Annotated in this window: 106 protein-coding genes and 3 pseudogenes (1 of these 109 running past the window's edge); 55 read left to right on the forward strand and 54 right to left on the reverse strand. The window is 61.8% G+C overall.

Annotation, left to right across the window (positions count from 1 at the left end; genetic code table 11):
* Positions 1-377 precede the first annotated feature (377 nt).
* The 7 genes from kdpF (at position 378) to CO671_RS14725 (ending at position 9,069) form a co-directional block, all read left to right on the forward strand.
* A complete protein-coding gene (kdpF, locus tag CO671_RS14695) occupies positions 378-467 on the forward strand; it encodes a K(+)-transporting ATPase subunit F (protein WP_020923123.1) in 90 nt (29 codons plus the stop codon).
* A 69-nt stretch (positions 468-536) separates the two neighbouring features.
* Positions 537-2,240, forward strand: a complete 1,704-nt coding sequence (gene kdpA / locus CO671_RS14700) for a potassium-transporting ATPase subunit KdpA (protein ID WP_097606530.1) — start codon at positions 537-539, stop codon at positions 2,238-2,240.
* A gap of 65 nt (positions 2,241-2,305) precedes the next feature.
* Positions 2,306-4,366, forward strand: coding sequence for a potassium-transporting ATPase subunit KdpB (kdpB, locus tag CO671_RS14705; RefSeq protein WP_097606531.1), 2,061 nt, complete (start codon positions 2,306-2,308; stop codon positions 4,364-4,366).
* Positions 4,367-4,388: 22 nt separating this feature from the next.
* The gene (kdpC, locus tag CO671_RS14710; protein WP_097606532.1) at positions 4,389-4,958 is read left to right on the forward strand and encodes a potassium-transporting ATPase subunit KdpC; all 570 of its coding nucleotides are present in this window, start codon (positions 4,389-4,391) and stop codon (positions 4,956-4,958) included.
* Between the two features lie 204 nt (positions 4,959-5,162).
* Entirely contained in the window at positions 5,163-7,871 is a 2,709-nt protein-coding gene (locus tag CO671_RS14715) for a sensor histidine kinase KdpD (RefSeq protein WP_097606533.1), read from the forward strand.
* Positions 7,868-8,560, forward strand: a complete 693-nt coding sequence (locus CO671_RS14720) for a response regulator transcription factor (RefSeq protein ID WP_097606534.1) — start codon at positions 7,868-7,870, stop codon at positions 8,558-8,560. Before CO671_RS14715 ends, CO671_RS14720 begins: the two co-directional genes overlap by 4 nt.
* A 53-nt stretch (positions 8,561-8,613) precedes the next feature.
* Complete coding sequence (locus tag CO671_RS14725; protein WP_010029034.1) at positions 8,614-9,069, forward strand: PTS sugar transporter subunit IIA; 456 nt, start codon at positions 8,614-8,616, stop codon at positions 9,067-9,069.
* A gap of 49 nt (positions 9,070-9,118) precedes the next feature.
* On the opposite strand, the gene CO671_RS14730 is transcribed toward CO671_RS14725, so the two are convergent.
* Positions 9,119-10,135 (reverse strand): porin, encoded by a 1,017-nt coding sequence (locus CO671_RS14730; RefSeq protein ID WP_097582154.1) that lies wholly within the window; start codon positions 10,133-10,135, stop codon positions 9,119-9,121.
* A 359-nt stretch (positions 10,136-10,494) separates the two neighbouring features.
* Between CO671_RS14730 and CO671_RS14735 the strand changes: the two genes are divergently transcribed.
* The 5 genes from CO671_RS14735 (at position 10,495) to CO671_RS14755 (ending at position 15,346) form a co-directional block, all read left to right on the forward strand.
* Positions 10,495-11,520 (forward strand): sulfate ABC transporter substrate-binding protein, encoded by a 1,026-nt coding sequence (locus tag CO671_RS14735; RefSeq protein ID WP_097606535.1) that lies wholly within the window; start codon positions 10,495-10,497, stop codon positions 11,518-11,520.
* Between the two features lie 8 nt (positions 11,521-11,528).
* Entirely contained in the window at positions 11,529-12,386 is an 858-nt protein-coding gene (gene cysT, locus CO671_RS14740; RefSeq protein WP_097606536.1) for a sulfate ABC transporter permease subunit CysT, read from the forward strand.
* Positions 12,376-13,248 carry a sulfate ABC transporter permease subunit CysW gene (cysW, locus tag CO671_RS14745; RefSeq protein ID WP_097606537.1) on the forward strand — a complete coding sequence of 291 codons (873 nt, stop codon included), beginning with the start codon at positions 12,376-12,378 and terminating at the stop codon, positions 13,246-13,248. Before cysT ends, cysW begins: the two co-directional genes overlap by 11 nt.
* A 10-nt stretch (positions 13,249-13,258) precedes the next feature.
* A complete protein-coding gene (locus CO671_RS14750) occupies positions 13,259-14,299 on the forward strand; it encodes a sulfate/molybdate ABC transporter ATP-binding protein (protein ID WP_097606538.1) in 1,041 nt (346 codons plus the stop codon).
* Positions 14,300-14,530: 231 nt separating this feature from the next.
* Positions 14,531-15,346 (forward strand): cell wall hydrolase, encoded by an 816-nt coding sequence (locus CO671_RS14755; protein ID WP_097606539.1) that lies wholly within the window; start codon positions 14,531-14,533, stop codon positions 15,344-15,346.
* Between the two features lie 33 nt (positions 15,347-15,379).
* Here CO671_RS14755 and pepT read toward each other — a convergent pair whose 3' ends face one another.
* From pepT to CO671_RS14810, 11 genes are all read right to left on the reverse strand, one after another.
* On the reverse strand, positions 15,380-16,612 hold the full coding sequence (pepT, locus tag CO671_RS14760) for a peptidase T (protein WP_097606540.1): 1,233 nt from the start codon (positions 16,610-16,612) through the stop codon (positions 15,380-15,382).
* Positions 16,613-16,718: 106 nt separating this feature from the next.
* Positions 16,719-17,462 (reverse strand): metallophosphoesterase, encoded by a 744-nt coding sequence (locus tag CO671_RS14765; protein WP_097606541.1) that lies wholly within the window; start codon positions 17,460-17,462, stop codon positions 16,719-16,721.
* A 69-nt stretch (positions 17,463-17,531) separates the two neighbouring features.
* Positions 17,532-18,590, reverse strand: coding sequence for a sn-glycerol-3-phosphate ABC transporter ATP-binding protein UgpC (gene ugpC / locus CO671_RS14770; protein WP_097606542.1), 1,059 nt, complete (start codon positions 18,588-18,590; stop codon positions 17,532-17,534).
* Between the two features lie 4 nt (positions 18,591-18,594).
* Positions 18,595-19,425: a carbohydrate ABC transporter permease gene (locus CO671_RS14775; RefSeq protein WP_097606543.1), complete on the reverse strand. Its 831-nt coding sequence runs from the start codon at positions 19,423-19,425 to the stop codon at positions 18,595-18,597.
* Positions 19,426-19,429: 4 nt separating this feature from the next.
* A complete protein-coding gene (locus tag CO671_RS14780; RefSeq protein ID WP_097606544.1) occupies positions 19,430-20,365 on the reverse strand; it encodes a sugar ABC transporter permease in 936 nt (311 codons plus the stop codon).
* Between the two features lie 215 nt (positions 20,366-20,580).
* Entirely contained in the window at positions 20,581-21,840 is a 1,260-nt protein-coding gene (locus CO671_RS14785; RefSeq protein ID WP_097606545.1) for a sugar ABC transporter substrate-binding protein, read from the reverse strand.
* Between the two features lie 33 nt (positions 21,841-21,873).
* Positions 21,874-23,046 (reverse strand): PLP-dependent transferase, encoded by a 1,173-nt coding sequence (locus CO671_RS14790; RefSeq protein ID WP_097606546.1) that lies wholly within the window; start codon positions 23,044-23,046, stop codon positions 21,874-21,876.
* A complete protein-coding gene (locus CO671_RS14795) occupies positions 23,043-23,765 on the reverse strand; it encodes a FadR/GntR family transcriptional regulator (protein ID WP_010032135.1) in 723 nt (240 codons plus the stop codon). Before CO671_RS14795 ends, CO671_RS14790 begins: the two co-directional genes overlap by 4 nt.
* 258 nt (positions 23,766-24,023) lie before the next feature.
* Entirely contained in the window at positions 24,024-25,682 is a 1,659-nt protein-coding gene (locus tag CO671_RS14800; protein ID WP_097606547.1) for an iron ABC transporter permease, read from the reverse strand.
* 55 nt (positions 25,683-25,737) lie between these two features.
* Positions 25,738-26,760, reverse strand: a complete 1,023-nt coding sequence (locus tag CO671_RS14805; protein WP_170964985.1) for a Fe(3+) ABC transporter substrate-binding protein — start codon at positions 26,758-26,760, stop codon at positions 25,738-25,740.
* A 134-nt stretch (positions 26,761-26,894) separates the two neighbouring features.
* Positions 26,895-27,926: an ABC transporter ATP-binding protein gene (locus CO671_RS14810; RefSeq protein WP_097606549.1), complete on the reverse strand. Its 1,032-nt coding sequence runs from the start codon at positions 27,924-27,926 to the stop codon at positions 26,895-26,897.
* 252 nt (positions 27,927-28,178) lie between these two features.
* Between CO671_RS14810 and CO671_RS14815 the strand changes: the two genes are divergently transcribed.
* The 8 genes from CO671_RS14815 (at position 28,179) to CO671_RS14850 (ending at position 33,805) form a co-directional block, all read left to right on the forward strand.
* Positions 28,179-28,754, forward strand: a complete 576-nt coding sequence (locus CO671_RS14815; protein ID WP_097606550.1) for a hypothetical protein — start codon at positions 28,179-28,181, stop codon at positions 28,752-28,754.
* Positions 28,755-28,921: 167 nt separating this feature from the next.
* Complete coding sequence (locus CO671_RS14820; RefSeq protein WP_010030666.1) at positions 28,922-29,323, forward strand: hypothetical protein; 402 nt, start codon at positions 28,922-28,924, stop codon at positions 29,321-29,323.
* 93 nt (positions 29,324-29,416) lie between these two features.
* Positions 29,417-29,644 (forward strand): hypothetical protein, encoded by a 228-nt coding sequence (locus tag CO671_RS34190; RefSeq protein ID WP_097606551.1) that lies wholly within the window; start codon positions 29,417-29,419, stop codon positions 29,642-29,644.
* Positions 29,641-31,107 carry a TolC family protein gene (locus tag CO671_RS14830; protein ID WP_097606552.1) on the forward strand — a complete coding sequence of 489 codons (1,467 nt, stop codon included), beginning with the start codon at positions 29,641-29,643 and terminating at the stop codon, positions 31,105-31,107. The genes CO671_RS34190 and CO671_RS14830 overlap by 4 nt, the downstream gene beginning before the upstream one ends.
* Positions 31,108-31,121: 14 nt before the next feature.
* On the forward strand, positions 31,122-32,468 hold the full coding sequence (locus CO671_RS14835; protein WP_097606553.1) for a copper oxidase: 1,347 nt from the start codon (positions 31,122-31,124) through the stop codon (positions 32,466-32,468).
* A 33-nt stretch (positions 32,469-32,501) separates the two neighbouring features.
* Positions 32,502-32,981, forward strand: coding sequence for a plastocyanin/azurin family copper-binding protein (locus tag CO671_RS14840; RefSeq protein ID WP_010027055.1), 480 nt, complete (start codon positions 32,502-32,504; stop codon positions 32,979-32,981).
* 22 nt (positions 32,982-33,003) lie between these two features.
* A complete protein-coding gene (locus CO671_RS14845; RefSeq protein WP_097606554.1) occupies positions 33,004-33,291 on the forward strand; it encodes a copper-binding protein in 288 nt (95 codons plus the stop codon).
* Positions 33,292-33,346: 55 nt separating this feature from the next.
* Positions 33,347-33,805, forward strand: coding sequence for a DUF411 domain-containing protein (locus CO671_RS14850; protein ID WP_097606555.1), 459 nt, complete (start codon positions 33,347-33,349; stop codon positions 33,803-33,805).
* A gap of 13 nt (positions 33,806-33,818) precedes the next feature.
* Here the strand turns inward: CO671_RS14850 and CO671_RS34195 are convergent.
* The 5 genes and pseudogenes from CO671_RS34195 to CO671_RS14880 form a co-directional block, all read right to left on the reverse strand.
* A pseudogene (locus tag CO671_RS34195) lies at positions 33,819-34,006 on the reverse strand (hypothetical protein); the annotation flags it as partial.
* 47 nt (positions 34,007-34,053) lie between these two features.
* Entirely contained in the window at positions 34,054-34,479 is a 426-nt protein-coding gene (locus tag CO671_RS14860) for a hypothetical protein (protein ID WP_097606556.1), read from the reverse strand.
* A gap of 285 nt (positions 34,480-34,764) precedes the next feature.
* Positions 34,765-34,932, reverse strand: coding sequence for a hypothetical protein (locus CO671_RS34200; protein WP_245424983.1), 168 nt, complete (start codon positions 34,930-34,932; stop codon positions 34,765-34,767).
* Positions 34,933-35,164: 232 nt separating this feature from the next.
* Complete coding sequence (locus CO671_RS14875; protein ID WP_097606558.1) at positions 35,165-35,980, reverse strand: endonuclease/exonuclease/phosphatase family protein; 816 nt, start codon at positions 35,978-35,980, stop codon at positions 35,165-35,167.
* 93 nt (positions 35,981-36,073) lie between these two features.
* Positions 36,074-37,537: a phosphatidylserine/phosphatidylglycerophosphate/cardiolipin synthase family protein gene (locus tag CO671_RS14880; RefSeq protein ID WP_097606738.1), complete on the reverse strand. Its 1,464-nt coding sequence runs from the start codon at positions 37,535-37,537 to the stop codon at positions 36,074-36,076.
* Positions 37,538-37,701: 164 nt separating this feature from the next.
* On the opposite strand from CO671_RS14880, the gene CO671_RS14885 reads away from it, so the two are divergent.
* The 4 genes from CO671_RS14885 (at position 37,702) to CO671_RS14905 (ending at position 42,207) form a co-directional block, all read left to right on the forward strand.
* Complete coding sequence (locus tag CO671_RS14885; protein ID WP_097606559.1) at positions 37,702-38,343, forward strand: UdgX family uracil-DNA binding protein; 642 nt, start codon at positions 37,702-37,704, stop codon at positions 38,341-38,343.
* Between the two features lie 142 nt (positions 38,344-38,485).
* Positions 38,486-38,761, forward strand: coding sequence for a DUF2934 domain-containing protein (locus CO671_RS14890; RefSeq protein ID WP_010030922.1), 276 nt, complete (start codon positions 38,486-38,488; stop codon positions 38,759-38,761).
* A gap of 321 nt (positions 38,762-39,082) precedes the next feature.
* Complete coding sequence (locus CO671_RS14900; RefSeq protein WP_097606561.1) at positions 39,083-39,262, forward strand: hypothetical protein; 180 nt, start codon at positions 39,083-39,085, stop codon at positions 39,260-39,262.
* A 221-nt stretch (positions 39,263-39,483) separates the two neighbouring features.
* Complete coding sequence (locus CO671_RS14905) at positions 39,484-42,207, forward strand: response regulator (protein ID WP_097606562.1); 2,724 nt, start codon at positions 39,484-39,486, stop codon at positions 42,205-42,207.
* Here the strand turns inward: CO671_RS14905 and CO671_RS14910 are convergent.
* Positions 42,179-42,588 (reverse strand): annotated as a pseudogene (locus CO671_RS14910) (hypothetical protein). The gene CO671_RS14905 and the pseudogene CO671_RS14910 overlap by 29 nt on opposite strands.
* A 174-nt stretch (positions 42,589-42,762) precedes the next feature.
* Here CO671_RS14910 and CO671_RS14915 point away from each other — a divergent pair.
* Genes CO671_RS14915 through CO671_RS14925 form a run of 3 tightly spaced genes read left to right on the forward strand, consistent with a single transcriptional unit; the run spans position 42,763 to position 44,155 of the window.
* Positions 42,763-43,077, forward strand: coding sequence for a plasmid stabilization protein (locus CO671_RS14915; RefSeq protein WP_097606739.1), 315 nt, complete (start codon positions 42,763-42,765; stop codon positions 43,075-43,077).
* Between the two features lie 55 nt (positions 43,078-43,132).
* The gene (locus CO671_RS14920; protein WP_064685727.1) at positions 43,133-43,423 is read left to right on the forward strand and encodes a DUF3175 domain-containing protein; all 291 of its coding nucleotides are present in this window, start codon (positions 43,133-43,135) and stop codon (positions 43,421-43,423) included.
* Positions 43,424-43,429: 6 nt separating this feature from the next.
* The gene (locus CO671_RS14925; RefSeq protein ID WP_097606563.1) at positions 43,430-44,155 is read left to right on the forward strand and encodes a glutathione S-transferase; all 726 of its coding nucleotides are present in this window, start codon (positions 43,430-43,432) and stop codon (positions 44,153-44,155) included.
* 9 nt (positions 44,156-44,164) lie between these two features.
* Here CO671_RS14925 and ligD read toward each other — a convergent pair whose 3' ends face one another.
* The 6 genes from ligD to CO671_RS14955 all read right to left on the reverse strand — a co-directional run bounded on the left by ligD (position 44,165) and on the right by CO671_RS14955 (position 51,304).
* A complete protein-coding gene (gene ligD / locus CO671_RS14930; RefSeq protein ID WP_097606564.1) occupies positions 44,165-45,043 on the reverse strand; it encodes a non-homologous end-joining DNA ligase in 879 nt (292 codons plus the stop codon).
* Complete coding sequence (locus tag CO671_RS14935; protein WP_097606565.1) at positions 45,040-46,047, reverse strand: DNA topoisomerase IB; 1,008 nt, start codon at positions 46,045-46,047, stop codon at positions 45,040-45,042. Before CO671_RS14935 ends, ligD begins: the two co-directional genes overlap by 4 nt.
* A 15-nt stretch (positions 46,048-46,062) precedes the next feature.
* Complete coding sequence (gene glgX, locus CO671_RS14940; protein ID WP_097606566.1) at positions 46,063-48,219, reverse strand: glycogen debranching protein GlgX; 2,157 nt, start codon at positions 48,217-48,219, stop codon at positions 46,063-46,065.
* A 99-nt stretch (positions 48,220-48,318) separates the two neighbouring features.
* On the reverse strand, positions 48,319-49,113 hold the full coding sequence (locus tag CO671_RS14945) for an SDR family NAD(P)-dependent oxidoreductase (RefSeq protein ID WP_097606567.1): 795 nt from the start codon (positions 49,111-49,113) through the stop codon (positions 48,319-48,321).
* Positions 49,114-49,476: 363 nt separating this feature from the next.
* Positions 49,477-50,694, reverse strand: coding sequence for an MFS transporter (locus CO671_RS14950; protein WP_097606568.1), 1,218 nt, complete (start codon positions 50,692-50,694; stop codon positions 49,477-49,479).
* Positions 50,695-50,821: 127 nt separating this feature from the next.
* Complete coding sequence (locus CO671_RS14955; RefSeq protein ID WP_097606569.1) at positions 50,822-51,304, reverse strand: GNAT family N-acetyltransferase; 483 nt, start codon at positions 51,302-51,304, stop codon at positions 50,822-50,824.
* Positions 51,305-51,621: 317 nt separating this feature from the next.
* Here CO671_RS14955 and CO671_RS14960 point away from each other — a divergent pair, with 317 nt between their 5' ends.
* Complete coding sequence (locus CO671_RS14960) at positions 51,622-52,560, forward strand: transglutaminase domain-containing protein (RefSeq protein WP_097606570.1); 939 nt, start codon at positions 51,622-51,624, stop codon at positions 52,558-52,560.
* Between the two features lie 188 nt (positions 52,561-52,748).
* On the opposite strand, the gene pcaF is transcribed toward CO671_RS14960, so the two are convergent.
* From pcaF to CO671_RS14975, 3 genes are read right to left on the reverse strand one after another with little or no spacing between them, the layout of a single operon-like run.
* Positions 52,749-53,954, reverse strand: coding sequence for a 3-oxoadipyl-CoA thiolase (gene pcaF / locus CO671_RS14965; RefSeq protein WP_097606571.1), 1,206 nt, complete (start codon positions 53,952-53,954; stop codon positions 52,749-52,751).
* 10 nt (positions 53,955-53,964) lie between these two features.
* Positions 53,965-54,654: a CoA transferase subunit B gene (locus CO671_RS14970; RefSeq protein ID WP_097606572.1), complete on the reverse strand. Its 690-nt coding sequence runs from the start codon at positions 54,652-54,654 to the stop codon at positions 53,965-53,967.
* Positions 54,651-55,358 (reverse strand): 3-oxoacid CoA-transferase subunit A, encoded by a 708-nt coding sequence (locus CO671_RS14975; RefSeq protein ID WP_097606573.1) that lies wholly within the window; start codon positions 55,356-55,358, stop codon positions 54,651-54,653. Before CO671_RS14975 ends, CO671_RS14970 begins: the two co-directional genes overlap by 4 nt.
* Positions 55,359-55,610: 252 nt before the next feature.
* On the opposite strand from CO671_RS14975, the gene CO671_RS14980 reads away from it, so the two are divergent.
* The 10 genes and pseudogenes from CO671_RS14980 (at position 55,611) to CO671_RS15025 (ending at position 65,808) form a co-directional block, all read left to right on the forward strand.
* Complete coding sequence (locus tag CO671_RS14980) at positions 55,611-56,369, forward strand: IclR family transcriptional regulator (RefSeq protein WP_097606574.1); 759 nt, start codon at positions 55,611-55,613, stop codon at positions 56,367-56,369.
* Between the two features lie 142 nt (positions 56,370-56,511).
* The gene (locus tag CO671_RS14985; protein WP_097606740.1) at positions 56,512-56,760 is read left to right on the forward strand and encodes a plasmid stabilization protein; all 249 of its coding nucleotides are present in this window, start codon (positions 56,512-56,514) and stop codon (positions 56,758-56,760) included.
* A pseudogene (locus CO671_RS14990) lies at positions 56,757-57,180 on the forward strand (type II toxin-antitoxin system VapC family toxin). Before CO671_RS14985 ends, CO671_RS14990 begins: the two are co-directional and overlap by 4 nt.
* A gap of 113 nt (positions 57,181-57,293) precedes the next feature.
* The gene (locus CO671_RS14995; RefSeq protein WP_170964986.1) at positions 57,294-58,220 is read left to right on the forward strand and encodes an ArsR family transcriptional regulator; all 927 of its coding nucleotides are present in this window, start codon (positions 57,294-57,296) and stop codon (positions 58,218-58,220) included.
* Between the two features lie 210 nt (positions 58,221-58,430).
* Positions 58,431-59,939: an alpha-N-arabinofuranosidase gene (locus tag CO671_RS15000; RefSeq protein ID WP_010033088.1), complete on the forward strand. Its 1,509-nt coding sequence runs from the start codon at positions 58,431-58,433 to the stop codon at positions 59,937-59,939.
* A 181-nt stretch (positions 59,940-60,120) separates the two neighbouring features.
* Positions 60,121-62,025, forward strand: a complete 1,905-nt coding sequence (locus CO671_RS15005; RefSeq protein ID WP_097606575.1) for an ABC transporter substrate-binding protein — start codon at positions 60,121-60,123, stop codon at positions 62,023-62,025.
* Between the two features lie 117 nt (positions 62,026-62,142).
* On the forward strand, positions 62,143-63,147 hold the full coding sequence (locus CO671_RS15010) for an ABC transporter permease (RefSeq protein ID WP_097606576.1): 1,005 nt from the start codon (positions 62,143-62,145) through the stop codon (positions 63,145-63,147).
* Between the two features lie 3 nt (positions 63,148-63,150).
* A complete protein-coding gene (locus CO671_RS15015; RefSeq protein WP_097606577.1) occupies positions 63,151-64,008 on the forward strand; it encodes an ABC transporter permease in 858 nt (285 codons plus the stop codon).
* 1 nt (position 64,009) lies between these two features.
* Positions 64,010-64,999 (forward strand): ABC transporter ATP-binding protein, encoded by a 990-nt coding sequence (locus CO671_RS15020; RefSeq protein WP_097606578.1) that lies wholly within the window; start codon positions 64,010-64,012, stop codon positions 64,997-64,999.
* Positions 64,996-65,808, forward strand: coding sequence for an ABC transporter ATP-binding protein (locus CO671_RS15025; protein ID WP_097606579.1), 813 nt, complete (start codon positions 64,996-64,998; stop codon positions 65,806-65,808). Before CO671_RS15020 ends, CO671_RS15025 begins: the two co-directional genes overlap by 4 nt.
* Positions 65,809-65,882: 74 nt before the next feature.
* Here the strand turns inward: CO671_RS15025 and ssuD are convergent, their stop codons facing one another.
* The 8 genes from ssuD to CO671_RS15065 form a co-directional block, all read right to left on the reverse strand.
* Entirely contained in the window at positions 65,883-67,052 is a 1,170-nt protein-coding gene (gene ssuD, locus CO671_RS15030) for an FMNH2-dependent alkanesulfonate monooxygenase (RefSeq protein ID WP_097606580.1), read from the reverse strand.
* Positions 67,053-67,183: 131 nt separating this feature from the next.
* Positions 67,184-68,632, reverse strand: coding sequence for an FAD/NAD(P)-binding protein (locus tag CO671_RS15035; protein ID WP_097606581.1), 1,449 nt, complete (start codon positions 68,630-68,632; stop codon positions 67,184-67,186).
* 97 nt (positions 68,633-68,729) lie between these two features.
* The gene (locus tag CO671_RS15040) at positions 68,730-69,494 is read right to left on the reverse strand and encodes an ABC transporter ATP-binding protein (RefSeq protein WP_097606582.1); all 765 of its coding nucleotides are present in this window, start codon (positions 69,492-69,494) and stop codon (positions 68,730-68,732) included.
* Between the two features lies 1 nt (position 69,495).
* Entirely contained in the window at positions 69,496-70,332 is an 837-nt protein-coding gene (locus CO671_RS15045) for an ABC transporter permease (protein ID WP_097606583.1), read from the reverse strand.
* 24 nt (positions 70,333-70,356) lie between these two features.
* Positions 70,357-71,334, reverse strand: coding sequence for an aliphatic sulfonate ABC transporter substrate-binding protein (locus tag CO671_RS15050; RefSeq protein ID WP_097606584.1), 978 nt, complete (start codon positions 71,332-71,334; stop codon positions 70,357-70,359).
* Between the two features lie 24 nt (positions 71,335-71,358).
* Positions 71,359-72,621 (reverse strand): SfnB family sulfur acquisition oxidoreductase, encoded by a 1,263-nt coding sequence (locus CO671_RS15055; RefSeq protein ID WP_097606585.1) that lies wholly within the window; start codon positions 72,619-72,621, stop codon positions 71,359-71,361.
* A gap of 7 nt (positions 72,622-72,628) precedes the next feature.
* Complete coding sequence (locus CO671_RS15060) at positions 72,629-73,897, reverse strand: SfnB family sulfur acquisition oxidoreductase (protein WP_097606586.1); 1,269 nt, start codon at positions 73,895-73,897, stop codon at positions 72,629-72,631.
* Positions 73,898-73,927: 30 nt separating this feature from the next.
* Entirely contained in the window at positions 73,928-75,337 is a 1,410-nt protein-coding gene (locus CO671_RS15065; protein ID WP_097606587.1) for an LLM class flavin-dependent oxidoreductase, read from the reverse strand.
* Positions 75,338-75,713: 376 nt separating this feature from the next.
* On the opposite strand from CO671_RS15065, the gene CO671_RS15070 reads away from it, so the two are divergent.
* The 12 genes from CO671_RS15070 to CO671_RS15125 all read left to right on the forward strand — a co-directional run bounded on the left by CO671_RS15070 (position 75,714) and on the right by CO671_RS15125 (position 89,992).
* On the forward strand, positions 75,714-77,054 hold the full coding sequence (locus CO671_RS15070; protein WP_097606742.1) for a sugar ABC transporter substrate-binding protein: 1,341 nt from the start codon (positions 75,714-75,716) through the stop codon (positions 77,052-77,054).
* A gap of 104 nt (positions 77,055-77,158) precedes the next feature.
* Complete coding sequence (locus tag CO671_RS15075) at positions 77,159-78,100, forward strand: sugar ABC transporter permease (RefSeq protein ID WP_097606588.1); 942 nt, start codon at positions 77,159-77,161, stop codon at positions 78,098-78,100.
* Entirely contained in the window at positions 78,097-78,912 is an 816-nt protein-coding gene (locus CO671_RS15080; RefSeq protein ID WP_097606589.1) for a carbohydrate ABC transporter permease, read from the forward strand. The genes CO671_RS15075 and CO671_RS15080 overlap by 4 nt, the downstream gene beginning before the upstream one ends.
* Before the next feature lie 61 nt (positions 78,913-78,973).
* On the forward strand, positions 78,974-79,321 hold the full coding sequence (locus tag CO671_RS15085) for a helix-turn-helix domain-containing protein (RefSeq protein ID WP_097606590.1): 348 nt from the start codon (positions 78,974-78,976) through the stop codon (positions 79,319-79,321).
* On the forward strand, positions 79,314-79,817 hold the full coding sequence (locus CO671_RS15090; protein ID WP_097606591.1) for an SRPBCC family protein: 504 nt from the start codon (positions 79,314-79,316) through the stop codon (positions 79,815-79,817). Before CO671_RS15085 ends, CO671_RS15090 begins: the two co-directional genes overlap by 8 nt.
* A 259-nt stretch (positions 79,818-80,076) precedes the next feature.
* Entirely contained in the window at positions 80,077-82,686 is a 2,610-nt protein-coding gene (locus CO671_RS15095; protein WP_097606743.1) for an AMP-binding protein, read from the forward strand.
* 108 nt (positions 82,687-82,794) lie between these two features.
* A complete protein-coding gene (locus tag CO671_RS15100; RefSeq protein WP_097606592.1) occupies positions 82,795-85,797 on the forward strand; it encodes an AAA family ATPase in 3,003 nt (1,000 codons plus the stop codon).
* 129 nt (positions 85,798-85,926) lie between these two features.
* Positions 85,927-87,087: a YcaO-like family protein gene (locus CO671_RS15105; protein WP_010034885.1), complete on the forward strand. Its 1,161-nt coding sequence runs from the start codon at positions 85,927-85,929 to the stop codon at positions 87,085-87,087.
* On the forward strand, positions 87,077-87,841 hold the full coding sequence (locus CO671_RS15110) for a TfuA-like protein (protein WP_010034886.1): 765 nt from the start codon (positions 87,077-87,079) through the stop codon (positions 87,839-87,841). The genes CO671_RS15105 and CO671_RS15110 overlap by 11 nt, the downstream gene beginning before the upstream one ends.
* 54 nt (positions 87,842-87,895) lie before the next feature.
* Positions 87,896-89,104 carry a hypothetical protein gene (locus tag CO671_RS15115; RefSeq protein WP_245424984.1) on the forward strand — a complete coding sequence of 403 codons (1,209 nt, stop codon included), beginning with the start codon at positions 87,896-87,898 and terminating at the stop codon, positions 89,102-89,104.
* A gap of 19 nt (positions 89,105-89,123) precedes the next feature.
* Positions 89,124-89,597: a hypothetical protein gene (locus tag CO671_RS15120; RefSeq protein WP_010034889.1), complete on the forward strand. Its 474-nt coding sequence runs from the start codon at positions 89,124-89,126 to the stop codon at positions 89,595-89,597.
* Positions 89,598-89,626: 29 nt separating this feature from the next.
* Complete coding sequence (locus tag CO671_RS15125; RefSeq protein ID WP_010034897.1) at positions 89,627-89,992, forward strand: hypothetical protein; 366 nt, start codon at positions 89,627-89,629, stop codon at positions 89,990-89,992.
* Positions 89,993-90,013: 21 nt separating this feature from the next.
* Here the strand turns inward: CO671_RS15125 and CO671_RS15130 are convergent, their stop codons facing one another.
* From CO671_RS15130 to CO671_RS15145, 4 genes are all read right to left on the reverse strand, one after another.
* Complete coding sequence (locus tag CO671_RS15130; RefSeq protein WP_097606594.1) at positions 90,014-90,910, reverse strand: GGDEF domain-containing protein; 897 nt, start codon at positions 90,908-90,910, stop codon at positions 90,014-90,016.
* A gap of 131 nt (positions 90,911-91,041) precedes the next feature.
* Positions 91,042-91,536 carry a GNAT family N-acetyltransferase gene (locus CO671_RS15135; RefSeq protein ID WP_010034905.1) on the reverse strand — a complete coding sequence of 165 codons (495 nt, stop codon included), beginning with the start codon at positions 91,534-91,536 and terminating at the stop codon, positions 91,042-91,044.
* Positions 91,533-91,829 carry a DUF1778 domain-containing protein gene (locus tag CO671_RS15140; RefSeq protein WP_097606595.1) on the reverse strand — a complete coding sequence of 99 codons (297 nt, stop codon included), beginning with the start codon at positions 91,827-91,829 and terminating at the stop codon, positions 91,533-91,535. The genes CO671_RS15135 and CO671_RS15140 overlap by 4 nt, the downstream gene beginning before the upstream one ends.
* Positions 91,830-91,935: 106 nt before the next feature.
* Positions 91,936-94,053, reverse strand: a complete 2,118-nt coding sequence (locus CO671_RS15145; RefSeq protein ID WP_097606596.1) for a carboxy terminal-processing peptidase — start codon at positions 94,051-94,053, stop codon at positions 91,936-91,938.
* A 337-nt stretch (positions 94,054-94,390) separates the two neighbouring features.
* On the opposite strand from CO671_RS15145, the gene CO671_RS15150 reads away from it, so the two are divergent.
* Both CO671_RS15150 and CO671_RS15155 read left to right on the forward strand, forming a co-directional pair.
* A complete protein-coding gene (locus CO671_RS15150; RefSeq protein ID WP_097606597.1) occupies positions 94,391-94,591 on the forward strand; it encodes a type II toxin-antitoxin system VapB family antitoxin in 201 nt (66 codons plus the stop codon).
* Complete coding sequence (locus CO671_RS15155; RefSeq protein ID WP_097606598.1) at positions 94,588-94,965, forward strand: type II toxin-antitoxin system VapC family toxin; 378 nt, start codon at positions 94,588-94,590, stop codon at positions 94,963-94,965. Before CO671_RS15150 ends, CO671_RS15155 begins: the two co-directional genes overlap by 4 nt.
* 108 nt (positions 94,966-95,073) lie before the next feature.
* Here CO671_RS15155 and CO671_RS15160 read toward each other — a convergent pair whose 3' ends face one another.
* The 4 genes from CO671_RS15160 to CO671_RS15175 all read right to left on the reverse strand — a co-directional run bounded on the left by CO671_RS15160 (position 95,074) and on the right by CO671_RS15175 (position 100,948).
* Positions 95,074-97,035, reverse strand: coding sequence for an elongation factor G (locus CO671_RS15160; protein ID WP_097606599.1), 1,962 nt, complete (start codon positions 97,033-97,035; stop codon positions 95,074-95,076).
* Between the two features lie 309 nt (positions 97,036-97,344).
* Positions 97,345-98,673, reverse strand: coding sequence for a hypothetical protein (locus CO671_RS15165; RefSeq protein ID WP_097606600.1), 1,329 nt, complete (start codon positions 98,671-98,673; stop codon positions 97,345-97,347).
* Positions 98,670-99,815: a caspase family protein gene (locus CO671_RS15170; protein ID WP_097606601.1), complete on the reverse strand. Its 1,146-nt coding sequence runs from the start codon at positions 99,813-99,815 to the stop codon at positions 98,670-98,672. Before CO671_RS15170 ends, CO671_RS15165 begins: the two co-directional genes overlap by 4 nt.
* Positions 99,812-100,948, reverse strand: coding sequence for a hypothetical protein (locus CO671_RS15175; protein ID WP_097606602.1), 1,137 nt, complete (start codon positions 100,946-100,948; stop codon positions 99,812-99,814). The genes CO671_RS15170 and CO671_RS15175 overlap by 4 nt, the downstream gene beginning before the upstream one ends.
* A 135-nt stretch (positions 100,949-101,083) precedes the next feature.
* Here CO671_RS15175 and CO671_RS15180 point away from each other — a divergent pair, with 135 nt between their 5' ends.
* On the forward strand, positions 101,084-102,232 hold the full coding sequence (locus CO671_RS15180) for a nucleoside triphosphate pyrophosphohydrolase family protein (protein WP_097606603.1): 1,149 nt from the start codon (positions 101,084-101,086) through the stop codon (positions 102,230-102,232).
* A complete protein-coding gene (locus tag CO671_RS15185; protein WP_097606604.1) occupies positions 102,229-102,897 on the forward strand; it encodes a uracil-DNA glycosylase in 669 nt (222 codons plus the stop codon). Before CO671_RS15180 ends, CO671_RS15185 begins: the two co-directional genes overlap by 4 nt.
* Here the strand turns inward: CO671_RS15185 and CO671_RS15190 are convergent, their stop codons facing one another.
* From CO671_RS15190 to CO671_RS15215, 6 genes are all read right to left on the reverse strand, one after another.
* A complete protein-coding gene (locus CO671_RS15190; RefSeq protein ID WP_210201912.1) occupies positions 102,898-103,674 on the reverse strand; it encodes a hypothetical protein in 777 nt (258 codons plus the stop codon). It lies immediately after the preceding gene.
* Positions 103,646-104,323, reverse strand: coding sequence for a C1 family peptidase (locus tag CO671_RS15195; protein ID WP_097606605.1), 678 nt, complete (start codon positions 104,321-104,323; stop codon positions 103,646-103,648). The genes CO671_RS15190 and CO671_RS15195 overlap by 29 nt, the downstream gene beginning before the upstream one ends.
* On the reverse strand, positions 104,323-105,342 hold the full coding sequence (locus tag CO671_RS15200) for a protease inhibitor I42 family protein (RefSeq protein WP_097606606.1): 1,020 nt from the start codon (positions 105,340-105,342) through the stop codon (positions 104,323-104,325). The genes CO671_RS15195 and CO671_RS15200 overlap by 1 nt, the downstream gene beginning before the upstream one ends.
* Position 105,343: 1 nt before the next feature.
* On the reverse strand, positions 105,344-105,715 hold the full coding sequence (locus tag CO671_RS15205) for a helix-turn-helix transcriptional regulator (RefSeq protein WP_097606607.1): 372 nt from the start codon (positions 105,713-105,715) through the stop codon (positions 105,344-105,346).
* Positions 105,712-106,053 carry a hypothetical protein gene (locus CO671_RS15210; RefSeq protein WP_097606608.1) on the reverse strand — a complete coding sequence of 114 codons (342 nt, stop codon included), beginning with the start codon at positions 106,051-106,053 and terminating at the stop codon, positions 105,712-105,714. Before CO671_RS15210 ends, CO671_RS15205 begins: the two co-directional genes overlap by 4 nt.
* Positions 106,054-106,133: 80 nt before the next feature.
* Entirely contained in the window at positions 106,134-106,745 is a 612-nt protein-coding gene (locus tag CO671_RS15215; RefSeq protein WP_097606609.1) for a hypothetical protein, read from the reverse strand.
* Between the two features lie 388 nt (positions 106,746-107,133).
* On the opposite strand from CO671_RS15215, the gene CO671_RS15220 reads away from it, so the two are divergent.
* Positions 107,134-107,433, forward strand: a complete 300-nt coding sequence (locus CO671_RS15220; protein WP_097606610.1) for a hypothetical protein — start codon at positions 107,134-107,136, stop codon at positions 107,431-107,433.
* A gap of 99 nt (positions 107,434-107,532) precedes the next feature.
* Here the strand turns inward: CO671_RS15220 and CO671_RS15225 are convergent, their stop codons facing one another.
* The 5 genes from CO671_RS15225 to CO671_RS15245 form a co-directional block, all read right to left on the reverse strand.
* The gene (locus CO671_RS15225) at positions 107,533-108,903 is read right to left on the reverse strand and encodes an alpha-glucosidase/alpha-galactosidase (protein ID WP_097606611.1); all 1,371 of its coding nucleotides are present in this window, start codon (positions 108,901-108,903) and stop codon (positions 107,533-107,535) included.
* A 24-nt stretch (positions 108,904-108,927) separates the two neighbouring features.
* A complete protein-coding gene (locus CO671_RS15230; RefSeq protein WP_097606745.1) occupies positions 108,928-110,595 on the reverse strand; it encodes an ABC transporter ATP-binding protein in 1,668 nt (555 codons plus the stop codon).
* 10 nt (positions 110,596-110,605) lie between these two features.
* Complete coding sequence (locus CO671_RS15235; protein ID WP_097606612.1) at positions 110,606-111,739, reverse strand: ABC transporter permease; 1,134 nt, start codon at positions 111,737-111,739, stop codon at positions 110,606-110,608.
* A gap of 1 nt (position 111,740) precedes the next feature.
* Entirely contained in the window at positions 111,741-112,748 is a 1,008-nt protein-coding gene (locus tag CO671_RS15240) for an ABC transporter permease (RefSeq protein ID WP_097606746.1), read from the reverse strand.
* A gap of 176 nt (positions 112,749-112,924) precedes the next feature.
* Positions 112,925-114,524: the 3' portion of an ABC transporter substrate-binding protein gene (locus CO671_RS15245; RefSeq protein WP_097606613.1), read on the reverse strand. Its footprint extends 488 nt past the window's final position; only the last 1,600 of its 2,088 coding nucleotides appear in the window; its start codon lies off the right edge, out of view; the stop codon is at positions 112,925-112,927.

Here is a 114,524-nt window from a genome sequence, read left to right on the forward strand (position 1 = left end):
GGTTCCGGGACAACGACATGCATAAAAACAAAGGGCTAAAGCGCGTCGCATGAATCAAATTTGATGCGAGGCGCTTTAGCTCGCTTACTGAAAAGCATTTATAAGATTTTTATATAGACGGCCGCTGGCCCGTCTCGAACCTTTATGCCCTTCGGCTCCATATTCATCGCCGAGAGATCGAACGATCATCTCCACGCCAGAAAGCATGAAAGGCGGCCCTCCCCCCGGATGGCGCCTTTTGTCTTGTCTGACTCCAGGACGAACGACAGGAGTCACGATCATGATGGATATCATTCTACTCGGCACCGCGATCATCTTGTTCGCGCTGTGCTTTGCCTACACCAGAGCCTGCGACAGGCTTTAGCGGGAGAAACGCCATGACCCTCGATTATGTCTTGAGCGGCGCGGTGACCGTGTTTCTCACCCTTTACCTCACCTACGCTCTGCTTCGCCCGGAGCGCTTTTGAAGAAAGCCGGCGCTTCCGAGGTCGCTCATGCGCGACCGGGAGCCAGCCGGTTATAGAAAGTCTACCTCCATGACCCTCAACGGATGGCTTCAGATCCTGCTTTATTGCGGGATCGTTCTTGCGCTCGTCAAACCGCTCGGCGGCTATATGACGCGTGTCTTCAGCGGCGAACGCACTTTCCTCTCCCCGGTCCTCGCTCCCATCGAACGCGGGCTTTACCGCGCCGCCGGCACCAGCGAGAGAGAGGAGCAGCATTGGACCTCCTATGCCTTCGCCATGCTGACGTTCAATCTTCTCGGCGTCATCGTGCTTTATGCGCTGCAGCGCCTCCAGGCCGGCCTCCCCTATAATCCGGCCGGCATGGCGGCCGTCCCGCCGGAGCTTTCCTTCAATACCGCCGTCAGCTTCGTCAGCAATACCAACTGGCAGAACTACGGCGGCGAAAGCACGATGTCCTATCTCACCCAGATGGCCGGCTTCACCGTCCAGAACTTCGTTTCAGCGGCAACGGGCATCGCCATCGCGCTCGCCTTCATCCGCGCCTTCTCGCGCGCCTCGGGCAAGGCCATCGGCAATTTCTGGGTCGATATTTCAAGGGCAACCTTCTACGTGCTGCTGCCGATCTCGATCGTGCTGACGCTCGCCTATGTCTATCTCGGCGTGCCGCAGACGCTCGGACCCTATGTCAATGCGACGACGCTCGAAGGCGCACGGCAGACGATCGCCCTCGGCCCCGTCGCCTCGCAACTGGCGATCAAGATGCTCGGCACCAATGGAGGCGGCTTCTTCAACGCCAATTCCGCCCATCCGTTCGAAAACCCGGACGCGATCTCCAACCTCATCCAGATGGTCTCGATCTTCGCCATCGGCGCGGCGCTGACCAACGTCTTCGGCCGCATGGTCGGCAACCAGCGCCAGGGCTGGGCGATCCTTGCCACGATGGGCGTGCTGTTCCTCGCCGGCGTCACCGTCACTTATTGGGCGGAAGCCGCCGGCAATCCGCTGATGCACGCCTTCGGCCTTCACGGCGGCAACATGGAGGGCAAGGAAGTCCGCTTCGGCGTGGCGCTTTCGTCGCTCTTTGCGGTCATCACCACCGCCGCCTCCTGCGGCGCGGTCAACGCCATGCATGGCAGCTTCACCGCGCTCGGCGGCCTCATTCCGCTGATCAACATGCAGCTCGGCGAGATCATCGTCGGCGGTGTCGGCGCCGGCTTCTACGGCATCCTGCTGTTCATCATCGTCGCCGTCTTCGTCGCCGGCCTGATGGTCGGGCGCACACCGGAATATCTCGGCAAGAAGATCGAAGCGAAGGAAATGAAGATGGCCATCCTCGCCATCCTCTGCCTGCCGCTCGCCATGCTGGTCTTCACCGCGATCGCCACGGTGCTGCCCTCCGCCGTCGCCTCGGTCGGTACCGCCGGTCCGCACGGCTTCTCCGAAATCCTCTATGCCTATACCTCGGCTGCGGCCAATAACGGCTCGGCCTTCGGCGGCCTGACCGGCAATACGCCCTGGTACAACGTGACGCTCGGCATCGGCATGCTCGCCGGCCGCTTCCTGGTCATCATCCCGGCGCTCGCAATTGCCGGTTCGCTGATCGCCAAGAAGAGGGTTCCGGCCTCTGCAGGCACCTTCCCGACCGACGGGCCGCTCTTCGTCGGCCTGCTCGTCGGCACGATCCTGATCGTCGGCGGCCTGACCTTCTTCCCGGCGCTGGCGCTCGGGCCTGTCGTCGAGCACCTCGTCGGCCTCGCCGGACAGACTTTCTGAGGCGATCCCGTGAGCCTGCGTCACAGGCTTCGTTCGCCATCCTCGTTTCAAAGCTGGAGTCTCTTATGAGCCAGGCAAAATCCGCGAGCATCATCGATTCTCGCATTCTCGTTCCGGCCGTCGGCGCCGCCTTGAAAAAGCTCGACCCCCGCGCGCTGGCCAGAAATCCTGTCATGTTCGTCGTGGCCACGGTCTCGCTGCTGACCACCGTGCTTTTCCTGCGCGACCTCGTCACCGGCAACGGCAATCTCGGCTTCTCCTTCCAGATCAATCTCTGGCTCTGGTTCACCGTGCTCTTCGCCAATTTCGCCGAAGCCGTCGCTGAAGGCCGCGGAAAGGCGCAGGCGGATTCGCTGCGCAAGGCGCGCACCGAAACCCAGGCGAAACTGCTGACCGGTAGTAATGGCAACGACTATCGCATGGTGCCGGGCACCAGCCTCAAGGTCGGCGATATCGTGCTCGTCGAGGCCGGCGACATCATCCCGTCGGACGGCGAGGTGATCGAAGGTGTTGCCTCCGTCAACGAAGCGGCAATCACGGGCGAATCCGCCCCGGTCATCCGCGAATCCGGCGGCGACCGCTCGGCCGTCACCGGCGGCACCCAGGTGCTGTCCGACTGGATCCGCGTGCGCATCACCGCGGCGGCCGGCGCGACCTTCCTCGACCGGATGATTTCGCTGGTCGAGGGCGCTGAGCGCCAGAAGACGCCGAACGAGATCGCGCTCAACATCCTGCTTGCCGGCATGACGCTGATCTTCGTGCTCGCCACCGCGACGATCCCGAGCTTTGCCATCTATGCCGGCGGCTCGATCCCGATCATCGTTCTCGTCGCCCTCTTCGTCACCCTGATCCCGACGACGATCGGCGCGCTTTTGTCAGCGATCGGCATTGCCGGCATGGACCGCCTCGTCCGCTTCAACGTGCTCGCCATGTCCGGCCGTGCGGTCGAAGCCGCCGGCGACGTCGATACGCTGCTGCTCGACAAGACCGGGACGATCACCCTCGGCAACCGCCAGGCGACGAACTTCCGCCCGGTGCGCGGCGTCTCCGAACAGGACCTCGCCGACGCCGCCCAGCTCGCCTCGCTGGCCGACGAAACGCCGGAAGGCCGGTCCATCGTCGTGCTCGCCAAGGAGAAATATGCGATCCGCGGCCGCGACATGGCGAACCTCAAGGCGACCTTCGTCCCCTTCACCGCCCAGACCCGCATGAGCGGCGTCGATCTCGAAGGCGCCTCGATCCGCAAAGGCGCGGTCGACACCGTGCTTGCCTATGTCGCCGGCGACGCCCCCTCGAAAAATGGCAGCGAGGTCGTGCGCGAGCTGCAGTCGATCGCCGACGAGGTCGCCAAATCGGGCGGCACGCCGCTCGCCGTTGCCCGCGATGGCCGGCTGCTCGGCATCATCCAGTTGAAGGACATCGTCAAAGGCGGCATCCGCGAACGCTTCACGGAGCTGCGCCGCATGGGCATCCGCACGGTGATGATAACAGGCGACAACCCGCTGACGGCAGCGGCCATCGCCGCCGAAGCCGGCGTCGATGATTTCCTCGCCCAGGCAACGCCGGAGATGAAACTGGCGCTGATGCGCGAGGAACAGGCCAAGGGCAAGCTGGTCGCCATGTGCGGCGACGGCACCAACGATGCGCCGGCACTTGCCCAGGCCGATGTCGGGGTCGCCATGAACACCGGCACGGTCGCCGCCCGCGAGGCCGGCAACATGGTCGATCTCGACAGCGATCCGACCAAGCTCATCGAGATCGTCGAGATCGGCAAGCAGCTCCTGATGACGCGCGGCGCGCTGACGACCTTTTCGATCGCCAACGACATCGCCAAGTATTTTGCCATCATCCCGGCGATGTTCCTGACCTTCTACCCGCAGCTCGGCGTGCTCAACGTCATGGGACTGTCGACGCCGCAAAGCGCCATCCTCTCGGCGATCATCTTCAATGCGCTGATCATCATTGCGCTGATCCCGCTGTCGCTGAAGGGCGTGCGCTACCGCCCGATCGGCGCCGGCGCGCTGCTGTCGCGCAACCTGCTGATCTACGGCCTCGGCGGCATCCTCGTCCCCTTCATCGGCATCAAGGCGATCGACATGGCCGTCGCAGCCCTCGGCCTCGCCTGAAACGCTCCAAGGAGTAAGAACAATGTTGAAAGAATTGCGTCCGGCGATCGTCATGATCGTCGCCACCACCGCCATCACCGGCCTCCTCTATCCGCTCGCCATGACCGGGGCCGCCCAAGCCCTTTTTCCCACCCAGGCGAACGGCAGCCTCATCGAGAAGAACGGCCAAGTGATCGGCTCGACGCTGATCGGCCAGGCCTTCACGTCAGACAAGTATTTCCACGGCCGTCCCTCCGCTGCCGGCGACGGCTACAATGCCGCCGCCTCCAGCGGCTCGAACCTCGGCCCGACCAGCCAGAAACTGATCGACCGCGTCAAGGGCGACTACGAGGCGGCCAAGGCGACGAACCCGACTGCTGATGTGCCGGCCGACCTCGTCACCGCCTCGGGCAGCGGCCTCGATCCCGATATCTCGCCCGAAGCCGCCTACTTCCAGGTGGCCCGTGTCGCCAAGGCGCGGAACATGGACCAAGCCAAGGTCAAGGCGCTGGTCGACGGCGCCGTCCAGGCCCGTGAGCTCGGCCTTCTCGGGGAGCCTGTCGTCAATGTTCTGGCGTTGAACCAGAGCCTTGATGCTTCTATGACTGAGTGAGTTTCGTTGGCTGGGTGCCGCCTTCTCCTCCCTCATCCCTGTGCTTGTCACAGGGATCCAGCAGCGTCGCGTCTGCGACGCGGGAGACTTCCTTTCACGCGAAGGACTTCGCGTGGCTGGATTCCTGTGACGAGCACAGGAATGAGGGAGCAGGAGACGTAGCGCCCATCCTCAAGCACAGGCATCTGCAGAAAGACCACACGCATGCCAGACGACAATCGCGACCAGGCCGGCAGGCCATCGCCCGATGCGCTTCTCGAAAAAGCCCGGGCGGAGATGCGCGGCCGTCTGAAAATCTTTCTGGGGGCCGCCCCAGGTGTCGGCAAGACCTATGAGATGCTGATCTCCGGCCGCGCCAAGCTCGCCGATGGTCTCGACGTCGTCATCGGTGTCGTCGAAACCCATGGCCGCAAGGAGACGGAGGCGCTCGTCGCCGGCTTCGAGATCATTCCCCGCGTCGAAATCGACTATAAGGGCCGGCTGCTCGACGAAATGGACCTCGACGGCATCCTCGCCCGCCGGCCGGATCTCGTGCTCGTCGACGAACTCGCCCACACCAATGCCGAAGGCAGCCGCCATCCGAAACGTTACCTCGACGTCAAGGAATTGCTCGATCGCGGCATCGACGTTTATACGACGCTCAACATCCAGCATGTCGAGAGCTTGAACGACGTCGTCTCGCAGATCACCCGCATCCGGGTGCGCGAGACGGTGCCGGATTCGATCATCGATCTTGCCGACGATGTCGAGATCATCGATCTGACCCCGGACGATCTGATCAAACGCCTGCATGACGGCAAGGTCTACATGCCGCGCACGGCCGAGCGGGCGCTGACCAATTATTTCACGCCGGGCAACCTGACGGCGCTCCGGGAGCTGGCGCTGCGCAAGACCGCCCAGCGCGTCGACGACCAGTTGCTGACCCACATGCAGGCTCACGCCATATCGGGCCCCTGGGCGGCGGGCGACCGGGTCCTCGTCTCCGTCGATCATCACCCGCGCTCGGCCTCGCTGGTGCGCTACGCCTCGCGCATGGCCTCGCGGCTGCGGGCGCCCTGGGCGGCCGTCTATATCGAGACCAACCGCTCGGTCAACCTCAGCGAAGCCGAGCGCGATACGATCGCCGCCACACTGCGGCTTGCCGAACAGCTCGGCGGCGAGGCGATCACCATTCCCGGCCGAGAGGTGGCCGAAGAACTCGTTCGCCACGCCACCGCCAACAACGTCACCCATATCGTCATCGGCGCGCCGAAAAAGCCGACCTGGCGCGACTGGTGGGGCCGCTCGATCACCGACGAACTGATCCGCAAGACCGGCGAGATCAGCGTCCATGTCATCTCGGGCACCGAGAAGGACGGCACCACCGCGCGCGGCATCAAGGCCGCCGCCGCCGCGCCGCAACTGGATTTCCGGGCCTATCTGCTGGCGACCGGCTATGTCGCCATCGCGCTCGGCGTCAGCATCGTGCTCGACCAGGTGCTCGATGTGCGCAACCTCGCCCTGGTGTTTCTGATGGCGGTGCTGACCTCCGCCGTCCTCCACGGCCTGCGGCCGGCGCTCTACAGCTGCATTCTCGGCGCGCTGTCCTTCAACTTCTTCTTCCTGCCGCCGCGCTACACGCTGACGATCAGCGATCCGGAAAGCGTGCTCGCCTTCTTCTTCTTCCTCGGCGTCGCCATCATCGCCAGCAACCTGACCGCGACCGTGCAGCGCCAGGCCGCCGCCGCCCGGCAGCGGGCGCGCACGACCGAAGATCTCTATCTCTTCTCGAAAAAGCTCGCCGGCACCGGCACGCTCGACGACGTGCTCTGGGCGACCGCCTTCCAGCTCGCCTCGATGCTGAAGGTTCGCGTCGTGCTGCTGCTGCCCGAGGCAGGCACGATCGCCGTCAAGGCCGGTTATCCGCCCGACGACACGCTCGACGATGCCGATATCGCCGCCGCCCGCTGGGCCTGGGAGCACAATCACGCCGCCGGCCGCGGCGCCGACACCCTGCCCGGCGCCAAGCGCCTGTATGTGCCGCTCCGAACCGGGCGCACCGCCGTCGGCGTCATCGGCCTCGACAGCGACCGCCGCGACGGGCCGCTGCTGACGCCCGAGCAGCAGCGGCTGCTCGATGCGCTGGCCGACCAGGCAGCCCTTGCCATCGAACGCATCCAGCTCGTCGCCGACGTCGACCGGGCAAGGCTTGCGGCCGAAGCCGACCGGCTGCGCTCGGCTTTGCTCACCTCGATCTCGCACGATCTGAAGACGCCGCTTGCCGCCATCCTCGGCGCCGCCGGCACGCTGCGCGATTATTTCGCCTCGATGCCGGAGGAGGATCGCGCCGACCTGCTGTCCACCGTCGTCGACGAATCCGAGCGGCTCAACCGTTTCATCGCCAACCTGCTCGACATGACCAAGATCGAGTCCGGCGCGATGGAGCCGAACTCTGCGCTGCACTATGCCGGCGATATCGTCGGCACGGCGCTCGCCCGCGCCGCAAAGATCCTCGAGCACCACAAGACCGAGATGAGCATTCCGGCCGAGCTGCCGATGGTGCGGGTCGATCCTGTCCTGTTCGAGCAGGTGATCTTCAACCTGCTCGACAATGCCGCCAAATACGCGCCTGCGGGATCGGTGATCCACATCGAAGGCTGGGCCGACGCCGACAATGTCGTCGTGCAGGTTTTGGACGAAGGCCCGGGCATTCCGCCGGCCGACCTTGCCCGCGTCTTCGACACTTTCTACCGGGTGCGCAAGGGCGACCAGGTGCGCGCCGGTACCGGGCTTGGCCTGTCCATCTGCCGCGGCTTCATCGAGGCGATGGGCGGCACGATCACGGCCGGAAACCGGAGGGGCCGCCCGGGCGCCACCTTCACCATCCGGCTGCCGAAACCCAACGACATTCCGAAACTGGATGAACTCAAATGACCGGTTCAGCCGTCAAAATCCTCGTCGTCGACGACGAGCCTCCGATCCGCAAGCTGCTCCGCGTCGGGCTGACCGCGCAGGGCTACGATGTGCAGGAGGCGCCGAACGCCGAAAGCGCCCGCCAGTCGGTTGTCGCAGATATGCCCGACCTCGTCGTGCTCGACCTTGGCCTGCCCGACACGCCGGGCCATGACCTCTTGCAGGCGTGGCGCGACGAAGGGCTTTCCATGCCGGTTGTCATCCTGTCCAGCCGCACCGACGAGGCCGGCATCGTCAAGGCGCTGGAAAGCGGCGCCGACGATTACGTCACCAAGCCCTTCGGCATCAACGAGCTCGGCGCCCGTATCCGCGTGGCGCTGCGCCACCGGCTGCAGCAGCAGGGGGAAAGGGCGATCTTCCAGACCGGCGGGCTGTCGATCGACCTCGTCAAGCGTATCGTCAAGGTCGACGGCGAGGACCTGAAACTGTCGCCGAAGGAATACGACATTCTGCGCGTGCTCGCCCAGCATGCCGGCAAGGTGCTGACACACCAGTTTCTGTTGAAGCAGGTCTGGGGGCCGGCGGCTGACGTGCAATATCTGCGCGTCTACATCAGACAAATCAGGCAAAAGGTCGAGAAGATTCCGGATCAGCCGCACTATATTACCACCGAAACGGGCGTCGGCTACCGGCTCCGAGAACCGGACTGACATCCTTCCCCTTCCCCCTTGCCGACCTTCGAGCCGACTATATCGAGAATGCCATGAACCTTCCCAACATCATCCGGCCGGAACACACTTTCCTCGGCGTGTCGGCTCCAACGAAAGGGCGGGCGCTGCAGACCATTGCGGACAAGGCGGCCATGGCCTTTTCCGTCGATGCACAAATCATCCTGAAGGCGCTCGAAGCCCGCGAAAAGCTTGGCTCCACCGGGATCGGCAACGGCATCGCCATTCCGCATGCGGCGATCGACGGCATGAGCAGCCCGCGCGGTCTGCTCTTCCGCTTTTCCCGGCCGCTGGATTTCGAGGCGATCGACGATATCCCGGCCGACATCGCCGTCGTGCTGCTCTTCGGGGAAAACAACCGCGGCGAATATCTGAACGTGCTGTCCGGCATCGCCCGGCGGCTGCAATCGGACGGCGTGCTCGCCGCCATGCGCAAGGCAAGGACGGCCGACGAATTCTATTCCGATTTCATCGCCGACTCCAGGGTATGAAAAAGGCGCGGCCCGAAGGCCGCGCCCGCTCGTCTGCAATCAGACGATCTTAGAAATCGCGCTGGAAGCGCAGGAAGCCGAACACTTCGTCGTCGCCTTCGTCCTCATCGTGATACTGCACGCTGAGCTTCGAACGCAGGTCTTCGACGATCTGGTAGTCGATCGTGACACCGGTTGTGTACGCGCTGCCGCCGGTGAAGCCGTTGCCGTCAGCTTCGAGAGCGATGTTTTCGAAGTACTGGAAGCCGGGGGTGATCTTCCACTTGTCGTTGATCTTCAAGGCGTATTCTGCTGCGATCGTCCACTCGGACTCTTCGTAGTAGTAGTTGGCGCCGCTCGCCCAGATGCCGGCGATGCCGAGGGTGCCCGGGCCGATATCGGCATAGACGATGCCACGGACAGCGACTTCGCTGGTGTCGGTGTCATAACCGGCAAGCAGGTAAGCGCTGATGGCGCCGGCCTTGTAGGAGACCTGGCCTGCGACACCGAAGTTGTTCGGGCCTTCGCCCGGCTTGGTGGCGTAGTCTTCTTCCAGCTCGTCGACCGAGAGGCCGGCTGCGAAAGCGCCGTTCTCGTACTGATAACGGATCGAGTTGTGGGTCGTCTCGTTGCTGGCGAGCGTATCGGTCTCGCCGCTCATGTCGTCGTCCCACCAGCTGTAGAGCTTACCGACGCGGAAACCGGCAATGTCGATATAGCCTTCATCCAGCAGCGCTTCCTGGTCGGAGGCGTTGTCGACATTGTAACGCAGGGTCATGACGCCGGTCAGCGTGCCGAACTCGGTGTCGTTCTTCGCCTGGAAGGTGACCTGGCCGCGAGTCCAGAAGTTTACGTCGGAATCGCCGGCGATGTTGTCACCGAAGCGCACTTCGGTACGGATGTAACCGCCGATCGAAAGGCATGTTTCCGTTCCCGGAATATAAAAATAGCCGGTGCCGTAGGCGTCGCAAACGCGAACATATTCGACGGGCTCGGGCTCCGCCGCCACGATGGCGTCGGCTGCGCGTGCTCCGGAGGCCGCGGCAAGGGCGGCAACGGAGGCAAAAAGGATAGTTCTGATATTCATTTTGAATGGCCCTAACAGGTTGGAATGCGAGGCGCATTTCAAGGGATGCCCCCACGTAGCGGCCGGCAAATACGACCGCACCGCCGCCATATAGGAATCCGCAAGTGTCATCGCGGCAAAATCCGGGCAAAAATCAGCATTGCCCGCGTCGCTTGCGGGGGAACTGTGGCCAAAAAAACACGGTTCTGCGGCAGGGCGGCGGCGACCGAGCGATTGGCCGCGGCCAACTCCGGCACGTCTATTTCCAAATAACCCCTCAAATGGAATGGCATTCTAACAGAGCCGCCAGAACCGGAAGATGTTTCGTTTCATTATACGACTGACTTGATAGAGTTAAGACAGTAAACAGGAGGGTCCCAATGCAGACACAACGGTTCACCCGGCTCCTCGCGGCCGCGGTCATGGCAGGCAGCTTCGTCGTCGGCAGCATGGCGCCGGCTTTCGCGGATCAGGCGCTGCTTAACGTCTCCTATGATCCGACCCGCGAATTGTACAAGGATTTCAATGCCGCCTTTGCCGCCAAATGGCAGAAGGACGATGGGGAAACCGTGACGATCAAGGCCTCGCACGGCGGCTCCGGCGCCCAGGCCCGTTCGGTCATCGACGGCCTCGACGCCGACGTCGTCACGCTGGCGCTCGAGGGCGATATCGATGCGATCGCCAAGGCGACCGGCAAGATCCCCGCCGACTGGAAGACGAAGTTCCCGAACAATTCGACACCCTACACCTCGACGATCGTCTTCCTGGTCCGCAAGGGCAACCCGAAGGGCATCAAGGATTGGGCCGACCTGGTCAAGGACGACGTGCAGGTGATCACGCCGAACCCGAAGACCTCGGGCGGCGCCCGCTGGAACTTCCTCGCCGCCTGGGCATGGGCCAAGCAGGCCAATGGCGGCGATGACGCCAAGGCGCAGGATTACGTGACGAAGCTGCTGCAGCATGTTCCGGTGCTCGACACCGGTGCGCGCGGCGCCACGACCACCTTCGTTCAGCGCGGCCTCGGCGACGTGCTGCTCGCCTGGGAAAACGAAGCCTATCTTTCGCTCGAGGAACTCGGCCCCGACCAGTTCGAGATCGTCACGCCAAGCTTCTCCATCCGCGCCGACCCGCCGGTCGCCATCGTCGACGGCAACGTCGACAAGAAGGGCACGCGCAAGGTCGCCGAAGCCTATCTCAACTACCTCTATTCGGACGAAGGCCAGAAGATCGCCGCCAAGCACTATTACCGGCCGATCAAGCCTGAGGCCGCCGATCCCGCCGACATTGCCCGCTTTCCGAAGCTCACCCTTGCCACCATCGACGACTTCGGCGGCTGGAAGGACGCCCAGCCGAAATTCTTCGGCGACGGCGGCGTATTTGACCAAATCTACAAGCCAGCCCAATAATAGACTTCATGAGAGCACATAGCCCCACGCGGTGGCGGTTCAGGCGGCCGAGCGTCATTCCGGGTTTCGGAATGGCGCTCGGCCTTACCTTGACCTGGCTCACCCTTCTGATCCTCATCCCGCTCTCCGGCCTTGCCGTCCGGTCGAGCGCGCTCGGCTGGGAGAAATTCTGGTCGATCGCGCTCGATCCGCGCACGCTGAATGCGCTGCGCATCAGCTTCGGCACCGCCTTCATCGCCGCGATCGTCAATGCCGTCTTCGGCATCATCCTCGCCTGGGTGCTGGTGCGCTACCGCTTCCCCGGCAAGCGCATCATCGATGCGATGGTCGACCTGCCCTTCGCACTGCCGACCGCGGTTGCCGGCATCGCGCTGACGACGCTCTATGCGCCGAATGGCTGGGTCGGTCAGTTCCTGACGCCGCTCGGCATCAAGATCGCCTTCACGCCGGCCGGCATCGTCGTGGCGCTGATCTTCGTCGGCCTGCCCTTCGTCGTGCGCACCGTGCAGCCGGTCATGGAGGAAATCGACAAGGAGGTCGAGGAGGCCGCCGCGACACTCGGCGCCAATCGCTTCCAGACGATTTTCCGCGTGCTGCTGCCGGGGCTGGCGCCGGCCGTGCTCACCGGCTTCGCGCTCGCCTTTGCCCGCGGCGTCGGCGAATATGGTTCGGTCATCTTCATCGCCGGCAACCTGCCGTTCAAATCGGAGATCGCGCCGCTGCTGATCATCATCAAGCTCGAAGAATATAATTACGCGGCGGCGACCGGCATTGCGGCGATCATGCTGATCCTGTCCTTCGCCATGCTGCTCGTCATCAACCTCATCCAGAGCTGGAGCAGGCGGAGGTACGGCCATGGCGCTTGATACGACCGCGCAACCCGTCAAGCTGCGTTCGGTGACCACCGAAAACCGGATCGCGCGCTACAGCCTGATCATCCTGTCGCTGGTCTTCCTGCTGCTGATCCTGCTGCTGCCGCTTGCCGCCGTCTTCGTCGAAGCCTTCCGCAAGGGGGCCGGCCCCTTCATCGAGGCGCTGCAGGATGACGAGACCTTCTCGGCGATCCGCCTGACGCTGATCGTCGCCGGCATCAGCGTGCCGCTCAATCTCGTCTTCGGAGTCGCCGCCGCCTGGGCGATCGCCAAGTTCGAGTTCAAAGGCAAGGCCTTCCTGACGACGCTGATCGACCTGCCCTTCTCGGTCTCCCCCGTCATCTCCGGCCTGGTCTTCGTGCTTCTCTTCGGCGCCAATACCTGGCTCGGCCAGTGGCTCAGCGCCCACGACATCAAGATCCTGTTCGCCGTGCCGGGGCTGATCCTGGCGACCATGTTCGTCACCTTCCCTTTCGTCGCCCGCGAACTGATCCCGCTGATGCAGGAACAGGGAACGGCGGACGAGGAGGCTGCGCTTTCGCTCGGCGCCAGCGGCTGGCAGACCTTCTGGCATGTGACGCTGCCGAACATCAAATGGGGCCTGCTCTATGGCGTGCTGCTTTGCAACGCCCGCGCCATGGGCGAGTTCGGCGCCGTCTCGGTGGTTTCGGGCCATATTCGCGGCCAGACCAACACCATGCCGCTGCAGGTCGAGATTCTCTATAACGAGTATAATTTTACCGGCGCCTTCGCCGTGGCCACGCTGCTGGCCCTGCTGGCGCTCGTCACCCTGGTTTTGAAGACGCTGCTGGAAATGCGTTACAGCGCGGAGATCTCCGCCAGCCGGCGGCACTGAAGGATTTGCAATGGAAGTACGCGTTCAAAACATTCGCAAGGAATTCGAGCGTTTTCCGGCGCTGCACGATGTCTCGCTCAGCATCCGCTCCGGCGAGCTGATCGCCCTGCTCGGCCCGTCGGGCTCCGGCAAGACGACATTGCTGCGCCTGATTGCCGGGCTGGAAAGCCCGACGGAGGGGCAGATCTTCTTCGGCGACGAGGACGCCTCGAAGAAATCCGTGCAGCAGCGCAATATCGGCTTCGTCTTCCAGCATTATGCCCTCTTCCGCTACATGACGGTGCTCGACAACGTCTCTTTCGGGCTGAGGGTCAGGAGCGGCGCACGACGTCCTGCGAAGGCCGACATCCGCCGGCGGGCGCTGGAACTGCTCGACCTCGTGCAGCTTTCCGGCCTTGAAACACGTTATCCGGCGCAGCTTTCCGGCGGCCAGCGCCAGCGGGTGGCGCTCGCCCGCGCCATGGCCGTCGAACCGAACGTGCTGCTGCTTGACGAACCCTTCGGCGCGCTCGACGCTCAGGTGCGCAAGGACCTGCGCAAATGGCTGCGCGAGATCCACGACCGCACCGGCCACACCACCGTCTTCGTCACGCACGACCAGGACGAGGCGCTGGAGCTTGCCGACCGCGTCGTCGTCATGAGCCAGGGCGCGATCGAACAGGTCGGCACGCCTGATGAGGTCTACGACAACCCCAACTCGCCCTTCGTCTTCGGCTTCATCGGCCAGTCGAATTGCCTGCAGGTCGAAATCTCGGACGGCGACATCCGCTTCGAAGGCCGCTCGCTCGGCCTCAATGCCGAGGGTGAGCCCGATGGCCCCGCGCAGCTCTACTTCCGCCCGCATGACGTCAGGCTCTGCGAATCAGCGGAAAACTGTATTGCCGGACAGCCGGTCTCCAGCCGCCGCGTCGCCGGCACCCGCCATATCGAACTCGATATCGGCAACGACCGCCCGCATATCGAGATCGAACTGCCGCCGAGCGAGGCAGACCGACTCGATCGCTACCGGGTGGCTTTCAAGCCGACCCGCTGGAAGCTGTTTCGCAGCTGACGGATCAAGGGCGCAAAGTGGGCTGCCGCAGTTGGGGCCGCTGCATAATTCGTTAAATTTTCGGAATTATGCAAGCAGGCCGTCTGACACTTGCCGCCGAAGTCGCCTTTGGCGGGAGTCGATTTTGGTTTTTGTGATCTCCGGTTGTTTGTGTTTCAGTCATATGACGAGTAAAAGTTTTTTCGCATTAATCATAAAGGGCTGGACTAATCCCATAGGAGGCACTTGGCGTTGAGGGCGGAGATTTCCTTTGGAAAATCCCTGATCGGGATTTTATTCGCAGGACTGGCGGCCACAGGCTGCACCACAACACCGAAGCCGGCGACGACGGCGGCCAAGACCAAGGTTCAAACGACGAAAGTCACCTTCAATTATACGGCAAAAGATCGCGATTGCCTGAAGCGTGCGATGTATTTCGAATCGCAGCATTCCGATGAAGACGGCTATCTCGCCGTCGGCACCGTCGTCATGAACAGACTGACGTCGGGCGCCTATCCTCCATCGATCTGTGGTGTCGTCGCCCAGAAGCGGCAGTTTGCGCCCGGCGTCATGACGCGCGAGGTCAAGGTGCAGGCCGAACCGGAGCTTGCCACCGCGGCCGATGCGATCCTGCTGAAGGGTGCGCGCCATCCGGCGGTGAAGGATGCGATGTTCTTCCACACCGACGGGCTGAAATTTCCCTACGACAACATGCACTATGTGACAGTCGCCGGCGGCAACGCCTTCTACGAGAAGCGCGACTCCAACGGCATGCTCGAAACGCCGCCGCCACTGCCCTCCTACGAAGTGGCGATGAATTACGTGCCCGGCGAAAGCATGCTGCCGCCGCAGTTCGAGGCGCTGATCCCCTCGGCCGTTCCCGTTCCTCTGCCGGCGCCCGATCCCATGGCCACGGCGAGCACGGCGCCGATGCGGATAACCGCGCCGGTGACCCTGCCGGAACCCTCGATCGAGCCCGAGCCGGGAATGCCGGTCGCCATCCCGACGCCCCGTCCCGCCTATGACAGCGTCATGCTGCGCGGAAGCATTGCGACAAACGGCGGCTGACGGCGTTCCGCTGTCCCGGCGAGGAAGAGCGTCTTAAGCGCGCTCTTCCCAGACCCGCGCAAGCTCCACGATGGTTTTGACGGCCTTTTCCATGTCCTGGCGGCTGACCCATTCGAGCGGCGAGTGGAAGGCATGGCCGCCGGCGAAGATATTCGGGCATGGTAGTCCCATGAAAGAAAGGCGCGAACCGTCCGTGCCGCCGCGAATGCTGCCGCGCACCGGCGTCATGCCGGCCCGGCGCACGGCTTCAAGTGCGTTTTCGACGATCTCCGGGTGACGGTCGAGCACCACCTTCATGTTGCGATACTGCTCCGCCACCTGGAAATGCGCGGTCGAGCCGGGATAGGCAGCCATCACCTCCTTGACGATGGCGTCGAGCATGGCCTCCTTTTCCGCCAATCCCGCTTCGGTGAAATCGCGGATGATAAAGCTCAGCGACGCCTTTTCCATCGAGCCGGTCACGCCGACCGGATGGATGAAGCCCTGCTTGCCTTCGGTGGTCTCCGGCGCCAGGTCCTTCGGCAGCCGATCGATGATGGCGCCGGCGATCTTGATGGCGTTCTCCATCCGGTCCTTGGCAAAGCCCGGATGGATCGCCACGCCGGAAATGCCGATCTCGACGCCATCGGCCGAAAAGGTCTCGTCCTCGATATGGCCTGATGTCTCGCCGTCCATCGTGTAGGCGAAGTCGGCGCCGAGTTTCTTCAAGTCGACCTTGTTGACGCCGCGGCCGACCTCCTCGTCGGGTGTGAACAGGATCTTGATCGTCCCGTGGCGGATATCGGGATTGTCGACAAGGATTTGGGCCGCGGTCATGATTTCCGCCAGCCCGGCCTTGTCGTCGGCGCCGAGCAATGTCGTTCCGTCGGTCGTGACGATGTCGTTGCCGATCTGGTTGTTGAGCTCGGGATGCTCGGCGACACGGATCACCCGGCTCGGATCACCGGCAAGCCTGATATCGCCGCCGGCATAATTCCGGACGATCTGCGGTTTGACATTGGTGCCGGTAAAATCGGGCGCTGTATCCATATGCGAGCAGAAGCAGATGACCGGCACCGGCTTGTCGCTATTTCCGGAAATGGTCGCATAGACATAACCGTGTTCATCGAGATGCGCATCGGCAAGGCCGATCTTCAGCAGCTCGTCGACCAGAAGCCGGCCGAGATCCTTCTGCTTTTCGGTGGTCGGCTGCGTCGAGGAGGAAGGATCGGATTGCGTGTCGATAACGACATAACGGAGAAAGCGGTCGAGAACAGTGTCGGTCATAGCGTCCAGTCCAACGAGATCACGCGGAGAGGATATAGCCCTCATGGGCGATGCTGCAAAAGATTTTTCCACTCGCAGCGCGGGCGGGTTCACCGTTCATTCCATGTCATGCGGGTGCCGGAATGGACACTACATGGGAAACCAGCCTGCCGTCGCCGACATCATGCACGAAGAAGGACGGAGCGTCGATCAGCGGAAGATCGGCCCGGCCTTCCAGCAGAAGCGGATTGGGCGGGCACAGAGAGCCGCAGGTCTGGACAGGGATTATTCCGAGCCGGCCAAAGGCAGGTCGGTGAACATGGCCACAGAGAACCGCCAGCGGCGGCCTGTCCATCGTCTCCAGGATACTGAGAAGCGCGCCGCCGTTCCTGCATGCGACCTGGTCCAGCGCCTCGATGCCGATCGTCAATGGCGGCTGATGCATGAACAGAAGGACCGGCGTCGTCACGTCTGCAAGCACTTGCGTCAGCCATGGCAAATGGGGCAGGACGTCGCCATAGCTCTGACCGGCGACTGTCACATCGATACCGAAGAGGGCCAAGTCGTCGACAGCTGCCTGGAAATGCATCGGTCCCGTCGCATTGATCCAGGTGCCGACGGCAGCAAGTTCGGAGCGCATCATTTGCAGATCATCGCCGTTGCCCGGCAACAGATGGACCGAGCAGTCCAATGACAAAAGGCTTTCGGCAACCAGGCGGTAGCCTTGCCGCCATCCCCCGTCCACCAGATCTCCGGTGACGACCAGCACATCCGGGCGGAAGGTTCTCAACCAGCCTACCGCTCGCTCCAGCGTCCGGAGCGAAGAAAGGTCGGGCCCTGCATGGATATCGGATATCTGCGCAACGAGCATATTCTGCCTCCCCGCCACTGCCGGAGACAGTATGCCGAAACCGACAGCAACGGGCCAGCGGCCGGTTGCTCAGTCGACGCGTTTTCCCTCTCCGTCGAAGACATGCAGATACTCGGGCGGGAAAGCCACATTGACCTTCGGCCCCGCCTTCAGCGCTTCGCGGTTGAGCGTGAAGACCTTGAAGGGCAGGCCGTGCAGGGCAAGGTGCAGAATGATGCCGAAGCCTGTGGGTTCGACGAGCTCCACATCGGTGGCAAGCCCTGCCCCGTCAGTCGTCATCAGCACGTGCTCCGGCCGGATGCCGAGCGTCACTTTGGCACCGGCTGCAAGCGGCAGCGGCTTTACCAGCGGCACGATCGTGCCGTCCTTCAGCTTCACACCACCTGCTTCATAGGTCGCCTCGAGGAAATTCATCCCCGGCGAGCCGATGAAGCCGGCGACGAAGAGATTGGCGGGCCGGTCGTAGAGTTCCAGGGGGCTGCCGACCTGCTGCACCACCCCGCCATGCATCGCGACGATCCGGTCCGCCAGCGTCATCGCCTCGATCTGGTCATGGGTGACATAGATCGAGGTCGCCTTCAGCTCCCCATGCAGTTTCTTGATTTCGGCGCGCATCTGTTCGCGCAGGCGCGCATCGAGATTGGACAGCGGCTCGTCGAACAGGAAAGCCTTCGGCTGGCGGACGATGGCGCGGCCCATGGCGACGCGCTGGCGCTGGCCGCCGGACAGCGCCTTCGGCCGTCGTTCGAGCAGCGGATCGAGGCCGAGCTTGGCCGCAGCGGCGGAGACGGCGCTGGCGATCTTCTCCTTCGCCGTTTTCCGGAGCCTCAGGCTGTAGCTCATATTGCCGGCGACGTTCATATGCGGATAGAGCGCGTAGGACTGGAACACCATGGCGATGTCGCGATCCCTGGGATGCCGTTCGTTCACTCTGGCGCCGGCAATGCGGATTTCGCCTGATGTGACGTCCTCCAGTCCGGCGATCATGCGCAACAGCGTGGACTTGCCGCAGCCGGAGGGACCGACCAGCACGACGAATTCGCCGTCCCGGATCTCAAGGTCGACGCCGTGCAGCACCTGCACATGGCCATAGGCTTTGCGGATATTCTGGATATCGATCGATGCCATTTGTTTAACCCTTGACCGCGCCGGCCGTCAGGCCCTGGACGAGATAACGCTGGATGAGCAGGAAGAAGAGGCCGGCCGGAATGAGCGCCATGACGCCCGCCGCCATCATCTGCCCGAAATCCACCGAGAATTTCGAAACGAAGGTGAGAAGCCCGACCGGGAAGGTCGCCGCCTCGTTGCCGTTGATCAGCATCAGCGCAAAGAGCAGTTCGCTCCAGGCGGCGGTGAAGACGAAGCCGAGCGTCGCGGCGATGCCGGGCAGCGTCAGCGGCAGGATGATCTGGCGAAAAGCGGTGAACTGCGTCGCACCGTCGATCATCGCCGCCTCTTCCAAATCCTTGGGAATGCCGTCGAAAAAGGACTGCATCAGGAAGGTGGCGAAAGGCACGTTGAAGGCGGTGTAGACGATGACCAGCCCGGTCAGGCTGTTGGTCAGATGTAAGGGCGACAGGATCTTGAAGATCGGCGCGACCAGCATGACGAGCGGAAACATCTGGGTCAGCAGCATCAGCGCGACGATCCAGTATTTCGCCCGGAAATTGAAGCGCGACAGCGCATAGCCGGAGAGCGAGGCGCAGACCGTCACGGTCACCGCCGTCGAGGCCGAGACGATCAGGCTGTTCTTGAAGAAGGTAGGAAAGGCGCTGTGCTGCAGCACGAAGGCATAATGATCCCAGCTCGTGCGCGACGGCCACATGCGCACGCCCTCGCTATAGAGCAGGTCGTTCGGCGTCACCGAGACCTTGAGCAGCCAGAACAGCGGGAAGAGCGCGAAGGCGATATAGCAGAGGATTGCCAGGCGGTGCGCGATGGTGGGAAGGATGGATCGTCTCATGGTCTCAATCCTTGTTCAGCAGCGTCTGCCTGAGCAGGATGATCAGCATCGAATAGGCGAGCAGCAGCGCCAGCAGCACCAGCGCGATCGCCGAGGCATAACCGAAATCGAGCCGCTTGAACGCCGTCGTGAAGATGTAACTCGCGACGATCTGCGTGCGGTCGGCCGGCCCGCCATTGGTCATGACGACGATGAGATCGGCGAAATTGGAGATCCAGACGGTGCGCAGAAGCACGGTGATGGCAATCGTCGGCGCCAGAAACGGCAGGGTGATCGAGCGGAAGCGCTGGAACCAGCCGGCGCCGTCGATCGACGCCGCCTCGTAGAGATCGCGCGGGATCGCCTGCAGGGCGGCCAGCAGTGTGATGGCGAAGAAGGGAATGCCCCACCAGACATTGGCGATGATCGGCCCCCACATCGCATAGTTGGGGTCGGAGAGGATATTGCCCGGCTCGTGCATCAGCCCCAGCGCAAAGAGCCAGTGTGGGATCGGCCCGATGACGGGATTGAACAGCCAGGCCCAATTGAGGCCGGCGAGAAAGGACGGCACGGCCCAGGGCAGGAAGACCAGCGCCTGGGCGATCGCCCGGCCCTTAAACGGCTTGTCGAGCAGCAGCGCCAGGATGAGCCCGAAGGCGAACTGCAGGACGACGGAGGCGCCGGTCCACCAGAGCGTGTTCCTCAGCGCCCCGTAGAAGGCGGCATCCGTAGAAAGCTCGCGGAAATGATCGAGCCCGACGAAGCCACCGGAAAATGGATTGAGCAGCTGGATATCGCGAAAGGCGTAGGAGAGACCCAATGTCAGCGGCACCAGCATGACCGCGATGATCAGGATCAATGACGGGGCGCTGTAGAGATAGGGCTCCGAAGCATCGGCAAGACGACGCAGCCACGGCCTGCGGTCGCGACGCATGTCGAGCATATCGGCGGAAATGGTCATCGGATTGCAGTTTCCATTGTCTTACCCGGTGAGGCCTTGCGCGGGTGATGCCTTTGAACTGGGCGGCTGAGGCCCCCTCATCCGCCCCTTCGGGCCACCTTCTCCCCCAGGGGAGAAGGGAAATGCCGCAACGTTTCGACTCCCTCTTCTCCCCTCGGGGAGAAGGTGCCCGTAGGGCGGATGAGGGGGCTTCTGTCTCGAAGCCCCCTTCACCCTTACTTCTTGCTCAAAAACTTCTGCTGCGCCTTGGTCAGATAGTCCGCCCACTGGTCGGCCAGATCCTTGGCCGAGATATCGCCGAGCAGGGCCTGCTGCGAGGTCTTGATCGCCAGCGAATCCTTGAAGAAGGCGAATTCCTCGAGGTAGGTCGGCATGACCGTCGGCACCGTGTTCGGATCCGCCAGCTCTTCGAACCAGCCCTTGAACTGGTCACCGGCGTAGAACGGATCCTTCTCGGCCGCCGTATAGGCCGGCAGGGCGCCGATGCGCTTGTTCCACTCGATATTGCCTTCCGGTCCTTCGAGGGTGGCGATCAGCTTCCAGGAGAGATCCTTGTTGGCGCTGGTCGAAAACATCGACCAGCCGCCGTAGCCGATCGTCGGGAAGGATTTGCCGTCAGGCCCCTTCGGCAGCGGCGCAACACCGAAATCTTCCTTCTTCATGCGCTCGGCAATGGCGATCAGCGCATCCGGATCCTGGTCGAGGAAGGCGCAGGTGCCGGAATAGAAGCCGGCGACGACTTCGTTGAAGCCCCAGTTGACGCTGTCCTTCGGCGCATAGCCCTTCTTGTAGAGATCGACCATCCATTCGATGCCCTTGGCCCAGCCGGGGCTGTTCATCGTCGAGGTGCCGTCTTCGTTGAAGTACTTGTTCGAGCCGGCCATCGTCGCGGCAAAGATCATCCAGCCGTTGAGGCCGCCCGGCCCGCCGCGCATGCAGTAGCCGTATTTGCCCGGCAGCTTCGAGACCTTTTCCGACGCGGCGGTGAATTCGTCCAGCGTCTTCGGCGGCCCGGCGACGCCGGCTTCCGAAAGCAGCTTCTTGTTGTAGAACATCGCCCTCAAATAGAAGCCGTAGGGCAGCATATAGGCGGTGTTCTTGACGTCGCGGCCGAGTTCGAGGGCGCGCGGCGTCAACTCCTTGGTGTGCTCCCACTTTTCGAGATAGGGCTCGAGGCTTTCGAGCATGCCGTTATTGGCATAGAGCGACAGCCAGGTATCGGGCATCTCAATCACATCGGGCACGTCGCCGGCCGACACCATGGTGGCGAACTTCTGGAAGGCTTCGTTCCAGGGCAGCGAGATGATGTCGACCTTGGTGCCGGGATTGGCGGCCTCGAACTTGCCGACGATCGATTTCAGCGTTTCGGTGCGCTCCGGGCTGGTGATGACTTCGACCAGCTTCAGCGTCGTGTCGGCAAAGGCCGTGCCCGCCATCATCGAAGCAAAGAGCGTCGAGAGTATTAGTTTTTTCATGCTCAGTTCCCCCTTTTCGGTTTCTCTCGGGTTTCAGGATAATGAGGCGGCGGCGAGCGCCTCCTCGATGTCTCTCCACAGGGCCTCGGTTCCTTCGAGGCCGACATGGAGGCGTACAGATCGCGCATGGATGCCAAAGGTTTGCGCGGAATTCGGCTGTGCCTTCTGCTGCAGCACCACCTCGCCCGGTACGATCAGGCTTTCGTGCCCACCCCAGCTTACACCCAATTTGAAGAGCTTGAGGTGATCGGCGAAGGCGCGGATATCGACGCCTTCGCGGAAGATGAAGGAAAACAGGCCCGAGGTGCCTTTGAGCCCGGCCGGCAGGCGGTTGGCGAGGCCGGGATGGCAAACCGTCTCCACCACCTCAAGCCGCTGCAGGCGCCGGGCGATTTCCACCGCCGACGCCTCATGCGCCTTCATGCGCAGCGGCAGCGTGCGCAGGCCGCGGATCAGCAGCCAGGCGTCAAAGGGCGAAAGCTTGCCGCCGAGATAGGGATAGGCCTCGGCCTTGATGCGGGCGATCATCTCCTTCGAGCCGGCGACGATGCCCGCCACCACATCGCTGTGGCCGCCGAGATATTTCGAGGCCGAATGGATGACGAGATCGACGCCGAGCGTCAGTGGCCGCTGAAAGAACGGGCTCGCCCAGCTGTTGTCGATCATCGAGACGATGCCGTGGCGCTTGGCGAGTGCCGCGAGCGCGCCGACGTCATGCGCCTCCATCACCCAGCTCGTCGGGCTTTCCAGGTACAGGAGCTTGGCGCCGGGCAGCGCTCTGGCGACCGCCTCCTCGTCGCGCCCGTCGACATAGGTCACCTCGATCTTCATCCGCTTCAGGATGGTGCCAAACAGGCGGAAGGCATCGGGATAGACGTGTTTGACGGCGACGATGCGGTCGCCCGGCTCGACGAAGCTCAGCACGGATGACGAGATCGCCGCCATGCCACTGGCAAAACCCAGCGCATCCTCCGCACCTTCGAGCTTGGCCAGCATTTCCTCGAAGGCACGCACCGTCGGATTCAGCCCGCGCGTATAGGTCGGCCGCACCTTCTCGCCGCGATAGACGGTGATCATCTCGTCATAATCGGAAAAAGTGAAAAGCGAGGTCTGGAAGATCGGCGGCACAACGGCGTCGGCGAAGTTGCCGTCGTCATGGGCGGTGATGATGGAGGCAAGATCGAACGGGTCGGCGCCGCTGCTCATTGGGACATTTCCTTGATGTCTTCCTCGACGATATCGAGAATTTTCAACGTTTCGGCGCGCGCCGCCTCGGCATCTCCGGCAGCGATCGCGTTGAAAAGCGTACGGTGAAAGGGAAAGGACCGGCGGGCAAAATCCTGCCGGTCGAAGGGATGCTCCCAGAAGCGCTCGAAAGTCTCGCGCATCTGCTCGAGCAGCTGGCGAAACAGCGGATTGTGGGTGGCGTCGTAGACGGCAAGATGAAAGGCCAGATCCTCCGGCCCGGAGGTACCCTTCTCCAGGTGCACCCGCTCCATCGCGTTGAGTTTCTCCTCGATGACGACGAGATCCTTTTTCGTCCGCCGCCTGGCTGCGACCATGCCCGCCTCGCATTCGATGCCGCGGCGCACTTCGAGCGTCTGCAGCAGCGCGTCGCGCAGATGCGCCGCATCGAAGGACAGCGGCATATGGATCGTCGCCCGGGACACCGGCTTCAGCAGATAGGTGCCGCTGCCCTTGCGCGTCTCGATGACGCCGAGCGCCTGAAAATGGCGGATCGCCTCGCGAATGGTTGAACGCCCGACGGCAAGTGCGGCCATCAGTTCCCGCTCGGCCGGCAGCCGGTCACCAGCCTGCAGGCGCGCGTCTTCGACATAGTCCGCCAGCGCATCGGTCACCTGACGCGCGCGGTCCATGACGGGAAGCGGCCGGATCACCGGCCTGTCGTTACGATTTGCCTTCATGGTTCCCCATTTTCTTATCAGGCAGTCGTGAAATTGGTCTGACATCTTAGCATTTCGCAAACGACGACAGCCGTCAAGTCGGCGACGTCGTTTTCCAACCCCGCCCTTCACATTGTCCCTTTGTCTGCCAGAAACCGCGCACGTACCTTCGTTCTCGGAGACGATCTTCGCTGACCTCGCAGGCGGACTGACCGTAATTCCGAAATAGGGTGCGCAATTTTTCCGTCTGAGTTTTGCCTGAAGGTCGTGGCCGGCCGTCTAGCGGATACGTCCGATCCGCGACAGCAGAATGGCCGGCAGAATGCCGATCAGCACGATGGCGAGCGCGGCAATCGAGGCTTCCTCGTAAGTGCCTCTCGCAGCCTCTCCATAAAGATGCGTTGCGAAAGTCTCGACATTGAGTGGCCGCAGGAGGAGCGTCGCCGGCAGCTCCTTCACGCAATCGACGAAGACCAGCAGGGCGGCAGCCGAGATTGCCGCCTTCGAGAGCGGCAAATGCACGTATCGCAGCGTGCCTGCGGTCGATTGCCCCAGCGAACGCGAAGCATGATCAAGCGACAGGGAAATGCGCGAGAGACCGGCTTCTATGCCGCCGGCGGAGATGGCCAGAAACCGCACGATGAGAGCATATAAGACAGCGGCACCCGATCCCATGAGGAGCAAGCCGGTCGACACACCAAACAGGGAAAGCGCGGCGCGATCGATAAACTGATCGAGCCCGGCAAGGACGACTAGCACGCCGATGGCGACCACGGTCCCGGGAGCAGCATAGCCCATTGTCGAACAGCGCAGGAGCCAGGAGGACGGCTGGCCCGGGCGCAGGCGGGTCGCGTAGGCAGCGAGAAGCCCAAGAATGACGGTCGCGGTTGTCGCCAGGGTGGCGATAACAAGCGTATTCACGGCCTCATCGAGGATGCGAGGGGATATGCCGGCGAACCGATAGCGTTTTGCCGCTTCGATCAAGAGATAGAGCGCGGGCGCGGCGAAGCCGAGGATGACCGGCAGAAGACCGCCGAGAAACAGCAGCATGCCCTTTCCCAAGGATACCCGCCGCGGTTGGAAACGGCGCATCCGGCGTACATCGATCGAGTAGCGCTGCTTGCGTCGCGCCCATCGCTCGACCGCAACAAGCGCGACGACGATGAGAAGAAGGGCAAGGGCGATCTGCGACGCTCCCGATAAATCCGAGCGGGTGATCCAGGTCGTGTAGATGGAAACGGTGATCGTGCGGACACCGAGGAATTCGGCGGCGCCGATATCGTTCAACGTTTCCATCAGAGCAAGGCTGATGCCCACGGCGACAGCCGGGCGCGCGAGCGGCAGGGCGACCCGCCAGAAGACTGCGCGGCGAGATGTGCCGAGCGTGCGTGCCGCGTCGACGAGATTACCGGATTGGGTCAGGAACATCGCGCGGGTCGGAATGTAGACATAGGGGTAGAGCACGATTCCGAGAAGCAGGATGCAGCCGACCATGGAACGGACGTCCGGAAGGCGAAACTGGCGCGGGCTCTCGTAGCCGAGCAGCCAGCGCACGGCATCCTGCACCGGACCGATCGGATGGAGTATATCCAGATAGGCATAGGCGACGATGTAGGTCGGAACGGCAAGCGGCAGAAGCAGCATCCATTCCAGAGCACGCCTGCCGGGAAAATCATAGGCCGTCACCAGCCATGCCGTCGTCGTGCCGACCACAGCCGTGATGACCCCGACCCCCGCAAGGAGGATGACGGTGTCGAGAAGCGCGACCGGAAGGATGGTGGAGAAAAGATGTCCCCAAAGACCGGCCGAGCCCTTCGAGGCTTCGAGAAGCAGTCCCCCGATCGGCAGAATGGCGATGAGGGCGATGGTAGCGGCAATTGCCAGCCATGCGCTGCCAGGGCGCTTTGCAGAGCGGGCGGGCGCCTGGCTGGGAAACATCACTCGATCCATTCTCGGGAAGGAAGGCGCCTCTGAGCGGCGCCTTCCTTGTTCTTTAGTTGTCGAAGCCGACCTTGTCCACGAGTTCGCTCGCCTGCTTGCGATGGCTGACGATCTCGGACAAGGGCTTGCTGTCGATCTTCAGTTCGCCAAAGGATGCGATGATCGGATCGGCCGCGACGCCCGCCTTCACAGGATATTCGTAGTTGGCCTCGGCATAGATCTTCTGCGCTTCGTCAGAGACGAGATATTCGAGAAGCTTGACGGCTTCAGCCTTGTTCGGTGAATGCTTGGCGATTGCCGCGCCGCTGATATTCACTTGCGTCCCGCCGTTCTTGAAGGTCGGCAGGACGACCTTGATGGCATCGCCCCATTTGACCTGCTCTTCGCCACCCTTGCCGGATCGCATCAGGCCAACATAATAGGAATTGGCGATACCGATATCGCAAATGCCGCCGAGGATATCCTTGGCCGCATCGCGATCGCCGCCGGCTGCCTTGCGGCCGAGGTTGTCCTTGACACCCGTCAGCCATTTCTCGGCGTCTGCAGCGCCGTAATGGGCGATGTAGTCAGCAAACAGCGCCGTATTATAGGGGTGTTGACCCGAGCGAATGCAGATCTTGCCCTTCCACTTGGGATCGGCGAGCTCCTCGTAGTTGAATGTGCTGATATCAAGGTCCTTGGCGGCGTAAAGCACGCGGGCGCGCATCGATAGCGCAAACCAGTTGCCCTTGGCATCACGCAGCTGTTCCGGGATAGCCGAGTTCAGAACCGATGATTCCACCGGTTGCGTTACGCCTTTATCGACCAGATCGACAAGGTTGCCGGCATCGACGGCCATCAGGATGTCAGCCGGCGAGCTGGCACCTTCGGAGGCGACACGCTCTGCGAGGCCGTCCTTCAGGAAAATGGTATTGACCTTCGTACCGGTCGATTTGGTGAATGCCTCCAGAAGAGGTGCAATCAGAGCCGGTTCTCTCGTCGTGTAAAGGTTGATTTCTGCGGCGGCGGCGATGCCGGGTGACATCAGCGCCGAAGCAGCAAGCAGCATGGATGTGAGGATAGAGCGTGAATTCATTATGTCCCTCCGCGAATGAATGCGCATTGCTTGCAGCAGTTCATGACACTGAAAGTCAAGTTTCCCCCGGAACTTGAACCCAACTATCACGGAAACTTGATGAGGAGGTCAGCAGAATGCGCTCACCGTGAGCTTCAAAAAGCCAGCAGCCGCTCGGGGAGGATTGAGATCTCAATATCCTCCGCATCAACGGGCAACCGCTCCAGGGCTCTCGCCTTAAGCGGCACCTCGAGGCGATCGACCTTCAACGTGATCTGCTCGAATTCACCATGCAGAACGCGGTTTTCGATACGAGCGCGGATTCCCGAGCCGGGGGACAGCGCGACAGCATGCGGCCGGATATAAACGGTCACGGAGCTTGCCGGCGGACGATCGAGCGTATAGGCGAAGTTACCGATCGCGGTCTCGATCCATCCGCCACGGTAAACGCCGGGAACTTTGCTGGACGCGCAAAAAAACTCTGCCGCATAGGCATTCGTCGGACGGTCGTGAAGATCATAGGCGGAGCCGGACTGGACGATTTCACCTGCCCGCATCAGGACTACCTGGTCACCGACGGAAAGTGCCTCCTGGGGATCATGCGTCACGATGATCACAGTCGTGCCAAGTGCCCTCAACAGGCTCAAGGTGTCGCTGCGTACCTTCCCGCGCAGACCCTGATCCAGATTGGAAAAGGGCTCGTCCATCAGGACGATGCTCGGCCGGGGCGCCAGGGCGCGGGCGAGCGCGACACGCTGCTGTTCACCGCCGGAGAGGGTGTGCGGATAGCGATGCGTCAGATGTTCGATTCCGACCTTGCTGATCATCTCCTCTGCCCGCGCGGCTGCCTCGCCCTTCGGAAGTCGCTTGAGACCGAAGAGGACATTGTCCCGTACGGTCAGATGCGGAAAGAGAGCATAGTCCTGGAAGACGAAGCCGACGCCACGCGCCTCCGGCTCGACGAAAGTGGCCGAACTTGCGACCTCGCGACCTTCGAGGAAGATGCGCCCGGATTCCGGTATCTCGACACCGGCAATCATGCGCAGGAGCGTAGACTTGCCGCAACCGGAATGGCCCACGAGCGAAACCGCGTCGCCGCGCCGAATATGAAGAGAAAGATCGCGCACGGCTGGAGTGATGCCGAAGCGGCGGGTAACATTGTCCAGTCGTACTGCGATTTCGCTCATTTCAGCTTTCATGCTCGCCGGCGGGTTCCAGTGCAAGTCCTGCCCCCTAGAACACACCGAGGCGAATGGGGACAAGCGCAATCTGTCGCTCCATGAGGCAATCTGCAGTCACTGTCACCCCTGGGGGCGTGAACGCGATCAACTGTACCGATTTCGATACCGCACCGGGCATTTGCACAAGGCCAGCCATTGTCCCCTCGACCAGGTCATGACATCCTCCGGAGGTTGCAGCCAAAACATGGGCTCAGAAGCATGCGCGACTATGTGAAAAGCAAGGACTTTCACCGCCATATGCGGTCGCTGCTGGCCTCGCGATTTCAGGAACTCGGCTGGGAATCGCAAGCAACCGGCAAATGCAGCTTTGTCCGTGGCGGACGGGTTTTCTGGTTACAGATATCCCAATATTCGAACAGCGTGACCGGCGCCAAATTTACCATCAACATGACCGAGGGCTCCGGCGGCGCCAGCGACACACGCATATTGCGTCAGCTGGACGACGGGGATCGAGCCGCTGGCAAAGCTTTGGAAGAGCGCATCATCGCGCGTCTTCCCCGGCCGGATCCCGATCCAGACGTTGAAGTCGTCGGCGACCACGGTGAAACCGTAATGGTAAAACTCGGTGATCTGGCGAAGGCAAATCCGAGACAATGGGATGGCCCCTCCGACGTCTGGCTGCCTTACTTCGGCAGATCCGACCTCGACGATTGGGCTGCCTTTCTCCTGCCGCGCCTCGACCGGCTGGTTGCGTCCTCCTCGCCTGAAATGACCGATCCGTTTCTATGGACTCAGCGGTTTCGCCACCTCATCGGATTTCTTCGTCCGAAATAGGCGATGCTGTAGATTTGATTGACTTGGCAGTAAGCCCACCGGATGGCGACCTCCGCAGCGCCCCGGCTCCTGGCACATGATGCGTCGCAGCCACAGAAATGGCGCGAATCTCCAATAGTCACTTGTCGCGATTGATAATGAACCACGTTCGATGTAATCGACGGAAGATGGGCAATATGTACCGTACCATGTTGAGCAGACTGCTCTTCTTCGTACGGCTGGCGATCGTCGTATCGCTGGCTGGGTACAGCAGTTCCAACGTCGATGCCGCCATGCACGGCCCTGGCCTGCAAGTGGAAAAGACGGTATCGAGCGCCACGGCGCACGGCAACCACGACGACATGGCCGGCGTTTCAAACCACACGCACTCACATGGCGATGCGGCCGACGACGATGGTTCCTCCAAGGTCGTCAAACAGGAATGCTGCAAAGATTTCTGCGGCGGCTTCGTGCTTCTGTGCACGGGCCAGATCATAGGCGGGCCTGTTGTCTCCTCGATCCGGCAGTTTATCGACGACCGGCACATCCTTGGGGAATTGCCGCCTCTGCATCGTCCTCCGAATATCTGATGAGGGATACACCCGCTTGACCGGGTCAAGTCGGCCGCCTGCCTGCTTTTGGGCAAGGCTACCGTAGGCTATCTCTTTTTCGGAAGATTCATAATGAAACCCTCGCTTTTCGTGGTGGGGCTGCCGCTTGTTATCGGCGGCTGCACATCCACGCTTCCTCCCGACGTGATGGCGTCTTCCGCCGCGGTCGAAGAGCCACCCGCGGGCCCGGTCGCTTACCGGTCGCCAATTTCGGGCTATGTCACCAGGCAGCCGGTCGATCCCAAGCCGTGGCGAAGACAGAACGATTTGCAGTCTCCCGCCAAGGGAGACGCCTCATGATCAGGCTCAGAAAATTAGTCACGGCGCTCGCGCTCCCCCTGATATTGAGCGGCTGTGTCACGGGTACCGAATATGCAGGCAGGCAAGCAGGCTTCGCTTCTGTTGCCGAAAAAACGGCGATCGTGACGGCGAAGGAGACGGTCTGGATACAGAACCAGAATCAAGCCCGCGCGACCGCTGCGCAGGTCAGAAGCCTGCTCGCGGGAAAGAAGATCCTCGATGTCGAGACAGCCGTCCAGATCGCCCTGCTCAACAATAAAGGCCTGCAGGCCGCCTACGCCGATCTCGGTGACAGCGCTGCCGATGCCTGGCAGTCGACAATGTTCATCAACCCGACCGTCTCCGTCGGCACGACGGGAATAGGGACACCAGAACTTAAGGCGTTCAAGACCATCGAGGGGATGATCACGACGAACATCCTGGCGCTCGCAACCAGGAATAGCGATATTGCAATTGCCGACGCCCGCTTCCGGCAGGCGCAATTGACGGCAGCCGTGAGGACGCTTCAGGTCGCCGCCGAGACGAGACGTGCCTGGATCGGAGCAGTGGCGGCCTGGGAGTCCGTCGGTCAGTTCCAGCGCGCCCAGACAGCGGCGGACGCCGCATCCGAACTGGCGGAGAAGCTCGGCGAGACAGGCGCGATGACCAAAGGCGCCCAGGCCCGCGAGCACGTGTTCGTCGCCGAACTTGCCGGAGAGGCGGCAAAAGCCCGTCTGGCGGCACGTCTCGCCAAGGAGGAGTTGACCCGGCTTATGGGTCTTTGGGGCACCGACTTGGACTATAGGGTTCCAAATAGCCTGCCGCCCTTGCCCAGGGCCGTCGTCAGACGCGACGCCATCGAGGCCGAAGCACTCCGAAACCGCATCGACCTCCAGGTGGCAAGGCTCGAGCTGGAAGCCACCGCCAAGTCCTACGGCCTAACCCAGGCGACACGCTACGTCACCGATCTCGAAATCCTGACCGGTTTCGAAACGGAACGGGAAATCGAGGACGACGAAAAGAAAACCAGAACGACCGGCCAGGTCGAGCTGGAATTCGCCATCCCGATCTTCGATACCGGCAAGGCCCGGATGCGCAAGGCCGAGGTTGCATACATGAGGGCGGCGAATCAACTGGCGGAAAAGGCCGTCAACGTTCGCTCGGAAGCCCGCGCCGCCTACGAAGCATATCGCTCGAACTATGATATCGCGCGGCACTACCGCAACAATGTCGTGCCGCTGCGTACGAAGGTCGAGGAGGAATCGCTGTTGTCCTACAACGGCATGATCACCAACACCTTCGAGCTGCTGGCCGACACGCGCGACAAGATCAATGCCATCCTGCTCTCCGTCAATGCGAAACGCGACTTCTGGCTGGCCGAAGCCAATCTCGCGCCCGCGATCTATGGCGGCGGCGAGGGGACCCTGTCGGCCGGGACCGAGGTTGCCGCTGCTTCCGAAAGCAACGGCGACACCGGCCATTGAGAAAGGAGCCCACCATGTTCAAAAGAAGACAATTGTTCGGAGCAAGCGCGGCCCTGCTGGCCGCTGGCGCCTGGACGAAGACCTCGGCGATGGGCCTCCCCGACGCCCCGACAATGGAATCGGCGGACATGCAGCCGCCGCTCCACCCGACCTCAGGGCCGGACTACCAGCCGGTCGTCACCCTCAACGGCTGGACCCTGCCTCACCGGATGAACAATGGCGTCAAGGAGTTCCACCTCGTCGCCGAACCGGTGGAACGTGAGATGGCCGACGGCATGACCGCGTACCTGTGGGGTTACAACGGCCAGTCGCCAGGACCGACGATCGAGGCTGTCGAAGGCGACCGGGTTCGCATCTTCGTTACCAACAAGCTGCCGGAACACACGACGATCCATTGGCATGGAATGATCCTGCCATCGGGAATGGACGGCGTTGGCGGCCTGACGCAGCCGCACATCCCCGTCGGCAAGACCTACGTCTACGAGTTCGACCTGGTGAAATCAGGCACCTTCATGTACCACCCGCATTCCGACGAGATGGTGCAGATGGCGATGGGCATGATGGGCTTCTTCGTCGTCCATCCGAAGGATCCGACGTTCATGCGCGTCGACCGCGACTTCGTCTTCCTGCTCAACGCCTACGACATTGATCCCGGCTCCTATGTGCCGCGCGTCATGGAGATGACCGACTTCAACATGTGGTGCTGGAACAGCCGCGTGTTTCCGGGCATCAGCCCGCTGGTCGTCTCGAAGAACGACAGGGTGCGCGTGCGCGTCGGCAACCTGACGATGACCAACCACCCCGTTCACATGCACGGCTACGACTTCCAGGTGACATGCACGGATGGCGGATGGGTGCGGCCGGAAGCACGCTGGCCCGAGGTCAGCATCGACATCCCGGTCGGTGCAATGCGGGCCTACGAGTTCGACGCCAAATATCTCGGCGATTGGGCGATCCACTGCCACAAATCGCATCATACGATGAACGCGATGGGGCACGACATCCCGACCTTCATTGGAGCTGACAAGTCGAAGGTCGCCGAGAAGATCAGGAAGCTGCAGCCTGAATACATGCCCATGGGCACCAAAGGCATGGCCGACATGGGCGAGATGGAAATGCCCATCCCCGAAAACACAATCCCCATGATGACAGGCTGGGGGCCGCACGGTCCTATCGAGATGGGCGGCATGTTCTCGGTCGTGAAAGTCCGCGAAGGTATCTCCGCGGACGATTACTCCGATCCGGGCTGGTATGAAAACCCTCCCGGAACACAGGCCTGGGAGTGGACCGGCGAACTGCCGGACGCGACCAAGGCGAAAGACGCAAAGACGCAAATCACCCCGAAGCCGACAAGGGGCTAAGGCTCAATTCCCACGTCCAGAAAGGATATATGCATGAAGAACCATCTACTCGCATTGGCGTTCGTCGCCTTCGCAAGCCCGGCTTTCGCATCCGGCAATCACGCCGGCGGCCACGGTGAGAAAATGGCGGTTGGCGAGCCTGGTGACAAGGCAAAGGCAACGCAGACGATCCGCGTCACGATGACGGAAACCGACGATGGCAAGATGCTGTTCACGCCGGCCGTCTTCTCCGTCCGCAAGGGGCAGACGGTCAAGATCGCGATCAGGAACGCAGGCACGGTCGACCACGAATTCGTACTCGATCAGCAAGACAAGATCCTGGAGCACAAGAAGGTCATGGAGAAGTTCCCGGAAATGGAACATGCCGATGCCAACTCCATCCGCCTCCCGGCCGGTCAATCCGGCGAGATCGTCTGGAAGTTCACGAGCGACGGCGCCTTCAAGTTCGCCTGCCTGATCCCCGGTCATTACGAAGCCGGCATGCATGGCGATGTCACCGTCTCCAGGAAGTGAACCTCAATAAAGGAGCATGAAAATGAAATCGGCAATGATCAAATTCGGGCTGGCCGCTTTGCTCTCAACCTCGGCATCGGTGGATGCGTTCGCCCAGGAATTCACCAAGGGCTTCGTCAATAAGGTCGACGCCAAGGCGAAGAAGGTCACCATCAAGCATGAAGACCTGAAGAATCTCGACATGCCCGCGATGACCATGGTCTTCCGGGTAGAAGATCCCGCTCTGCTCGAAAAGCTAAAGGAAGGTTCGAACATAGAGTTCGTCGCCGAACGCCTGAATGGCAAGCTGACCGTCACTGAGGTAAAATAGCGAACGGCTGCCGCCCGGGGACTAGCTGGGCGGCAGCACATCGAGGAGTGTATATATGCGCAGGAGAAGCTTCATCGCAATTGCGGCGTCCGCACTGGCGTTCCCTGGCCGAGGGGCCCTTGCCGCCATGGTGAAGATGACGGTCTACAAGGATCCCGCTTGCGGCTGCTGTCATGAATGGTCGAAGGCGATGGCCGCGGCAGGATTCTCCGTCGAAGCCCGCGACACCGACGACCTCGCCGCGGTCAAGGCGCGGCTGGGCGTTCCTGCCGACCTTGAGGGCTGCCACACCGCCGTCGTCGGGGATTACTATCTTGAGGGACACGTGCCGCTCACGGCCGTCCAGCGACTGCTGCTGGAGCGGCCGGCGCTCCGCGGGTTGGCCGTGCCGGGCATGCCGCCTGGTTCATTGGGAATGGGCGACGACCTGCAGGCGTCCTATGACGTTTACGCGATCCCCTCCGGGACCGGGGCACCATACGTGTTCACGGAGGTCAGGCCCAGAAAGGGTTGATGACCAAGGTTCATCAGCCATGTCGGACTGCCGCCCCAGAAACCGGAGCGTCGTAGAGCGCCGCCCAAAGATCGTGCTTCAGCCGACACCCGGCTGCGCCGACACGTCGACCGCGTAGTCTACTGAATTGATCCGCACCATGACAGCCGAAACGCAGCGCACGCCTGCCTGGTGTTTTCCCGTGTCCCGATAGAGCACTGTCCGCCACCGCCGAGTTCCGGAGAGCCCCGGCCGGATGGCGAGTTCCGTTAGGGCCGCATAAATGTCTGAATCTCCTCAGGTGCCACCTTCCCGTCCTTGTTGGCATCCACACTATCGAAAATACGCCTGTGAACCGCTGTCACCTCGTCGAAGGACAATGCGCCGTCCCCGCTGGTATCCGCGACGGCGAACATGATCTTCACCATCGATCCACGCATGCCCATCATCGGCATGCCGCCCATCATGCCGGACTGCATCATATTCCGGCCCATCATCCCGCCGGGCATCATGTCAGAGCTTTGCATTGGTCCCTGGCTTCCGGCCATTCCCTCCATCTCCGAAGGCGAAGTGACCTGCGGCGAGCCTGCCGGATGATGTGGATCCGGTCCATTAGCCTGGGCAAAGGTCAGACCTGCCGGGCCGACGGTGCTAACCCCGGCCAGCAGGACAGCGTTGATAATCGTCATTCTCATATGCCTTCTCCTTTGGTTGTTTGAAGTTCATCCCGCCAGCTGCTGCAGGAGCACGACGAATTCGGATCCATAAGCTGCGGTTACGCCGGGCCGCCCGGATCGACACAGGCACCGCGCCAGCGACAGCAGCCGAAGCGGCATAGCCATTCAGCCAAAGCGGCGGCTGATGACGTTGAAGACGGTTCCGAGCAGTGCACCCGCATAGCCCCCGAAGATGACGCTTTGAACCGTACCCAGCACCACGCTCCAAAAGTCGAAGCCAGTGAGCCCGAGGTACACCTGCAGCTACGGCCTATGAAGGCCCCATTCGGGAGCGACGAAGCCGAAAAGCATGCAAAGCAGGAGCGATATGGCGGCAAAAACGGCCACCGTCGCGCCGAGAATCGAAACGGAGACTTGCACGGGCGTCGCCGTCGACACATCGGAACAGGTCTGGAAGATTGCGTTCGCCATTGTGGTTCTCCTTCGGAGTCGTTGATACCGCAAGACCACAAGTCGACCTTAAGCTTGTCCTTTGCGATGTCCTTGATCCAAGTCAAGAGGGGCAGCGCAGCATGGCAAGTTTGCCGAAATCGGCACGAAATTGCTTGCCGCCGGCTCGACAGGGCGTTCTTCGCGCTGGACCTCTGCGCTTCGTTCGCCCAATTCAGGCCAGCGAACGTTGCGCAATTTTATCGGAGCTGATTTATCGGCCCGCCTGTTGCAAGTTCACCAGCGCCTTGATCGGCAGATGGTCCGAGGCGATACGCGCGAGCGGCGTGTCATGCGCTTCCACTTCGGTGATGATCCCCTTGCGGTTGGCGATGATGCGGTCGAGCGCCAGAAGCGGCAGGCCGGCGGGGAAGCTGGGGACTGCGGGCGGCAGCTCTCCGAAAGCGGATTGGAACGTGTTGAGCGAGGAGCGGTCGCCGAGGCGCCACTCGTTGAGGTCGCCGAGCAGGATGGTCGGCATCTCGTGCCGGTCCTTTATCAATTCCACCAAAGTGCGGGCCTGCTGGGCTCTGTTGTGGCGCAGCAGGCCGAAATGCGCGGCGATGATGCGCAGCACGCCGCCCTCTTCGAGCTCGATCTCGGCGACCAGGGCGCCGCGCGGCTCCAGCCCCGGCAGCTTGATCTGATGCACGTCATGCACCAGCCCCCTCTTGAACAGCACGACATTGCCGTGCCAGCCATGCGCCTTGGCCATGCCGGCGACCGGCACCGGGATCAGTCCCGTCTCCCGTTCCAGCCGGCCGAGGTCGAGAATGCCGGTGCGCTCGCCAAAGCGCGTATCGGCCTCCTGCAGCGCGATCACGTCGGCGCCGATTTCATGAATCACCCGGCTGGTGCGCTCCGGGTCGAAGCGGCGGTCGGTGCCGACGCATTTGTGCACGTTGTAGGACGCGATCAGCGTTCCGGCGCTGCGCGGCCTTGCCTCCATATGGGCCGCGTCGAGCCGCTTCTTCCGACTCCTGATCGAGGCGAGAATGCTGGCGGGAAGGCTGTCTTTTCTGGCGTGCATCGCAAGAGCGCACTTGTTCGGTTAATCAAAAAGGCTTCACCCGGCAGTATAGGCGGGCAAGCGGAACTTGCCATGTCCGACGATAAAATTCGTTCAAAGATAGGGCGATCCCAACCATAGCACCTTCTCGAGCAGCCGCACCGGAAAGGGCCGCGCGCGCAAGCCCTCCAGCGTCACCAGCGTCGCCGATTTCAGGGTTTCGTCGATATGCTCGTCGATCTCGGCGGCAAAGCCCTCGTTCAGCACCTCGAGATCAACCTCGAAATTCAGCCTGAGCGAGCGCGGATCGAGATTGGAAGAGCCGACATAGGCCCAGGTACCGTCGACCGTCAGCAACTTCGAGTGGCTGAAGCTGCCGGTCGAGCGCCAGATGCGGCAATAGTTCTTGAGAATCTGATCGAATTGCGCCGTCATCGCCCGGTCGACCAGCATCAGGTTGTTGACGTCAGGCACGATGATATCGACTTCGACGCCCCGGCGCGCCGCCGTCACCAGGGCGCTGATCAGTTCCCGATCCGGCAGAAAATAGGGCGACATGATGCGGATCGATTGCCGCGCCACGGAAAAAGCGCCCATCAGCATCTTGTGGTTGGTTTCGACGCTGCGATCCGGCCCGGACGCGACGACGCGCATCAGGATGGGATCGCCGGGGTTGCGCTGCGGCGGTTCGATGCGCCAGGCTTCGCCGTTCAACAGCTCCTCGGTGGTGAAGCGCCAGTCTTCGGCGGCAAGGTCGAAGAGGTCGGCGACGACAGGGCCGGTGACGCTGAAATGCGTATCATGGGCGAAGCTTTCGCCCGTCTCCTGCTCGCTGAAGCCCGCCCTGATATTCATCCCGCCGGTCAGCGCAATACGGCCGTCGGCGATCAGGATCTTGCGGTGGGTGCGCAGATTGGCATAGGGCAGCCGCAAGCCCATGATGACGTTGCCGTTGAAGACGGCGACGGTGACGCCACCCTCCTTGAGATAGCCGAGAATGCTTGGCACCGAATAACGCGCGCCGACCGCATCGATCAGCACCCGCACCGCAACGCCGCGCTTGACCGCCGCAATCAGCGCGTCGGCGATGCGCAATCCGATCGCGTCGCGGTCGAAAATATAGGTTTCCAGCAGGATGCTGCGGCTCGCCTCGTCGATGGCTGATTTCATCGCCGCATAGGCCTCGTCGCCGGTCTCCAGCATGTCGATCGCATTGCCCGAGGTCAGCGGGTTGCGGGTCACCCGGTCGCCCAGCGTCTGCAGCGCCGCAAAGCGGCGGCCGAACTGGCTGATGACCGTCTCGGCCTCGGCGTCGAACGTCTCCAGCTCGTTCATCCCGGGCGCAAGCAGCAGGGCGTCGCGGCGAATGCTCAGCGATTTGCGGCGGATGCGGTTGATGCCGGCAATCGCATAAAGCAGCGCGCCGACGATCGGAGACAGGATGATGACGCCGACCCAGCCGATCGCGGCGCGCACTTCCTCCTTGGTCATGGCAGCATGGATCGCCGCCGCGGCCCCCATGGCGACCGAAACGACAAAGAGGATATGCGGCCAATAGGTCGACAGAAGATAGAACATCGCTGGCCAATATAGCCGCGAAACGGCGGCGTTCAATTGCGCCAGCTCTCTCCCATGGCGCGAAATTTCTCGCGCGTTGCCATTCTTCGCCGGCGGCGCCGGCTCGGCAGCCGGAACAATCCCCGCTGCGAGCGATTGATCCCGAGGAAACGAGGATCGCGACCATGAATATCGCCGCAAACCTCGGCCCGGCCTTGACGCTCGAAGTCGCGGATGCGGACAGCATTGCCAAACTGCGCCATCAGGCCGAAGGCTGCACCCGCTGTGACCTCTACAGGAACGCCACGCAGATCGTCTTCGGCGAAGGCTCGGACAAGGCCGAGATCGTACTTGTCGGGGAGCAACCGGGCGACCGGGAAGATATCGCCGGCAGGCCTTTTGTCGGCCCCGCCGGCCGTCTGCTCGACCACTGTCTCGAAGAAGCCGGTCTCGATCGCGGGCGCTGCTACGTCACCAATGCGGTCAAGCACTTCAAGTTCACACCGCGCGGCAAACGGCGCCTGCATGCCAAACCCAATGCCGGCGAGATCCGCCGTTGCGCCTGGTGGCTCGGCGCCGAACTCAACATCCTGCAGCCGAAGCTCGTCGTGGCGCTGGGCGCCAGCGCGCTCTACGCACTGCTTGGACCGAAGGCGAAACTGACGCCGGAGCGCGGCCATATCCTGCAGCCGAGGAACCATCCGCCCGTTCTCGTCACCATCCATCCTTCCTTTCTCCTGCGCATCCGTGACGAGAAGGAGAACCACCAACAGCGCCAGGCGTTCGTGTCAGATCTGCACAAGGCGGCGGAATTTCAGTCTCGGTGAATGCCGATTCTCAACCCTGATATGCTGCGACGCGAAATATTTAGGGTTGTAGGCCGATTTCGCTTGAAACAGCGGCCCTCCTCTGGAACCATCCGGGCAGTATCGCGTTCGAACGACGGCATTATGTGACTGGAGATCAGCGATGGCAGAAACTCGGGAAGAGTGGATCAAGAAACGTGCATACGCCCTCTGGGAAGAAGAGGGCTATCCGACAGGGCGAGATTCCATTCATTGGGAACAGGCACGCCACGAGCGCGAAGCGCTCGAAGGCTCTGCTGCCTCGTCCAACGGCAAGGAAGCCAAGCCCAAGGCCAAGCGCGCCGTAACGGCCCCGAAGAGTACTGCAACCGGCGCCAAGACGAACGGCGTCGTCACGCCGGCGCCCAAGCGGACTGCGAGCCGCAAGACGGCGTCCTGAAACACGGCATACCGAACACTTCAATCAAAGGGCGTCGTCGCGACGCCCTTCGGCCTTTCTTTGTCATATGCCTGAATTAGTTGTGTTTTATGAAGGTTCGGAGGTGGGCTATTCCATGCGGGGGTGAACAGAGGCCGGATGACGCTGCAAGCTTTGAGGCTTCCAGAAGCTGACCTCTCGCCCGATCGTCGGGAACACGCCCCTACCAGGGCTGTTTGCGGCGAAACGGGGGAAATTATCATGACCGACGGCCCTGCCGTGATCCTTGCCTTGCCCGTTTCCGCAGCCTGCGGCCGCGCCTTCACCGTGGTCGCATGAGATATGGAGATCTCGCTCCTGCTCGTCGCCGCGCTGCTCTATCTCGGTCTCGCCCTCGGATTGATCCTTGTCGTCGACAAGCTCGTCGGACTGGTTTTCCGCGATCCCCGCAGGCCGCTGCAACTGCCCTCCTTCGACATTGGCCGCGCCCTCGCAGCGTCGCAAAAATTCTACCGAAAATAACCGCTCGAAGATGGCCCGCGTCACCGCTGCAAAAGGTTGAACTGCCAGCGGTTAATGATATTTCGACACGACCCTTTCCCTGCCCTTTCAAGCCGCTATCTTGACGGTTGGACGAGCTGACCCCCTGCAGCCGCGCCTCTTTCAGACGTGCGAAGGGGGCTGCAGGACTTTCAATTGCTGGCGTCTACACCGGCGCGGCGGGCGACAAGAAAGCGTTTTGGATGCGAAGCTTCGGCAACGGCTGGCCGAGAGGCGGCGGCGAAATCGGCGAATTGCTGCGGCATCCGGCCTTTGACGCCGTCGGTCTCGGACCGGTTGAAAGCTGGCCTGCTTCTCTCAAGCATATCGCCGAAATGGTTTTGAATTCGCGCCAGCCGAAATTCGTCGCCTGGGGTCCCGATCTCGCCTTTCTCTACAATGACGCCTATGTTCCCGTTTTCCCCGAGCGGCATCCCGCCGCACTCGGACGACCTTTCCGTGAAGTCTGGGCGGATATCTGGGAGCAATTCTCGCCGATCGTGGCGAGCACGCTCAGCGGCAGCCCGCAGCTCTTCGAAGAGCTGCTCATTCCGATGCGCCGCGACGGCCGTACCGAGGACACCTGGTTCACCTTTTCCTATACGCCGTTGCGCGACGATGACGGCACCATCGCCGGCATCCTCTGCGCGACCCTCGACGTCACCGACCAGGTGGCGGCCAAACGCGGCGAGAAGCTGGCGCTGGAAGAGCTGCGCACCAAGTCGGAGGCGCTTGCCGTCGTCAATCGGGCGGGTGCGGCGATCACCGTCGAGCCGGACGTCGAACGCCTGACACAGATTGTCGTCGATGCCGGCGTGACGCTCACCGGCGCCGAATTCGGCGCCTTCTTCTACAATGTCGACGATGGCGAGGGTGGCAGCTATATGCTTTACGCGCTCTCGGGCGTCGACCGGAAGAACTTCGAAAAGTTCCCGATGCCGCGCAATACCAAGGTCTTCGCGCCGACCTTCGGCGGCGAAGGCATCGTACGCTCCGACAACATCCTGCTCGACCCGCGCTACGGGCAGAACGCGCCGCATTCCGGCATGCCGAAGGGGCATCTGCCGGTCAGGAGCTATCTTGCCGTGCCGGTGAAATCGCGCGACGGCAGCGTCATCGGCGGCCTGTTCTTCGGCCACGGCGAACCCGGCCGTTTTTCCCAGGCGGCAGAGGCAAGCCTCGTCAGCCTCGCCAGCCAGTCGGCCGTGGCGATCGACAATATTCGGCTCTTCCGGGCCGCCACGGTCGAAATCGACCATCGCCGCGACATGGAAGATCAGCTGCGCAAACTCAACGAAATGCTCGAAGTCCGCGTCGCAGCCGAGATCGCCGATCGCCAGCAGGCCGAAGCGGCGCTCCAGCAGGCGCAGAAGATGGAATCGATCGGCAAGCTCACCGGCGGCGTCGCCCATGACTTCAACAATCTGCTGCAGGTCATCTCGGGCAATCTGCAGCTTCTCGGCAAGGACGTGGCGGAAAGCGGCCGGGCCAAGGAACGCATTGCCAATGCGCTCGTCGCCGTCGAACGTGGTTCGCGGCTGGCTAGCCAGCTGCTCGCCTTCGGCCGCCGCCAGCCGCTGGAACCGAAGGTCATCAATATCGGCCGTCTCGTCACCGGTATGGACGATATGCTGCGCCGCGCGCTCGGGGAGGAGATCGAAGTCGAGACCGTCGTCGCCGGCGGCCTCTGGAACACCTTCGCCGATCCACTCCAGATCGAGAACGCCCTGCTCAACCTTGCGATCAATTCGCGCGACGCGATGAATGGCGCCGGTAGGTTGACGATCGAGGTAGGCAACGCCTTCCTCGACGATTCCTACAGCCGCACCCATCCTGAAGTGAAGGCCGGCCAATATGTCGTGCTCGCGGTCACCGATACCGGCTCCGGCATGACCGAGGAGGTGAAGGAGCAGGCCTTCGAGCCCTTCTTCTCCACGAAACCGGAAGGCAAGGGCACCGGTCTCGGCCTGTCGATGGTCTACGGCTTCGTCAAGCAGTCCGGCGGCCACGTAAAGATCTACAGCCAGGCCGGCGAAGGCACGACCATCAAGCTCTATCTCGCCCGTTCGTTCCGCAGCGAGGATCACGTCAGCGCCGCCGACACCGTGCCGGCAACCGGCGGGACCGAAACCATCCTTGTCGCCGAGGATGACGAGGGTGTTCGCACCACGGTTATCGAGATGCTGTCGGATCTCGGCTATTACGTCTTGAAGGCCAAGGATGCGCAAAGCGCGCTGACGGTGATCGAGAGCGGCGCCCATATCGACCTGCTCTTTACCGATGTCGTCATGCCCGGCCTGTTGAAGAGCCCGGAACTTGTGCGCATGGCGCGCGCGCGTCTTCCCGACATCGCCGTGCTCTACACCTCCGGCTATACGGAAGACTCGATCGTCCATGGCGGCAGGCTCGATCCCGGGCTGGAGCTGCTCTCCAAGCCCTATACGCGCGAGGAGCTGGCCCGCAAGATCCGCCACGTGCTCACCAACCGGCCGCAGGGCGGCCGAGCGGCAGCCGATGCCGCCGCGCCCCATTCAACACCTCCCGATCCAAGACATGCCGAGACTGCCGGAAAGCTGAAGCTGCTGCTCGTAGAAGACGACGCCTTCATCCGCATGGATACTGCAGAGATCCTGCAGGATCTCGGCTATGACGTCATCGAGGCCGAGAGCGGCGAACAGGGCGCGGATATTCTTGGCCATACCATCGTCGACATCGTCGTCGTCGATGTCGGCCTGCCCGGCATGTCGGGTTCGGCCTTTGCCGCCAGAGCGCGGGAAGTGCTCCCCTCGGTCGGTCTGGTCTTTGCCACGGGCGACAGCGATCTGCCCGACGCCAATCGTTTCTCCGGCTCGGTGCTGCTGACGAAACCTTTCGACAGCGCCGCGCTCGACCGGGCCGTCAAGACCGCCCTGCAGCAGCGGCTCTAAAACTGTCGAACTCCGGATATTTGCCCATCAGATCAGCCTCGTTGGTGCAGCTGTCGTCGCGCGCCGTCAGTTCGATCGAAATCACCTCGGCAGGATCCAGGCGGCCACCGTCGTGATGACCGTCACCGTGATGGTTGGCACCATCGTGATGGTTGGCACCATCGTGATAAACGGGAATGCGCGCGCCGCTCTGGCTGACAGCACGGCGTCACGGTTGAATCCCCACTGCAGCAGCCAGTCGCGCGGCGCCATCAGGCGGATATCGACCTCATAGGAATGGCCCATTTTCTCCTTGAAGCTGACGGTATAGGTGACCGGCGATACCTGGCCGTTCACGTCGATCATGCCGTTTCCATCGGCTTTGACGAGGTGTTTTTCCATGTTCTCGGCTCCTTGCTCTATCAGGATTATGCAGGCTTTCCCCTCGAAAACCTGACGAAACCGGCTTTTGTTCCGAAATCCGGGGCAATGACCTCCGAAGGAACTTTTGCGCTCCGCACCGGTTGGACTGGCTTCAAACGCATTGCATCGCTTTGCAAACAACAGGAGGCGAAGATGCCGCGAGGAGACAAATCCGACTATACCGACAAGCAGAAGCGCAAGGCCGAGCATATCGAGGAAAGCTACGAGGATCGCGGCGTTTCCGAGAAGGAAGCTGAACGGCGTGCCTGGGCGACGGTCAACAAGGAAAGCGGCGGCGGCAACAAATCCGGATCCGGCCACGGCAAGAAGGATACGCATGAATCCTCAGAAAAGGGCGGACGCGCCGGCGGCGCTGCATCGGCGGCGCGCTCGAAAGAGGAGCGGTCCGCCTCGGCCAAGAAGGCTGCAGCGACGCGCAAACGCAACGAGCTCCACAGCCACCACTAAGGATGGCGGAAACGGCGGCGGCCTGCGCCGCCCGTATCCGGCAAATGGATTCGCCATGGCCAAATCGAAGAAGAAATGGTCGCAGGATGTCACCGAACACAGCGACGCAATGGATCTGAAGGAAGGCGTGTTCAAATCGGACGATCCGAAGAAGATTGCCCGCTCTGTCAAGCATTCTGCCGAAGAGAGCCATCGCCGCAAGTCGAGCCCGTTTCGCGCGGCCATGTCGATGCTGACCTTCTACATCAACCGCGCCGGCGACCAATTGACGAAAAAACGACGGGCCACTCTTGAAGAAGCCAAGGACGAACTGCGAAAAGACTTCGGTCGTAAACCGAAGGATTAAGCTGAGATGACCTATGAGCTTTATTACTGGGACGGCATCCAGGGGCGTGGCGAGTTCGTCAGGCTGGCGCTGGAAGAGGCCGGCGCCGATTACGTCGACATTACCCGTGACCCCGGCCGAGGCACCGGCGCCATGTTCGACATTATCAAAAGCGAAAGCGAACCGTACATCCCCTTCGCGCCGCCCTTCCTGAAGGATGGCGATCTGATTGTCCCGCATGTCGCCAACATCCTGTTTTATCTCGGCCCGCGGCTGGGGCTCGCGCCCAGGGATGAGGGCCTTCGACATGTCGCCAACGGCCTGCAGCTCACCATCACCGATTTCGTCGCCGAGGTGCACGACACGCATCACCCGATCGACATGGGGCGATATTACGAGGAGCAGAAGCAGGAGGCGAAGGCCCGCTCGGCGGCCTTTATCGGCCAGCGCATTCCGAAGTACCTCGGCTATTTCGAACGTGTGCTGCGGCAGAACCCTGATGGTTCCGGCCATATCGTCGGCGACGCGCTGACCTATGTCGACCTTTCGCTCTTCCAGGTGATCGAAGGCCTGACCTATGCCTTTCCGAAGGCCATGGCCAAACGCAAGGCCGATTACCCCGCCCTTCTGGCCCTGCATGCTGCGGTGGCAAAGCGGCCGAACATCGCTCGCTATCTGGCCTCCCCTCGCCGCCTCGCCTTCAACGAGGAAGGGATTTTCAGACATTATCCCGAGCTCGACAGCACGGAATGAGCGGGCCATTCACGGCAGCGGCACGGCCGCCTCGAAGAAATCACCCCAGGGATCGCGCGGCCTGGTCTCCAGCCGCTGCGGCACATTGGCGAGAGCGAAGGCGGCCGGACCGCTGAGTTCCTTCAGCTCGGACCAATCGAGCGGCATCGACACCGGCGCACCGGGCCGCGCCCGCGTCGAATAGGGCGCGACCGCCGTGCTGCCGCGGCCGTTGCGGAGATAATCGATATAGATATGCCCACCGCGTTTTGCCTTCGTCGCCGTTGCCAGATATTTCTCCGGCGCGTCGGCCGACATGCTTTCGGCAAGCGTATGGGCGAAATCCTTCACCTCGGCCCAGCCGGCCTTCGGCGCAAGCGGCGCCACCACATGCAGCCCCTTGCCACCGGAGGTCTTGACGAAGGCGGCAAGCCCGCGGGCTTCCAGCCGCGCCTTTACGTCAAGCGCTGCCGATGTCACCGCGCTCCAGGCCACGTCCTCGCCGGGATCGAGATCCATGATGATCATATCGGGTGTTTCCCAATGATCGGTCGTCGTGCCCCAGGGGTGAATTTCAAGTGCGGCCGATTGCACCAGCGCGACAAGCCCGTCGAAATCGGAAATGCGCAGCAGTTTCTCGCCGTCCGCGTCCTCAGGGTCGGCGATCTCCTCGATATGGGAATTCATGCCTTTCCAGCCGTGTTTCTGGAAAAACCGCTGGTGGCTTTTAATGCCGTCCGGCAGGCGCAACAGCGCCAACGGCCGGTTGACGAGATAAGGTGCCATGAAACGCCAGACAGCGGCGTAATAATCCGCCAGCTTCTGCTTGGTCACGCCCTCGTCCGGCCAGTAAAGCCGGTCGGGATGGGTGAGGGATACGTCCGATGTCGGCGGGTTTGCAGGGCTCATTCCTCGATCTCGCGTGTCAGGAAATCAAGTAGCCTGTTTTCTTCCGCCCGCAAGCCCCGCAGCGGCTCGTTGCGACCCTCGATCACAGGATGGTCATTGCCGGCGAGCGCGATGATCGCCGGATGGATGTAGCTCGAGCGTGAAATTGCCGGCGTATTGTGCAGCGCCTCGGCCGCCGCCTCCGACATTTCCTTGACCGTCGGCCGCCCGCCGCCGCCAATTCTTTCGCGCGCCATGCCGAAGGCCGCCAGCGATCCGGCCCAGGTGCGAAACGTCTTGGCGGAGATCGGAATGCCCGATATCTCGGCCAGATAGGCATTCAGCCGGCCGGAATCGACCGGTTTCAGCGCCCCGCCTTCATCCTTCCAGACGAAGAGCTGGCGGCCGGGCAGATCGGCAATCTCCTCCAGGATCTTCTGCAGCCTGGGATGCTTGAGGCTGCGCTGGACGCGCTTGCCGCCCTTGGCGCGAAACCTCAACTCGATCCGCCCGTCGACGATCTTCAGGTGCCGCTTCAACAGCGTCGTTGCGCCATAGGTGCCGTTCTCCCTGACATAGGCCTGGTTGCCGACCCGCAGATGCGCCTCGTCGAGCAGCGTCGTCAAAGCCGCCAGCACGCCGTTGACATCCTCCGCACCGGTATCGAGATGGCGCAGCACGGTGCGGCGGATCTTCGGCAATGCCCGACCGAATTCGATCAGCTGATGGAATTTTCCGGCGCTGCGGAAGGATTGCCACTCCTTGTGATAACGGTATTGCTTGCGCCCGCGCGCATCGATGCCGGTCGCCTGGAGATGACCGTTCTCGTAGAGACAGATCCAGACATTCTCATAGGCCGGCGGCAGGCCGAGCGCGCCGATGCGCGCCCGCTGCAACTCATCGGCAAGCGTCGTGCCATCAGGCATCACATAGCTGAAGCCCTTGCCTTTCCTTCGTCTGCGGATGCCCGGTTCGGTATCGCTGACATAGATGAGGCCAAGATCGGTGATGGCTTCGGCATTCATGCTGTTGACGACCTGCTATTTGCCGCGGCGACCAAACTGGAACCACCGGCGGCGCTGGGCCTTCGTCGCCCCCTCCGGCGGCTGGGTCTGTCCTTTCGGCGCAAACACGGCCAGGCTCTGGGTGTAAACCATGAAGGGATTGTCCTGATCGTGCACATCGAAGGCGCCGGTCTCCGCCCCGGTGTCGAGAACCCGGGACCACTTTTTCAGGCCGTTCACGACAGGCAGATGAACCTCGCAGTCACCGCCGGCGTTGAAGACCAGGAAGAGGTCGTCCATCGCCTCGGTATCCGGCGCATGCGCGCTTTTCGAGAGGTAGACGCCGAGCACTTGCAGTCCGTCGTCGTTCCAGGCCCCGTCGTCCATGAAACTGCCGTCCGGCTTGTACCAGGCGATCTCGATGCGCCCGTCCTCGCTCACCTCGCCGGTCAGGAACCGCTCCTGCCTGAGGACCGGATGGGCCTTGCGGAAGGCGACGGCCTGCCGGCAGAAATCGAGGAAGGGATCATCGAGGCCGTCCCAACCGGTCCAGCCGACCTCGTTGTCCTGGCAATAGGCGTTGTTGTTACCACCCTGGCTGTTGCCGAGCTCGTCGCCGGCCAGGATCATCGGCACGCCCTGGGAAAGCATCAGCGTCGCCATCATGTTGCGCCGCCGCCGCGCCCGCGCCGCGTTGATATCGGCGTTGTCGGTGGCGCCCTCGGCGCCCATATTGTCGGAATGATTGTCCGAATGGCCGTCCCGGTTGTCCTCGCCGTTCGCCTCGTTGTGCTTGCCGTCGAAGGAGACGGTGTCCATCAGGGTGAAGCCGTCATGGGCCGACAGGAGATTGATCGAGGAGGTCGCCCCCCGGTCCGAATGGTTGAACTGCAGCGCCGAGCCGGTGATCCGCGCCGCCAGTTCCGACACCATGCCGCCGTCGCCCTTCCAGAAACGGCGCACGTCGTCGCGGAACTTGTCGTTCCACTCGCGGAAAGGATGCGGGAAACCGCCGACCTGATATCCGCCTTCGCCGATATCCCAGGGTTCGGCGATCAGCTTCACCCCGGCCAGGATCGGATCCTGTCTTATGGCGCCGAAGAACAGACCCTGACGGTCGAATTCCAGATCCTGCCGGCCGAGCGTACTGGCGAGATCGAAGCGGAACCCGTCGATATGCATGACCCCGACCCAATAGCGCAGGCTGTCGAGCACCATGCGCATCACCATCGGATGGGCGACGTTCAACGTATTGCCGGTGCCTGTCGTATCGAAGGTGTGGCGGGGATCATCGGGGGAAAGGATATAATAGCTCGCATTGTCGAGGCCGCGGAAGGACAAGGTCGGCCCCTTCTCGCTGCCTTCGGCGGTGTGGTTGTAGACCACGTCCATGATCACCTCGATGCCGGCGGCATGGAACTTCTTCACCATGGTCTTGATTTCGGTGATCTTGTCGCCGGACATGTAGCGCGATTGCGGCGCGAAGAAGCCGAGCGTCTGGTAGCCCCAGTAGTTGCGAAGGTTCTTTTCCAGCAGATAACGATCGTCGAGGAAATACTGGATCGGCAGGAGCTCGATCGCCGAGATGCCGAGCTTGACGAGATGGTCGATGATCGGATCGCTGCACATGCCGAGAAAGGTGCCGCGCAGCCGCTCCGGCACCTTCGGATGCGTCATCGTCAGGCCGCGCACATGCGCCTCGTAGATGATGGTGTCGGGCCAGGGGCGGCGGATCGCCTCTTCACCGGCCCAGTCGAAATCCGGATCCTGCACCACGCTCTTGACCGTGAAGGGCGCACTGTCGCGGTCATCGAAGGAAAGATCGTCCTCGCCGATCCGGTAGCCGAACAGCGCGTCGTCCCATTTGAGGTCGCCCGTTACCTGCTTGGCATAGGGATCGAGCAAGAGCTTGTTCGGATTGAAGCGATGACCGGCCTGCGGGTCATAGGGCCCATGGGCGCGATAGCCGTAGACCGTACCGGGGCCAACGCCGGCGATATAGCCCGACCAGATGTCGCCCTCGCGTTTCGGCAGCGGCAGCCGCGCGATCTCTTCCACTCCGTCGGGAGAGAAGAGGCAAAGTTCGATCTGTTCCGCATGGGCCGAGAAGACGGCGAAGTGGGTGCCTGAACCAATATATTCCGCCCCGAGCTCCGGTTTGAGGAAGTCGAGTTCCGAAAATGAAAAGCTCATGGTGCCCCGCTTGAAAATATGGCCAAGCGGGAAACGTGACGGCGGTTCGAAAGTTCCCTTGCGAGGGAAAAGGAAGAGAGAACCTCCGGCGAGAATGACTTATGGCATCAGCTGACCGCCATTGACCTCGATGATCTGCCCGGTGATGTAGCCTGAAAGTGTCGGCGAGGCGAGAAACAGATAGGCGCCGACGCAATCCTCCGAGGTGCCGACGAAACCCATCGGGATCGACTTGCGCTGCAGCTCCATCTGCTCGTCATCGGTATAACGCTCGTGGAAAGGAGTGGCGATGACGCCCGGCGCTACGGCATTGACGCGGATCCTGTCGGAGACGAATTCCTTGGCATGACCGCGGGTGATCGTCGAGACGAAGCCCTTGGACGCCGCATAGAGGATGGCGCCATTGCCGCCGCCGTTGCGGGCGGCGATCGAGGTGGTGTTGATGATGAAGCCGCCCTGCTTTTTCAGCCAGGGATGGGCCGCACGCGTCGCCGCCAGCACCGAGCGGGCATTGAGATCCATCACCGCGGCATAATGCGCGTCGGTATATTCCGAAGTCGGCTTGCGCCCCAGCATGCCGCCGGCATTGTTGATGAGGCCGTCGAGATGACCGAAGGTCTTCGCCGTCTCTTCGACGACCCGCTCCGTCTCGCCTTCCCGCGACACGTCGCCCTGGATCAGATGCACGGTGCCGCCGGCAGCCCGGATCTCCTCGCCAAGCTTCTCCGCCGGCTCGCGGCTGGCATTATAATGCACGCCGACCTTGGCGCCCTGCGCCGCAAAGGCGCGGGCGAGCGCCGCCCCGATGCCGGTCGAGGCGCCGGTGATCAGCACGGCCTTGCCGGCGAGATCCGGCAGTCTGATGGATGCGAGCAATTGAGCAAGTTCTGCCATGGCTAGGACAGCCTCCCGAAAACAAAGGACATAGGTGATGAAACAGACAGGGGAAGTCTATCAGCCGAAATCGGCGAAGGGCAATGCACGAAAGCGGGAGATTTGTATGGAGGGGGATGTCGTGGCTGGCCGGTGCGGGCCGACCAAGACCCCTCCCCAACCCCTCCCCACAAGGGGGAGGGGCTAGCGTGCCGCACCACTTCAGGTAACCCTCCATCGTACCAATTCGTCGAACGGTAACAGCCCGCAGGACCACTCCTTTTGATCACTGCCGGGGACCGCAGTGTAGCCCCTCCCCCTTGTGGGGAGGGGTTGGGGAGGGGCGTTGGTCTCGCAGACCTCCTCGATCGGAATGGAACCTCATCAAGGAGCCACACCCAAGGCCGGCTGCGGCTTCTGGCGAGCCAGCGGCGGGAAGGCCAGCGCGATCGCCGCCGCTCCGAGGCCAACCATGGCGGAGCCGATGAACAGCCAGGAATAATCGGCAAAGGTGTCGAAGATCCAGCCGCCGATCAGCGGACCGAAGGCCATGCCGAGGCTGGAGAGCATCGTCGCCGCGCCCAAGACGGTGCCGATGATGCGCTGGCCGAAATATTCCCGCGCCAGCACCGCATAGAGCGGCATCACGCCGCCATAGGCGCTGCCGAAGATAATGGCGAGCGCGTGGAATTGGGTCAACTCGCTGACCAAGAGATAGGTCGCCAGCGCCCCGGCCTGCACAGCGAGGCCGGCGACCAGCACCGGCTTCACGCCGATCCGGTCGGCAAGGCTGCCATAGAGCAGCCGGCCGCCGAGACCGGCCAGGCCCTCGACGCTGTAGATGCTGACGGCGGCCATCGGAGCGACGCCGCAGATCGTCGCATAATTCACCATGTGGAAGATCGGCCCGGAATGGGCCGCACAACAGGCAAAGAAGGTGAGGCCGAGCACGCTGAATTGCGGCGAGCGGAAGACCTTCGACAGCTGAGGCCGGGCACCCTCCGCGGCGAACTCGGTGCCGGCATCGGCGGTTTCGGCAAGCGGGCGCTGCCTGACCAGCAGGGCGGCCGGCACCAGCAGCACCCAGGTTGCAATGCCGATGATCAGCATCGCGGGCCGCCATTCATAGGCCGAAATCAGCCAGCGCGCGAAAGGCGAGATCGTCATCGGCGCCACGCCCATGCCGGCGGAGACGAGCGACACGGCAAGCCCGCGATTGACGTCGAACCAGGCGGTCGTCGCCGCGATCATCGGCGCGAAGAAGGCGCTGGCGGCCAATCCGACCAGGAGTCCGTAGGTCAGCTGGAATTGCATGAGCGTCTCGGCGCGGCTCGCGAGCACCAGCGCCAGACCGAGCAGCACGGATCCGATCATCACCACGATGCGCGGCCCGAAGCGGTCGCTGGCCGCACCCCAGAGGAAGCCGCCGAAACCCATGACGATGAAATTCAGCGTCATCGCGCTGGCAATGCCGACATGCGACCAGCCGGTCGCGCTCGCGATCGGCTCCTGGAAAATCGCCAGCGAGAACATCGCGCCGATTGCCACGCAGGACATCAAAGCGCCGACGGCGACAATGACCCAACGATAGGGAACACTCATGGCTTCCAACCTCCATGCCGACAGTGATCGCGACGATGCGGCCGGCTTGCCGCATTTCGCCTACGATCAATGACGTTTGGAGCGCCGCGAATTCGACACCGCCCTCCCATCTTTTTTCCGGACAATCCTACAGGGTGCGGAACATCACAAGTGCGTCGACATAACCGTCGGTCGGATGGAGGAAGACGCCGGGAAGCCGGCCGACGATGTCGAAGCCGAGAGATTGCCACAGCTCGACGGCGCGGCGATTGCTGCTGACGACGAAATTGAACTGCATCGCCCGAAAGCCCCTTTCGCGGGCATGCTCCAGCGAATGCTCATGCATGCGGCGGGCGACGCCACGGCCAGCCGCCGCAGCATCGGTCATATAGCCGCAATTGCAGACATGGCGCCCGCCGCCGGCCTGATTGGCCTTGATGTAATAGGTGCCGAGGATGACGCCGCCCTCTTCGGCGACGAAGGTCTCGCGGTCCGGCCCCATCCAGTAGGCGAGCGCATCGGTTTCGGAGAGATCGCGGTCGAGCGCATAGGTCTCGCCGGCACGGATCGTCGGGCCGATGATCCTCCAGATGGCACTTCGGTCGTCGTTGTTTGCAGGTCGGATCAGCATGCCCGGTTTCTAGCGAAGCCTGATCTGGCGCGCAACCGACCCGCATCTGCCGGCACGTGCCGGAAGCCCCACGCGTAACCAGCCTCAGACCTTTTTCGAGTACGCGAGTGCAATTGCTATCGCCGGCTGGCGCAGATCCACAACGCCGCCAGCGACTTTCGCGCGGCTCCCGAAAGCTCCGGTGCCGTGATGCTCGCCTGAGATGCACCGCGGGCGGACGAACCAGCGCTCAAATCTCCGCAACGCGGATCAAACACCCGATTGAACGCTGTGGCAGAACAGGCGAACCGGCATCTGGCCCCGCAGGAGGTTGTAATATGAACGTCAAAATCTTTTCCAACCATTGCGAGCACAACGACCGCGCTCAGCATCGCAAGCTTCAACATTATACGAAGCATTCACTCTTCAGCGCGCCCGGGCGCCATTCCGCACTCCTCGATATGCTGCCGTCCGATCCGTCGGGCGTCGCCCGCACGGTGCAGGCTCTGCTGATCTACGAACACGCCGCAGAACCACTCTATGGTTACAAGGTTCCCGACGCGCGCCGCGCCGAAAGCCATATCCGCCCGATCGAGAAGATGGTTGATGCGTTGCTGGCGCTTGACGATCGTCCGCTTTCCTGTGCCCGGGCGCCCGGGAAGCGCCTGGTCGGCATTTGCCGCCACTACATGTTACTGTCCATCGCAATCCTTCGCCACCACGGCGTTCCCGCTCGAGGCCGGGGAGGGTTCGGCGCCTACTTTAATCCCGGCAAATTCGAAGATCACTGGGTTTGCGAATACTGGAGCGCGAGTGATGGACGCTGGGCGCTGCTGGACAGCCAGCTCGACGAGGTTTTCATCCGCAAGCTCGGAATTGGCTTCGACATCCATGACGTTCCACGCGACCAGTTCTTGACCGCGTCCGACGCCTGGCGCAGATGCCGCACCGGAGAACTCGATCCGACCTTGTTCGGCATCGAGTTCGCACAGCTTCGTGGTCTGTGGTTCATCGCTGGGAACCTGATCCGCGACCTCGCCACCCTCAACGGTCGCGAAGTCCTGCCCTGGGACGTTTGGGGTGCACAACCCGCACCAAATTCAACGCTTTCGGACTCCGAACTGGATTTCTTTGACGAGATCGCCTTGGTTACGGCCGATCCGGATGCAGACTTCGACGCGTTGAACCGGCGTTTTTTCGAAGATACGAAACTAAGGCTGCCCGGAAGCGTCTTCAACTCATTGCGCGAGCGTCATGAAAGAGTGTTAGAGGGCTGAGACGCCGCGCGGAGTGTCATACGCTGCCGCGGCGAGTACCCTGGCTCTCCTGCTACCATTCTGCCCTCGTGCATCGGCCAAATGGGACATCCGGTCCCAGGATCTGCGCCTGTGATAAGGTGGCTATGGCGCCGGAACGCCGGGAGTTGGGGATGTGGCGGTCTCTCGGGATCTGACGTGCCGCGCCCTCAGGCCCTTTCCAGTGCGATTGCGATCCCCTGCCCGACGCCAATGCACATCGTCGACAGCGAGTATTTTCCGCGGGCTTCGGCAAGCTCCAGCGCCGCTGTGCCGGTAATGCGGGCGCCCGACATGCCCAAGGGATGGCCGAGCGCGATGGCGCCGCCATTGCGGTTGACCCGCTGGTCGTCATCGGCAATGCCGAGCGCGCGCAGCACCGCCAGGCCCTGGCTGGCAAAGGCTTCATTGAGTTCGATGACGTCGAACTGTTCCTGGCTCATTCCGAGCCGGGCCATCAGCTTGCGCGAAGCCGGGATCGGCCCGACGCCCATGACACGTGGCGGGACGGCGGCGGAGGCGCCACCGAGGATGCGGGCGATCGGCGTCAGGCCATATTTCCGCGCCGCCGCTTCCGAAGCGACGATCAGTGCCGCCGCGCCGTCATTGACGCCGGAGGCATTGCCTGCGGTGACCGTGCCCCCCTCTTTCTTGAAGGGTGTGGCGAGTTTCGCCAGCGTCTCCATCGTCGTCGCACGCGGATGTTCGTCCCTGTCGACGACGACGGGATCGCCCTTGCGCTGCGGAATGGTGACCGGGGTGATTTCCTTCGCCAATCGTCCGCTCGCCTGGGCGGCGGCGGCCTTAGCCTGGCTGCGCACCGCAAAGGCATCCTGATCCTCGCGGCTGACATGATAGTCCGCGGCGACATTCTCGCCGGTCTCCGGCATGGAATCGACGCCGTACTGCTTCTTCATCACAGGGTTGACGAAACGCCAGCCGATCGTGGTGTCGTGAATTTCCGCCGCCCGCGAAAAGGCGGTCTCGGCCTTCGGCATGACGAAGGGCGCCCGCGACATGCTTTCGACGCCACCGGCGATCATCAATTCGGCCTCGCCGGCGCGGATGGCGCGTGCGGCGGTGATCACCGCATCCATGCCGGAGCCGCACAGCCGGTTGATCGTCGTGCCCGGCACGGCGATCGGCAGGCCGGCCAGGAGCGCCGACATGCGCGCGACATTGCGGTTGTCCTCACCCGCCTGGTTGGCGCAGCCGAAGATCACGTCGTCGACGGCTTCCCAGTCGACGGCGCCGTTGCGCTGCATCAGCGCCTTCAGCGGGATGGCGCCGAGATCGTCGGCGCGCACCTGGGAGAGCGAGCCGGCGAAGCGGCCGATCGGCGTCCTGATATAGTCGCAGATAAAGGCTTCGGTCATGGCTTTTCCCTTAAAGTTTCGGAACGACGAGATCGGCAACCGGCCCGTCGACATGCAGCGGCGCACCGGTCATCGCCTGCAATTCCTCCTCAGACATCGCGGCCAGCTTCTCGCGCAGGACGAAGCGGCCGTTGACGATGTCGATGACGGCGTGGCTGGTATAGACCCGGGTGATGCAGGCCACACCGGTCAGCGGGAAGGTGCATTTCTCCACCAGCTTCGGCTCGCCCGTTTTGGTGACGTGCTCGGTGATGACGCAGACCTGCTTGGCGCCGTGCACGAGATCCATGGCGCCGCCGACAGCCGGCACGCCCTTGCTGCCCACGCGCCAGTTGGCGAGATCGCCGTTCTGCGCGACCTGATAGGCACCGAGGATGGCGACATCGAGATGGCCGCCGCGCACCATGGCGAAACTGTCGGCGTGGTGGAAGAAGGCCGCGCCCGGCTTCAGCGTCACAGCCTTCTTGCCTGCATTGATCAGATCCCAGTCCTCCTCACCTTCCGCCGGCGGCTCACCGAAATTCAGGATGCCGTTTTCGGTGTGGAAGATCGCTTCACGGCCGGGCGGCTGATAGCGGGCGACCATTTCGGGAAAGCCGATGCCGAGGTTCACATAGGCGCCGTCGGCGATATCCTGGGCGGCGCGCCAGGCGATCTGCGCATTGGTGAGTTTGATGTCTTCTCTGATATCGACGGTCATACGTAGGCCACTCCGGCTCGAATGAGCTCTTCTTCCTGCTGCGGATTGGGAACGGCAACGACACGATCGACGAAGATGCCGGGGGTCACCACATGCTCGGGATCGATGCCGCCGGCGGGCACGATCGATGAGACCTGGACAATGGTCTTCGCCGCCGCCATGCACATCAGCGGATTGAAATTGCGGCCGGCCTTGTTGTAGGTGAGGTTGCCGTGGATATCCCCCACCGCAGCCTTCACAATGGCGAAGTCGGCCTTCAGCCAGCGCTCCTGCACATAATGGCGGCCATCGAATTCGGCGATGACCTTGCCTTTCGCGAGTTCGGTGCCGTAGCCGGTCGGCGTGTAGAAGGCCGGAATGCCGGCGCCGCCGGCGCGGATGCGCTCGGCCAGCGTGCCCTGCGGCACCAGTTCGAGCTCGATTTCGCCGGCCAGGTATTTGTCGGTGAAAGCGCGCGGATCCGACGAGCGCGGGAACGAGCAGATCATCTTTCTGACCATGCCGGCATCGATCATCGCCGCGATGCCGATGCGGCCGTTGCCGGCATTATTGTTGATGACGGTGAGATCCTTGCAGCCCTTGTCGATCAGGGCGTGGATCAATTCGATCGGTGCCCCCGAACCGCCGAAACCACCGATCATGACGGTCGCACCGTCACCGATCTCGGAGACGGCCTGCGCCGTGCTCCCGACTGTCTTGTCCATGCCGGATTCTCCTTGGCTCGATCGTGTGGGCAGCTCGCCATCGCGTCTTCCTGTTCAGAGATAAAGCGCGGCAGGGGCATTCTGCAAGATATTTTGTGCGATATTTGACATTTGTTCATATATCGCACAATGAGGAGCGGTCGGGCGCAGCCCGAGCAATCGATCCAGTGAATCGATTGCAGCGACGAATGCCCGAAGCGCAAGCGAAGGGCGGAGCGGTATAAAATGTGGTTTTGACGACAGGAGCCAACAATGCGCGAAACCGATTTCGTCAGCGGCTTTGCCCGCGGTCTGAAAGTCATCGAAGCCTTCGGCGAGACACGGCCGCGGCTCTCGATCGCCGAGGCCTCGAAGCTGACGGCGCTCGACCGCGCCACCGTGCGCCGCTCGCTGCTGACGCTCGCCGAACTCGGCTATGCCGATTATGACGGCAAGTTCTTCACACTGACGCCGAAGATCCTGCGGCTCGGCCATGCCTATCTCTCAGCGACGCCGCTGCCGGCGCTGTTGCAGCCGCATCTCGATCATCTCTCGGAACGCGCCGGCCAGAGCGCTTCGGCCTCCGTGCTCGACGGCATCGAAATCGTCTATGTCGCCCGGGCCTCGCAGCGCCGGGTCATGTCGATCAATCTCACCCCGGGCAGCCGCCTACCGGCCTATTGCGCCTCAATGGGCCGTGTGCTGCTCGCAGCCCTTCCCGAAAGCGAGGCCCGCGCCATCCTTGCCCGCAGCGAGCTGAAGCAAAACACTGCCAATACCAAGACCGATCCCGAGGAACTCATTGCCGAATTCCGGCGCGTGCGCGCGGACGGCTATGCCGTCATCGATCAGGAGCTGGAGATCGGCCTCTGCTCGATCGCCGTGCCTGTTGAAAACGACCGCGGCGAAACGGTCGCGGCGATCAATATCGGCGCGCCGGCCGCCCTCGTCCCGGCGGCGGAGATGAAAGACCGCTATCTGCCATTGCTGAAGGAAACGCAGGCCGCATTGCGGCCGCTCCTGCACCGTTGACGGCAGCTTAAAGCGAGCGGCCCCGGTCGGAGGGCATTGACCCGCGCCCTACCCTTTCTGTGGGACCTGAGAACGGGAACGCATCCGCTGGCCGTTGAACCTGCAATCAATGATTTATATGCTGTCATTGATGAATGGAGGCATGGCCAGCATGACGATCCGCAATCTCGATGAGGGATTGAAGCAGCGGCTGCGCGTCCGCGCCGCGACGCATGGCCGTTCAATGGAAGACGAAGCACGCGATATTCTGCGTACGGCACTTGCGACCACCGAGCCGGAGGCGCGCAATCTCGCCGATACTATCCGCGCCCGCCTGCAATCGGTCGGCGGAATTGAGCTCGAAATTCCGCCCCGGCAGCCGATCCGTGACACGCCGGACTTTGACGTGTGATCATTCTCGATACCAACGTCATTTCGGAACTGCTCACACCCCGTACCGAATGCGGCTGTGAGCAAATGGCTGGGCGTACAACATGCATCATCGGTATTCACGACCGCGATTACCGAAGCGGAAATTCTACATGGCTTGCGTCTCCTTCCTCACGGGCGGCGCCGGAGTGATCTCGAAACGGCAATCCTGCCAATATTCAACGAGGATATGAGCGGCCGCGTCCTGCCATTCGATCGTGACGCGGCAGACGTCTACGCCATCATTGCCACCGATCGCCGCAAGGCTGGCAGGCCGATCAGCCAGTTCGATGCACAGATCGCAGCCATTACCATCTCGCGCGGCGCTTCGCTCGCAACGCGCAACGTGTCCGATTTTGAGGGAATTGGCTTGCAAATCCTCAATCCGTGGGAAATCCGCTAACCCTCCGCGCGTAGAATTCCAGGCCTACACGGGTTATCACGGCCGGCGCAGCCGTTCCCTCTTGATGTATCATAATTTCCGATATACATCATTTCATCGGAATCATTGGGGGAATGATGGAACGTTCGTTTTTGACGATTGCCGCCGGCGAGAATAGTGAGGCGATCCGCGCACTTTCTGCCCCGGCGCGGATCGAGATTCTCAAGCTGCTCTGCGCCAAGGGGCCGATGAATATCAACGATATCGCGCGCGCTTTGTCTCTCCCCCAATCCACGGTCGCCACCGGCATTCAGATTTTGGAAGACGCACGGCTTGTCGACTCGCAGCTGGCAAAAGCGCGGAAGGGGAACCAGAAGATCTGCTCGGCGATCTACAGCGAGATCCTGATCAGCTTCGAGGAAAGTGCGGCGCAACGAGCCAACAACATCATCGAAGTCGAGATGCCGGTGGGACTCTACACCAGCTGCGACGTCCATGCACCATGCGGCCTTTGTTCCACCGAGAGCGTCATCGGCCCCCTCGATGTGCCGGACTATTTCCTCGATCCGCAACGCATGCAGGCCGGGCTCGTCTGGTTCGGAAGAGGCTATGTCGAGTATAAATTCCCCAACAATGCCAAGGTGTTGAACAAGGATATCCGCGCCATCGAGTTTTCGCTAGAGCTGTCGTCTGAGGTGCCCGGCACCAATCCGGACTGGCCCTCCGACATCACGCTCTGGGTCAATGGCATGGCGATCGGAACCTGGACGTCGCCTGGCGATTACGGCGACAAGCGCGGCGTCTTCACCCCGGCCTGGTGGAAGCTCGAGGGCTCGCAATATGGGATGATGAAGACCTGGCGCATCTCGACGCGCGGAACCTTCATCGACGGTGTCGCCGCATCGAATGTCACGCTCGGCGATCTCGCGCTCGGCCAGCATTCCTCCATCCGGCTACGCGTCGGCATCGCCGAGAATGCCGGCCATACCGGCGGCGTCAATATTTTCGGCCGTGGCTTCGGAAATCACGGGCGCGACATCATCATGCGGCTCCATGTGTGATCAATCAATATCGGAAATTTTGATTTAAAAACGCCGGTTGTTTTTCGATTTCGCGATGGATGAGATACGATAACATACTGTAAATACGTTATTTTTACCGAAAAATGAATTAGTATGATAAAAGATGTAGCTCGGTTGACAGAACGACATTCCTGATATCAAGTTAGGGGCAAGAAAACAAAATTTCTGATACATAAATGGGAGGATCCGTTGAAGACGAATGTCGTTGCCCACCGCGATTTCCGCATCGCGACCATTGACGCCAGGCTCTACAGTTCATTCCTCGAGCATCTCGGCAGAGCGATCTACGGCGGCATCTACGAGCCCGGACATCCGACAGCCGATGAGGACGGTTTCCGCCGCGATGTTCTCGACCTCGTCCGTGATCTCGACACGCCCTACTGCCGTTATCCCGGCGGCAATTTCGTTTCAGCCTATAATTGGGAAGACGGCGTCGGCCCGCGCTCGGAGCGCCCGGTTCGTCTCGACCTTGCCTGGCGCACCCGCGAAGCCAATCAGATCGGCGTCAACGAATTCGTCGACTGGTGCAAGAAGGCGAACACCAAGCCGATGCTCGCCGTCAACCTCGGCTCCCGCGGCCTCGATGCCGCCCGCAATTTCCTCGAATATTGCAATCATCCCGGCGGCACCTATTGGTCGGATCTGCGCCGCAAACACGGCTGGGCCAATCCGCACGATGTGAAATTGTGGTGCCTCGGCAATGAGATGGACGGCCCTTGGCAGGTCGGCCACAAATCGGCCTATGAATATGGCCGGCTGGCGGATGAGACGGCCAAGGCGATGCGCGGCTTCGACAAGTCGCTCGAACTCGTGGTCTGCGGCTCGTCCAATTCCGACATGAAGACCTATCCCGATTGGGAGGCACAGGTCCTCGAGCAGTGCTACGACAGCGCCGACTATATCTCGCTGCATATGTATTTCGCCAACCGCGAGAAGAACACGCTGAATTATCTCGCTCGGGCGACCAAGCTCGACCGCTACATCACCACGATCGGCGGCGTGATCGACTATATCAAGGCGAAGAAGCGCTCGAAGAAGACGATCGGCATTTCCTTCGATGAATGGAACGTCTGGTATCATTCCAACCAGCAGGACAAGGAGATCCTGGCGCGCGACGAGTGGCCGGATGCGCCGCACCTGCTCGAAGACGTCTATAATTTCGAGGACGTGCTGCAGGTCGGCGGCATTCTCAACACCTTCATCCGCCGCTCCGACCGGGTGCGCATCGCCTGCATCGCCCAGCTCGTCAACGTCATTGCCCCAATCATGACCGAGGACGGCGGGGCTGCCTGGCGCCAGACGATCTATTACCCCTTCTACTACGCCTCCCGCTATGGCCGCGGATCGGCGCTGCAGCTGGTGGTCGATGGCCCGACCTATGACAGCGACGAGGAGAACGAGGTTCCCTATCTCGACGTCTCGGCCGTCCATTCGGAGGATGGCCGGACGCTCACCTTCTTTGCCGTCAACCGCCATCCGGACACGGCGCTCGATCTCGACGTGCGGCTGGAAGGCTTTGGCGGCGCCCGGCTGATCGAGCAGGTGGAGATGGCCCATGGCGATCTCGAAGCCGTCAATACGGCGCGGCGGCCGGAAACGGTCGTGCCCGCCAAGGTCGAGAGCGCGAGGGTTGAGGATGGACGGGTGCGGGCGGCGCTGAAACCGCTGTCTTATAACGTCATCCGGCTGTCGGTGTGACAGCCGCCGGGCCAGCCAATCGGCTTGGCTGAGAATTCGGCTCGGCTGCGAGGAGGCAGACGGGCCGGAGGGATGGTTCGCCGAAGACATGGAAGTTCCGAGGCTTCTGCGAACCGGCAACCGCGACATGCCCATGCGTGCCCCTGCGGCCGCGGCATGATCGCTTTCAAGGGAGGAGTTCATGCAAAAGTGGAAGAGGTTTGCATTCGGCTTCGTGCTGGCCACCATCGGCCTGACCGCAGTGGCCGGAGCCCAAGAATACACCTCCTTGCCGCGCAAGGAGACGCTCATCGTCGAAAATCCGGAAGGGACGATCAAGAATCCCGGCTGGTTCAACATCTGGGTCAATGGCGGCGGCGGGGTTTCGACCGGCCTGCAGCAGCTGACCATGGATACGCTCTGGTATATCGACCCGGAACAAGGGCTTGGCGGCGCGAGCTGGGACAATTCGCTCGCCGCCGACAAGCCGCAATATAATGCCGACTTCACCGAGATGACCGTGAAGCTGCGCAAGGGGCTCTACTGGAGCGACGGCGTGGAATTCACGGCCGATGACGTGGTCTATACCGTCAAGACGCAGATGGATCATCCCGGCATGGTCTGGAGTGCGGCCTTCACGGTGCAGGTGGCAAGCGTCGAGGCGACCGATCCACAGACCGTGGTGTTCAAGCTGAAGAAGCCGAATTCGCGTTTCCATTCGATTTTCACGGTGCGCTGGAACGGCGCCTGGATCATGCCCAAGCATGTCTTCGAGAAGGTGGAGGATCCGCTTCGCTACGATTTCGCCAATCCGGTCTCGCTCGGCGCCTACAAGCTGAAGGCCTATGATCCTCAGGGCCAGTGGTATACCTGGGAGAAGCGCGACGACTGGCAGCGGACCTCGCTTGCCCGCTTCGGCGAGCCGGCCCCGAAATACGTCACCTATACCGATCCAGGCCCGCCGGATAAGCGGACGATCGCCCAGCTCGAGCACAATCTCGATATCATTCACGACAATACGCCGGAGGGCATGTTCACCCTCAAGGAGAAGTCGAAGACCGTCGACACCTGGTTCCCGGGATTCCCCTTCGCCCATCCGGATCCGACGCTGCCGGCCGTCATCTTCAACACGCAGAACCCGCCCTTCGACAAGGCCGATGTGCGTTGGGCGCTTGCCCTGTTGATCGACATCAAGGCGGTCGACATGGCGAGCTACCGCGGCGCTGCGACGCTCTCGGCGCTTGGTGTGCCGCCGACGGCGGCCACGATGAAGGACTATCAGGCGCCGATGCAGGATTGGCTGAAGGACTTCGAAATCGATACCGGCAAGCGCAAGATCAAGCCGTATGACCCGACCATCGGGCAACAGATTGCCGATATCCTGCGCAAGCAGCCGAAGTTCAAGGATCAGATCCCGACCGACCCGCAGGCGATCAGCGACGCCTTCGGCTATGGCTGGTGGAAGCCGGATCCGCAGGCAGCGACCGAGCTTCTGGAAAAGGCCGGCTTCAAGAAAACCGGCGGCAAGTGGATGACGCCGGATGGTCAGCCGTTCAGAATCCGCATGACGGTGGAGGGCGACACGCGCTCCGTCTTCACCCGGGCAGGAACCCTGATCGCACAGCAATGGGCGGCATTCGGTATCGACGCCAAGGCCGTGCCCGCCGCGAAACTTTGGCAGACGGCGCTGCAGCCCGGCGATTTCGATGTGGCGATCGCCTGGAGCGTCGAGACCTGGGGCGGCGATCCCGACCTCTCCTTCTTCCTCGAAAGCTGGCACTCGCAGTTCGTAGCGAAGAAGGGTGAAAACCAGCCACCGCGCAACTGGCAGCGCTGGTCCAATCCGGAGCTCGACAAAATCATCGAGAGCATCCGCGGCATCGGTGCCGACGATCCGAAAGGCATCGAGCTCGGCAAGGACTATCTGAAGCTGGTCGCCCGCGAAATGCCGACGATCCCGCTGATGTCCTATAACGTCTTCACCTCGATGGATACGACCTATTGGACCGGCTATCCGACGATCAAGGACCCCTATACGGATCCGGTGCCGAACTGGGCGAATTCGAGGCTGATGATGGTCAAGCTGAAGCCGGCTCAACCGAAATAAACCTCCCAACGCCGGCGCGTGAGCCATCGCGCCGGCCCCCTCATCGGCGGGCATGTGCCCCAGCTGCCATGCTCGTCGATCCTTTCCAGAAAGGAACCAGAGAGGAAGCTCCGCCTTATGACGTCCTATCTGATCTTTGTGCTGAAGCGGTTCGGTCAGTTTCTGCTCGTCGTATTTCTCGGCGTGACGATCACCTTCTTCGTCACCCACCTGACCCCGATCGATCCGGTCGAAGAAAGCATAGGCGCCATCACGCAGATGGGGCAGTCCGATCCCAATGCGATCGAACTGATGCGCCAGTCGCTGCGCGAGCTTTACGGCATGGAAGGCACGATCTGGCAACAATATCTGCACTTCTGGCTGCGGCTTGCGACAGGCGATCTCGGCCCCTCGCTCTCGGCCTTTCCGACCCCCGTTTCGACAATCATCCTGCGCTCCCTGCCTTGGACGATCGGGCTGATGACGGTCGCCACGCTGATCACCTTCGTGCTCGGCAATGCGATCGGCGCGCTCGCCGGCTACTACAGGAAGAACATGGTGCTCAAGGGCGTCAGCCTCGTCTTCATCGCGCTGCTGCCCATTCCCTATTATATCCTTGCCTTTGTGCTTCTCATCGTCTTCGGCTATCTCTGGCCGGTGCTGCCGATCACTGGCGGCTACGAGATGAACACCAATCTGGACCTCTCTTTCGCGCTCGTCCTCGACATCCTCGAACATTCCATCCTGCCCGCCCTGTCGCTGATCCTCGTCGGAACTGGCAGCTGGCTGATCGGCATGCGGGCGCTCGTCTCCAACATCATCACCGATGATTACGTCACCTTCGCCGAACTCGGCGGGGTGCCGAAGAACAAGATTCTCCGCTCCTATATCGCCCGCAACGCCATGGTGCCGCAATTCACCGGCCTTGCCATGTCGCTCGGTGCCATCTTCAACGGCACCGTCATCACCGAAATCGTCTTCGGCTATCCCGGTATCGGCAATCTGCTGATCGAAGCGGTGCATGCCGGCGACTACAGCCTGGTGCTCGGCCTCAGCGCCCTCTCGATCGTCGGCGTCGCCGCCGCCGTCTTCATCATCGACGTGCTGAGCCCGCTGATCGATCCGCGCATCAAGGTGGAATAGGCCATGTTTACCATCATCCGCGACCTCTCACGCCACAATATGGAATTCCTCTGCGGCCTGCTGCTTTTTGCCGTGATCGTCGGGCTGGTCATCCTGTCCTATTTCTCGCCCTATGGCTCGACCGACATCTATCTCCTGCCGCCCGACATGCCGCCAGACGGCGAATATTGGCTGGGCACGACATCGCGCGGCCAGGACGTTTTCTGGCAGCTGACGACCGGTCTTCGCAACACGCTCTATTTCGGCATCGGCGTCGCCTTTCTCTCGCGCATCATCTCGCTGGTCGTCGGGCTGGTGGCCGGTTATGCCGGCGGCGCAGTCGACCGGGTGCTGATGGCGATCAACGACAGCGTCATGGTCATTCCGCAATTTCCGCTGCTGATCCTGTTCTACTTCGTGCTGAAGGACAGCATGACCTGGGCCGCACTGATCGTCATCATGGCCTCGCTCGGCTGGTCCTATGACGCCCGCCTGATCCGCTCGGTGGCGATCGGTCTGAAGACCCGGCCGTTCACCACCCAGAGCGTTTACTCCGGCATGAGCATGCGCAAGATCCTCGTCGAAGAGCACCTGCCCTATGTGCTGCCGATCGTCTTCGCCACGACGATGAACAACATGATCTGGTCGATCGGCATGGAAATCACGCTCTCGGTGCTCGGCTTCACCGATATCGAGACGCCGACCATGGGCATGATGATTTACTGGGCCAATGCGCATTCGGCGCTGATCTCAGGCATATGGTGGTGGGTCGCCGCCCCCGTCGCCGTCATCGTCATCCTCTTCCTGGCGCTCTTCCTGCTGTCGATGTCGATGAACGAATACAATGATCCGCGCAGCCGGCTGAACCGGATGGGAAGTTAGTATGGATGCCTTGGTCGAAATCCAGAATCTGAAAGCCTATTACCGCGCCTTCCTTTACGGCGTCGATCGCGAAGTGCGCGCCGTCGACGATATCAGCCTGACGATCGGCCGCGGCGAGGTCTATGGCGTTGCCGGGGAATCGAGCAGCGGCAAGACGACCCTGATCAAAACCATCGCCGGCGCCATCCGGCCGCCGCTTCGGGTCGTGTCCGGGAACGTGAAATTCCATTTCGCCGGCGGCACCCAGGATATCTACGCGATGAAGCCGGAGGAGCGCATGGCGCTGCGCTGGAAGCATCTGTCCTATATTATGCAGGGTTCGATGAACGTGCTCAATCCGGTGCGCCGGATCCGCCATTCCTTCACCGATTTCGCCTTTCGCCACATGCCGGTCGGCAAGCAAGTGTTCTTCGAAAAGGTCGCCGCGCATCTGCAGCGGCTGAAGCTCGATCCGCACCTGCTCGATGCCTATCCCCACGAACTCTCCGGCGGCATGCGCCAGCGCACCACCATCGCGCTCGCCACCATCCTGACGCCGGAATTCATCATCGCCGACGAGCCGACGACCGCGCTCGACGTCATCGTTCAGCGCGACGTGCTGTCGATGATCCGCGAGATCCAGCGCGAGATGGGCTCGTCCTTCCTGTTCGTCACCCATGACATGGGCGTCCACGCCACAGTTTCCGACCGCATCGGTATCGTCTATGCCGGGCGTCTCGTCGAGGAGGCGCCGACCGCCAAGCTCTTCAGCATGCCGCTCCATCCCTATACGCAGCATCTGGTCGGCAGCCTGCCGCGCATCGGCGATGCCTCGGCGCGGCCCTCGCTGGAGGGCCGTCCGCCGAACCTTGCCATGCCGCCGGAAGGCTGCCGGTTTCATCCGCGCTGTCCGAAGCGGATGGATATCTGCTCGCAGAAGGTGCCGCCGCTCGTCACCGTCGAGCCGGGGCGGCGCGTGGCCTGTTTTGCAGTTACGGGAGATCAGGTTTGACGGCTCTGCTTCACCTCTCGCATGTCACGAAAGTCTACCGCCAGGGCGGCATGCTCGGCCGGCGCCTGATCACCGCGGTCAAGGACGTCAGCTTCGAAGTCGGGGCGGAACCGGAGATCCTGTCGATCGTCGGCGAATCCGGCTCGGGCAAATCGACGATCGCGGCCATGATCCTCGGGCAGACCGAGCCGACGGAAGGGCGGCTGGAATTTTCCGGAAAAACCGTCTCCATCCATAGCCGATCCGAACGCAAGGCCTTCATGAAGGAGGTCCAGCCGGTGCTGCAGAACCCGTTCGAAGCCTTCAATCCGCTGAAGCGGGTCGATCGCTACCTCTTCGAGACCGCCCGCAATTTCGCCGCCTCGGCAAAGCGGCCGGACCGGAAAGAGGCGGAGCGCATGGCCGATGCCGCGCTGCATCACGTCGGCCTGACGCTCGAAGAGGTGAAAGGCCGCTTTCCCCACGAACTCTCCGGCGGCCAGCTTCAGCGCGTCGCCATCGCCCGCGCGCTGATCCCGCAGCCCCGCCTGCTGGTCGCCGACGAGCCGGTCTCCATGGTCGACGCCTCGCTGCGCATGGCGATCGTCAACCTGTTCGGCCGCCTGAAGAACGAGCTCGGGCTTTCGATCATCTACATCACCCACGACCTCGCCACCGCCTACTACATCAGCGACAACATCATCATCATGCGCAAGGGCGAAATCGTCGAACGCGGCCAGGCCCGCCCCGTGCTCGACAATCCGCAGCATCCCTATTCGCGCGCGCTGAAGGATGCGGTGCTGGCAGCGGATTTCAGCGCGGCGGTGTGAGTGGTGCGGAAGATGTAGCGAATAGCGGCGTCGGCAGCGGCCCTTTGAGGCAGGAGGCGTTCGCCGGTAATTCCTCAGGAGGCGGATACGATTTTCACATTCCCACCATGTCCGCCGCCCCCGAAAACCCGGCGTTCGCCGAAGGAGGAGCGGATCTGCCCATGGGGGCCGGGCAGGCCGATTTCGGGGAAGAGCAACTCGGAAACCCGGTAGGCTTCTTCCAGATGCGGATAGCCGGAGGCTATGACGGTATCGATTCCGAGCGCCTGATATTCCCTCAAACGTTCCGCGATCGTTTTCGGAGATCCGACCAGCGCGGTTCCCGCGCCCGTGCGGACGAGACCGATGCCCGCCCAGAGATTGGGAGAGACTTCGAGCTTGTCGCGGCGTCCCTGATGCAGGGCGACCATGCGCGCCTGGCCGACCGAATCCGAGCTCTTCGCGAACACCTCCTGCGCTGCGGCAATCGTTTCGTCGGAAAGCTTGGAAATCAGCCGGTCGGCGGCAGCCCAGGCCTCTTCATCGGTCTCGCGAACGATGAAGTGAAGACGGATGCCGAAGGTGACGTGCTTGCCCTGCGCCGCGGCGGCCTTGCGGACCTTGGCAATCTTCTCCGCCACCTGCGCCGGCGGTTCGCCCCAGGTCAGGTACTTGTCGGTGATGCCGCCGGAAAAGGCGATCGCAGCGTCTGACGATCCGCCGAAATAGAGCGGAGGGCGCGGTTCCTGTACGGGCGGCAGGCCAAGTCTCGCATCGATGGCCTTGATATACTTGCCGTCGAGGTTGGCCTTACCGGTCTCGACCAGCGAGTTGAACACCTGGAAGAACTCGCCGGCATGATCGTAGCGTTCGTCATGCGGCAGGAAAATGCCGTCACCGGCGAGTTCCTGGGCACTGCCTCCGACCACGATGTTAATCAGCAGGCGGCCGTTGGAAACGCGGTCGAGCGTCGCGGCGAGGCGCGCATAATAGGCCGGCGATGCGGTGCCCGGCCGAATGGCCACCAGAAATTTCAGTCGCTCGGTGTGGGCGGCGAGATCCGCGGCCAGAATGAAGGATTCCTCGCACGCCGCACCCGTCGGAATAAGCACGCCGGAATATCCCAGCCGGTCGGCAGCCTTCGCGATCTCGCGGAAATAGCCGGGATCGGCCGGGCGACTGAGATCGTCCGACCCCAGATACGCACCGTCGCCGGACGAGGGGATGAACCATAGAAAGTCGAGGGGCTTGTCGATTGCCATTATTCCAGTCCTGTCAAAAGGCGGCGGAGCCGTTACAGATTTCCGCCGAGATTATGAAATTCTATAGTTTTTATAAGGAATTTTCTTCCAACTATCGGGCAGCTTCGAAAAGATCAGTTCTCTCGCGGCAGTCTTCAGGATGCCCGCAACACCGCGGCGCGGTGATCGAAGCGATGGGCGAGGATCTGTCTGATACGGTTCGCCACGAACACGGCGTGTTCGGTGACCTGGGGCAGACCCATCAGCTCACCCCAGGTTCCTCGGGCCAAAGGGCCGGCAATGAGCACATCGGAAACGGCTTTGCCGCTGCGAGAGATCGGATGTGCGTCACCATTGCAGGCGATACCAAGCCCCGTCGGGCAGGGCTGAAGCAGGCCGGCGGCGCTAAGGTCGCGCAAAAAATCCTGGCTCTCGAGAATACCGCCATGCCCCGGCCCTGTCGTCACGACGATGGCGTCGACCGTGATTTCACGACGATCTCGCTTATGCCGTTGTCGTAGGCTCACCGTAAAGCCGGAGCCGGTTCTCTCAACCGCCGCGACCGAAGCGGCGAGGATTTCAAGTTTGCGGCTGGAGAGCGCATCGTTGATCACATCCTCCACCTGCGGCGCGATGCGAAAGCGGTGAACGTCCCAGAACGGCCGGACATGGCGGGCGATCCGCCGGCGTTCGGCCATCGGCAAAGCGGCCCACACCGCTTGTCCCTGCAAGCGAACAGCATCGAGCACACAGTGCCAGGTCAGCCCCTTGGCCTCAGCCTCCCGAACCCCTGCGCGCACGCGTCGCAAGAGGCCGCTCGCCGTCATTGCGGGTTCCGTCACGAAATCACCCAGCGCCTCCCGCCCGGCTGGCCCGTGTCCGCGCGAACGCAGACCGCGCCGCGAGATAGAGGTGATGTGGCCGTAATGTCCGCGACGCTTCAGCGATGCCACGACATCAGCCGCGGTCAGGCCGTTCCCGATAATCAACACACGGTCCGCCGCCGCGATGGCGGCCAGCGCACCAGCGACCGTGACATCCGTGACGAGTTTGCCGTTACCGTGCAACGGCGCGAGCACGCGGGGCAAGGCCGGTGGCGGATGGCTGACGGCAAGGACCAGGAAATCGGCTCGAATTTCGGACCCGTCGACAGCCCGCAACCGATATGCCTGGCCGTCTCGGCGAACCGTCTGGATTGTCGCTCGCCAGTGCTCGATCCGACCCTCTGCGATCAAGGGGCGCAGTCGGGCAGCCACATAGTCACCGAAAACGGACCGCCTGGGATAAGGCAGGCCATCTCGACCGATCAACCCTTCGTCGCCGACCTCGGTCGAACATTCTGCGAGGTAGTTCAGGAAATCGTCGGGTCGCGCCGGGAAAAGTGTCATCTTACCGGCGGGAACGTTTATCCGGTGCGCAGGGTCGTTTGTACTATAGGCCAGACCTTGGCCCAGATCCTCTCTGGGCTCGACCACCACGACCTTGGCACCCGCCGCCAGCTTGCCATCGGCAACGAGGTGGGCCGCGACGGCAGCGCCGGTAAAGCCGCCACCGATGATGACAATGGTGATGCCTCCAGCGCCGGCAGCATCCTGTCCACTCATGCAGCCCTCGTTCTCCAATGATGTTGGGTAGAGATTACGCAAGACGATCTAAATTTGAGGACGCCGCTGAGGTGGTATGCCATGGAACGATAGTCTCTCATCGCCTTGCAGCAAGACGTTTGTCATCTGTGCGATCGAGGGATCGTTCCAGGAGTATCGACAGTTCGCGCTTCACGATCGCGAAGCCTGGCGAGTTGCGGTCCCGCCTGCGGGGCAGGTCAACCGGCACAACCTCAAGGATGCGACCCGGCCACGGCCGCATCACAATGATCCGATCAGCGAGTGCGACCGCCTCCTCGATATCATGCGTGACGAGCAGCATAGTGCTGCCATTCTCCTGCCAGAGATCCGAGAGATGATCCTGCAGGTCAGTCCGGGTCATCGCGTCGAGCGCTGAGAAGGGCTCGTCGAGCAGGAGCACGGAAGGTCTGGTCACCAGGCCGCGGGCGAGCGCAACGCGCTGCGCCTGACCGCCGGAGAGCTCGCGAATCCAGCGCCCACCATATCCGGAGAGCCCGATTCGTGACAACGCGGCCTCCACCCGTGCCGATCGCTCCCCCTTGTCGAGGTGCCGGAGACCAAAGGCGATATTGTCCGCGACTGTCAGCCATGGGAAGAGGCGCGGCTCCTGGAAAACGATGTTGACTCGCGCGTCCGGCTCGACGAGACGGCGGCCACCAAGCCGGATTTCGCCGCGCGTCGGGGGTTCAAGGCCGGCGACCAGCCGCAGCAGGGTGCTCTTGCCGCAGCCGGAGCCGCCGATAATGGCCACGACCTCGCCCTCCCCGACCTCCAGTGTGAAGTCTTCGAGCGCATGCGCCCCGTTCGGGTAGATCTTTCCGAGGTGGCTGATCTCCAGCATGTCAGTGCTTCCGGGCATGGTTGTCCTGCCAGCGCACGAAAGGTGCGGAAAGAACGAGCAGGCAGGTGTCGGTGAACTTGCCGACCACGGCAAAGACCAGGATCGTCGCCAGAATCTGGTCGGGCTTTCCGAGCTGCTGGCCATCGACCAGGAGATAGCCGAGCCCTTGCGAAGCGCCCATGAATTCGGCGGCAACGACGAACATCCAGCCGAGGCCGAGGCCCGCCCGCAGCGCCAGCACATATCCCGGCAGTACCGAGGGCAGCAGGATGCGTCGCACAAGATCCAGGCCGGAAAGGCGGAAGACCCGGCCGACCTCGACACTCTTCCGGTCGACCCCCTGCACCGCGCCATAGACACCGAGATAGACGGGGAAGAACACGCCGACCGCGATCAAGGCGATCTTCGAGGCTTCGAAAATGCCGAACCAGAGGATGAACAGCGGAACCCAGGCGATGGAGGGAATGGCGCGCAAGGCTTGCAGCGTCGGATCGAGCAATCGCCGGAGGATGGCCGAATAGCCTGTCAGCGCCCCCAGGACCGTGCCGACCACCGCGCCGGCGAAGAAGCCTGCGAGCACGCGCCACAGGGTGATGGCGACGTGTCCGGCGAGATCGCCGCCGACTGCCAGCGCAAAGACCGTTTCGAAGATGCGTGAAGGCGCCGGCATAAGACGCCCCTCGACGAGTCCGAGACGAAAGAGCGCTTCCCAGAGGACAAGCAGCGACAGCGGAAAGAGGAAGCCGGCGACCGGGCGATCGAAGACGGAAAGGCGGACGGGCCGCCTCTCGATCTCCTGCTTCTCCGGCTGTCGCGCTGCGGTATCGAGCACTGCCATCGGCTTTCTCCCGGAGGTACTGTCCTATTGGCCCAAGGAAGCGCCGAAGGACGGATCGATCAGTTCGGCGACGGCGGCCTTGACGTCGACCTCGGGCTTCAGCACGCCGGCCTGCTGGAGGGCGAGGCCCGCAGCCTCGATGGTCGCACGCTGTGCATCGCCGATCTTCGAATTGGTGAGGTCCGTACGCTCGAGCTGGCGGGCGATGACGGTGTCCGGCAACTTGGTGGCGGCGACGAGGGCGGCCTTCAGGGCCTCAGGCTCGGCGATCGCCTTCTTGCGCGCGACCTCATAGGCGGCGATGACGCGCGACACGATCTCCGGATGCTCCTTGGCGAACTCTTCGCGCACGTTCAGGATGCCCCAGCTATTGTTTTCCGGCTTGCGATAAAACAGCAGGTCGCCGTTTTCGATCTCGGCCGAGGCCATGATCGGATCGAGACCCGCCCAGGCGTCGACGTCACCGCGCTGCAGCGCAAGCCTGCCGTCGGCATGCTGGAGGAGGACAAGCGACACGTCCTTCTCGGAAAGGCCGGCCTCGGCCAGCGCCCGGACGAGAAAGATGTGCGGATCGGTGCCGCGGGTGACGGCGATCGACTTGCCTTTCAGATCCTCGACCTTGGTGATACCAGTATCCTTGCGGGTGACGAGGGCGGTCCACTCGGGGCGGGAATAAACGTAGATCGACTTGATCGGGTTGCCGTTGACCCTGCCGATCAGTGCGGCGGCGCCGGCCGTTGAGCCGAAATCAAGCGACGATGCATTGAGAAATTCGAGTGCCTTGTTCGAGCCGGCGGACTGAACCCAGGTCACCTTGATGCCGTCCTTTTCAAACTCCTTTTCAAGCAGGCCGTCATTCTTCAGGATGAGGCTGACCGGGTTATAGGTCGCCCAGTCGATGCGGATTTCGGACAGGTCGGCCGCGAGCGCCTGACCAAGAGCGGTCACCGACATCAAGGCACCAAGGGCAATGCCGAGCAGCGATTTCATTCGTATCTCCATAGAATTCGATAAATGATTGAAAAATCAGAGGGCGCCATGCCGCGGGGGCAGGATGCCATTCAGATAGAAGTTTCCGATATGGTGGTATTTCCAGCGCACCGGATCATGCAGCGAATGCGTCCGGGCATTGCGCCAGAAGCGGTCGAGCCCATAGTTTTCGAGCGTCGAACGCGCGCCGCCGAACTCGATCAGCTTGGTGGCGGCAAGCTGCGCCACCTCCGTCCCGAGCGCCTTGACCTCCGCGACGGCGATGGATGCCGCCGCTACGCTCGCCGCCGTCGGCTCTGCGGTGGCGCGGTCGACAATCCGGCCAGCCCTTGCGAGCAGCGCATCGACCGCATGCACTCTGATCGCCACGTCGCCGACGCCGTGTATGGTGTGCGGATCCTCATAACCGTGCTCGATCGCCAGTTCAAAAAATGGCCGCGCATGGGCACGAACATAGGAAATCGTTTCCGCGAGCGCCCCGCGCGCGATGCCGACCTGCACGGCGGCATGGATGATCTGCGCGAAAGGCCCCATCGGCGTCGGCTGTTCGAAGCTTCCATCATGGTCGACGATCTGGGACGGCGTCACCTCGACGTCGTCGAAGGTCACGGTGCCGCTGCCCGTCGAACGCTGCCCGAAGGACGACCAGTCGTCGACAAAGCCGAGCCCCGGAGTCGCCCGGTCGATGAAGACCAGATGGACACGGCCGTTCGGTCCCTTCGCCACAGCGACGACGATATGGGCGAAGAGGGAGCCGGTCGCGTAAAACTTCTGCCCGTTCAGGTAGAGCTTTCCGTTGCGATCGGCGAAATGCGTCTTGAAGTCGACCGGCGTCTTCGTGCCGATCTCGGTGAAGGCATTGCCAAGACGATCACCTTCCAGCACGCGCCGGAAATAGTGCTGCTTCTGCTCCTCGCTGCCGTTCAGTCGCAGCGCCTCCACCATGTAGAAATGGTTCTGCGGGATCTGCCCGATCGAGGAATCCGCCGCCGAGATGATGGTGGTGACCTCGGCCAGCGTTGCCGCGGAGACGCCGGCGCCGCCATAGGCTTTCGGGATGCCGATCGCCCAGAGACCGCTCTGCGAGAAGCGGTCGATCTCGGCGAGCGGAAGGCGTCGTTCGCGGTCCCGCTGGGCGGCGCCGACCGCGAATTCAAGCGCCAGGTCCTTGGCGATCCGGATGGCCTCCGCATCATCGCGGATGAGATGGGCGACGCTCCGACGGGCGGCGATGTGCGGCGCAGGACGGCCGGCGGTGAGCGCGGCCTCGCGGTGCAGCTGGCGATCATTGGTGCTCATCTTGGGCTCAGTTCCAGGCGTGGCGCGGCGGATGGACGCCGTTCAGATAATAATTGCCGACGTGGTAGTATTTCCAGCGCACTGGATCATGCAGCGTATGGACGCGGGCATTGCGCCAGTGGCGGTCGAGTCCATGCTCGGCGAGGGTCGAGCGCGTTCCCGCAAGTTCGAACAGCTTGTTCGTCGACAGGATCGCAATCTCCGTCGTCAGAACCTTGGATTCACCTGTCTTGATCGTCGCCTCCGAGACCGTCTCCAGCGTCGGATCGGCGCGCGCCGCGTCAATGGCGTGGCCGGCGATCTCGAGCAGCGCTTCGGCCGCATGCAGCTTGATCTTCAGGTCGCCGATCTGGGCGATGGTGAAGAGGTCTTCGCCGGCCGTCGCCTTGCCGCTGTCGATCCAAGGGCGGCTATATTTGCCGACGAACTCGATCGTATCGTCGATCGTGCCCCGGGCGATGCCGACATCGATCGCCGACTGGATGATCTGCGAGACGGGGCCGCCGACCGTCGGATGGTCGAAAGAGGTGACCTTCAGCGCCCGCGCCTTCGGCACCCGCACGTTTTCGATCTTGACCGAACCCGACGCGGTGGTGCGCTGGCCGAAGCTCGACCAGTTGTTGGTGACGGTGAGACCGGGGGCGTCGCGGTCGGCAAAGACGAGATAGCCCTGGCCGGTCTCGTCGACACCGACGATCGGCACGATATGGGCAAGAAGCGCGCCGGTCGTATAGAATTTCTCGCCGTTGACGACCACCTCGTCGCCGTCATGAACGACCTTGGTTTCGAAATCGGCGACGGTCTTGCTCTTCAGCTCGGAGAAGGCGTTGCCGTATCGGATCCCTTCGAGCGCCCAGCCGAAGAACAGTTTCTTCTGCTCTTGCGTGCCGTCGAGATCGACGGTCGCGACGATCGCCAGATGGTTCTGAGTGATCTGCGCGATGGCCGGATCGGCTGCAGCGATGATGGCGATCACCTTGGCGAGCGTGGCATAGGAGACTTCCGGACCACCATAGGCTTTCGGCACGTTGATGCTCCAGAGACCGCTCTGCGAATAGGCGTCGAGCTCGGCGACCGGCAGCAGTCCCTCACGGTCACGCAGAGCCGCCCCGACCTTGAAGCTCGCGGCCAGTCTCTCGGCGATCCGGATCGCCTCCTCGTCGCTCCCGATCACATGCGCCGGCGTAACCGGGCGCGGACGGGGCGTGAAAGGATCGGTGGAATTGACGCGCGGATGGACGCTGTAATCGATCTTGGTGTCGGTGATGCTTCCCATGGGAAAACCTCGTCGGGTTGGATTGGAATGTCAGCTGGCATTGGCAAGCGTGATCGCCTGGTTGCGTTTGAAGGCTTCGATGTCGCGGTAACGGTCGGCCGGATGCGCCTTGGGCAGATAGGGCCCCTCGCCGAACAGCTTCTCCCGCAGCGTGCCGGGGCGATAGCCGGTCGGATAGACGCCGCGCTTCTGCAGTTCCGGCACCAGATAGCCGACGATATCCTCGAAGCTCTCGGGTGTTACGGCATAAGCAAGGTTGAAGCCGTCAACGTCGGTCTCGTCGACCCAGGCCTGGAGCTCGTCGGCAACGGTGGAGGGCGATCCCACGACCACCGGTCCCATGCCGCCGATACCGCCCCATTCGGCCAGCTCGCTGATCGTCCAGCGCTTATTCGGATCGCCTTCCGACAGGCTCTCGATCGCCGAATGGATGGCGTTGGTCTCGACCTTGCGCACGAGGTCATCCGGCGCGTAGCGGGAAAAGTCGACGCCGGTCCAACCGGACATGAAGACCAGCGAGCCGTCATAGGAAACGTAGTCGAGATAGTCGCGGAATTTGGCGCGCGCCTTCTCGTCGGTCTCGTCGACGATGACCGTCATCAGATTGTAGATGCGGAACTTCGACGCATCGCGCCCGACGGTCGCCGCCCGCACCCGGACATCGCGCACATAATTCTTCAGGATCGTCCTGGTCTGTGCCGCGACGAAGACGCATTCCGCATGCTCCGCCGCGAATTGCTTGCCCGGCCCTGAAGCGCCGGCCTGGTAGAGCACCGGCGTACGCTGCGGCGACGGCTCGGTCAGGGCGTAGCCCGGTACTTCGAAGAAACGGCCCTTGTGGCCGATCTCGTGCACCTTCGAGGGATCGGTGAAGATGCGCTTCTCGCGGTCGCGCAGCACAGCGCCGTCTTCCCAGGCCCCCTCAAGGAGCTTGTAGATGACCTCCAGATATTCGCTCGCCACTTCGTAGCGGTTGTCATGCGCACGCAATCCGCCTTGCCCGATATTCTTGGCGCCGCTCTCCAGATAGGAGGTCACGATATTCCAGCCGACGCGCCCCTTTGTCAGGTGGTCGGCGGTGGCAAGACGCCGTGCGAAGGGATAGGGGTGCTCGAACGAGATCGAGGCGGTGATGCCGATGCCGAGATGTTCGGTGGCGAGTGCAATCGGCGCCGCGAGCTGGATCGGATCATTGACCGGAATCTGCGCCGCCTGATGGATGGCGTGGTAGTTGTTGGCCTTGTAGACGTCGTAATAGCCGATCACGTCGGCGATGAAGATGCCGTCGAACACCCCCTTTTCGAGCGTCCTGGCAAGATCCTGCCAGTAGTCCAGATCCTTGTATTTCCAGGATTTGTCACGGGGATGGGCCCAAAGGCCGGGCGACTGGTGGCCCACGCAGTTCATGTCGAAGGCGTTGAAGTGTATCTGCTTGGTCATTCCTCGATCCCATCCGGATTTCAGGCGTGGTCCCCGAAGCATCCCGATGCGACGCCCATTTAACAGTTATTATATGTTTTTTATGTACTATTTCGTGGAATTTTTTTCTGGTTTTTGTTGACCCTCGGTTATCCCTGGCTGACCGGCCTATCTGACCGCATCCGATCGTGCTTTTCCCCTCGGCCCCCTCTCGAAGCGAGAGGTGTGGCTGAATTTGAAAATAAATTCTATAATTTTTGTGTACTTTAAATTCCTGTTGGTTAACGGCAAGAGTTATCTGTCGAATGATCCCCCCAAAGGCCGACGCAGCTGCCACACGGAATACCGCTCCGTGGTCATCCCTGCGGCCGGCGCCGTCGCAACCGAGGATCAATTCATGTCCAACCCCATCATCGACCAAGCCTATGGCCGCCGCACGGTCCTGAAAACCATGCTGGCATCAGGAGCGCTCTCTCTTCTCTCATCGGGCGTCTTCTCCTCCGCCCTCGCCGCGGACAATCGGCTCGCCGGCCGCACCCTCAACCTCCTGATCATTCAGCCGCATGTCGTCACGGGCAAGAAGATCGCCGAGGATTTCGAAAAGCTGACGGGTGCGAAGGTCAACGTGACCGCCGTTCCCTACGACCAGGTCAGCGTCAAGGCGACCCTCGACTTTCAGTCCGGGGCCGGCGAATTCGACGTCATCGACTATTTTTATACCTACAAGGGCCAGCTCGCCGAGGACGGCGTGATCGAGGACGTGACCGACTTGATCGAGCGAGACAAGGCGGAAATCCAACCCGACGATTTCATCCAGACGATCTATGACCAGTACACGCTGCATGACGGCCGTCGCTATGGCCTGCCTTATGACGGCGACAGCCACCTTCTGTTCTACAACAGGGAACTGTTCGATCGGTACGGCCTCAAGCCACCGACGACCTGGGACGAATACAACGAAAACGCCAAGGTCATCACCGAGGCGGAATCCAGGAACGGCATCTATGGTGCTGCAGTCCTGGGCGCGAAGATCCCTGTCATCATCCTGTCGACCTATGCCAATCGCCTGACCGGTTTCGGCGGCAACTTCCTGAAGGCGGACGGCACCTCGGCCCTCGACAGCACCGAAGCCGTGGAAGCGCTGAAGTCGCTGCTCGCATCCGCACCGCACGCATTGCCGACGCCGCTCGAGACGCGCTTCGAGGAAGGTCTGCCCGCCTTCCTCAGCGGCAAGGCCGCCCAGATCGACTTCTGGACCGACCTCGGCGGCTACGCCCAGGATCCCAAGGGCTCGAAGATCGTCGACAAGTGGGGCGTCACCCGCATTCCCGTCGGTGGCGCCAACAAGACGCCGCGGCTTGCCTTCAATGCCGGTTTCGGCTTCGCGATCACCAGCGGCTCGAAGAACAAGGATGTCGCCTGGGAACTGATCAAGCTCGCGACCAGCAGGGACTACCACGAACAGCTGCTCACGCTGACCGGCTCCGGCATCGATCCCGACCGTCACTCCGGCCTCAACTCCGAGAAGTTCAAGGCCTTCCAGCCGCTCGTGCAGCCGCTGCTGGCAGACGGTGCGCTGGAAAACAGCCTCGCCTGGCCGACGGCCGTCTATGCCCCGAAGCTGGAAAACGCGCTGACCGATGAACTCGCGCTGGCCCTTGCCGGGACGAAGAATGCCGAACAGGCGATCGCCGATGCCCACAAGGCCTGGACGAACATCATCGAAGCCAATGGCTGATCATTGAGCCCCCCTCCTGGCGGACGTGGAACACAAGACCCGAAGGCGTGCCTTGCGGCAGAGCGGGGCACGCCTTTCGAGAGAAGAACAACAGGCGCGATGACATGACTGCGATCGATTTTCCCCTCGCTCGAAGACGAGCCGCCTTAACGACGGCCGATCACGGCATTTCGGCACACCGGCTCGTCCGCTGGCTGTGGATCTCTCCGATCCTGCTCGGGCTCGCCGCCACCCTGGCCTACCCCACGCTCTTCCTGGTGGCGCTTGCGCTCAGCAAGAGCACGCTCGGCAAACCCTTCCGCAGCTTTGTCGGATTGCAGCATGTGCGGGAGGTCCTCCAGGATCCGCTGTTTGTGACCTCTGTGACCAAGAGCATCGCCTATGCTTTCGTCACCGCGAGCATCCAGCTGGTGATCGGCTTCCTGATCGCCTTGCTCTTCACCCGGCTCCTGAAGGCCGGACGGTTCCTGGTAAGCCTGATCCTGCTGCCGCTCATGACGCCGCCGGTGATGGTGGGAGTCGCATGGAAGTTGATCCTGGCACCGGCCGGAGGGCTCCTGAACGGGCTCCTCCTGAACCTTGGCATCGTCGACGCGCCCGTGAGCTTCCTGGGCGATCCCGTTTTTGCCTGGTTCGCGATCGCGGTTGCCGATATCTGGCAATGGACGCCCTTCGTCGTCATCCTCAGCTTCGCCGCCCTTTCGACCATTCCCGAAGGCGTCCACGAGGCTTCGATCATCGATGGGGCATCACCGCTGCAACGCTTCCGGCACATCACGCTTCCGCTCGTGGCGGCGCCGCTCTCCTCGATCTATCTGCTGAAGCTCATCCTCTCCTTCAAGGTCTTCGACCTCGTCTATGTCCTGACGTTCGGCGGTCCGGGCTTTGCCACCACGACGACCGGCTTCTCCATCTATCGCCGCGCATTGGAACAGTTCGATGTCGCCCGCGCCGCCGCCGAGACCCTGATCTACAGCCTGGTGATTGGCGCAGTGCTCTGGCCGGTCATCCGCCTTCACCAGCATCTCGAGAGGAAAGACGCATGAAGATCAGCCGCTCCGACATCCCGCTCGTTGCCGCGATCGCACCGGTCCTCGTCTTCTTCACCCTGCCGATCGCCTATCTCGTCTCGGTGTCCTTCAAGACAAAGGACGACGTGCTGAGCGGCCGTTTCCTGCCGACGAGCCCGACGCTCGACAATTGGCCGGCCGCTTTCGAGGCCGCCCATCTCTCAGGGTTCATCGCCAACTCGGTTGCCGTCTCGCTGCTCGCCGGCGCCCTGACGCTGTTGCTCACCCTGCCCGCCGCCTACGCCGTGCTGCGGCTCGGCATCGGTGGCAAGTGGCTGGGTGATCTCACTCTGTCGAGCTACATGGCGCCGCCGATCGTGGCTCTCATTCCGCTGTTCTATCTTCTCAAGGCAACCGGGCTCCTCAACACCCATGCCGGCCTGGTGATGCTCTACGGCTTTGCCAATATCCCCGTCGCCTTCTGGCTTCTCACCCCCTTTCTCCGGCGCATGCCGCTGGAGATCGAACAGGCGGCGGCGCTCGACGGAGCTGGCCCTCTTCGGATCCTCGTCCATATCGTCGCCCCGATCATCGTACCGGGCATCGTGGCGACGCTGATCATCGTCTCGGTCCTCGCCTATAACGAGTTCCTCTTTGCCTCCGCCTTCACCTTTTCCGACGAGACGCGCACGCTTCCTGTCGGCATCTCGCTGTTCCAGGGGGATCGGCTGGTCAATTTCGGCCAGATGGCAGCCGCCTCGCTCGCCGGCATCACACCGGTCTATCTGGTAGCGCTCTTCCTGCAGCGTTATCTCGTGACAGGTCTCGCCCACGGCGGCCTCAAATGATCACCGCAGACGGCTCGAAACGCTTGCACTTCAAGCGCGAACAGGCTACATACTGAACCAGATGGTTCAGTATGTAAGCCCTCCCCTCGATCTCTCGTTTGCGGCGCTGTCCGATGCGACCCGCCGCGGGATCATCGATCAGCTTGGGTGGGGGGACGCGTCGATCAGCAGTCTTGCGGACAGGTTCCAGATGACGCTGACCGGCATGAAGAAGCACGTCCAGGTTCTCGAGCGGGCGGGGCTCGTCGTCACACAGAAGGTCGGACGGGTGAGAACCTGCAAGCTTGGGACACGCGGCCTCAAGGCGGAGGCCGAGTGGATCGAGGCGCATCGCAAGCTCTTCGAGGCCCGCTTCGAAGCCTTGGACGAAATCATCAGCGAGATGCAACAGGAGGGAAGCGATGACTGAGCAGGTTAACGGTGCAGGTGGTGCTGAGAACCGCACGTCGGTCGAGCGCAGAGGGGATCGCGAACTCCTGGTAACCAGGACATTCAATGCGCCTCCGGGTACGGTTTACAGGGCGTGGAGCCAGCCCGAGCTGTTCCGGCGCTGGTGGGTGCCAAAGTCGGTATCCGGCATTTCGCTCGTCTCGTGCGAGATGGACGTGCGTACCGGCGGCAAATATCGGCTGGAATTCGGCGCCGGCGGTTCGGACACCATGGCCTTCTACGGCAAGTATCTCGAGGTGGTGCCGAACGAGCGCATCGTCTGGACCAACGACGAGGGCGAAGAGGGCGCGATCACGACCGTGACCTTCGAGGACCAAGGCGGGAGGACACTCCTGACTTTCCACGAAGTCTATCCGTCGAAGGAGGCGCTCGAGGAAGCCCTACAGGGCTCGGCCACCGCATTGCCGGAGCAGTTGGAGCAGCTCGACGAATTGCTGTCCAGCCTAGGCGAGTAGCGCCGGTCGGGAAAATCGCCTCGAGAAACCGTCTGCTCGTGGGAAGTGACTCCGCCACCCGCCGGAGCCAGGCGCGTTCCCGGACATTCACCCTTAATCCAAATGTAGCCAATGCTAACCTTGATCAGGGCGAAGCCGCCTTCCCGCGGCCGAGCTCGAAACTGCGCCACCCCAAGCTTGTGCAGCCGCAAATTACTTGACTGACATTATCAAGGATTATACGCGCTTCGGCCAGTTTTCTGCCATTCGAAGCGCGAGCATGACCCCCGCCGACTTGTTTCCTGAAATCGCTCGCGCCGATCAGCGCCCGGCCCTTATCTTCGCCGACGGACGGACGCTCTCCTACGCCGACCTCAATGCCCGGACGCTGCGCTTTGCCGAGCGGCTGGGACGGGGGGAAAAGCGGCTTGTGGCGATTTCGGCTGACGTTTCGGAACATGTGATCGTCGCCTATCTCGGCGCGCTGCGCGCCGGCCATGCCGTGGCGATGCTGCCGCCCTGCGATGACAGGCTGTGGCAAGAGTTTCTGTCGGCCTTTCGGCCTGATTTCACCTACCGCCCCGCCGGCGGCCGCTGGCGGCTCGTCCAGGAAAGCCGGCCTCAGCAAAGCGACGCGCCGCTGCATCCGGATCTCGCCCTGCTGCTGATGACCTCAGGCAGTTCCGGGCTCGCGAAAGCCGTGCGCCTGTCCTATGCCAATCTTGAAGCCAATGCGCGTGCGATTGCCGGTTATCTCGAACTCTCCCCTGCCGACAGAACCGCGCTCGTCCTGCCGCTTCATTATTCCTACGGCCTCTCCGTCATCCATTCCCACCTCGTTGCCGGCGGCAGCATCTTCATTCCAGGCGTCTCGGTGGTGAGCGAGGAATTTGCAAGACTGCTCGGCGAAAGCGGCTGCACCAATCTTTCGGGCGTGCCCTATTCCTATGAGCTGATGGAAAGGACGCGCTTGCGAAGCCACGAGCTGAAGGCGCTGCGCTTCATGACGGTGGCCGGCGGACGGCTGGCGCCCGAGCTCATCCGCCTCTACCGCGACCATATGCGCGCGAACGGCGGCCGCTTCTTCGTCATGTACGGCCAGACCGAGGCAGCCGCCCGCATCGCCTTCGTGCCGCCGGAAAGCCTGGGCGACAATGAGGAGCGGATCGGCATCGCCATTCCCGGCGGCAGCCTCAGCCTCGTCGGCGATGACGGGCATCCGCTCGACCGAGCTGACGTTGCCGGAGAACTCGTCTATGCCGGCCCGAACGTGATGATGGGCTACGGCACTGACCGCGCCGATCTTCAGCGGGGCGCCGAGGTCGCGGCATTGAAGACCGGCGATATCGCCATGCGCGACGAGGACGGTTTCTTCCGGATTGTTGGCCGCAAGAGCCGTTTCGCCAAGGTCGCCGGGCTCCGGATCGGCTTCGATATCATGGAACAGGTTCTGGCCGAGGAGGGAATCGCGGCTGCCGTTGTCGGTGACGATCACGGTCTGCAGGCCTATGTGACCGAGGCCGCTTCCGCCGATCGGGCGCTGGGAATGCTCGTCGAAGCGAGCCATCTTCCGGCGAGCCTGGTCTCCGTCAGGGCGCGACAAGAGCTGCCGAGGCTTGCCTCCGGCAAGATCGACTATGCCGGTCTCAGCGAAGAGATGCTGACGACGCGCCAAACGAGCCGCGCCGCGGCGGTCAGCGTGCTCGATGCCTATATCAGGGTCTTCTACCCCCACAATGTGAGCCGCAGTGACAGTTTCGTCTCGCTCGGCGGCGATTCCCTCCGCTTCCTGCAATTGACGATGGAACTCGACAGGCTTGGCATCGAGCTGCCGGAAGGCTGGGAGCAGACGGCGATCGCCGAGCTCGATATCGGCCCGCGGGTGGCACGGACCGATAGCGCCGAGGTCAGGGCGCTGCCGACCGATCTGGTGCTGCGGGCGATCGCCATCCTGCTCGTCGTCACCCATCACGAAATGCTCTGGCCCATTCCCGGCGGATCGGGCGTGATGCTGCTCCTCGTCGGTTTCAGCCTGGCACGTTTCCAGTCGGGCCATTTCCTCGCCGGCAATTTTCGCCAGGCGCTGCGGCCGGCAATCAATGTTCTCATTCCGTATTTTCTCATCGTTGCCGCCTATGGGCTCGCCTGGCGCACCGTTCCCTGGGCCTCGGTCACGCTGACCGGCAATTTCGGCTATGCCGAGCCGGAGCGCCACGAGATGCTTCCCTATCTCTACTGGTTCATCGAAGCCTATGCGCAGACGCTTCTGGTCTTCTCGCTGATTTTCGCCGTGCCTGCGGTGCGAAGGCTGGCGCGATCGCAAGCCTTTGCCTTCTCGCTTGCCCTCCTGGCGCTGGCGGTCGCGGCGCGGTTTTCGCTGCCGCTCCTCTTCGATGTCGGCAGGCGGCAGATTTTCACCATCTACTGGGGCCTGCATCTCGGCATGTTCGGCTGGTGCGCCGGCCTTGCCGGCAAGAAGACGCAGCGGATCGTCCTGACGGCGGTTGCCGCCGCCGTGCTTGGTTATCTCGCCTTCTGGGAGACGCTCTGGATCGGAACGACGGTCAAATATCTGACGATCTTCGCAGCGCTTCTCGCCCTTCTCTACCTGCCGCGCATTCACTTGCCCGCGCGGCTGGGGCGTCTCGTGACGCTGATCGCCGTCTCGGCCTTTCCCACCTACCTGCTGCACCGTTTCGTGCCGGAACTGCTGATGCCGCAGACAGCGGCCGTGCTGCCGGCTCCCCTCTTTCATCTGCTGGCGATATCAGGTGGCCTGGCGCTCGGCGTCATCGCCAACAAAATCGCGGCCGACCTTCGCAATCTGCTTGGCGGGATAGCAATGGCCCGCGGCACGGGCGGACGTACTGTCATGGCGGAGACTGTCTGAACCGCAAGCGAACAGCAGAATATATTAGCGGTACCGCACGAAAAGCTTGCATGCAGGCATTAAATCGGCTGTCCTGAGTATGGCTTCAGTGGTGTTGGGCGCCCCGCTATGAAAACCCTCGACGCACGAATTCGGTTTACAGGTGAGCGGCGACAGGTCACTGCCCTTTTCTATGACATTGTCGGCTCCACCGAGCTCTTGTTGCGCAGCGAGCCGGAGAAATTCTTCCGGTCTGTCTCGGCGTTACATCAGAGCGCCGAAGCGGTCATCAGGAAACACGGGGGATTTCTTCATCAGCGGCTCGGCGATGGCGGATGCTGCTTCTTCGGCTATCCCGAACAGTCCGAGGATGCCGCTGAAAGCGCGGTGCGCGCTTCTCTGGAACTGCTGCGCGTCGCGGCCGGGGCCGAGACTCAGACCAAGGCCAAGGCGCGCAGGCCGTTCCGGCTGCGGATCGGGGTTGCCACCGGGCTCGTCGTCTTCTCCACGCAAGGCGATGAGATCGTCGGCACGGCGCCGGTTCTGGCGGCACGGCTGCAAGCCGAGGCCGATCCAAATTCCGTCCTTGTCGCCGATTCGACCGTCCAGCTCACCCGGCAGAAATTCGATTACAGCCTGCTGCGGGAGGCAAGGCTGAAAGGCTTCGAACATCCGATTGCGCTCTGGCGCCCGCAGGAGCGCGACCAATCGGCCCCGGAACCATCGCCGTCCCAGGGCCAGGACAGGCCGATCCGCGGCCGGGAAAAGGAGCTTGCCGCCCTTTCCAGCGCCTGGAATTCGGCGCTCGGCGGCAAGGGAAGCCTGATCGCCGTCGTCGGCGAGGCCGGCATCGGCAAATCCAGGCTGGTCGGCGAATTCGCCGAAAATCTGCGGCCGAGCGCGCATGAGACCGTGATCTTCCAATGCGGCAGGCGCCTGGAGAGCCAGCCGCTGCATCCATTCGTTTCGTTTCTCGAACGGCTGGTCGCCGACCCCGCGGTCCTGAAGGATGGCGACAACGACGCCTTCATGCGGGCTCTTCAAGCTTCCGGCCGACAGCTCGATGCATCCGTCGCCGACACCATCCTCGCATTCACCGCCGACCGTTCGCCGGCGATGTCGCGCAATATCCGCGTCTCCGATCTCTCCGGGCGCGCCTTCCGGCGGAAGGTCATCGAAGCCGCCGCCGACATTCTGACATGCAAGGCGGCCGGTCTCCCGACGCTCCTCATCTTCGAGGATGTGCACTGGGCCGACGACATGACGCTGGAGCTGATCGACAGGCTGGGATCGCTGGCGGCCGAGCTTCCGATCCTGGTCATTCAGACATCGAGAATCCGACGATCTCTCGCGGTCGCCAGCGAGATCGAATTGCCGGGGCTGACCGCGGCCGCGGTTCGCGATCTCGTCGCCTCGATCTGGCGGGAGCATCCCCCGCCCGGCCTGTCGGATTTCATTCTCGACCAATGCGACGGCATGCCGCTCTATGCGGAAGAACTGGCCAGTTTCTTCCGCGGCAGGCAGCCATTGGGCAAATCGCTCTCGGAATGGAAAGGGCTGCTGAGGGAAGGCGGCGTCACCTCGCTCAACGATCTGCTGTCGGCCAGGCTCGCCGCGACCGGTTCGGCACGCCGGGCGGCGCAATTTGCCAGCGTCATCGGCCGCGAATTCAGCATCTCGCTGCTCACCTATCTCCTCGAAGGAGTCAGCCGCCGCAGCGTCGACGTCGATATCGAGCAGCTTCTGTCGCAAGGCATCATCGAGCGTTCGACCACCTCGCACGGCTCCTATCAGTTCCGGCACGTGCTGGCGCAGGAGGCGGCCTATAGCAGCCTTCTCAAGAGCGACCGGCGCCGCATCCACCGGCGGATCGCCGATCTCCTGATCGGCGAAGGAAAGCCCAGCCTGCCGGCGGCAATCGCCGCCTGGCAGTGTGCCGAGGCAGGCCTGCACGACGCTGCCGCCCGATTTGCCCTGGCGGCGGCGGAGGCAAGCGTTCTCCGCTCCGCCATGCAGGAGGCGAATGTCTCGCTCGAACTCTGTGCCGAGGCGGTCGGCAACCTTTCCCGGCGCCACCCCGACCGCACCGAACTCGCGCTCAGCCTGTTCGAACTTCAAGGCGTCGTGGCAAGCGCGCTCGAAGGCGAGGGCTCGCAGAGCGCGCGGCGGGTCTATGCCAGCGCCATGCAGCTTCTGCGCAAACAGCCCTCGGCCGTGCGCGTCAAACATTTCCCGGTCTATTGGGGATGGTGGTTCACCGCCCCCAACATTCTGACCCAGCAGTCACGCGCGCGCATTCTCATCAGCGACATGCAAGCCGTCGAGGATCGGGAGACGCGGCTTCAATCCTATCACTGCGGCTGGGCGACGAGCTTCCACGCCGGCGAGCACGGCTTTTGTCTCGACTGTGTCGCCAAGGGCCTCGCGCTCTACGATCCGGAAAGCGCGGTGCGCAATCGGGCCTTCTTCGGCGGCCATGACGCCAAGGTCTGCGGCCTCGGCGAGAGCGCGCTTTCCTATCTGCTGCTCGACGACGCCGAGGCGAGCGAACATGCGATCGGACAATGCCTGGAATGGGCGAACGCCACCGATCACGCCGGCAGCATGGTGCACGCGCTCTATTACGCCATGGTGCTTGCCCGCTGCCAGGGCCGCTATGACGAGGTCCATGCACTCGGCGAACAGATGCTGTCGCTCGCCGAGCGGCACGGGCTGGCGGCAAGCCAGGCGCGGGCCAACATGTATTGCGGCTGGGCGGAGCTGATGACCTCGTCGGCAGCCGGCGGCGAAGAGCGTTTTGCCGGCGGCCTGGCGCTCCAGCAGCAATTGGGCACCGACGACAATTTTTCCATGCACAGCGACATGCATGCGCAGGTGCTGCGGCAGCGCGGCCGGTCCGCCGAAGCCCTGGCGACCGTCCAGAATGCGATCAATGTCGGGCGCAGCAGCGGCCAATCGTTCTGGCTCGCCGAACTCTACCGCCTCAGCGCCCAACTGAGAGACGATCTGAACGAGCCGCCCTCATCGATCAGACGAGACCTGACACGCGCCATCCAGATTGCCGAAGGACAAAAGGCCGCCTGGCTGGCGGAAAGAGCAAAGCAAAGCCTGGACGGACTGCCGCGGCCCTAGAACAGGATGATTTTAGGCCCGGTCGGCCTAAAATCTGAATCCTGTTCTAAATTAAAGAGTTAGCATGATGTCGTCCGAAAACCGCTCACGCTTTTCGGCATCATGCTCTAGCAGAGATGGAAGGATGTGATGGACGAAGCGACGCTCGATAACATCCTTGATATCATCTTGAAGACCGAGCTCCCCTCGCCTCCCGATCCCCGGCAGACGGTGCAGCGCATCCTCGCGCGCAGACAGGATTACGGCATCACCAGGCTCGGTTCGATCACCGGGCTCGACTGGATCGGCGTCCCGGTTGTCCAGGTCGTGCGGCCGCGCTCACGCTCGGTCGCCGTCAGCCAGGGCAAGGGGCTGACCCTTCCGCTGGCGGCGATATCGGGCCTGATGGAATCCCTGGAAGGCTGGGCCTCGGAGCGGATTGATCAGGAGCGCATCGTCACGGCAAGCCTGCGCGCCATGAATGCACGGGGAGACTGGTCGCACCTCGGCATCGGCCGGGACGAGGCGATGCTCGCCTGGATTGCCGGGCTGGATCTCTTTTCGGGGCGGCAAATGGCCGTTCCGCTTGCTCTCGTCGATACCGCCTATATCGTCCCGTCGCCGCATCCCCATTGGATCGCCCGCGACACGACGGGCCTCGCCGCCGGCACGAGCCTGCAAGGCGCTGTCCGGCATGCCTGCCTGGAGATCCTGGAACGGCAGGCCCGCTGCACGGCGATGAAGACCCCGCATTTCTTCGACCGCTTCCAGATCGACGCCCGGTCGGTGCAATCGGGAAACGCCGGCGACATCATGCGGCAGCTCTCCAAGGCAGGTTTTGTCGTCGGGATCTGGCAGATCCCGGCGCCGCACGCCCTGCCGATCTACTGGTGCCACGTGATGGAAGATGCCGGCAGAGCCCCTTTTGCGCCGCTGCCGGCCGAAGGTTTCGGCTGCGATATCAGCCATGATGGCGCGCTGACCAGCGCCTTGCTGGAAGCCTGCCAGTCCCGCCTCGGCGTCATTTCGGCAGCGCGCGACGATATCAGGACGGAGCTTTATAATTATGCCGACGCCGAGGAATTGGCCGCCTGGCGCCTGCAACTCGCCAAAGCGGGCCGCTCCATCCCCAAGGACTGTTCTGCGGCCGAAGAGCAATCCCTTGCGCCGGTCATCGAGGCATTGAAGCTCGCCGGCGCGCATGCAGCCGTCCTGGTGGTTCTTCATTCGGATGACCGCATTCCGCTGCACGTCGTCCGCGTCGTTGCGCCGCCGCTGGAAACCAATCCGGAGGCCGATCTTGCGGGATGATATCGTGGTTTTTCTCGGCCCTACCCTCTCTGAGCCGCAAGCCCGGACCTATCTGGATGCGATCTACCTTCCTCCCGTCGGCTGCGCGGACATCGTGCGGGCCGTGGCCAAATATGCGCCTGCGGCGATCGTGCTGGTCGACGGCGTCTTCGGCCAGCTTCCGGCCGTCCGCCATCAGGAAATCCTGTGGGCGATGGCCCGCGGCGTGCGCATCTACGGCGCCGCCAGCATCGGCGCGCTGCGGGCCGCCGAACTCGCGCCACAGGGCATGATCGGCCACGGGCTGATCTACCGCTGGTACCGAAGGCACCCGCTCGCCGACGATGCCGACGTGACGGTGCCGATGGCGCCCGCAGCACTCGGATCACGCGCCCTCGGCGACGCCCTCATCGACATCAGGCTGACGCTCAAGAAGGCCGAACGCGCCGGCGTCATCGAAAGACGGCTGCGATGCAATCTCGAAACTCTGGCGCGCGCGCTTCATTTCAGCGAAAGATCCTTCCCGAAGCTGCTGGAGGCGGCCGAAAACAATTGTGCCGCCGCGGACGAAATCGAAGCACTAAATGCCTGGCTGCAAGCCGGAGCGGAAAGCCGGAAGTGCCGCGATGCGGTAAATCTGCTGAAATATCTCGCCGATCAAAAGATCAACCGGCTGAATGAAGACATTCATTTTGCATTTGAACTTACGGAATCATTCGCCAACGACATGGAGTACTACAACATGCTCGATAGTCTATTGCCGAAAGGCACGTAGTACTGGTATAGTCGACGATCGCTTGACGTTGGGCAACGAGCGGTGGGGGCAGCATTGGATGCCATCACGCATATCGAGGGCGCAGGCCACGGGGCAGCTCCAGAGCGGCCGCTCGGGACACGTTTCCTCGTCTTTCCCCAGCCATCCTTCATTCCCGGTTACGAGAAACCCGAAGTGGTGTGGATCGGGCCTTCGGCAGGACCGATCCTGGCGGGACCGTCCGACGCCCGCATCTATGTGGCAAATCCGCTCGAGGCGAAATCGCCCTACGCCGCGCCCTATATCCCGCCCTATCCCGGCCTGCTGCAGCCGCCGGCCGAACCCGGCCCCGACGGCCATTTCGATCACATCGGGCCGGGCTCACCGGCCTTCCTTGCAACGCACAGCTATGCCTGCACCCGCCGCGTTCTCGACATCTGCGAGGGCTATCTCGGCCGCTCGATCGTCTGGTTCTTCCAGCCGACGCTGGAACGGCTGGAAATCGTCCCCCGCATCCCGCATTGGCAAAACGCCCAATCCGGCTTCGGCTTTCTCGAACTCGGCGAAAGCGAGGAACACGGCGCGCCATCCTGTTTCGCGCTGAATTTCGATGCGGTCGCCCACGAAATGGGCCACCTCATTCTGCTCAGCGAACTCGGAATCCTCGAAGGCGACGGAGCGGCCTGCGATTTCTTTGCCTACCACGAAGCGATCGCCGATTTCATCTCGCTGCTCGGACTGCTGCACTTCGACACCGCGCTCGACCGGCTGCTGCGCCGCACCGGCGGCAACCTGCTGCTGCACAACGAACTCGACAAATTTGCCGAGCTCAGCGACGAGAAACAGCTGAGATCGCTCAACAACTCGCTTCGTATCGGCGATGTCAGCCAGGAAGTGCACGACCGCTCAAAGCCCTTTGCATCAGGCCTCTTCGACTGCCTCGTCGAGGTCTATCAGTCGCTGCTCTTCGAACGCGGCGTGTCGGATATCGATCCGAGGCGCTTCAGCGACCTGCGCCAGCAGATGGCGCCGGCGCTGATCGAAGAAGGGTTGCGCGGCCACAGAGCCTCTTACGAGCTGGCCCATTTCGCCGCGAAGTCCGCCCTGCAGGAGGCGCGCGACATCATCGGCCAAGCGCTCATTCGCTCCTGGAAATACCTCGATCCCGACAGCCTGACCTTCGAAGCGGCGGCCCTGGCCTTCCTCGAGGCGGCGAGCCGCGGGCGCGGGGTCTCCTATCTCGACCAGCTTGACGATTGCATGAGGTGGCGCGGCATTCTCTAACCAACGACGGGAGGCATCGATGACAGACGAAAGCGTTCCAGCACCCTCACTTTCTGGGCGCCGCTATAAAGCGGATGAGATTATACTTTACGGCATAGATTTGAATGACGCTAACGGCATCGCCCATCTGGATGTCGGGCTTGTGAGTAAAGCAGAGCTGCAAATTAAGCTGCATGCCGGAAGAGTAACCGGCTACACAGTGCTTGCTTATGGCTACGCTTTCGAGGGCCATTGCTACAGGCTGGATTCAACCCGCATTTTTATTATCACCGGCCCAGATGCCGAGGAGGCCAAGGGCTGCGGCTTTGACAAAGATCTGGGTTACCAAATGTGGCGGATCACCGCATCTGAACAAATCCTCGAAATTACGACGGCCTTTGGCGACGCAAGGAGCCTCATTCTGGATTCGCAGTTGCCAGGCAAGAGGTCGCCTAGTTCCTACGCCATCACCCTGAGAATGGCGCATCGCAATGGTCGCCTCAATAACGAGTAGGTCGAGTCTACAGCAACGGGAGGGCAATTATGCCATATAAGGTTGATGTTTACATTTCGAAAGCCTACGCTTCGCTCACAGTGAAAGACTGGCTTAGCGATAGTCCCTGCGTCGACACTAAGACGGGTACGAAACTCGAGAAGGTTGCCGTAAATCACCCGACTACCTTCTATGTACTGATCGGGCACAGTAACGGCGTGGGCGGCGTCACCGTTTACGAAACGGTGCCAAATGTCGATCCGGTGCCCTCCGATTACGAAATTCCGCTTGAACTCGATGAGACTGGAACAATCACGTTTCCCAAACCAAAGCGCGTGTTGCAAAGCGATCTCGACGCCCTAGACGCAAAGGTAAATGCTCTGCAACCAATCGCGGGCAATAAACGCGGGAAGTAGCGCGCTCGAACGCCGATAACCCTACGCCGCTCGCACCCTGTCGCGGCCGCTCATCTTGGCGGCATAGAGCGCCTCGTCGGCGCGCCGATAAAGCTCCGAGACGCTGTCTGACGGGAGGCAGGCAGCGATGCCGGCGGAGCAGGTGTAGCTGAAATCGGGCGAGTCAGCGAGCGGCCGGGAAAAGCGGATCACCGTCAGCATGCGCTCGATCATGGCGATGGCGTCCTCCTGGCCGGTTGCCGGCATGACGAGGAGGAATTCCTCGCCGCCGACCCGGCCGAAACAATCGTTGCGGCGCACATTCTGATGAATGCGATGGGCGAAATCGCGCAGGACGAGGTCGCCGGCGTGGTGGCCGAGCCGATCGTTGATGCGCTTGAAATTGTCGATGTCGAAGACGGCAAGGCAGCCGCTGCCGCCACCCCGGGCGGCGGCCAGCATGTCGTCGACGCGGGCCATGACGAAGCGGCGGTTGGCGACGCCGGTGAGCTCGTCGGTATAGGACGCCTTGATCGCCTGGTCCCGATCCTGCCGGACCGTCCGGCCCTGCGCTCTCAACCGCGTGATGTCGCTGGCGATACACAACATCCAGCCGTTCTGCTGGACCGTCTCCGTCATCCACAGCCAGCGGCCGTCGCACAAATCGGTCTCGAAGGCGCGATAGCCGATCTTGCCGCGGCGCGACTGGGTCGAGCGCAGCCACGCCTCGAAATTGTCGGTCCGAAGGACCGTGCCCCGGTTCAGCTCGAAATTGCGCCGCATGAGATCCGGCCAGAGCGGCGTCTCGTCCGGTTCGATGAAATAGGCCGAACGAAAGGCACTGTTGGCATATTGCAGCCGGTCATCCCCATCATAGACCGCAATCAGCGTTTCGGTGTGTGCGGAAAGATTGAGAAGCTGTTCGACGAGCGCGTCCATACCCTACCCTGTCTGGTTGTCCTGGCATGACATGGCGCAGAAATCTTACGAGGAAAGGGCCGGTTGCGGCAAGCAATGGTGCCACCCGTGATTACGGAAACGTCAACGAGAACAGCTCGCCGCGACCGGCTTCACCGCAGCGCGCTATTGAGATCATGCAGCCCGACCATCAGCATCATGGGATCGGATGGCGAGGGCAGGAAGCCGACCGCCTCATAGAAGGCGCGCGCGCCGTCGGAAATTGCATGCACCAGCAGGCCGCGGATTCCGAGAATTTCTGCGGCGTTGACCAGGCGCAGGCCCGCGTCGCGCACCAATGCCCTGCCGATACCGCGCCCCTGGTGGGATTGATCAATGGCAAGGCGGCCAAGCACGGCAACCGGAATCGGATCGGGCATGTTCCGCCGAAAACGACCAGGCGCTTCCGGTTGCCGCACCGCGCCGGAGGCGAGCGCGTAATAGGCGATGACCCGGCTCCCCTGGCAGACGACGAAGGTGCGCGATGCGCCACCTGCCTGATTGGCGCGGGCGCGGCGACGCAGCCATTCGTCCAGTTCAGCCACACCGCACCTGAATTCGCCCAGCTCATGATGATCGGCCAAAGGCGCCGGCCGGCTGAGGGTCACGCTTCATCCCACGGCGCTTTGGTGGACATCGTCCGTTTCAAACGTTCATTGGGCTCAGCCGGTGCATCAAGGCGGGCAAGATATTCGGCATAGGTTTCGGGGCTGACCGTGAATACAGTGCGGTCGAGCAGCACTTCCTCGGCGCGGCGCTCCGAAGCCTCCAGCATGAAGTCCGTGCGCGTCTTGCCAAGCAGTTCGGCGGCGCGGTCGATCAAATTGCGGGTCGCAGGCTTGATGCGCATGTTCAGCGGCACGCTTGCCTCAGGGCTTTTGTTCGTGGACGAGGCGGGCATGGGAAACTCCTATCTGGAGCCTTACAAATAGCGTAACGACACCATCTTTACAAGCATCGTAAAGATATCGCCGTTACGCTATCCCTCGTTCGCGCGGCGCAGGCCCCTATTTTCCCTCGGGCTTTCCCGTTTGTGTCGTCGCTGCCTTGACGCCGCCCTGCTGCAAATCCGCCCCGTCCGCAACAATGGCGGCCGCCTCGTCGAGCAGGACGTCCTTTGCCTTCTTGCGGGCGTTTTCCATGGCGATATCGGCGCTCAGGCTGCGCTCGTCCGACTGCAGGCCGTCATCTCCGGTCGGATCCTCGCCGTCGCTCGCCTCGGCCCGATCCTTGAACCGCTTCTCGCGGGCCGCCGCTTCCTTGCGGCGTTCGGCTTCGTTCAGCGACACGACGCCTTTTTCGCGCTGCGCCTTCAGCTCGGCAATGTCCTCGATCAGGCGCTGGAAATCCGGATCGCTCTTGACCCGCGCGTCATGACGGCTTTGCAGGGCCGGCACCAACGCCGCGACATCGCCTTCCGGCGTATATTTCGCCGGCTTGATCTCTGCCCAAGGCAGGGCATTGTCATAACTCGTCTCGCCGAAGCTCGCCGGATCGGACAGGCCCGGCAGGCTGATATCGGGGGTGACGCCGCGCAGCTGCGTCGTGCCGCCATTGACCCGGAAGAACTGCGAAATCGTCACCTTCAGTTCGCCGAGCTCGGGCTTGCTGTTGTGAACCACCTCGTCGAGATCGACGACCGTCTGCACCGTGCCCTTGCCGAAGCTGGGTTCGCCGATGATGACGCCGCGTCCATAATCCTGGATGGCCGCGGCAAAGATTTCCGACGCCGAGGCCGAGCCGCGGTTGATCAGCACGCCCATCGGGCCCGTCCAGGCGGGTGCTGCAAAATCCGCGCTCTTCACCACGATCTTGCCGTTGCTGGCGCGCTGCTGAACGACCGGGCCCTTGCCGATGAAGAGGCCGGTGAGATCGATCGCTTCGTCGAGCGAGCCGCCGCCATTGTTGCGCAGATCGATGAGAACGCCGTCGACATTCTCCTGGCTCAGTTCCTCGAGAAGCTTGGCGACGTCGCGGCTGGCGCTCTTATAATCCTTGTCGCCTTTGTTCTTGGCGTCGAAATCCTCATAGAAGACCGGCAGGGTGATGATGCCGATCTTGCGGGTGGCATCGCCCGCCTTGACCGACAGCACCGTCTTCTTGGCGGCTTGCTTGTCGAGGCTGATCTTGTCGCGCACCAGGCTGACGACGCGATGCGTGGCATCGGCGCCGGCATCCGCCGGCAGGATATCCAGGCGCACGACGGAGCCCTTCTTGCCGCGGATCATTTGCACGACCTCGTCGAGGCGCGTGCCCACCACTTCCTTGATCGGCCCGTCCTTGCCCTGGCCGACGCCGGTGATGCGGTCGCCGACGGCAAGCTTGCCGGAGAGCTGCGCCGGCCCGCCGGGCACGAGCTCACGGATCGTCGTGTAATCGTCGCGCTCCTGCAGCACCGCGCCGATGCCGAACAGCGAAAGCTTCATCGAGACATTGAAATCGGCCGAAGCGGCCGCCCCGAAATAATCCGTGTGCGGATCGACCGCGTTCGAATAGGCATCCATGAACGACTGGAAAACGTCGTCGCTCTTGAACTTGTAGGCGCGCTCGAGCGTGTTTTCATAACGCTTGTCGAGCGTTTCGCGAATGGCCGCATCGGTCTTGCCGCCGAGCGTCAGCCGCAGCCAGTCGCTCTTGACGCGCTTGCGCCAAAGCTCATTGCTCTCGGCTTCCGACTGCGGCCAGGGCGCTTTCTCGCGCAGCACCGCATAATCTTCCTTCACGCTGAAATCGAACCCCTGCTTCAGAAGGCTGCGCGCATAGCTCATGCGGTCGGCAACGCGCCGTTCATAAGCATTGAAGATCGCAAACGGGATCTTCAGATCCTTTCGCTCGATCGCATCGTCGATCTTGCTGCGGTCCGCCATGAACTTGTCGATATCGGCCTGCAGGAAAAGCATGCGATCCGGATCCAGCGCCTTGATGAACCCATCCATCACCCTCGCCGACAAGGCGTCATCGAGCGCCACCGGCTTGTAGCTGTAGCGCGACAGAAACTGCGCGCTCAACAAAGCCGCATCCGCCTGCCGCTCCAGCGGCTTCAAAACAGGCGGCGGTGCAACTTCAGCATATGCGGACGGCGCAATTGCAAGAAATGCACCAAGAAAAACGTAGGCTATGCGCATTCAGCGTGGATCCAATTCTTATGCGTGCTTTGTCGATGGGCGATTTAGGTGGCGCAATTATGGTTCTTTGGCAAGCGGGTGGCAAATGGAATGGTTTGAGGAGCCGCGAAACTGTTCGGAATGAAGGACAGGAGGCAATGAAGCGTATGGGAACGGATCGTCGTCGTGTTCTGGGCGGCCGGAAGCATTCGTTCTCGCCCGCTCTACGCAATTTTGGATCGATGATGGGAAAGCGCGGTTCATTGGGCCAAGCCGCGGACGTCTCAGACGTGAATACCGGGCGTGGATTTCATCACCAAATGGTGCTATTTTCAACACCAGGATCAGGAGCCCGACCATGCGATCAACCATCAATCTCGACGACGCCCTCATGGAAAGGGCCAGGGCCCTAACCGGCACGAAAGAAACCGCCACTCTGGTCCGCCAAGCGTTGGAGACGCTTGTTCGTGTGGAGTCGGGAAAACGCCTCATCGCCCTCGGCGGAACTATGCCGGATGCGGAGGCAGCTCCACGCCGCCGGAGCGCAGCTCGCAAGTGATACTTGCCGACAGTTCCATCTGGATCGATCATTTCCGGCATGCCGATTCGGAGCTGCGCAGGATTATCGAGGACGATTGTCTCCTATGCCATCCAGCTGTGATCGGAGAGCTCGCACTTGGCAGCCTGCGGGATCGCAGTAACGTGATAGCTTTCCTGGCGGCCCAGCGCGAAGCGTTCGTCGCGACGCACGACGAAGTCATGATGATGATCGATCGCCACGCCATTTTCAGCATGGGCATTGGCTACACAGATGCCCATTTGATGGCTTCAGTTCTCCTCGATCAGCGAGCGGCCTTATGGACCAGAGACAAGCGTCTGCGGGCAGCGGCCGAAAAGGCGGGGGCGTCACTGCACACCCCTGGCAATGCGTAAGCAAGCCCCCAACTGCGGGCTTGTGCGACTACAACTGCAAACATTTCAGGCACGTAACGGCGGGCGTGAGCCCGGCTCTGTGAACGAGCATGAAGTGGCGCGAGCGTCTCAGTGTGCGGTGCCCGATTTCTCCTTTGCCTTCACAATGGCGTCCGCTTCCTTGCCGTATAGTTCCTCGAAGTGATCGAAGGTCTTGGAAAAATAACCAATACCCTGCGTCGCCGAGCGCAGCGCCCGCGCCAGATCTTCAAGTGCGCCGCCCGGAACGAGCGCCCGGAAGATGTCCCATCCCTTGGCGGTTTCATCACGGTCGAAGCCGAGAACCTGACCGTTGAGAGCGGCGACGATCTGGACAAGGCTGCCGGAATAGACCGACGGGATGTGGAACTCCGTGCGGAAGACCGGCTGCATCAAGACGGGCGATCCTTCGGAAAGCGCCTGTCGCACCCCCATTCTCGACGCAGTCCGGAAGGCGTGTTCCGAACTGTCGACGGCATGGTGCTGACCATCCAACAGCGTTACGCCGACATCGATGACTTCGAAGCCCAGCGGTCCTTTCTCCATCGCTTCGCGCGCGCCCGCTTCGACGGCGGGGAAGTAATTGCGCGGAACGGCGCCGCCCTTGACGGTTTCGCCAAAGGTGAAGCCCTGGCCGCGCTCGTTGGGGTGAATGCTCAACTTCACGTCCGCGAATTGCCCGGCACCACCGGTCTGTTTGCGATGGCGGTAATGAACCTCCGATGGTTTGGCGATCGTCTCGCGGTAGATCGGGCTGGGCGTCCGCTCGGTCACGGAGATGTGAAAGACTTCGGCCAGCGTTCGGCAGAGATCACGCAGATGCACCGGCCCCTGGGCGCGGACGAGTTGAGCGCCCGTGCCTTCCTCCTGCAAGACTTTCAGGCCGCGATCCGTCTCGGAAAGTTTCGCCAGCGTTTCGGAAAGTTTGTTTTCATCGCGCTCGCTGCCCGGAACCAGGATCCTTTCAAGCATCGGCGTGGGTGGTTCCGTCCACTCAGGCGGGGCGACCACCGCGCCGGAGGCCAACAGCGAAGGGACAGACAGGTGGTCGGACTTGACGGTCGCGAAGACATCTCCCGGCGCAGGCAGAACCGCCGAATTGGACCGCCCGTTGGCGAGATTTTGGACGGCGCCGAGGCTGGAGCCGCCCAACAATGCGCCTTGCCGCAGTCCCTCGCCAAGTGCGCGCACCAGCACCGTCTTGCCGATATTCTGGCGATGATAGGCATGGAAGCTCACGGCCACCAGCTTGCCTTCATCGACCGTTCCCCTCTGAGCGAGACGCTGCCTGAGAATCCCGACCGGCGGCGCCTCGTGGCGCAGCGCCTTCATCAGCCTCATCATGCCGTTGCCGTGACTTGCAGCACCGATCAGGACCGGGATAATCCTGTTTTCCCTGAGAACCCGGGATGAAATGGCATAGAGCGCGTCGCTGGATGGCTCGCGGTCCTCGATCAGTTCCTCGAGAAGCCAGTCATCAAATTCGGACAGGTGTTCCAGGAGCTCGGTGCGCGCTTCGTGCTCGCGTTCGGCAGTGCTTTCAGGGATTGCGATCAGCGCCGAAGTCTGGCCTTCCCGGTAGCGCCACGCCCGTTCCGAAATCAGATCGCAACTGCCAATGATCCTGTCGCCCTCGCGGATCGGGATCTGGCGAAGCAAAAGGGTGTGGCCGGCGTAGTCTTGAAGCGCGGCGATCACGTCCCTCAACCGCCCTCTCGGTTCGTCCATCCGGTTGACGAAGAGGATGCAGGGCGTCCCCGAGGCTTCGATTATCCGGAGATAGGGCGCGGCGAGCACGGCCTCTTCGGGTGCCGATGAAACGCACAATATGCAGGCGTCGCTGGCAAGAAGCGCGTGCTGCGCATGCGCCAACGCTTCGTTGGGTCCTGGCGCATCCAGTGCACACCACGCCTCGTTTCCGAAGGTGAATTCTGTGAGGTTCAATCCATAAGGGGAGCTGGATTTTCTCGGCGTCCCCTCCAGCGAGCCGAGCTTTTCCACGACTGTCGATTTTCCGGTCTGCGAAGGTCCAAGCACGGTAAAGCAGCGCATCGGCATTCCTCCAACTGCCAAAACACAATTTTCAGCCTTCATAGGATGCCCTGAACCGCTGCAAGGCGCCAGAGGTGTTCAGTTTGACAACACTCTGACCTAAACTAAGCGTTTATCGTCGTGTGTTCTGGGCGGCCCGAAGCATTCTTTCTCGCCCGCTCTATGCAATGCTGGATGAATGATGGAAAAGCGCGGTCATCGGGCCAAGCTATTTAACGACCGCAGGCAAGTGAGGATGACATTTTGCTGATGCTGACGCTGATGACGACGTGAAGGGCAATCGGCGCGCCCGTGAATCGGCTCTTACCACTAGGGTAAATCTACGTGCAAAACGTCCAAATCCATCTTGCCGGAAGCCAACGTATTGTAAGTGGGCAACGGCAATTTGCCCGTCTGCAGCCCGCCTCCGGAACGTTCCCAAGCAAAGAATGGCCCTGTTCTAAGCTTTGTGCGCCCGCGGCGTCGCCACAATGCAGCCTCGTACTTCGCTGAGGCGCGGACCGCACCATCTTTCGATGAAGACGCAAGCGCTTGAAGTAAGTCAACTGCCAGATCGCTTGTTGCCGAAAAGTACGGCATGCCAAGCCTGCGAGCTTGCACCAGAGCTTCAAGGCAACGCTGATCCAAACTAATCGTTGTCTTGTCGGTGGTGCTGGCAACCATCCAAGCCCAAACTACGTAGCCATCGCTTATTGGATCGAATTTTTTCCAGGGCCACGGTCCATCCCTAAGTCGCCTGGGAACAATACCTGCTCTGATATCAGCCAGCGCCCAAGACAAATCAGTCCACGGGTCGGCATTCAGCTTGGCTTGGTCTCGCGCCCGAAATCCCGAAACTTTTTCCACGCCGGGGTAAGGGCCACGCGACCCAGAAAGGACGAGCGCGAGACTGGGATCGGGCGCGATCAATCGCAGGGTAAGTTCCGGACCGAAGGCCGATCTAACGAGACGGATTTCCGTTTGGAGACCAGAGTCGAATTGAGGCAAGTTAACCTGCCACGCGGGATCGCCCTCAACGCTTACGCTCAATCGCAACCGTTCTTTCGGTCGGCGTGCGAGGGCGCTGAAATCGAGAATAAGTTGGTTTCCATCTTTCCGCGACGCGAGGCCATCGAAATCGTTGAATGCGCGCCAGCCTCCTCGTTTGGCAGAGGTCAGGTCTATGGAAAGCCCAATCGAGAAGCGCTTAGTTAGACGGGACGTGAGCGGCGTCATGGCGCTGGAGAACTGCTTCAAAGAGAACTCAGCCAAATTTGGAGATACCACCGGCACGAGATCTTCGTCGACCTCTTCGAGCACCGAGGCAGCTGTCCGAAAGGCTCTGTACGCTTCGATCCGACTTGGCCGGAAATTGCTCTCGACCGATGTCTGCCGTGGCTTGTCGCCGAGTGGCACGATCAAAGGACTGGGGCTGTCGCGGTAGACGTCAATTTTCGTGGTCAGCAATGCCCCGGTCGTCAGATCCTCTGCGTAACACAAGAATGTACCGGACTGTAGCTGGGTCTCGGCAACTCCGTCTTTGTCGCTTAGCAGATCGGCGCCAATATTGGCGCGTTCCATCGCGACCACTCGAAAGTGATAGGGGACAGGCGCCGGTGCGACGATCCGTATATTATGAAGATCCTGGTTGCCGGTCATTCCACGAGCTCCACGATCTGAGCCGGCGGGGCGGCGACGAAGACTTGATCTTGGTAGGCTGGATTTCCGTTTTGAAACCGCGCTGACGTTGTGTAGCGGGCAAGATCGGGATCGACCCGAAACCGCCATGCCAGTTCCCCATCATTCTTGGCAAAAACTCGCCCGTTGCCATCATTCGCTGTGACAGATACCGCGGCAAGCATATGGTTCTCTATCGCAGTACGCACCACGACGGGGATCTGCGGATGCGGTACCCTTAGCAGCTTAACATCTCTATTGAATTGCGTCAGGGATTCCGTTTGAAGATCCGTGTTGTTGAATGCCGCATTCGCAATGCGTCGCAATGTAAAAAGGATTTGTTGGCCAGTTACGACCCAACCATCGGAAGTTGTAAACTCGACGCTTGCCCCGCTCAATCCCTCGATCAATGCCTGGGTAAAGAAGGGAGGAGCATCACCGGCAGGTGCCCATGCGCTGGATCCCAGTCTAGACCCAGCCAACGAGACCGAGCTTGTGCGCCGTCGCGTCAAAGCCGTGATATCAGGCGTGATCAGAGGAGCGCTTTGGGCTCCGCCGATCTGCTGAAATACGGCGGGAATGACTTCCTGGCAGGCGTCAAGGAATACCCAGCAGCCATCAGCTTGCAAAGTTGGAAGTGCCGAGGCGAGTTGCGTGATGTTGATCGACTGGGCCCACGGTCTGTGGTTGATTGAACGTATGTCCTCCAGCACGGCGACGGCGGTCGTGTCGCTGTCTGTGATCCCATGTGATGCCATGTAGAAGAACATATGATCTCCCGGACGACACCGACCTATCCAGCGGTCGCCTGAGGCATGATAGTTCGGATCATTTGCGCGGTCGACGCTATCGTCGGCCCGAGGATCGTGCTCGATGACGCCAAGACCGAGAGTGTCCTGGCCAGCGGCCTGGGCCGGATCGGATAGCAGAACCTCGATGGAGCCGAGCGAAGCGATCAAGCTGTCAGCTCGATCAAGCAGGAACCGCACCATCGCTCGTGCGCCGGCGGCCGTGGCCAACCGATCTGCCGCCCCGTTGGGACTGAGGTTGGGAAAGCGCCCGCAGCCGATGATGAAAGCATGCGTCTGAGGCGCGTCGCCTTGTCGGAGGTAAACGGTTGTCACGCGACCAGCCCGAGGTCTTGCAGGCGGGCATTGAGCCGAGTGTAAAACATCGTGCTTGAGAAATACGCGCCATGGGCATCAAATATGCCAGCAACTGTGTCGACCGAGAAATCTTGCGTGTCTTCGAAGATCGGCCCCGTGATGAAGGAAAGGACGTCCATCTTATCAAAAGCATTCCACCAGTTCTTCACCGCTGCGGGCCGCGGCACGCGCTTGGCTTTGCCGGAATATTCAGCGGAGCTTGATTGATAAAGCTTCATTTCTTCAAACAGCGCGACCTGTGAGCCCACCGTCAAGAAGAGATCCACCTCGAGTTTGGTCCCGATGGCGGCAGATATGCCATCGACTGTTCCAGGACTTGACAGCAGATCATAGAGGATGACCCCGCCCATGCTGTGGCCGATCAGCACAAGCGGCTCGCTTGGCTCCTTGTCCTTGGCTGCCGCGATAATCGCATCGCAGACCCTGTCGCGGATATGAGTGCGAGCCTTGTCTTCTCGCAGATAACGGAAGACGTCGCCGATGAAAATCGCAAGACCTGGTGTGACCTTCTCACGGCCCGCGCGTGCGAATGGGCTGTTGACGAGATTTGAGGCTCCGCTCTTCAGCTTGTCGGCCGCGGCTTTCACCTTGTCGAGCAGCCCCAAACCTTGAATGGCAGCTCCGGCTTCGGCCTCCTTGCGGAGCCTGTCACAAAACTCTGCGTCGTCGGCTACGGTAGATAGCCATCCCGGCTTCGGCTGAGCCGCAGCATACTTTGCAGCGTTCATCCAGAAGGCTTCGTTATCCTTGACATTCATTTGGTCCGGGTCCGAGAGAGCAACAACTGAGAGTGCCCCGACGACCGCGGCAAAATCGACCTGGGCCGCCTCCAAGATTTCTGAGCCGTCATCGCCTTGGGCCAGGACGTCGCCAATACCAAGAGCCTGATATCCTGTATCAAATTTCGGCACGGAGGCCAGCTCCCATTGCGGATCGGCGCCGAATTCGCCCCAATATGGATTGCGGATCGTAAAATTTGCCGGAGCAAACGCCAATTCCTTGAAACGGCGGTCGCGCGCCGCAACGTTTGCATCGAAACCTTTATCTGTCTGCCGATTGGCGACGCCGTGAACGAAAACCACCTGCACCATGCCTGATCCTCCCTGTCATCGTGAGTTAAACTTGAAAGCGTGTGACTGGCAAGCCACAACACGTATAAGTTCAGAGTACCCGATTCCTATTCTTCCCAAAATCTGGCACGCTCCTGCCAAAGGGGAGGATTCGGGATGGACGCTTCAACGCTTACGCTGAATGACTACCAGATCGCGGCGGAGACGACAGACAAAACCCGAGGCAAAGGTGTCGGCCTGGGGTTGCCTATTCTCGGATTATTCGGAGAAACCGGCAGTCTGCTGAGCGAGGTCAAGAAGAAGCAGCGGGACGCCAACGCATACGATTCTTACGAAGGGGGTGTTCTCGAGGAGTTTGGAGACTCGCTTTGGTATCTCGCAATCATTGCCGCACAGGCCGAAATCAAACTAGAAGAGTTAGCTGCTGACCTCCATCATTCAGCTGGCACACCGCTCACTTTCCAGCGGCTGCAGCCCCAGCACAGTCTGCGCATGCCATTTCCGACGACAGAGGTTTCTCGCACGCTTTTGAAGCTCGCGAATGCCGTTGGAAACCTCGCCGATGAACAGGGCGAAGCTGTTTCCAAGATGGACAGAACCGTCCTCGTCACCAAGCTTTCGGTCATTTTTCGTCATCTTGTTGATGCTGCTACGGAAGCAGGCGTCGACCTTGGCGAGGCCGCCGTTCACAACATCTCGAAAGCATTGGATAAATGGCCCGTTGATCGGACGCCGCCAGCGTTGTTCGACGTCGATTTTCCCGAGGAGGAGCGCTTGCCGCGTCGGTTGCAAATCGAAATCTTCGAGCGCAAGAGCGGTGAAAAAACGTTCGTCTACCAACGATGCAACGGCGTGAATATTGGCGACCGCCTGACTGACAACAACATTGTCGAGGATTTTTACCGCTTCCATGACGCATTCCATTACGCTTACGCGGCCGTGCTTGGCTGGTCACCGGTGACGCGAGCCCTTCTGAAAGTGAAACGAAAGAGCAAGACCAAAGTGGATGACGGGGAAGACGGGCTGCGCGCAATCATCGTGGAAGAAGGTGTCGCGGCCTACGTCTTCTCGCGCGCGAAGCAACATAGCTTCTTCGAGGGGCGCGACGAGGTCGACTTGAATCTTCTCAAAACGGTCAAAGGATTTGTGCAGGGATTTGAATCCGAGTCTTGCCCATTATGGCTCTGGGAGCAGGCTATTTTGACAGGCAATGCCGCTTATCGGTTTCTGAAAGAACGTCGCCGTGGACGACTGGTTCTTGATCTGGACAAACGAAGCATGATCGTGCAGGAGCTTGTGCCATGAAAGCCGCTGCCTTTGTTCAAGAACTCGCTTCTTACCGTTTCGAAAACGCGTTCAACCCATATGCTGATGCGTGCCCGGATTTCGATACGGACGAATCGCCAGCCATTCGACGCCGGAACCTTGAGGCGGTCCTGGATGCGGCCATAGACAGAGGCGTTCATTCGTTCTGGATTGCCCGCGATCTCGGCTACCGCGGTGGGCGCCGCACCGGCCTTGCACTCACTGACGAATTGCATCTCGACTGGCATGCCGACCTGCTCGGAACCGAGCCTTTGCGCCGGGCAACAAAGGGACCGCCGGTCGCCGAGAGAACCGCGTCAGTGGTCTGGCAGATGCTCAAATCGATCGAACAGCCGATTTTCCTCTGGAACGTGTTTCCTTTCCATCCTCATGCCGCTGGCGAACCGATGACGAACCGGTGTCATACGAGAAGCGAGAGACTCGCCTGTAAACCGCTTCTCGAAGCTCTGATCGACGCGCTCCGGCCAAAACATCTTGTAGCGATCGGGCGCGACGCCCAGTCAGCACTCGCCGATCTTGAACTGAGCGCGACAGCCGTACGGCATCCGAGTTACGGGGGCCAGAACGAGTTTATCGACGCTGTTGAAACATTCTACAGCATCCGGCGGCAGCCCGTCGCGCAGGCACAACTACATCTTCTCTAGTCAGGCAACCTCCTTGAGGTTTCCTGTTGCCCTGGCTTCCGCCAACAGCTCGTTCAGGCCGTCCCGGTCCGAGGGACAATCGACTTCGGCGTGGGTCGAGACGATGGTTAAGCTGCCAACCGCTACATTAACTTCGTCCGCTACGAATTTCATCAAGCGACCGAGGCCGATCAGATTTCCCAATAGCCGCTCGACATAATAGTGGTTGCGGTAGACTGCCGTCAGCAGAAGCTTCCGATTTGGGCCATCCGTCAGCTTGAAACTTAAGAAGCTCAGGCATTGTCGGTTCATTGGCGGGCCGGCATCACGGATCGGATCATAGATGGTGATCTCGTAGATGTTGCGGAAGCATCGTTTGGCCCCGACGTGAGTGCGCATCTTCGTGACCATGTCGTCCAACGGATTGATGGACTTGCCTTTCTTTTCAAGCGGAAACGTGATCATCCGGTCAAAATACCGGCCCCAATCGTTCTTCTTAATGCGAGGTAGGACTTTTTCCCGGTAGACATCGTAAAAAGCCGGCGCCTTGTGCCTGGCATAAAGCGAGCGGGGGAAGATCGTATTGGCAACGGTCTCCACCGGGTACTTGCCGTGATCGCGCAGGTATTGATCGACCAAGGCGACAACTTCGCGGTCGGTATCACTCATGACGAGAGGATCGGCGACGTCGACGATAACGTTCTGGGCATCATGGTTACCATTGGCAGCGTTCACGGCAGTGACAGCGGCAAGCCAGGCAGATGCGCAGCTAGGCCGCGTTTTCATGGGCAGATACACTGACTTCCTCCTTCAGCACCGCAATTCGGCGCAACCTCTGTGATATGTAGTTCTCAGTCACCCACGCATGTCCGTTGACGCCCCATAGCGGTCCCCAGGAGTTGCGCACAAGAAGGGCTCGCTCGTTTCCAACATTCCCAGCCCCGACCACCACGACGGCGTGCCGGATTACATCCTTTTCCCCCGGAAAGCCCTCAATGACGCCTTCTTCGACGGGATTGAAAAAGGCTTCCCCGATGCAGAGGACGACCACCGTCGGAGAGCCGGCAAGCAGATTTGAGACGATTTCGTCGAACGACCCGGGGCCGCGCTCAAAATTCCTAAAATACTTCGTCTGGACTGCCGGCGGGCCCCAGTGATCGAGATCAGTCGGCAGGTCCGGGAGATAGGGCCAGCTCGTTTCCGGCGGCTGTCCATCATCCCTGACCGCCTCGAGGATGCGCAACAAGAGCGCACCCTGGGTCGGCGGGAGACCTGCGCGCCTTTGCGCGTGGTAGAACGTAAACTCAGCTGACAGTGGATCCCATCCATTGCGCAAGGCTGCATGACAGTCACTCACCGCAAATGCGAGACATGTAGGGCGGATGCCCTGATCGCGCACATCGCCGAACAAGCTTCGAAGATCATGGGTAAGGGTAGGCTTCGACATCAGGCCGCCTCCAACCGGAACCGACGTTCGGCGCGCGACCAGCCTGCGACTTCAGGTCCATAGAGATCAACGTCGAGAGTATAGTCGTTGACCACGCTGCCCGGTTGCCAAGGCCGAGCTTCCGTCATTCGGATCGTACCCTGCTGCTGCCTTACCGATTGTGCGACGATCCGCCGAACTACAGGTCCTCCTGCCGTGTCGTCCGCCACCTCTTCCCGGACGTCTTCCCGAACGGCAAATTCCTCCGGTCTTAGTGCGTCGATCCGCCAGAGATAGCCGGCCCCAGCGTTTTCCTTCAGGCGCATCACGAAAAGATCGTCAGGCCCCCCATGAAGAACCTCGCCTCTGTCGGCCTCGCCCAGTTCCCACACGTCCCCGTAATACGCTGCCGGCTCGACCTCACCAAGTATAGCTTTCTTGATTTTCTTCGGCTCGATCTCGGCAAGCCGCTTCGCCTCCGACCGTGTGATCATGTTGTAGCGAGCAAGGGTCCAACAGGTCGCCGCATAGCTCGTGCCGGCACGAAGTGACAGCTGATAGACGACACGCGGATCCGGAAGATTTTGCTTCGTCCAGCCGTGGCGCTTGCAGTGAAAGAGCGCCAACCACTGGGGCAGCAGGAACGATGCCGCAAAAGCATCTGCCTCCACTTCCTGGAGATTGGCATCCCTTGACGCCGCGAATGGGCTGCGGCGCAGGATTGAGTCGTCGTCAAGGCTAGGCTTATGCTTAAGATAGTAGTGGCCGAGCTCATGGGCAGCCGTAAAGCGCTGTACGCTGAGCGGACGCTTGGTGGTGACGAGCACGCCCGGAGCGGGGTCGCTCATGAAAGCGCCCAGAAGGCCGTCCAGCGGGCGAAAAATGAGGGGCAAGTTGAGGCGCGCCATGACGCCGAACACGTCAACTTGGCCATTTAGGGGTCCATTGGCGCGTTCGATCCTGTCGCGAATTGCCAGGTCATTTTGCAGCCTGCCTGCGGCCGTCATCGCTTTTCGAATGGCGGTTTCGATGGGCGTCATCCTATTCTTCCTCAACCGATGACCGGCTCTTCAGGAAATCAGCAAAACGACTTAGCTCCTGAAGATCATTGGATGACAATTTTGAAGCCGTTCGAGCCAAGTGTTGAACAGGAGCCGGGATCTCCGAAGGGTCGGCATCACCCGTGAAATAGCTGACAGGCCGCCGATAGAGCGTGGCAAGTTTTCGAAGCTCGATGACATCGACCTTTCGCTGTCCGGTTTCGATGTTGGAGAGCGCGGTCCTCGGGATATCGAGGCGATTGGCGACCTCGTCTTGACTGAGACCGATATATTCCCTCGACTCGCGCAACTTATCTGCGATGGCGAGCCGCTCTGCGTGATCCGACTTTCCCTGATCAGCGGGACTTTTCATGCGTCCGCGCCTTCGAAATGTTTTTCCCAAAGCTTGCCCATTCGAGCCGTCACATCGTCGACAGCTTCCTGAATGGATTCGTAGCCCCCGGGCCGCACAGCCCCCTGCCCAACTTCGAAGCCGACAACCTCGTCCAGAACACAGAGGATTTCGACTACTGTGTGGGAATCGATATGGATTGCCTTTACCACGAGCTCCTTCTCGGACTTCGGCAGAAGGATGCCTTCGAACTCGGCCAAGTCCTTTACGGACTTTATCAGCTCTCCGAGCAGCGTTTCCTGAATCTGATCGAGCGGATAAGGCGGAGCCTTTATTTTAGTGCTGGGGCTTAATGGCAAGGATGCAATCCTCCGAGGGTTTAAGCATGTCTAACACAATGCGTCCGATTTTCCAACAGGAAATGTCTGAAAATCGGACATTAATCCCTTAGAGCCCTGTCTATCAAGCCGAGGATGGTCGAAACCGCTTCTTCTGGCGTGCGCATATTGGTGACGATCTCCACTGGATAGTGGGAGCTTTCTTCAGTGGCGAGCTGTCGGTAGGCATCCCGCAGCTTCAGCCAGCTATGGATCTCATCATCTCGATCGATCGGCTGATCGCGGTCGAGGAGAACGGCGAGCGACGGTTGGAACTTGTCCCATACCAGTCGCTCCGCTTCCACGAGCGTCCTTAAGCCGGCTTCGTGCACACTAGACGCTGCGCCATACACCAGTGTGGACCACCAGAACCGGTCCAAGACGATATGCGTCCCCGATTGCAGCGCAGGGACGATCAATCGTTCGATGGCATCGAGATGTGCTGCGATATGAAGCGCCTGTTTCGACAATTCGCTCATCGCCGTTATATCGAAATCTGTCGGAGCGTGATGAATCCGATAAACCACCGCGCCAAGCGTTCCCTCCGCCTTTCCAGGAAAGCTTAGGAACTCAAATCGGGCGGCTCGCTGCAATAATGCGTCTTTCACCTTTTCGATCGTCGTCGACTTGCCCACACCGTCTGGGCCCTCGATGAAGAACAACTTCCCCGGCATTGGACACCTTCTCCCACAACCCGCTTAGAAATAGTGCAGAACAGCTTGTAGTGAAAGAGCCGTTTATGCAAAACAACGATTCATTTCGCAATGTCTTGAATTCGGTTCTGCTTGTCATAAGACTGTATCGAATGTGATGTCAGCTTCACATACGAGAACACCAATACTGGGTCTAGATCACCCCCCACGCCCGAAACCTCCCCCCCCGTCATCTCCCTGGTGAGCGGGCACACACTGGCGGACAAGCCTTCGTGGTGGATATGGTACTGCCCCCTTAAAGAGTGGAAGATCGACTTCTCCGATAGACGGCGGCTCCCACAAAGTTTGAGTTGACCGCTTCCGATGACGAGGCAACACTCGCCCCAGCATCAAGCAAGGAGGAAAATCGATGGACGACCCAGATCGCTGGCGCCAGATGGCAAGCGCACCGAAGGACGGCAGTCGGATCCTGGTGACGATCCGGGCGTCCGAGCAGGGGCCGGCGGAGGTTGATCTCGCCTATTGGTCGCATGGCGATCAATTCGCGGGAGAAGGCTGGCGCGCGTCTGATTCCTCGCCCGGGCATATCATCGAATATGCCGAGCCGGAGTTGAAGTGTTGGATGCCGATGCCGTCGGCCAATCGCACCTCGATGCCGTCGCCCTGGGAAGGCGAAGACGACGAGCAGCTCGATGGGTCGGGGATTTAGAGTTTCCGGCAATTGATGCCGACAGGCTTTCCCATACAAAAGCCCCGCGGTCGTTGCCACACCGCGGGGCTCCTTGATGCCTAACCCGGGAGAACGAGGTCAGGCGGCCTGAACTTTCTTCGATGTGCGGGCCCATTCCGGCAGCCAGTCGCCGTGGGTGGCGAGCAGGTCGTCGACCAGCGACCAGATCTGGTCGAGGTCGAGTTCGGCGGCGGTGTGCGGGTCCATCATCGCGGCGTGGTAGATGTGCTCGCGATTTTCCGTCATCAGCGCCTGCACCGTCAGCTCCTGCACGTTGATGTTGGTGCGGATCAGCGCGGTCAGCTGTGGCGGCAGGTCGCCGATGAAGGTCGGCTGGATGCCTGAGGCGTCGACGAGGCAAGGCACTTCGGCGGCGCAATTTTCCGGCAGCGAGGTGATGCAGCCATTGTTGCGGACATTGCCGTAGATCACCGAGGGTTCGCCGGTCCAGACCGAGTTGATGATCGAGGAGGCATATTCCTTCGACGGCTCGACCTCGATCTTGTCGGCGGTGCGATAGGCCTCCGCCTGGCCCTTCCAGCGTTCGATCTGCTCGATGCAGCGCTTCGGATATTCATCGAGCGGAATGCCGAATTTCTCGATCAGGTCGTCGCGGCCCTCCTTGATGAAATAGGGCGTGTATTCGGCGAAATGCTCCGAGCTTTCGGTGACGAAATAGCCGAGCCGCGTCAGCATCTCGTAGCGCACCTTGTTGGGGCAGCGCGGGTTCCAGCCGGGCTTCGGCGCCCTGCCCTCGCGATAGCCGCGCAGGAGATCGGGATAGAGGTTGCGGTAGGAGCCGTCGGCCTGGCGATGCTCGAATTTGAGATAGAAGGCCATGTGGTTGATGCCGGCGGCGCGGTAGCGGATTTCCTCGTAGGGAATGTCGAGATCGTGGGCGAGCTCCATCGCCGTGCCCTGCACCGAGTGGCAGAGGCCGACCTGGCGAATGGTCGGATATTTCTCGGCGATCGCCCAGGTGTTGATCGCCATCGGATTGACGTATTGCAGCATGATCGCCTGCGGGCAGACGGCGAGCATATCCTCGCAGACCTTCCAGAGATGCGGCACGGTGCGCAGGCCGCGCATGATGCCGCCGACGCCGAGCGTGTCGGCGATCGTCTGGCGCAGCCCGTATTTCTTCGGCACCTCGAAATCGGTGACGGTGCAGGGCTCATAGCCGCCGATCTGGAAGGCGACGACGACGAAATCGGCGCCGGCAAGCGCCTTGCGCTGATCGGAATAGGTCTCGGCCTTGGCCTTGACGCCAAGCGTCGAGATCAACTTGTTGACGACGATGGCGCTTTCTTCCAACCGCTGCGGGTTGAGGTCCATCAGGGCGATCGTCGCGCCGGAAAGCGCCGGACGCTGCAACACGTCGCCGATGATGTTCTTCATGAAGACGGTGGAGCCTGCTCCGATGAACGTGATTTTGGGATTTGCAGCCATTATAACCTCCGGCATGCGGGTCAATCATGCTACCTCGAAAGCGGCCTTGACGAGCCGTTCGGTGTAGGCGGTCTTGGGATGGGTGAGAACTTCGTTGACAGGGCCTTCCTCGACGATCTTGCCATGCTGCATGACGATGACGCGGTGGCAGAGCGCCCGGACGACCTTGAGATCGTGGGAGATGAAGAGGTAGCTCAAGCCCCGCTCGTCCTGAAGTTTGCGCAGGAGCTCGATGATCTGCGCCTGGACGGAGAGGTCGAGGGCGGATGTCGGCTCGTCGAGCAGGATGAATTCCGGCTCCAGCGCGATGGCGCGGGCAATGGCGATGCGCTGGCGCTGGCCGCCGGAAAATTCATGCGGGAAACGCGAGAGGATGTTGCCGGGCATGCCGGCTGATATCAGAGCCTCGCGCACGCGGTCCTGCCGCTCGGCCCTGGTGGCGCCCAGCCGGTTGACGACGAGGCCTTCCTCGATGATCTGGCCGATGGTCATGCGCGGGTTGAGCGATGAGAACGGATCCTGGAACACCACCTGCATGCGGGCGCGCAACGGCCGCATTTCGGCGCGCGACAGCCCGTGGATCGGCTGGCGGTCGAAATGGATCTCGCCGGCCTGCGGCGTGTTCAGCCGCAGGATCGCCTGGCCGAAGGTCGTCTTGCCGGAGCCGGATTCGCCGACGAGGCCAAGCGTCTCGTGACGGCGCAGCGAGAGACCGAGACTGTCGACGGCGACGAGCTCACGCATCTCCGGTTTCAGGAAAGTGCCGTGGCGCATCATGAAGCCGACGCGGACACCCTTGGCGTCGAGGATGATATCCGATCCCTCCGGCAGCGGATTGGCCTGGCCGCGCGGCTCGGAGGCGAGCAGGTGTTTGGTATAGGCGTGCTGCGGATTGGCAAACAGCGCTTCGGTGACATTGTGTTCGCGCACCTCGCCATGCTGCATCACATAGACATAGTCGGAGAACTGGCGCACCACCGTCAGGTCGTGGGTGATGAGGATGACCGCCATCCCCAGTTCCTTCTGCAGGTTGCGGATCAGATTGAGGATCTGCGCCTGCACGGTGACGTCGAGCGCCGTCGTCGGCTCGTCGGCGATGAGCACGTCGGGATCGTTGGCGAGCGCCATGGCGATCATCACGCGCTGGCGCTGGCCGCCGGAAAGCTGATGCGGATATTGCTTCAGCCGCGCGGCGGGATCGGGGATCTGCACATGTTCGAGCAGTTCCAGCGCCCGTTTTTCCGCTTGCCCGCGGCTCATGCGGCGATGCACGCGGATCGCCTCGACGATCTGGCTGCCGATCGTATAGATCGGATTCAGCGAGCTCATCGGCTCCTGGAAAATCATCGAGATGCGGTCGCCGCGCAGCTTGCGGCGGGCTCGCTCGGAGAATTTGAGGATATTGCTGCCGTCATAGGAGACCGTCGATTTATCGGAGACGAAGGCGCGTTTGGACAGGAGCCCCATCACCGTTCTTGCGGTCACCGATTTGCCGGAGCCGGATTCGCCGACGATGGCGATGGTCTCGCCGCGATAGAGCTGGAAGGAGACGTCCTTGACGGCTTCGACCATGCCGTCCTCGACCTTGAAATTCACCGCGACGTTGCGGGCGTCGATGATCGGCGTCTCCGAGCGGCCGTCATGGTCGTGGCGGACGGGCGGGGCGAAGGAATTGACCAGGGAAAGAGCCATATCGATCACCTCAATAGGGGTCGACTGCATCGCGCAGTCCGTCGCCGAGCGCATTGAAGGCGAAGACGGTGACGAGCACGAAGCCGACGGGAGCGAGAATCCAGGGATATGAGCCGATGACCGAATAGGTCGCCGTATCCTGCAGCATCAGCCCCCAGGAGATCAGCGGCGGCTTGACGGCAAAGCCGAGGAAACCGAGGAAGGATTCCAAGAGCACGACGCTCGGTATGTGCAGCGTCACCGCGACGATGACGTGGCTCATCACATTAGGGAAGATATGCTGGATGATGATGCGCCGGTCGGTGGCGCCGACTGCCATTGCCGCCCTGACGTAATCGATGCGGGCTAGCGCCAGGGTCTTGCCACGCACCTCGCGTGACATCTGCGCCCAGCCGAGCGCCGACATGACGAAGATGACGAAGGCGAGGAAGACATTGGTCGGCGCCGTCACCGGGATCAGCGAGGTCAAGGCGAGATAAAGCGGCAGCTGCGGGAAGGCGAGCACCAGCTCGACGAAGCGCTGCAGCCAGACATCGAAGGTGCCGCCGAAATAACCCGACACCATGCCGACCGTCGTGCCGATCAGGGTGACGATGAAGACGACGGTCAGCGCGATCATCAGCGAGATGCGCGAGCCGATGATGGCGCGCGACAGCACGTCGCGGCCGAATTTGTCGGTGCCGAGGAAGTGCACCGGCTGGCCGTCGGTCGAGCCGAAGAAGTGGCGCTCAGTCGGGATCAGGCCGAACAGCTTGTATTCGGCGCCCTTGACGAAGAAGCCGAGCAGGCGCGGATTGTCGTAATCCATGCCGACGATCGGCTGGAAGGTGACCGGGTCGAGCTCCTCGGAATCCGACAGCGCATAGACGCGCGGCTGGAAGACGAAATTGCCGTCCTTGTCGTGGAAGCTCATCACCTGCGGTGGCGCGAAGCCGACATCGGTCGCCTTCGGATCCATCGGCGCGAAGAAATCGGCAAAGACCGCCATGAGGATCAAGAGCCCGACCAGGATGAGCCCGGCCATGCCGGTCCAGGAGCGCCTGAGCCGGCGCCAGACGAGCGCCAGATAGCTCTCGCTGCCGTGCGACGGCTTCTTGACCGCAAGTTCGGTGGGGGGCGTGGCGGACGAGTCGAAAGCAAGCATCTCAGGCTCCTCCGTATTGACGGACGCGCGGGTCGAGCAAGGCGAGCAGCATGTCGGCGATGATATTGCCGACGATCAGCGTCGCCGACAGCACCATCATGAAGGTCGCGGTGACATAGACGTCGCCGATCGCCATCGAGCCGACGATCGCCGGGCCGACGGTCGGCAGCGCGAAGATGATGGCGGTTTCGATCTCGCCGGTCAGCATGTAGGGCAGCACGACACCCTGATACATGACGAGCGGATGTAGCGCGTTCGGCACCGCATGGCGCATCACCACGGCGCCGCCGGAAAGCCCCTTGGCCTTGGCCGTCTCGACATATTGGGCGTTCAGCGTATCGAGCAGGTTGCCGCGCATGACGCGCATATTGTAGGCGAGCCCGCCGAAGGTGGCGATCGCCACGACCGGCCAGACATGGCTGACGAGATCGACGAATTTCGCCCAGGACCAGGGCGCCCCGCCATATTGCGGCGAGAAGAAGCTGCCGATCTCCGTCACGTTGAACTGGAAGACTAGGAGATAGACGATGATCAGCGCCATCAGGAAGCGCGGCACCGTCATGCCGAGGAAGGAAACTCCCGAAAGCAGGCTGTCGATCCAGCTGTACTGGCGCGTCGCCGCCCAGATGCCGAAGCCGATGCCAAGCACGGAGGCGAAGATGTGGCAGACGAGCGCCAGAAGCAGGGTCCGCGGCAGACGCTCGCCGACGACGTCGGCAACCGGCTTGTTGTAGAACATGCTGTAGCCGAAATCGCCGCGGGTGACGATGCCGCCGATCCAGTTGACGTATTGCACGACCATCGGCTTGTCGAGGCCGTGTTCGACCCGGTAGGCCTGCGCCTGCGCTTCGGCCTGGGCGTAGGAGGCGCCGCCCTGGTTGATCAGCTGGGAGCGGATGTAGTCGGCGTAATCGCCGGGCGGAGCCTGGATGATCGCGAAAGTCACCACGCTCAGGATGAACAGAACGGGGATCGCGGAGGCTATGCGCACGAGCAGGAATCGTAACATCGGACGGTCCGCTTCTCCTTGCCGCCGGTCGCTCCTTGTCAGCGCGGCCGGCTTGTTGGTCATGTCAGGCCGCGCGCCACGCGCGGCCTGACTCTCGCTTCAGCTGGGAGGGAACTTTTCCCGCGCGCCGCATCACCTGCGACGCGCTTTGGCTCTTTCTTTGCTGATGCCGTGCATCAGTTGCCCGGGCCCTTGTCGCCGGGCTTGCCGGGCAGCTGCTCGGGGAACAGCTCGTATTTGCCCTGCTTGTCGGCGGCCACCCACAGGCGTTCGCGGATCACCGAGTCTTCGGCCCAGTTGAACATCATGATCGGGGTTCCCTGCGGCACATTCGAGAAGCGCTTGTTGACGATCAGCGCGCCCGGATATTCCGTCAGACCGACCGTATTGACGTGCTCGGTCGAGATCTTCTGATACTGCTTCATCAGATCGACACGCTCGTCATTGTTCTGGCTGGTCCTGAACTTGTTGACGACGTCAATGAGCTCCTTCTCGAACGGCATCAGATCGAGCTGGTCATCCTTGCCGGCGCGGTGATGCCAGCTGGTGCGCGGGCCGACCGGGGCAAGCTGCTCGGTATTCTGCACCACCGACGACAGTTCCGTGGCGTTGCGCTGGATCAGCCAGTCGAAGCGGCCGGCATAATGAGCGTCGTCACGCTTGGCGCCGTCGAGCGCATTGATGACGATCTTCAGCCCGAGCTTCTCCATCTGGCCGACGACACCTTCGGCAAGGCTCTTGTCGGTCGTGTACTGATTGTTGATCAGCATGACGATTTCGACATCCTTGCCGCCGGCCGTGCCGGCCGGGAAGTTCACGATGCCGTCGCCGTCGGTATCCTTGAGGCCTGCCTTGGCGAGTTCGGCCTTGGCGCCGTTCAGATCGAAGGGATAGTAGACGGTGGAGTTGCGGTCGTAGAAGCTGGTGCCGGAGGACAGCCCGCCCGGATAGATCGCCGTGAACGGCCCCTTGACCAGCGAGTCGCCGATCGCCTTGCGGTCGAGCGCCATGCTGACAGCCTTGCGGAAGTCCTCGTTGCGGTTGAGCTCGCGGATCGCCTGGCCACGCTCATCCGGGTTGCCCCAGCCATTGGCGGAGAAGTTCATCCTGAGGTTATAGCCGATCAGGCGCGGCCCGAAGGCCAGGCGGGCCGGCGCGGTCTTTTCGGCGGCGCGCTTCAGCGAGGCGACGAAGTTTTCCGGCTGCTCGAGGTTCGAGAAGTCGGCGGAGCCGGCCACCGCCTGCACATCGCGGTCGGCCCAGGTCGAGAGCTTGTAGTGCAGCTCGTTGAGATAAGGCAGCTGATTGCCCTTCTCGTCGACCTTCCAGTAATAGGGGTTGCGCCGCAGCACGATGATGTCGTCGGAGCGATATTCCACCGGCACCCAGGCGCCCATCACAGGCATGTTCATGTATTCCGGCGGGAAGGCGTTCTTGAACTGGTCGTAGGTGTTCTTCGAATATTTCGGATGCTGGGGTTTCAGGATATGCGACGGACCCGGGCAGAAATTCGGGTAGGCCATCGTATAGAGATATTGTTTCGGGAAGGCCTCCTTGAAGGTCCATTCGACGGTGTAGTCGTCGATCTTCTTCAGCGTCGTGCCGACACCGAACGCTTCCGGCGAAGCGCCGCCGCCGAGCGGCGAGACGTTGGGATCGATGACTTCGTCCTCCCAGTAGAACATGATGTCATCGGCACTGAACGGCGCGCCGTCCGACCACTTGGCGCCTTCGACCAGGTGCATGGTCAGCTTGTGGCCGTCCTGCGACCACTCC

This window comes from Rhizobium sp. M10, assembly GCF_002531955.1.
In the GTDB taxonomy this organism is placed as follows: Bacteria; Pseudomonadota; Alphaproteobacteria; order Rhizobiales; family Rhizobiaceae; genus Rhizobium; species Rhizobium etli_C.

Bases quoted from the DNA above. Each gene is read 5' to 3' on its own strand.
- kdpF (WP_020923123.1), top strand. From the start codon at position 378: ATGACCCTCGATTATGTCTTGAGCGGCGCGGTGACCGTGTTTCTCACC.
- kdpA (WP_097606530.1), top strand. From the start codon at position 537: ATGACCCTCAACGGATGGCTTCAGATCCTGCTTTATTGCGGGATCGTT.
- kdpB (WP_097606531.1), top strand. From the start codon at position 2,306: ATGAGCCAGGCAAAATCCGCGAGCATCATCGATTCTCGCATTCTCGTT.
- kdpC (WP_097606532.1), top strand. From the start codon at position 4,389: ATGTTGAAAGAATTGCGTCCGGCGATCGTCATGATCGTCGCCACCACC.
- CO671_RS14715 (WP_097606533.1), top strand. From the start codon at position 5,163: ATGCCAGACGACAATCGCGACCAGGCCGGCAGGCCATCGCCCGATGCG.
- CO671_RS14720 (WP_097606534.1), top strand. From the start codon at position 7,868: ATGACCGGTTCAGCCGTCAAAATCCTCGTCGTCGACGACGAGCCTCCG.
- CO671_RS14725 (WP_010029034.1), top strand. From the start codon at position 8,614: ATGAACCTTCCCAACATCATCCGGCCGGAACACACTTTCCTCGGCGTG.
- CO671_RS14730 (WP_097582154.1), bottom strand. From the start codon at position 10,135: ATGAATATCAGAACTATCCTTTTTGCCTCCGTTGCCGCCCTTGCCGCG.
- CO671_RS14735 (WP_097606535.1), top strand. From the start codon at position 10,495: ATGCAGACACAACGGTTCACCCGGCTCCTCGCGGCCGCGGTCATGGCA.
- cysT (WP_097606536.1), top strand. From the start codon at position 11,529: ATGAGAGCACATAGCCCCACGCGGTGGCGGTTCAGGCGGCCGAGCGTC.
- cysW (WP_097606537.1), top strand. From the start codon at position 12,376: ATGGCGCTTGATACGACCGCGCAACCCGTCAAGCTGCGTTCGGTGACC.
- CO671_RS14750 (WP_097606538.1), top strand. From the start codon at position 13,259: ATGGAAGTACGCGTTCAAAACATTCGCAAGGAATTCGAGCGTTTTCCG.
- pepT (WP_097606540.1), bottom strand. From the start codon at position 16,612: ATGACCGACACTGTTCTCGACCGCTTTCTCCGTTATGTCGTTATCGAC.
- CO671_RS14765 (WP_097606541.1), bottom strand. From the start codon at position 17,462: ATGCTCGTTGCGCAGATATCCGATATCCATGCAGGGCCCGACCTTTCT.
- ugpC (WP_097606542.1), bottom strand. From the start codon at position 18,590: ATGGCATCGATCGATATCCAGAATATCCGCAAAGCCTATGGCCATGTG.
- CO671_RS14775 (WP_097606543.1), bottom strand. From the start codon at position 19,425: ATGAGACGATCCATCCTTCCCACCATCGCGCACCGCCTGGCAATCCTC.
- CO671_RS14780 (WP_097606544.1), bottom strand. From the start codon at position 20,365: ATGACCATTTCCGCCGATATGCTCGACATGCGTCGCGACCGCAGGCCG.
- CO671_RS14785 (WP_097606545.1), bottom strand. From the start codon at position 21,840: ATGAAAAAACTAATACTCTCGACGCTCTTTGCTTCGATGATGGCGGGC.
- CO671_RS14790 (WP_097606546.1), bottom strand. From the start codon at position 23,046: ATGAGCAGCGGCGCCGACCCGTTCGATCTTGCCTCCATCATCACCGCC.
- CO671_RS14795 (WP_010032135.1), bottom strand. From the start codon at position 23,765: ATGAAGGCAAATCGTAACGACAGGCCGGTGATCCGGCCGCTTCCCGTC.
- CO671_RS14800 (WP_097606547.1), bottom strand. From the start codon at position 25,682: ATGTTTCCCAGCCAGGCGCCCGCCCGCTCTGCAAAGCGCCCTGGCAGC.
- CO671_RS14805 (WP_170964985.1), bottom strand. From the start codon at position 26,760: ATGAATTCACGCTCTATCCTCACATCCATGCTGCTTGCTGCTTCGGCG.
- CO671_RS14810 (WP_097606549.1), bottom strand. From the start codon at position 27,926: ATGAGCGAAATCGCAGTACGACTGGACAATGTTACCCGCCGCTTCGGC.
- CO671_RS14815 (WP_097606550.1), top strand. From the start codon at position 28,179: ATGCGCGACTATGTGAAAAGCAAGGACTTTCACCGCCATATGCGGTCG.
- CO671_RS14820 (WP_010030666.1), top strand. From the start codon at position 28,922: ATGGGCAATATGTACCGTACCATGTTGAGCAGACTGCTCTTCTTCGTA.
- CO671_RS34190 (WP_097606551.1), top strand. From the start codon at position 29,417: ATGAAACCCTCGCTTTTCGTGGTGGGGCTGCCGCTTGTTATCGGCGGC.
- CO671_RS14830 (WP_097606552.1), top strand. From the start codon at position 29,641: ATGATCAGGCTCAGAAAATTAGTCACGGCGCTCGCGCTCCCCCTGATA.
- CO671_RS14835 (WP_097606553.1), top strand. From the start codon at position 31,122: ATGTTCAAAAGAAGACAATTGTTCGGAGCAAGCGCGGCCCTGCTGGCC.
- CO671_RS14840 (WP_010027055.1), top strand. From the start codon at position 32,502: ATGAAGAACCATCTACTCGCATTGGCGTTCGTCGCCTTCGCAAGCCCG.
- CO671_RS14845 (WP_097606554.1), top strand. From the start codon at position 33,004: ATGAAATCGGCAATGATCAAATTCGGGCTGGCCGCTTTGCTCTCAACC.
- CO671_RS14850 (WP_097606555.1), top strand. From the start codon at position 33,347: ATGCGCAGGAGAAGCTTCATCGCAATTGCGGCGTCCGCACTGGCGTTC.
- CO671_RS14860 (WP_097606556.1), bottom strand. From the start codon at position 34,479: ATGAGAATGACGATTATCAACGCTGTCCTGCTGGCCGGGGTTAGCACC.
- CO671_RS34200 (WP_245424983.1), bottom strand. From the start codon at position 34,932: ATGGCGAACGCAATCTTCCAGACCTGTTCCGATGTGTCGACGGCGACG.
- CO671_RS14875 (WP_097606558.1), bottom strand. From the start codon at position 35,980: ATGCACGCCAGAAAAGACAGCCTTCCCGCCAGCATTCTCGCCTCGATC.
- CO671_RS14880 (WP_097606738.1), bottom strand. From the start codon at position 37,537: ATGTTCTATCTTCTGTCGACCTATTGGCCGCATATCCTCTTTGTCGTT.
- CO671_RS14885 (WP_097606559.1), top strand. From the start codon at position 37,702: ATGAATATCGCCGCAAACCTCGGCCCGGCCTTGACGCTCGAAGTCGCG.
- CO671_RS14890 (WP_010030922.1), top strand. From the start codon at position 38,486: ATGGCAGAAACTCGGGAAGAGTGGATCAAGAAACGTGCATACGCCCTC.
- CO671_RS14900 (WP_097606561.1), top strand. From the start codon at position 39,083: ATGGAGATCTCGCTCCTGCTCGTCGCCGCGCTGCTCTATCTCGGTCTC.
- CO671_RS14905 (WP_097606562.1), top strand. From the start codon at position 39,484: ATGCGAAGCTTCGGCAACGGCTGGCCGAGAGGCGGCGGCGAAATCGGC.
- CO671_RS14915 (WP_097606739.1), top strand. From the start codon at position 42,763: ATGCCGCGAGGAGACAAATCCGACTATACCGACAAGCAGAAGCGCAAG.
- CO671_RS14920 (WP_064685727.1), top strand. From the start codon at position 43,133: ATGGCCAAATCGAAGAAGAAATGGTCGCAGGATGTCACCGAACACAGC.
- CO671_RS14925 (WP_097606563.1), top strand. From the start codon at position 43,430: ATGACCTATGAGCTTTATTACTGGGACGGCATCCAGGGGCGTGGCGAG.
- ligD (WP_097606564.1), bottom strand. From the start codon at position 45,043: ATGAGCCCTGCAAACCCGCCGACATCGGACGTATCCCTCACCCATCCC.
- CO671_RS14935 (WP_097606565.1), bottom strand. From the start codon at position 46,047: ATGAATGCCGAAGCCATCACCGATCTTGGCCTCATCTATGTCAGCGAT.
- glgX (WP_097606566.1), bottom strand. From the start codon at position 48,219: ATGAGCTTTTCATTTTCGGAACTCGACTTCCTCAAACCGGAGCTCGGG.
- CO671_RS14945 (WP_097606567.1), bottom strand. From the start codon at position 49,113: ATGGCAGAACTTGCTCAATTGCTCGCATCCATCAGACTGCCGGATCTC.
- CO671_RS14950 (WP_097606568.1), bottom strand. From the start codon at position 50,694: ATGAGTGTTCCCTATCGTTGGGTCATTGTCGCCGTCGGCGCTTTGATG.
- CO671_RS14955 (WP_097606569.1), bottom strand. From the start codon at position 51,304: ATGCTGATCCGACCTGCAAACAACGACGACCGAAGTGCCATCTGGAGG.
- CO671_RS14960 (WP_097606570.1), top strand. From the start codon at position 51,622: ATGAACGTCAAAATCTTTTCCAACCATTGCGAGCACAACGACCGCGCT.
- pcaF (WP_097606571.1), bottom strand. From the start codon at position 53,954: ATGACCGAAGCCTTTATCTGCGACTATATCAGGACGCCGATCGGCCGC.
- CO671_RS14970 (WP_097606572.1), bottom strand. From the start codon at position 54,654: ATGACCGTCGATATCAGAGAAGACATCAAACTCACCAATGCGCAGATC.
- CO671_RS14975 (WP_097606573.1), bottom strand. From the start codon at position 55,358: ATGGACAAGACAGTCGGGAGCACGGCGCAGGCCGTCTCCGAGATCGGT.
- CO671_RS14980 (WP_097606574.1), top strand. From the start codon at position 55,611: ATGCGCGAAACCGATTTCGTCAGCGGCTTTGCCCGCGGTCTGAAAGTC.
- CO671_RS14985 (WP_097606740.1), top strand. From the start codon at position 56,512: ATGGCCAGCATGACGATCCGCAATCTCGATGAGGGATTGAAGCAGCGG.
- CO671_RS14995 (WP_170964986.1), top strand. From the start codon at position 57,294: ATGATGGAACGTTCGTTTTTGACGATTGCCGCCGGCGAGAATAGTGAG.
- CO671_RS15005 (WP_097606575.1), top strand. From the start codon at position 60,121: ATGCAAAAGTGGAAGAGGTTTGCATTCGGCTTCGTGCTGGCCACCATC.
- CO671_RS15010 (WP_097606576.1), top strand. From the start codon at position 62,143: ATGACGTCCTATCTGATCTTTGTGCTGAAGCGGTTCGGTCAGTTTCTG.
- CO671_RS15015 (WP_097606577.1), top strand. From the start codon at position 63,151: ATGTTTACCATCATCCGCGACCTCTCACGCCACAATATGGAATTCCTC.
- CO671_RS15020 (WP_097606578.1), top strand. From the start codon at position 64,010: ATGGATGCCTTGGTCGAAATCCAGAATCTGAAAGCCTATTACCGCGCC.
- CO671_RS15035 (WP_097606581.1), bottom strand. From the start codon at position 68,632: ATGAGTGGACAGGATGCTGCCGGCGCTGGAGGCATCACCATTGTCATC.
- CO671_RS15040 (WP_097606582.1), bottom strand. From the start codon at position 69,494: ATGCTGGAGATCAGCCACCTCGGAAAGATCTACCCGAACGGGGCGCAT.
- CO671_RS15045 (WP_097606583.1), bottom strand. From the start codon at position 70,332: ATGGCAGTGCTCGATACCGCAGCGCGACAGCCGGAGAAGCAGGAGATC.
- CO671_RS15050 (WP_097606584.1), bottom strand. From the start codon at position 71,334: ATGGAGATACGAATGAAATCGCTGCTCGGCATTGCCCTTGGTGCCTTG.
- CO671_RS15055 (WP_097606585.1), bottom strand. From the start codon at position 72,621: ATGAGCACCAATGATCGCCAGCTGCACCGCGAGGCCGCGCTCACCGCC.
- CO671_RS15060 (WP_097606586.1), bottom strand. From the start codon at position 73,897: ATGGGAAGCATCACCGACACCAAGATCGATTACAGCGTCCATCCGCGC.
- CO671_RS15065 (WP_097606587.1), bottom strand. From the start codon at position 75,337: ATGACCAAGCAGATACACTTCAACGCCTTCGACATGAACTGCGTGGGC.
- CO671_RS15070 (WP_097606742.1), top strand. From the start codon at position 75,714: ATGTCCAACCCCATCATCGACCAAGCCTATGGCCGCCGCACGGTCCTG.
- CO671_RS15075 (WP_097606588.1), top strand. From the start codon at position 77,159: ATGACTGCGATCGATTTTCCCCTCGCTCGAAGACGAGCCGCCTTAACG.
- CO671_RS15080 (WP_097606589.1), top strand. From the start codon at position 78,097: ATGAAGATCAGCCGCTCCGACATCCCGCTCGTTGCCGCGATCGCACCG.
- CO671_RS15085 (WP_097606590.1), top strand. From the start codon at position 78,974: ATGGTTCAGTATGTAAGCCCTCCCCTCGATCTCTCGTTTGCGGCGCTG.
- CO671_RS15090 (WP_097606591.1), top strand. From the start codon at position 79,314: ATGACTGAGCAGGTTAACGGTGCAGGTGGTGCTGAGAACCGCACGTCG.
- CO671_RS15095 (WP_097606743.1), top strand. From the start codon at position 80,077: ATGACCCCCGCCGACTTGTTTCCTGAAATCGCTCGCGCCGATCAGCGC.
- CO671_RS15100 (WP_097606592.1), top strand. From the start codon at position 82,795: ATGAAAACCCTCGACGCACGAATTCGGTTTACAGGTGAGCGGCGACAG.
- CO671_RS15105 (WP_010034885.1), top strand. From the start codon at position 85,927: ATGGACGAAGCGACGCTCGATAACATCCTTGATATCATCTTGAAGACC.
- CO671_RS15120 (WP_010034889.1), top strand. From the start codon at position 89,124: ATGACAGACGAAAGCGTTCCAGCACCCTCACTTTCTGGGCGCCGCTAT.
- CO671_RS15125 (WP_010034897.1), top strand. From the start codon at position 89,627: ATGCCATATAAGGTTGATGTTTACATTTCGAAAGCCTACGCTTCGCTC.
- CO671_RS15130 (WP_097606594.1), bottom strand. From the start codon at position 90,910: ATGGACGCGCTCGTCGAACAGCTTCTCAATCTTTCCGCACACACCGAA.
- CO671_RS15140 (WP_097606595.1), bottom strand. From the start codon at position 91,829: ATGCCCGCCTCGTCCACGAACAAAAGCCCTGAGGCAAGCGTGCCGCTG.
- CO671_RS15145 (WP_097606596.1), bottom strand. From the start codon at position 94,053: ATGCGCATAGCCTACGTTTTTCTTGGTGCATTTCTTGCAATTGCGCCG.
- CO671_RS15150 (WP_097606597.1), top strand. From the start codon at position 94,391: ATGCGATCAACCATCAATCTCGACGACGCCCTCATGGAAAGGGCCAGG.
- CO671_RS15160 (WP_097606599.1), bottom strand. From the start codon at position 97,035: ATGCGCTGCTTTACCGTGCTTGGACCTTCGCAGACCGGAAAATCGACA.
- CO671_RS15165 (WP_097606600.1), bottom strand. From the start codon at position 98,673: ATGACCGGCAACCAGGATCTTCATAATATACGGATCGTCGCACCGGCG.
- CO671_RS15175 (WP_097606602.1), bottom strand. From the start codon at position 100,948: ATGGTGCAGGTGGTTTTCGTTCACGGCGTCGCCAATCGGCAGACAGAT.
- CO671_RS15180 (WP_097606603.1), top strand. From the start codon at position 101,084: ATGGACGCTTCAACGCTTACGCTGAATGACTACCAGATCGCGGCGGAG.
- CO671_RS15185 (WP_097606604.1), top strand. From the start codon at position 102,229: ATGAAAGCCGCTGCCTTTGTTCAAGAACTCGCTTCTTACCGTTTCGAA.
- CO671_RS15195 (WP_097606605.1), bottom strand. From the start codon at position 104,323: ATGTCGAAGCCTACCCTTACCCATGATCTTCGAAGCTTGTTCGGCGAT.
- CO671_RS15200 (WP_097606606.1), bottom strand. From the start codon at position 105,342: ATGACGCCCATCGAAACCGCCATTCGAAAAGCGATGACGGCCGCAGGC.
- CO671_RS15205 (WP_097606607.1), bottom strand. From the start codon at position 105,715: ATGAAAAGTCCCGCTGATCAGGGAAAGTCGGATCACGCAGAGCGGCTC.
- CO671_RS15215 (WP_097606609.1), bottom strand. From the start codon at position 106,745: ATGCCGGGGAAGTTGTTCTTCATCGAGGGCCCAGACGGTGTGGGCAAG.
- CO671_RS15220 (WP_097606610.1), top strand. From the start codon at position 107,134: ATGGACGACCCAGATCGCTGGCGCCAGATGGCAAGCGCACCGAAGGAC.
- CO671_RS15225 (WP_097606611.1), bottom strand. From the start codon at position 108,903: ATGGCTGCAAATCCCAAAATCACGTTCATCGGAGCAGGCTCCACCGTC.
- CO671_RS15230 (WP_097606745.1), bottom strand. From the start codon at position 110,595: ATGGCTCTTTCCCTGGTCAATTCCTTCGCCCCGCCCGTCCGCCACGAC.
- CO671_RS15235 (WP_097606612.1), bottom strand. From the start codon at position 111,739: ATGCTTGCTTTCGACTCGTCCGCCACGCCCCCCACCGAACTTGCGGTC.
- CO671_RS15240 (WP_097606746.1), bottom strand. From the start codon at position 112,748: ATGTTACGATTCCTGCTCGTGCGCATAGCCTCCGCGATCCCCGTTCTG.